This is a genomic window from Escherichia sp. E14V7, from assembly GCF_004212225.1.
In the GTDB taxonomy this organism is placed as follows: domain Bacteria; phylum Pseudomonadota; class Gammaproteobacteria; order Enterobacterales; family Enterobacteriaceae; genus Escherichia.
This window is the reverse complement of sequence record NZ_RHJJ01000006.1, coordinates 230,687-346,029: the sequence shown is the minus strand read 5'-3', so window position 1 is coordinate 346,029 and position 115,343 is coordinate 230,687. Positions and strand designations below refer to the sequence as shown.

The 115,343-nt window shown below is 49.3% G+C and carries 81 protein-coding genes, 1 tRNA gene and 7 pseudogenes (2 of these 89 running past the window's edge); 41 read left to right on the top strand and 48 right to left on the bottom strand.

Annotation, left to right across the window (positions count from 1 at the left end):
- The 5 genes and pseudogenes from D9741_RS08520 to D9741_RS08500 all read left to right on the top strand — a co-directional run.
- Positions 1 to 387, top strand: partial view of a nucleoside recognition domain-containing protein gene (locus D9741_RS08520; protein ID WP_001298014.1) — the 3' portion only. The gene continues 297 nt to the left of window position 1, outside the view; the window shows 387 of its 684 coding nt (coding positions 298-684); its start codon lies off the left edge, out of view; it ends in the stop codon at positions 385 to 387.
- A complete protein-coding gene (locus D9741_RS08515; RefSeq protein WP_000211971.1) occupies positions 384 to 845 on the top strand; it encodes a YjiG family protein in 462 nt (153 codons plus the stop codon). Before D9741_RS08520 ends, D9741_RS08515 begins: the two co-directional genes overlap by 4 nt.
- A gap of 12 nt (positions 846 to 857) precedes the next feature.
- Positions 858 to 2,030, top strand: a complete 1,173-nt coding sequence (iadA, locus tag D9741_RS08510; RefSeq protein WP_130216609.1) for a beta-aspartyl-peptidase — start codon at positions 858 to 860, stop codon at positions 2,028 to 2,030.
- Between the two features lie 64 nt (positions 2,031 to 2,094).
- Positions 2,095 to 3,006 (top strand): hypochlorite stress DNA-binding transcriptional regulator HypT, encoded by a 912-nt coding sequence (gene hypT, locus D9741_RS08505; RefSeq protein ID WP_130216611.1) that lies wholly within the window; start codon positions 2,095 to 2,097, stop codon positions 3,004 to 3,006.
- Between the two features lie 12 nt (positions 3,007 to 3,018).
- Positions 3,019 to 3,384, top strand: a pseudogene (locus D9741_RS08500) (putative PEP-binding protein); the annotation flags it as partial.
- Positions 3,385 to 3,431: 47 nt separating this feature from the next.
- Here D9741_RS08500 and iraD read toward each other — a convergent pair.
- From iraD to uxuA, 4 genes are all read right to left on the bottom strand, one after another.
- Positions 3,432 to 3,815: an anti-adapter protein IraD gene (gene iraD, locus D9741_RS08495; protein WP_033555723.1), complete on the bottom strand. Its 384-nt coding sequence runs from the start codon at positions 3,813 to 3,815 to the stop codon at positions 3,432 to 3,434.
- A gap of 413 nt (positions 3,816 to 4,228) precedes the next feature.
- Positions 4,229 to 5,002, bottom strand: coding sequence for a Uxu operon transcriptional regulator (gene uxuR / locus D9741_RS08490; RefSeq protein WP_130216613.1), 774 nt, complete (start codon positions 5,000 to 5,002; stop codon positions 4,229 to 4,231).
- A 268-nt stretch (positions 5,003 to 5,270) separates the two neighbouring features.
- Positions 5,271 to 6,731, bottom strand: coding sequence for a fructuronate reductase (locus D9741_RS08485; protein ID WP_130204660.1), 1,461 nt, complete (start codon positions 6,729 to 6,731; stop codon positions 5,271 to 5,273).
- Positions 6,732 to 6,811: 80 nt separating this feature from the next.
- Positions 6,812 to 7,996 (bottom strand): mannonate dehydratase, encoded by a 1,185-nt coding sequence (uxuA, locus tag D9741_RS08480; protein ID WP_130216615.1) that lies wholly within the window; start codon positions 7,994 to 7,996, stop codon positions 6,812 to 6,814.
- A gap of 858 nt (positions 7,997 to 8,854) precedes the next feature.
- On the opposite strand from uxuA, the gene D9741_RS08475 reads away from it, so the two are divergent.
- Entirely contained in the window at positions 8,855 to 10,120 is a 1,266-nt protein-coding gene (locus D9741_RS08475) for a hypothetical protein (protein WP_130216617.1), read from the top strand.
- 109 nt (positions 10,121 to 10,229) lie between these two features.
- Here the strand turns inward: D9741_RS08475 and D9741_RS08470 are convergent, their stop codons facing one another.
- The 6 genes from D9741_RS08470 to D9741_RS08445 form a co-directional block, all read right to left on the bottom strand.
- The gene (locus tag D9741_RS08470) at positions 10,230 to 12,344 is read right to left on the bottom strand and encodes an ATP-dependent helicase (RefSeq protein ID WP_000218177.1); all 2,115 of its coding nucleotides are present in this window, start codon (positions 12,342 to 12,344) and stop codon (positions 10,230 to 10,232) included.
- Entirely contained in the window at positions 12,341 to 18,682 is a 6,342-nt protein-coding gene (locus D9741_RS08465; RefSeq protein ID WP_130216619.1) for a DEAD/DEAH box helicase, read from the bottom strand. The genes D9741_RS08470 and D9741_RS08465 overlap by 4 nt, the downstream gene beginning before the upstream one ends.
- A complete protein-coding gene (locus D9741_RS08460) occupies positions 18,682 to 23,589 on the bottom strand; it encodes a class I SAM-dependent DNA methyltransferase (protein ID WP_130216621.1) in 4,908 nt (1,635 codons plus the stop codon). The genes D9741_RS08465 and D9741_RS08460 overlap by 1 nt, the downstream gene beginning before the upstream one ends.
- A 2-nt stretch (positions 23,590 to 23,591) precedes the next feature.
- On the bottom strand, positions 23,592 to 26,450 hold the full coding sequence (locus D9741_RS08455) for a DEAD/DEAH box helicase (RefSeq protein WP_001041505.1): 2,859 nt from the start codon (positions 26,448 to 26,450) through the stop codon (positions 23,592 to 23,594).
- A gap of 223 nt (positions 26,451 to 26,673) precedes the next feature.
- Positions 26,674 to 32,988 carry a DEAD/DEAH box helicase gene (locus D9741_RS08450; protein WP_130216623.1) on the bottom strand — a complete coding sequence of 2,105 codons (6,315 nt, stop codon included), beginning with the start codon at positions 32,986 to 32,988 and terminating at the stop codon, positions 26,674 to 26,676.
- Entirely contained in the window at positions 32,988 to 36,347 is a 3,360-nt protein-coding gene (locus D9741_RS08445) for an STY4851/ECs_5259 family protein (protein WP_130216625.1), read from the bottom strand. The genes D9741_RS08450 and D9741_RS08445 overlap by 1 nt, the downstream gene beginning before the upstream one ends.
- Before the next feature lie 210 nt (positions 36,348 to 36,557).
- Here D9741_RS08445 and zorA2 point away from each other — a divergent pair, with 210 nt between their 5' ends.
- The 5 genes and pseudogenes from zorA2 to D9741_RS08420 form a co-directional block, all read left to right on the top strand.
- A complete protein-coding gene (zorA2, locus tag D9741_RS08440; RefSeq protein WP_130216627.1) occupies positions 36,558 to 38,210 on the top strand; it encodes a type II Zorya anti-phage system protein ZorA2 in 1,653 nt (550 codons plus the stop codon).
- Between the two features lie 6 nt (positions 38,211 to 38,216).
- Entirely contained in the window at positions 38,217 to 38,924 is a 708-nt protein-coding gene (zorB2, locus tag D9741_RS08435; RefSeq protein ID WP_130216629.1) for a type II Zorya anti-phage system protein ZorB2, read from the top strand.
- Between the two features lie 3 nt (positions 38,925 to 38,927).
- Positions 38,928 to 40,031, top strand: coding sequence for a type II Zorya anti-phage system protein ZorE (gene zorE / locus D9741_RS08430; RefSeq protein WP_130216631.1), 1,104 nt, complete (start codon positions 38,928 to 38,930; stop codon positions 40,029 to 40,031).
- Positions 40,032 to 40,241: 210 nt separating this feature from the next.
- Complete coding sequence (locus D9741_RS08425; RefSeq protein ID WP_130216633.1) at positions 40,242 to 41,348, top strand: N-acetylneuraminate epimerase; 1,107 nt, start codon at positions 40,242 to 40,244, stop codon at positions 41,346 to 41,348.
- A gap of 104 nt (positions 41,349 to 41,452) precedes the next feature.
- A pseudogene (locus D9741_RS08420) lies at positions 41,453 to 41,632 on the top strand (sialate O-acetylesterase); the annotation flags it as partial.
- Between the two features lie 7 nt (positions 41,633 to 41,639).
- Here the strand turns inward: D9741_RS08420 and D9741_RS08415 are convergent.
- A pseudogene (locus D9741_RS08415) lies at positions 41,640 to 41,744 on the bottom strand (HNH endonuclease); the annotation flags it as partial.
- 99 nt (positions 41,745 to 41,843) lie between these two features.
- Here D9741_RS08415 and D9741_RS08410 point away from each other — a divergent pair.
- On the top strand, positions 41,844 to 42,716 hold the full coding sequence (locus D9741_RS08410) for a phosphorothioated DNA-binding restriction endonuclease (RefSeq protein ID WP_130216637.1): 873 nt from the start codon (positions 41,844 to 41,846) through the stop codon (positions 42,714 to 42,716).
- Positions 42,717 to 43,026: 310 nt separating this feature from the next.
- Here the strand turns inward: D9741_RS08410 and yjhR are convergent, their stop codons facing one another.
- From yjhR to D9741_RS08380, 6 genes are all read right to left on the bottom strand, one after another.
- Positions 43,027 to 46,542: a helicase YjhR gene (yjhR, locus tag D9741_RS08405; RefSeq protein WP_130216639.1), complete on the bottom strand. Its 3,516-nt coding sequence runs from the start codon at positions 46,540 to 46,542 to the stop codon at positions 43,027 to 43,029.
- Positions 46,543 to 47,216: 674 nt separating this feature from the next.
- A complete protein-coding gene (locus D9741_RS08400) occupies positions 47,217 to 49,550 on the bottom strand; it encodes a primase-helicase zinc-binding domain-containing protein (RefSeq protein ID WP_006810290.1) in 2,334 nt (777 codons plus the stop codon).
- Between the two features lie 14 nt (positions 49,551 to 49,564).
- Positions 49,565 to 49,888 carry a DUF5375 family protein gene (locus D9741_RS08395; protein WP_000842358.1) on the bottom strand — a complete coding sequence of 108 codons (324 nt, stop codon included), beginning with the start codon at positions 49,886 to 49,888 and terminating at the stop codon, positions 49,565 to 49,567.
- Positions 49,885 to 50,109, bottom strand: coding sequence for a hypothetical protein (locus tag D9741_RS08390; RefSeq protein WP_001014979.1), 225 nt, complete (start codon positions 50,107 to 50,109; stop codon positions 49,885 to 49,887). Before D9741_RS08390 ends, D9741_RS08395 begins: the two co-directional genes overlap by 4 nt.
- Positions 50,109 to 50,657, bottom strand: a complete 549-nt coding sequence (locus tag D9741_RS08385; RefSeq protein WP_000761643.1) for a host cell division inhibitor Icd-like protein — start codon at positions 50,655 to 50,657, stop codon at positions 50,109 to 50,111. Before D9741_RS08385 ends, D9741_RS08390 begins: the two co-directional genes overlap by 1 nt.
- Positions 50,654 to 50,914, bottom strand: a complete 261-nt coding sequence (locus D9741_RS08380) for an AlpA family transcriptional regulator (protein ID WP_001084853.1) — start codon at positions 50,912 to 50,914, stop codon at positions 50,654 to 50,656. Before D9741_RS08380 ends, D9741_RS08385 begins: the two co-directional genes overlap by 4 nt.
- Before the next feature lie 905 nt (positions 50,915 to 51,819).
- On the opposite strand from D9741_RS08380, the gene D9741_RS08375 reads away from it, so the two are divergent.
- From D9741_RS08375 to D9741_RS08355, 5 genes are all read left to right on the top strand, one after another.
- Entirely contained in the window at positions 51,820 to 52,572 is a 753-nt protein-coding gene (locus D9741_RS08375; RefSeq protein WP_000214380.1) for a phage capsid assembly protein, read from the top strand.
- Positions 52,569 to 53,123 carry a phage polarity suppression protein gene (locus tag D9741_RS08370; RefSeq protein WP_001091693.1) on the top strand — a complete coding sequence of 185 codons (555 nt, stop codon included), beginning with the start codon at positions 52,569 to 52,571 and terminating at the stop codon, positions 53,121 to 53,123. The genes D9741_RS08375 and D9741_RS08370 overlap by 4 nt, the downstream gene beginning before the upstream one ends.
- Before the next feature lies 1 nt (position 53,124).
- The gene (locus tag D9741_RS08365) at positions 53,125 to 53,397 is read left to right on the top strand and encodes an ogr/Delta-like zinc finger family protein (protein ID WP_001185332.1); all 273 of its coding nucleotides are present in this window, start codon (positions 53,125 to 53,127) and stop codon (positions 53,395 to 53,397) included.
- A gap of 612 nt (positions 53,398 to 54,009) precedes the next feature.
- A complete protein-coding gene (locus D9741_RS08360; protein ID WP_001402808.1) occupies positions 54,010 to 55,302 on the top strand; it encodes an SIR2 family protein in 1,293 nt (430 codons plus the stop codon).
- Positions 55,299 to 57,020: an ATP-binding protein gene (locus D9741_RS08355; RefSeq protein WP_001402807.1), complete on the top strand. Its 1,722-nt coding sequence runs from the start codon at positions 55,299 to 55,301 to the stop codon at positions 57,018 to 57,020. The genes D9741_RS08360 and D9741_RS08355 overlap by 4 nt, the downstream gene beginning before the upstream one ends.
- A gap of 38 nt (positions 57,021 to 57,058) precedes the next feature.
- Here D9741_RS08355 and D9741_RS08350 read toward each other — a convergent pair whose 3' ends face one another.
- A complete protein-coding gene (locus D9741_RS08350) occupies positions 57,059 to 58,318 on the bottom strand; it encodes an integrase arm-type DNA-binding domain-containing protein (protein ID WP_006822920.1) in 1,260 nt (419 codons plus the stop codon).
- Positions 58,319 to 58,481: 163 nt separating this feature from the next.
- A tRNA-Leu gene (locus D9741_RS08345) sits at positions 58,482 to 58,566 on the bottom strand.
- 193 nt (positions 58,567 to 58,759) lie between these two features.
- Here D9741_RS08345 and D9741_RS08340 point away from each other — a divergent pair.
- Positions 58,760 to 58,946 (top strand): annotated as a pseudogene (locus D9741_RS08340) (alcohol dehydrogenase); the annotation flags it as partial.
- A 109-nt stretch (positions 58,947 to 59,055) separates the two neighbouring features.
- The gene (locus tag D9741_RS08335) at positions 59,056 to 60,558 is read left to right on the top strand and encodes a helicase HerA-like C-terminal domain-containing protein (protein WP_130216641.1); all 1,503 of its coding nucleotides are present in this window, start codon (positions 59,056 to 59,058) and stop codon (positions 60,556 to 60,558) included.
- Positions 60,559 to 60,683: 125 nt separating this feature from the next.
- Here the strand turns inward: D9741_RS08335 and lptG are convergent, their stop codons facing one another.
- The 3 genes from lptG to ytgA all read right to left on the bottom strand — a co-directional run bounded on the left by lptG (position 60,684) and on the right by ytgA (position 62,979).
- On the bottom strand, positions 60,684 to 61,766 hold the full coding sequence (lptG, locus tag D9741_RS08330; protein ID WP_130216643.1) for an LPS export ABC transporter permease LptG: 1,083 nt from the start codon (positions 61,764 to 61,766) through the stop codon (positions 60,684 to 60,686).
- Positions 61,766 to 62,866, bottom strand: coding sequence for an LPS export ABC transporter permease LptF (gene lptF, locus D9741_RS08325; RefSeq protein ID WP_105290081.1), 1,101 nt, complete (start codon positions 62,864 to 62,866; stop codon positions 61,766 to 61,768). The genes lptG and lptF overlap by 1 nt, the downstream gene beginning before the upstream one ends.
- Positions 62,867 to 62,928: 62 nt before the next feature.
- A complete protein-coding gene (gene ytgA, locus D9741_RS23545; protein ID WP_211180521.1) occupies positions 62,929 to 62,979 on the bottom strand; it encodes a protein YtgA in 51 nt (16 codons plus the stop codon).
- A gap of 153 nt (positions 62,980 to 63,132) precedes the next feature.
- On the opposite strand from ytgA, the gene pepA reads away from it, so the two are divergent.
- From pepA to valS, 3 genes are all read left to right on the top strand, one after another.
- On the top strand, positions 63,133 to 64,644 hold the full coding sequence (gene pepA, locus D9741_RS08320; RefSeq protein ID WP_000397144.1) for a leucyl aminopeptidase: 1,512 nt from the start codon (positions 63,133 to 63,135) through the stop codon (positions 64,642 to 64,644).
- Between the two features lie 257 nt (positions 64,645 to 64,901).
- Entirely contained in the window at positions 64,902 to 65,345 is a 444-nt protein-coding gene (gene holC / locus D9741_RS08315) for a DNA polymerase III subunit chi (protein ID WP_000786399.1), read from the top strand.
- Entirely contained in the window at positions 65,345 to 68,200 is a 2,856-nt protein-coding gene (gene valS / locus D9741_RS08310; protein WP_000416385.1) for a valine--tRNA ligase, read from the top strand. Before holC ends, valS begins: the two co-directional genes overlap by 1 nt.
- A 49-nt stretch (positions 68,201 to 68,249) precedes the next feature.
- Here the strand turns inward: valS and D9741_RS08305 are convergent, their stop codons facing one another.
- On the bottom strand, positions 68,250 to 69,437 hold the full coding sequence (locus tag D9741_RS08305) for a DUF898 family protein (RefSeq protein ID WP_130216645.1): 1,188 nt from the start codon (positions 69,435 to 69,437) through the stop codon (positions 68,250 to 68,252).
- 192 nt (positions 69,438 to 69,629) lie between these two features.
- Between D9741_RS08305 and D9741_RS08300 the strand changes: the two genes are divergently transcribed.
- Entirely contained in the window at positions 69,630 to 70,133 is a 504-nt protein-coding gene (locus tag D9741_RS08300) for a GNAT family N-acetyltransferase (protein WP_130206082.1), read from the top strand.
- Positions 70,134 to 70,178: 45 nt separating this feature from the next.
- Here the strand turns inward: D9741_RS08300 and rraB are convergent, their stop codons facing one another.
- A complete protein-coding gene (gene rraB, locus D9741_RS08295; RefSeq protein WP_130206080.1) occupies positions 70,179 to 70,595 on the bottom strand; it encodes a ribonuclease E inhibitor RraB in 417 nt (138 codons plus the stop codon).
- Between the two features lie 161 nt (positions 70,596 to 70,756).
- Between rraB and argF the strand changes: the two genes are divergently transcribed.
- A complete protein-coding gene (gene argF, locus D9741_RS08290; RefSeq protein ID WP_130216647.1) occupies positions 70,757 to 71,761 on the top strand; it encodes an ornithine carbamoyltransferase in 1,005 nt (334 codons plus the stop codon).
- Positions 71,762 to 71,807: 46 nt separating this feature from the next.
- Here the strand turns inward: argF and tabA are convergent, their stop codons facing one another.
- A complete protein-coding gene (gene tabA / locus D9741_RS08285; protein ID WP_130216649.1) occupies positions 71,808 to 72,260 on the bottom strand; it encodes a toxin-antitoxin biofilm protein TabA in 453 nt (150 codons plus the stop codon).
- 196 nt (positions 72,261 to 72,456) lie between these two features.
- Positions 72,457 to 72,540, bottom strand: a pseudogene (locus tag D9741_RS23540) (hypothetical protein); the annotation flags it as partial.
- On the opposite strand from D9741_RS23540, the gene pyrL reads away from it, so the two are divergent.
- From pyrL to D9741_RS08260, 4 genes are all read left to right on the top strand, one after another.
- Positions 72,520 to 72,654, top strand: a complete 135-nt coding sequence (gene pyrL, locus D9741_RS08275; protein ID WP_032341226.1) for a pyr operon leader peptide — start codon at positions 72,520 to 72,522, stop codon at positions 72,652 to 72,654. The pseudogene D9741_RS23540 and the gene pyrL overlap by 21 nt on opposite strands.
- A gap of 3 nt (positions 72,655 to 72,657) precedes the next feature.
- Positions 72,658 to 73,593, top strand: coding sequence for an aspartate carbamoyltransferase (gene pyrB / locus D9741_RS08270; protein WP_000013052.1), 936 nt, complete (start codon positions 72,658 to 72,660; stop codon positions 73,591 to 73,593).
- Between the two features lie 12 nt (positions 73,594 to 73,605).
- Complete coding sequence (gene pyrI, locus D9741_RS08265) at positions 73,606 to 74,067, top strand: aspartate carbamoyltransferase regulatory subunit (RefSeq protein WP_097748119.1); 462 nt, start codon at positions 73,606 to 73,608, stop codon at positions 74,065 to 74,067.
- A gap of 72 nt (positions 74,068 to 74,139) precedes the next feature.
- Positions 74,140 to 74,526 carry an enamine/imine deaminase gene (locus tag D9741_RS08260; RefSeq protein ID WP_000047542.1) on the top strand — a complete coding sequence of 129 codons (387 nt, stop codon included), beginning with the start codon at positions 74,140 to 74,142 and terminating at the stop codon, positions 74,524 to 74,526.
- Between the two features lie 205 nt (positions 74,527 to 74,731).
- Here the strand turns inward: D9741_RS08260 and mgtA are convergent, their stop codons facing one another.
- Together mgtA and mgtL are read right to left on the bottom strand one after the other, a co-directional pair.
- Positions 74,732 to 77,428: a magnesium-translocating P-type ATPase gene (gene mgtA, locus D9741_RS08255; protein WP_130216653.1), complete on the bottom strand. Its 2,697-nt coding sequence runs from the start codon at positions 77,426 to 77,428 to the stop codon at positions 74,732 to 74,734.
- 142 nt (positions 77,429 to 77,570) lie between these two features.
- Positions 77,571 to 77,624, bottom strand: coding sequence for a mgtA regulatory leader peptide MgtL (gene mgtL, locus D9741_RS08250; RefSeq protein ID WP_001387276.1), 54 nt, complete (start codon positions 77,622 to 77,624; stop codon positions 77,571 to 77,573).
- A gap of 156 nt (positions 77,625 to 77,780) precedes the next feature.
- Here mgtL and treR point away from each other — a divergent pair, with 156 nt between their 5' ends.
- The 3 genes from treR (at position 77,781) to nrdG (ending at position 82,016) form a co-directional block, all read left to right on the top strand.
- Positions 77,781 to 78,755, top strand: a complete 975-nt coding sequence (treR, locus tag D9741_RS08245; protein WP_276319958.1) for a trehalose operon repressor TreR — start codon at positions 77,781 to 77,783, stop codon at positions 78,753 to 78,755.
- 535 nt (positions 78,756 to 79,290) lie between these two features.
- On the top strand, positions 79,291 to 81,429 hold the full coding sequence (nrdD, locus tag D9741_RS08240; RefSeq protein ID WP_130216657.1) for an anaerobic ribonucleoside-triphosphate reductase: 2,139 nt from the start codon (positions 79,291 to 79,293) through the stop codon (positions 81,427 to 81,429).
- Between the two features lie 122 nt (positions 81,430 to 81,551).
- On the top strand, positions 81,552 to 82,016 hold the full coding sequence (gene nrdG, locus D9741_RS08235) for an anaerobic ribonucleoside-triphosphate reductase-activating protein (RefSeq protein WP_130216659.1): 465 nt from the start codon (positions 81,552 to 81,554) through the stop codon (positions 82,014 to 82,016).
- Here nrdG and D9741_RS08230 read toward each other — a convergent pair.
- From D9741_RS08230 to pmbA, 4 genes and pseudogenes are all read right to left on the bottom strand, one after another.
- Positions 82,017 to 82,306 (bottom strand): annotated as a pseudogene (locus tag D9741_RS08230) (type II toxin-antitoxin system RelE/ParE family toxin).
- Positions 82,296 to 82,538: a type II toxin-antitoxin system RelB/DinJ family antitoxin gene (locus tag D9741_RS08225; RefSeq protein WP_000212715.1), complete on the bottom strand. Its 243-nt coding sequence runs from the start codon at positions 82,536 to 82,538 to the stop codon at positions 82,296 to 82,298. The pseudogene D9741_RS08230 and the gene D9741_RS08225 overlap by 11 nt, the downstream one beginning before the upstream one ends.
- Positions 82,539 to 82,729: 191 nt before the next feature.
- Positions 82,730 to 83,116: a cytochrome b562 gene (cybC, locus tag D9741_RS08215; protein ID WP_130206066.1), complete on the bottom strand. Its 387-nt coding sequence runs from the start codon at positions 83,114 to 83,116 to the stop codon at positions 82,730 to 82,732.
- A 183-nt stretch (positions 83,117 to 83,299) separates the two neighbouring features.
- Complete coding sequence (gene pmbA, locus D9741_RS08210; RefSeq protein WP_032230414.1) at positions 83,300 to 84,652, bottom strand: metalloprotease PmbA; 1,353 nt, start codon at positions 84,650 to 84,652, stop codon at positions 83,300 to 83,302.
- A 94-nt stretch (positions 84,653 to 84,746) separates the two neighbouring features.
- Here pmbA and yjgA point away from each other — a divergent pair, with 94 nt between their 5' ends.
- Positions 84,747 to 85,298, top strand: a complete 552-nt coding sequence (yjgA, locus tag D9741_RS08205; RefSeq protein WP_000166270.1) for a ribosome biogenesis factor YjgA — start codon at positions 84,747 to 84,749, stop codon at positions 85,296 to 85,298.
- A 168-nt stretch (positions 85,299 to 85,466) separates the two neighbouring features.
- On the opposite strand, the gene mpl is transcribed toward yjgA, so the two are convergent.
- Positions 85,467 to 86,840, bottom strand: coding sequence for a UDP-N-acetylmuramate:L-alanyl-gamma-D-glutamyl-meso-diaminopimelate ligase (gene mpl / locus D9741_RS08200; RefSeq protein ID WP_130216663.1), 1,374 nt, complete (start codon positions 86,838 to 86,840; stop codon positions 85,467 to 85,469).
- A gap of 175 nt (positions 86,841 to 87,015) precedes the next feature.
- On the opposite strand from mpl, the gene fbp reads away from it, so the two are divergent.
- Entirely contained in the window at positions 87,016 to 88,014 is a 999-nt protein-coding gene (fbp, locus tag D9741_RS08195; RefSeq protein ID WP_130216665.1) for a class 1 fructose-bisphosphatase, read from the top strand.
- Positions 88,015 to 88,053: 39 nt separating this feature from the next.
- On the opposite strand, the gene D9741_RS08190 is transcribed toward fbp, so the two are convergent.
- The 5 genes from D9741_RS08190 to ytfQ form a co-directional block, all read right to left on the bottom strand.
- Positions 88,054 to 88,569: a DUF2569 domain-containing protein gene (locus tag D9741_RS08190; protein WP_130216667.1), complete on the bottom strand. Its 516-nt coding sequence runs from the start codon at positions 88,567 to 88,569 to the stop codon at positions 88,054 to 88,056.
- A 27-nt stretch (positions 88,570 to 88,596) separates the two neighbouring features.
- Complete coding sequence (gene yjfF, locus D9741_RS08185) at positions 88,597 to 89,601, bottom strand: galactofuranose ABC transporter, permease protein YjfF (RefSeq protein ID WP_130216669.1); 1,005 nt, start codon at positions 89,599 to 89,601, stop codon at positions 88,597 to 88,599.
- Positions 89,588 to 90,610 carry a galactofuranose ABC transporter, ATP-binding protein YtfT gene (gene ytfT, locus D9741_RS08180; protein WP_130216671.1) on the bottom strand — a complete coding sequence of 341 codons (1,023 nt, stop codon included), beginning with the start codon at positions 90,608 to 90,610 and terminating at the stop codon, positions 89,588 to 89,590. The genes yjfF and ytfT overlap by 14 nt, the downstream gene beginning before the upstream one ends.
- Positions 90,611 to 90,623: 13 nt before the next feature.
- Entirely contained in the window at positions 90,624 to 92,126 is a 1,503-nt protein-coding gene (gene ytfR, locus D9741_RS08175; protein ID WP_130216673.1) for a galactofuranose ABC transporter, ATP-binding protein YtfR, read from the bottom strand.
- Between the two features lie 445 nt (positions 92,127 to 92,571).
- A complete protein-coding gene (gene ytfQ, locus D9741_RS08170) occupies positions 92,572 to 93,528 on the bottom strand; it encodes a galactofuranose ABC transporter substrate-binding protein YtfQ (RefSeq protein WP_130216675.1) in 957 nt (318 codons plus the stop codon).
- Between the two features lie 308 nt (positions 93,529 to 93,836).
- Here ytfQ and ppa point away from each other — a divergent pair, with 308 nt between their 5' ends.
- Entirely contained in the window at positions 93,837 to 94,367 is a 531-nt protein-coding gene (ppa, locus tag D9741_RS08165) for an inorganic diphosphatase (RefSeq protein ID WP_064525871.1), read from the top strand.
- Between the two features lie 428 nt (positions 94,368 to 94,795).
- On the opposite strand, the gene D9741_RS08155 is transcribed toward ppa, so the two are convergent.
- From D9741_RS08155 to tamA, 3 genes are read right to left on the bottom strand one after another with little or no spacing between them, the layout of a single operon-like run.
- Positions 94,796 to 95,140: a gamma-glutamylcyclotransferase gene (locus D9741_RS08155; protein WP_130206055.1), complete on the bottom strand. Its 345-nt coding sequence runs from the start codon at positions 95,138 to 95,140 to the stop codon at positions 94,796 to 94,798.
- 2 nt (positions 95,141 to 95,142) lie between these two features.
- A complete protein-coding gene (tamB, locus tag D9741_RS08150; protein WP_130216679.1) occupies positions 95,143 to 98,922 on the bottom strand; it encodes an autotransporter assembly complex protein TamB in 3,780 nt (1,259 codons plus the stop codon).
- Complete coding sequence (tamA, locus tag D9741_RS08145; RefSeq protein WP_130206051.1) at positions 98,919 to 100,652, bottom strand: autotransporter assembly complex protein TamA; 1,734 nt, start codon at positions 100,650 to 100,652, stop codon at positions 98,919 to 98,921. The genes tamB and tamA overlap by 4 nt, the downstream gene beginning before the upstream one ends.
- Before the next feature lie 205 nt (positions 100,653 to 100,857).
- Between tamA and msrA the strand changes: the two genes are divergently transcribed.
- Positions 100,858 to 101,496, top strand: coding sequence for a peptide-methionine (S)-S-oxide reductase MsrA (msrA, locus tag D9741_RS08140; RefSeq protein WP_130206049.1), 639 nt, complete (start codon positions 100,858 to 100,860; stop codon positions 101,494 to 101,496).
- Positions 101,497 to 101,683: 187 nt separating this feature from the next.
- Complete coding sequence (locus D9741_RS08135) at positions 101,684 to 103,039, top strand: hemolysin family protein (protein ID WP_130206047.1); 1,356 nt, start codon at positions 101,684 to 101,686, stop codon at positions 103,037 to 103,039.
- 60 nt (positions 103,040 to 103,099) lie between these two features.
- Here the strand turns inward: D9741_RS08135 and D9741_RS08130 are convergent, their stop codons facing one another.
- Positions 103,100 to 103,306: a DUF1107 domain-containing protein gene (locus D9741_RS08130; protein WP_000689228.1), complete on the bottom strand. Its 207-nt coding sequence runs from the start codon at positions 103,304 to 103,306 to the stop codon at positions 103,100 to 103,102.
- 324 nt (positions 103,307 to 103,630) lie between these two features.
- Between D9741_RS08130 and D9741_RS08125 the strand changes: the two genes are divergently transcribed.
- A complete protein-coding gene (locus D9741_RS08125; protein ID WP_130216681.1) occupies positions 103,631 to 104,188 on the top strand; it encodes a YtfJ family protein in 558 nt (185 codons plus the stop codon).
- Here D9741_RS08125 and cysQ read toward each other — a convergent pair.
- A complete protein-coding gene (gene cysQ, locus D9741_RS08120) occupies positions 104,178 to 104,918 on the bottom strand; it encodes a 3'(2'),5'-bisphosphate nucleotidase CysQ (protein WP_130206045.1) in 741 nt (246 codons plus the stop codon). The genes D9741_RS08125 and cysQ overlap by 11 nt on opposite strands.
- Before the next feature lie 171 nt (positions 104,919 to 105,089).
- On the opposite strand from cysQ, the gene cpdB reads away from it, so the two are divergent.
- Positions 105,090 to 107,033, top strand: a complete 1,944-nt coding sequence (gene cpdB, locus D9741_RS08115) for a 2',3'-cyclic-nucleotide 2'-phosphodiesterase (RefSeq protein WP_130216683.1) — start codon at positions 105,090 to 105,092, stop codon at positions 107,031 to 107,033.
- A gap of 380 nt (positions 107,034 to 107,413) precedes the next feature.
- On the opposite strand, the pseudogene D9741_RS08110 reads toward cpdB, so the two are convergent.
- Positions 107,414 to 107,521: pseudogene (locus D9741_RS08110) on the bottom strand (transcriptional regulator); the annotation flags it as partial.
- Positions 107,522 to 107,659: 138 nt separating this feature from the next.
- Between D9741_RS08110 and D9741_RS08105 the strand changes: the two are divergent.
- Together D9741_RS08105 and ytfE are read left to right on the top strand one after the other, a co-directional pair.
- Positions 107,660 to 108,625 carry a DMT family transporter gene (locus D9741_RS08105; RefSeq protein WP_130216791.1) on the top strand — a complete coding sequence of 322 codons (966 nt, stop codon included), beginning with the start codon at positions 107,660 to 107,662 and terminating at the stop codon, positions 108,623 to 108,625.
- 107 nt (positions 108,626 to 108,732) lie between these two features.
- Positions 108,733 to 109,395, top strand: coding sequence for an iron-sulfur cluster repair protein YtfE (ytfE, locus tag D9741_RS08100; protein WP_000331451.1), 663 nt, complete (start codon positions 108,733 to 108,735; stop codon positions 109,393 to 109,395).
- 52 nt (positions 109,396 to 109,447) lie between these two features.
- Here the strand turns inward: ytfE and D9741_RS08095 are convergent, their stop codons facing one another.
- From D9741_RS08095 to fklB, 4 genes are all read right to left on the bottom strand, one after another.
- Positions 109,448 to 110,941 (bottom strand): hypothetical protein, encoded by a 1,494-nt coding sequence (locus tag D9741_RS08095; protein ID WP_130216685.1) that lies wholly within the window; start codon positions 110,939 to 110,941, stop codon positions 109,448 to 109,450.
- A 33-nt stretch (positions 110,942 to 110,974) separates the two neighbouring features.
- Positions 110,975 to 112,138, bottom strand: coding sequence for a hypothetical protein (locus D9741_RS08090; RefSeq protein ID WP_130216687.1), 1,164 nt, complete (start codon positions 112,136 to 112,138; stop codon positions 110,975 to 110,977).
- A 266-nt stretch (positions 112,139 to 112,404) separates the two neighbouring features.
- Positions 112,405 to 113,808, bottom strand: a complete 1,404-nt coding sequence (gene cycA / locus D9741_RS08085; RefSeq protein ID WP_130216689.1) for a D-serine/D-alanine/glycine transporter — start codon at positions 113,806 to 113,808, stop codon at positions 112,405 to 112,407.
- Positions 113,809 to 114,109: 301 nt separating this feature from the next.
- Positions 114,110 to 114,730, bottom strand: coding sequence for an FKBP-type peptidyl-prolyl cis-trans isomerase (gene fklB, locus D9741_RS08080; protein ID WP_064525832.1), 621 nt, complete (start codon positions 114,728 to 114,730; stop codon positions 114,110 to 114,112).
- A gap of 217 nt (positions 114,731 to 114,947) precedes the next feature.
- Here fklB and ytfB point away from each other — a divergent pair, with 217 nt between their 5' ends.
- A protein-coding gene (gene ytfB, locus D9741_RS08075) for a cell division protein YtfB (RefSeq protein ID WP_130216691.1) crosses the window boundary here: on the top strand, positions 114,948 to 115,343 show its 5' portion. It continues 243 nt past the right edge of the window; 396 of the gene's 639 nt are visible here — the first part of the coding sequence; it begins with the start codon at positions 114,948 to 114,950; the stop codon falls past the right edge of the window.

The window sequence follows — 115,343 nt, the reverse complement described above, 5'->3', positions numbered from 1 at the left end:
ACTGATGGTCTTGGCGGATTGCGCGCCGCGCAGCAGTTAATGACACCCGTGCTAAAACCGTTGTTGGGCATTCCAGGCATCTGTTCACTGGCGCTCATCGCCAACCTGCAAAACACCGATGCCGCCGCAGGTATGACCAAAGAACTGGCGCAGGAAGGGGAAATTACCGAGCGCGATAAAGTGATTTTCGCCGCTTATCAAACCAGCGGTAGCGCCATCATCACCAACTATTTCTCTTCTGGCGTCGCCGTATTTGCCTTTCTGGGGACGTCCGTAATCGTACCTTTAGCTGTCATCCTGGTGTTTAAATTTGTCGGTGCCAACATTTTGCGCGTCTGGCTTAACTTCGAAGAACGTCGCAACCCAACGCAAGGAGCGCAAGCATGACAACTCAGGTCCGCAAAAATGTCATGGATATGTTTATCGATGGCGCACGCCGTGGCTTTACTATCGCCACCACCAACCTGCTGCCGAACGTGGTGATGGCATTTGTCATTATTCAGGCACTGAAAATTACTGGTCTGCTCGACTGGGTGGGACATATCTGTGAACCGGTGATGGCGTTGTGGGGATTGCCCGGCGAAGCGGCAACTGTCCTTTTAGCCGCATTGATGAGTATGGGCGGCGCGGTCGGCGTTGCCGCCAGCCTGGCGACCGCTGGCGCATTAACCGGCCACGATGTCACGGTATTACTTCCCGCGATGTATTTAATGGGCAACCCGGTGCAAAATGTTGGTCGCTGCCTGGGAACAGCCGAAGTGAATGCCAAATATTACCCGCATATCATTACGGTCTGCGTGATTAACGCATTGCTGTCGATCTGGGTTATGCAGCTTATTGTTTAACAAGGAGTTACCATGATTGATTATTCCGCAGCCGGTTTTACCCTGTTGCAGGGAGCGCATTTGTATGCGCCGGAAGATCGGGGAATTTGCGATGTCCTCGTCGCTAACGGCAAGATTATTGCCGTTGCCAGTAACATCCCTTCTGACATCGTACCGAACTGCACGGTTGTCGATCTCAGCGGGCAGATCCTCTGCCCAGGTTTTATTGATCAACACGTCCATTTAATTGGCGGCGGCGGCGAAGCTGGCCCTACCACACGTACGCCGGAAGTGGCATTAAGTCGTCTGACAGAAGCGGGCGTCACGTCAGTGGTTGGTCTGCTCGGCACCGACTCTATCTCTCGCCACCCGGAATCCTTACTCGCCAAGACTCGTGCGCTCAATGAAGAAGGCATCAGCGCCTGGATGCTGACCGGTGCTTATCATGTGCCTTCCCGTACCATTACAGGCTCGGTGGAAAAAGATGTGGCGATTATCGATCGCGTGATTGGCGTGAAATGCGCCATCTCTGATCACCGTTCTGCCGCACCGGACGTTTATCACCTGGCCAATATGGCGGCGGAATCCCGCGTTGGAGGTTTGCTCGGCGGTAAACCTGGCGTCACCGTGTTCCACATAGGCGACAGCAAAAAGGCGTTACAGCCTATCTATGACCTGCTGGAAAACTGCGATGTGCCGATCAGCAAGTTGCTGCCGACCCACGTTAACCGCAACGTTCCGTTGTTTGAGCAGGCGCTGGAGTTCGCGCGCAAAGGCGGCACCATCGATATCACCAGCAGCATTGACGAACCGGTCGCCCCTGCCGAAGGTATTGCCCGCGCCGTTCAGGCGGGTATTCCGCTGGCCCGCGTTACCCTTAGCTCCGACGGCAACGGCAGTCAGCCGTTCTTTGACGATGAAGGGAATTTAACGCATATCGGTGTTGCGGGTTTTGAGACGTTGCTGGAAACCGTGCAAGTGTTGGTCAAAGACTATAGCTTCAGCCTTAGCGATGCCCTGCGTCCACTCACCAGCAGCGTCGCTGGTTTCCTCAACCTGACCGGTAAAGGCGAAATTCTGCCGGGCAATGACGCAGATCTGTTAGTGATGACACCGCAGTTGCGTATTGAGCAGGTATACGCTCGCGGCAAACTGATGGTCAAAGACGGCAAAGCGTGTGTGAAAGGAACGTTTGAAACTGCATAAGCAGTTGTCAGCCGCCCGAATGGACGTAGAATGCCCGCAAGGGCGGCTGACAGAGTAAAACGCAATGGATGACAATGGTTCGGTCTTGCATAATATTGAAACCAAATGGCTTTACGATTTTTTAACGCTGGAAAAATGCCGTAACTTTTCCCAGGCGGCAGTCAGTCGCAACGTATCACAACCGGCATTCAGCCGCCGGATACGCGCGCTGGAACAGGCGATTGGCGTTGAATTGTTTAACCGCCAGGTAACACCGCTACAACTCTCGGAACAAGGGAAAATATTCCATTCGCAGATCCGCCATCTGTTGCAACAGTTAGAGAGCAACCTTGCAGAACTCCGTGGTGGCAGCGATTACGCGCAACGCAAAATTAAAATAGCCGCTGCACACTCTCTTTCCCTCGGGCTGTTACCGTCCATTATCAGCCAGATGCCGCCGCTCTTTACCTGGGCGATTGAAGCTATTGATGTCGATGAAGCAGTCGATAAACTGCGCGAAGGGCAAAGTGACTGTATTTTTTCGTTTCACGACGAAGACTTACTGGAAGCGCCGTTCGACCACATTCGGTTGTTTGAATCACGTCTGTTCCCCGTCTGCGCCGTTAACGAACAGGGGGAAGCGCTTTTTAGCCTCACACAGCCGCACTTTCCTCTACTCAACTACAGCCGCAACTCCTACATGGGGCGATTGATTAATCGCACCCTGACGCGCCACAGTGAGTTAAGTTTCAGCACCTTTTTCGTGTCTTCGATGAGCGAGTTATTAAAGCAGGTTGCCCTCGACGGCTGTGGGATTGCCTGGCTACCGGAGTACGCCATACAACAAGAAATTCGCAGCGGGCAGCTCATTGTCCTGAATCGAGACGAATTAGTTATCCCGATTCAGGCCTACGCATACCGGATGAACACACGGATGAATCCCGTTGCAGAGCGTTTCTGGCGTGAACTGCGCGAGCTGGAGATTGAACCTGGCTGAAAGTTTTCTGTAGAAAATCTTCCAGCGCTGGGAATTATGATTGAGGTTCCTGCCGCAGTCATGATTGCAGACAAATTAGCCAGTGAAGTCGATTTCTTTTCCATCGGCACCAACGATCTGACGCAATATATTATGGCGGCAGACAGAGGAAATAGTACCGTCGCGGAACTGGTCGATTATCGTAATGACGCGGTGATTAACGCTATTGCTATGGTGTGTCAGGCCGGACGTAATAATGAAATTCCGGTCAGTATGTGCGGCGAAATGGCTGGAGATACCCAGCAAACAGCACGACTGCTCACCATGGGGATTGATAAGCTCAGTGCCAGTCCATCCCGGCTTCCGGCCTTGAAAGCAGCAATCAGAACCGCCCACTAATTGTGACCTAACGCGATACGTCTTGCGCGTATCGCGTTTTCCATCATTTACTGCGGCATCGTGCGATGCCAGCTCCCCTTCTGCCAGACCAGGTCAAACGTTAGCGGCTCATCATCGTGGTACAGCATCATCTCCAGACTAATGACCAACTCGTGGCAATAGACTGCTTTCAGATTGACCTGCAATGCCGCAATACGTGGCTCATGAAATAAAAGCGCGGAACGTAACTGGCGGCAATACCAACTCTGGAGAAGCTTGTCGCTCTGATTATGCCCTTGCCACTCAGGCATGCCTGAAACAAGTAATATTGGTAGCGGTGAATGGGGAGAACTAAAAAGTTGAAAGAGATCCCGACATACGGAATCACGCAGCGATAACGTATTGTTCCCTGTACTTTCAGGTAATACCGTCTGAACTGATTGGCGCATCATTTTGCGCACTCCTGACGTTTAGTGGCATCTGTATCCTGCCCTGGCTGCTGGACACCACTGGGTTGATGCTCATATTCCATAATCATTCCTTTATGTTCATTGCGTCCCTGGCACTTTCATAAGGGATTTATAAGATCCGCCAAAGATAAAACACTGTACAGAAAAGAATATCCACTGACTTTTTATTTAAAAAGGAATCATTTGACAAAAGTCATTAAACATAACGGAAATACGTTAACATATTCTGATTATTCCGAATAATTTCTCAGCGTTAAACTGATATATAATTATTCCAAAACAATATATCGTACGTAATGATTAAATTACGCATAATATATTCTGCAGAATATAATTAATTATTCAGGGAACATACATAGTGCAAAGCGGTTCAACTTTGCACCAGAAATGAGGGATCAGGCGTCCACTTTATCCAACGGCCACGAATCAAACAGATAACCATCGAAATAGATGTCATCGACGTTAGAGAACTCCAGCAAGCGCTGCTTCACATTCTCCAGATGCTGCCACATCGCCAGTTTTGCCGCGCGGGCATCTTTCTTGATTAACGCAGCCAGGATTTGTTTGTGATCGTCCAACCACTCTTTGCGGTATAAGCTGTCATCGAGATGGCTATGTAACTGGATCCACATTGGATTATTTTCCCGCCACTCCCAGGACTGACGGAACAGTTCCACCAGCATGCTGTTATGCGTCGCTTCAGCAATGGCGAGATGGAACTGCATGTCGCCGCTTTCGCTACTGCCCGGCGCACTGGAGGCCAGTTCACGCTCTTCCAGCTGCAATGCCTGACGCATTTTAACGATGTCTTCGCGGGTAGCCTGCAAAGCGGCAAACTCGGCAATGTTACTTTCCAGCAACTGGCGCGCCTGTAACAGCTCAAAAGGACCGGCGTCATTGCAGACGTTGGCCTCTGCGCTCTCTGCATTATGGCTGGGTAAACTGTCGAGCACATAAATACCGGCACCACGTCGTACTTCTACCAGCCCTTTGATCTCCAGCATGATCAGCGCCTCACGCACCACCGTGCGGGTGACATCCAGCATTTCTGCGATTTCACGCTCCGGCGGTAGCCGTTCGCCAGGATTATACGGCGTCTTAAGGATCAGATCGCGGATCATCGCCCCAACTTCCTGGTAAGGTCTTTGCGCAGAGGTGGCAGATTTCATGATGTTGTGTCCGTTAGATGCGATTAATCAAATTATTGCCGGATGCGGCGTGAACGCCTTATTCGGCCTACAAAGAGTGCGTATTCAATAAATTGCGATTGATCCGTAGGCCCGACAGGCTTGCTTACCGGGCAATTTTACGTTGACCGTTAATTTCAAACTATACCATTAGCACTGGAAGTTGGCACGTACAGGTGGGCAAAAAACGAAAACTGGTCAACCAAATATGATTTTGATTGACCAGTAAGTCTGTAGGGTAATCAGTCAGTTACAGTGCAGCCACACACTCACGCGCGCCGCGCTCGCACAGCTGCTGATATGCCGCAGTCACCGCGCCAACAAAGTCTGCATTTTGCGGCAGATCATCGGCAAAGATACCGCTCAGGCCCAGCAACGCTTTCACGCGGTCTGCGCCCTGATACTGCGCATTGATCTTCTGGAACTCGGCCAGCATCGGATCTACCACGTCGATAGCATTGCCTTGCTCATCCACGCCCTGGGTGTAACGCATCCAGCCCGCTACGCCAAGCGCCAGGTGACGCCAGCTACCGCCGTTTTGCAGGTGCAAACGCACCGGGTCCAGCAAACGCTGCGGTAACTTCTGGCTGCCGTCCATCGCAATCTGCCAGGTACGGTGACGCAGAGACGGGTTGCTGAAACGCTCGATCAGCAGCGTCGCATAGGCGTTCAGATCAGTCCCTTCCGGCATCGACAGCGTTGGTGCTTGTTCCTGCATCATCAGGGCAAAGGCCGCTTTGCGATAATCCGGGTTAGTCATGGTGTCGGCAATGGTTTCATAGCCGCCGAGGTAACCGAGGTATGCCAGGAAAGAGTGGCTGCCGTTCAGCATACGCAGCTTCATCATTTCGAACGGTACAACATCCGCAACAAACTGCGCGCCGACTTTATCCCAGTCCGGACGACCATTAACGAAGTTATCTTCAATTACCCACTGACGGAATGGTTCGCAGGCAATGGCGCACGGGTCATAAACGCCCAGCTGGTCAGCAATTTCCTGCAACGTTTCAGGCGTCGCCGCCGGAACGATACGGTCAACCATGGTGCACGGGAAGGTGACGTTCTCTTCAATCCATTCCGCCAGTTGCGGGTCACGCGCCTGAGCCAGCCCCAGAACGGCAACTTTCGCCACATGACCATTTTCACGCACGTTATCACAGGACATCACCGTAAACGCTTTCAGCCCTTTTTCACGACGCAGACGCAGGGCTTCTACGATGTAACCAATTGCGGACTTCGGCGCAGTCGGGTTTTCCAGATCGTGCTTGATCAGCGGGTTATTGAGATCCAGCTGACCGCTTGCCGCATCGGCACAGTAGCCTTTTTCCGTGACCGTCAGGGAGACAATCGCCGTCTGCGGACGCGCCATCGCGTTGAGAATACCTTCGCAACCGTCGATTTCCGGATGCAGGGCTTCTTTCATCGAACCAATAATTTTCAGTTCGGTGCTTTCCGCGCCTTTTTCCGCCACGGTGTACAGCAGTTGCTGTTTTTTCAGGTTTTCGATCAGCACACGGTCGTTACCTGGCATCAGGTTAACTTCGCAGATACCCCAGTCGCTGTCGGTGCTTTCCAGCAGGTGATGGGTATACAGCGCCTGGTGCGCGCGGTGAAACGCCCCGCAACCGAGATGCACAATGCGTGATTCCAGACGAGAATGATCCCATGACGGGCGGGCAACCGGCAGATTGCTGTCAACAATAGTAGTCATCGTAAACTCCAGAATCCGTCTTCAGAGAGTGACGGCAAGGAAGAAGGAACCGGCACGGCGCGCAGCCATGCCGGTGGATATTAACGGCTAAAGAAAGCGCGCTGGATCGCCAGTTCGACACCGCGAACTTCGGCCAGGCCTTTCAGACGACCAATTGCGGAGTAACCTGGGTTGGTTTTCTTCTTCAGGTCGTCCAGCATCTGATGACCGTGGTCCGGACGCATCGGGATCAGGTCTTCTTTGCCTTCCGCTTTACGACGGTGCTCTTCTTCAACAATCGCTTTCACCACTTCGTACATATCAACGTCGCCGTGCAGGTGCGCCGCTTCGTGGAAGGTTTTCGGGTTATCTTCACGCATGGTGGAGCGCAGATGGGTGAAGTAAATACGCGGACCGAACTGCTTGATCATATCAACCAGATCGTTGTCAGCACGCACGCCGTAGGAACCGGTGCACATGGTGAAACCGTTCGCCATGCTGTTTACGGTATCAACCATCCACTGCATATCTTCAATGGTGGAAACGATACGCGGCAGGCCGAGGATCGGGCGCGGCGGATCGTCCGGGTGAACAGCCATACGCACGCCAACTTCTTCGGCAACTGGAATGATCGCTTTCAGGAAGACGGCAAAGTTTTCGCGCAGCTTCGCTTTGTCGATATCTTTGTACAGCTCCAGGTGCTTACGGAACTGGTCGAGGGTATACCCTTCTTCCGCGCCCGGCAGACCAGCAATGATGTTACGGGTAAGACGCGCTTTGTCTTCGTCGCTCATAGTGGCGAAGCGTTCAGCTGCCTGAGCAATTTCTTCTTCGGTGTAATCCGCTTCCGCGCCTGGACGTTTCAGGATATGCATTTCGAATGCAGCGAATTCGATCTGGTCGAAGCGCAGAGCTTTGGAGCCGTCTGGCAGCACGTATTCGAGATCGGTACGGGTCCAGTCGAGCACCGGCATGAAGTTATAGCACACGGTGCGGATACCGCACTGCGCCAGGTTGCGCAGAGTCTGCTGATAGTTAGCGATCCACTGCTCGTAGTTGCCAGTGTGGGTTTTGATATCTTCGTGAATTGGCACGCTTTCCACGACAGACCACACCAGACCTGCGTCTTCAATGATAGCCTTGCGTTTGAGGATCTCTTCAACGGACCATACTTCGCCGTTCGGGATATGGTGCAGCGCGGTAACCACGCCAGTTGCGCCCGCCTGACGGACATCAGCTAAAGAAACCGAATCGTTAGGGCCGTACCAGCGCCAGGTCTGTTCCATGTTTATTCCTCTTTCACGTAGTGGGTTCAACAGCGAAGAGACGCGGAACCCCGGAGTTGTTTAGGTATCCGAAAGAACGACCAGACCGCAGCCGTGGCGTTGCATCGGATGAGATGGCGTATAAGTTCTACCTTTTGGTAATACATGTCAACCTGAAATCTAAAATTGGTTAACCACATCACAAGAAATCTACTCTCCTGCCGGTTACTGCAAATGACAACACAGGGGGATCAGCGGTTAGTGATCGGGGGATGTGACATTCATCGCAATAATGGTTGACCAATTTACATAACGTGTCGTCCAACATAACAATGGATTAACCTGGAGAGGTAAAACGTTATTGGTTTCTCGGCAATTGTAGTGGTGATTGCGCTCGTGCTGTTCTGCACCGCGCGGTCTCGATTGGTTAGCTCGTGACCGAAACACCGCAAGAAGATTTTTACACACCAGTGTCTGATTATTTAACGACAGCCGCCCGGCGGGGTTATACGCAAGTAGTGGTGAAGCCCTACTCCACCACGGCGTCTACCTGACCAGCGTCCTGAAGCTGCCCAAAACACAATCCCCCTGCAGAGACTATCCTCTGATCGCCTATTTAAAAATAAATGTTGAACAATTACGAAAAAGAAATGTGATTTATTACCATAACAACGGTGACTACTCTAATAATATGGCTTGTGAATGGAACTGAATAATTAATGGCAATTTACTACAGATAAAATGTCTGACGAGATTCAATCATTACATGTTTAACTTGCCAGACATTTATTTTATCATAAAGAATATTGCAGATTCGTCGATTAATATTCAACGTGTAGACGTCATATCAGATATGTTATTTCAAAGGGATTAACTCCAATGGCACACAGTATAAAGCAATGTTTCCATGCAGTAGGTAAAGGTACTCTTTATACCGGACAGATAAAAAACATGTCTGGTAACAGCACATTCAATATAGTGTATGATTGTGGTTCCACCAGCAGAACGACAATCATAAATAAGATCCATAGCTTACCCAAATGGTTTAAAAATACTCCCGGCTCAAGGGTGATTGATATGTTAGTCATTTCTCATTTTGATGATGACCACGTAAATGGGTTAGAAGAGCTTTTAAGGCTTTATCGGGTTAAAAAACTCGTTCTCCCTTATACAGAATGGACACAAAGTGTACGTGAAATCGCAGTATTAGGAAAAAAAGGCGTCTCTCCCAGTGTTGCACTTTTTCAGTTGAACCCACTCAGGTGGCTACAGATGAATAATCTAAATGGCAGTGTGGAGCAATTAACTCTGGTGCAGGGAAATTACCCTCCAGATGATAATCATGAGGAGCCAAACAGCCCTCCGCGTTATCCACCCAATGCAGACTTTAACAATCTTAACTTGCAAAATAATGAAAGAGAGGTAATACAGCAGGTTGATCTCTTTGGGGAGGAAGGGGCTTTTTTTAAATTTAAAAGTTCAGGAAATCAAACGGGTCCGGTTATCAGAACAATAGACCACGCAGTTCCATTATACAGTACAGACAGCGTTTACGAATTTATGTTCTATAACGTTGTGAAACCTTTTAAAGGATTAGGGCTGGTCCGTGTTCAATCAGGTGAAATTTTCGCAGTAAAATCAGGAGTCCCGTTAAAAGATGTAAAAGCGGAGATAGAGCTTCTTATTGATTCCTTAGGGCTTACAAATGACATTAGTTCTCTTCCACCTGATTGGAGAAAAAAACTCAAAGCCTGTTATCAAAAACATTTTGGTCACACAGCTAAAGCAAAAAATAATATTTCGTTATGTATGTATGTTGGACGAAGTATTAACTCTATCATTGATTTGATGGCTCAACACGCTACTCTTCTTACCGGTGATATTAACCTGACCAAGGATGTCGCTTGCGATATGCTTGGCCATTTTGGCACCAGACGCAAGAAATCAATAAGCGTCGTACAAGTTCCTCATCATGGTTCCAGAGACTATTGGTCAGTAGGAAATGCCAGCCTTTTTGTGCCAGCAATATTTGTCCAGTGTGTCACCCCATCCAAAAATCATCCACATCCTGATGTTACGTTAGATATAGAGAAAACAGGTTGTACTGTTCAATATGCAAACCGCATAAGCGGATATAATTTCTAAGCTGATATTGTCTGGCTGTTGGGAGCTAAACAATATAAATATCACCAGTTGCCAGAACGGTTATATAGACCAGGAGCGTTTCGGCTCCTGGTCTGTTTCAGACATGTTATCAATCAGCCACTAATAGCGGACTAGGGACACCAGATGATGAAACAAACAGCCCTTTTACGGCACGGGTTGCAGCCACATGCAGTAACGCGCGCTCATTAAATAATGCATCACGCTGTTCAACGGGATCATCGGATGCTAATGCTTTTATTTCCGGCACAACGCCTTCGTTAATCCCCACCAGGAACACATACTGGAACTCAAGCCCTTTAATACGGTGCATCGTTGCAACCCGCACGCCAGGGCGTGCATCGCTGTCACCGCTATCATTGCCTAAATTAAATGTCTCAATTCCGGCGTCATTCAGTGCTGATGCGTAGCGGTCACAAGCATGTTTAGTACGCGCAGTAATGCAGATATCCTGAGAACGAACCTGATTCGCCAGCAATGCCTGAATTTGCTTGACGAGCGTTGCAGCCTCTTCTTTGAAATCTGCCGCATGCGTAATCATGGGCTTTTCCCCGTGCAGTAATGACAAATAATCATTACTGGTATCCGCTTCGCCATCGAGGTTATCAACCTTGACACCAGTTAACAGCCCAACAGCAAATTGACGCGTCTCTTCTGTGGTCCGATAGTTAATCTTCAATTTTTTACTGCGACGACCACGGACGTTAATACCACACTGACCAAGAACGACCTTATTGCGATAAATACGCTGATGCCCATCCCCGACAATAAACAGATCGTTGGGCGACTCGGGAACCAGGCTGCGAATAAGAGTAAATGCCGGGGCACCGATATCTTGAGCTTCATCGACCACAATACTGCTATAAGGTAGTTGAACCTGTTTTTCTTTAAACAGAACAATAGCCTCATGCATGGCATCGCCCATTTCGCGCAGTTTGGCACGCGCCATTTGTGCTCTGAATTCTTCAAAGACTGGCCAGATTTTCGCCCGTTGAATACGGGATAACGCTGTACCACGTCCAACCCGGCTGACTTTGAGGTATTCCTCCCGGGTGTAAACCGCATTTGGCTGGACAACGCGTTGCCACTCTTCAGCATAGAAATTGTCAGGTAGCCCCAGTTCGGCAGGTGCCTGCTGCAAGGCATAGTTCCAGCATTTGCGTCGCCCTTCATCGCTGTCGTATACCACGCGGAAATCATAACCGTGGCGTTTTAGTTGGTCGCTCATCCAGGCATCAATGTTAACGACGTCAATACGCGCCATCTCTTCTCGCGTACACAACCGCTGGAGATTAGCGCGAATATCTGCCGCCAGGTTACGCGTAAAGGTCGTGAAAAGTACCTTCTTACCGGGTTTATCTGCCAGACGCTGAGATAACCACCGCGCACGGTGCATCGCAACAACCGTTTTCCCTGTACCTGCACCGCCCAGTACTCGTACCGGACCATTAGCGGGCGACTCCACCAGTTTTCGCTGGCTCGGGTGCAGAAATACACGCCATTTTTCTAAAGGCGCATTAAGCATCTGCAATAGTTCCTGTTCATTTTCAACGACATGGAAGCGACGTTTACTTCGTTCAATCGCCTCCATAAAGTCGTTGGTATCAACAGGCTCATCACGATGATCGTTAAACTCTTCCAGCACTTCCTGGTAATCCAGCCCTTCTGCCAGCCAGTGCAGAGGTTCCCAGGCTTCTGCTGGCATTATGCTTTCAAGTTGATTAAGCCCGGCTTCATCGGTAAGCGCCATCACCTGATCAATAAAGACAGGCGGCACACCCAGGGCCAGAATCTGTTCCGCGCTGTAAGCTGCGAAGAGTTTCGGTTTATCAACCACCGTTTCCGCTGCCGGTTTGATATAGCTAATATCAATGACCTGAATCGCGCCGGTAACCGGGTGAATTGAACAATCATGCCGCCGCGCCCAGTCGTATGCTTCGTCGTGTTTATCCACCCACATCAGCATATACAGGGCACCCTGTTCAGGTTTCAGAACAATGCCGCGATAAGTTTGATCGATTCGCACCGAATGGACATTTTTACTGCGCGCATCGTGGATCTTTTCATAGTTAAGTCCATTACTGGTCGGGTCCTGACGGAATTTGGAGATGAATTCCTGCACCTTTTTTTGCTGTGCTTTTGGGATCCGCGCGAATGCGCCCAGAAAACCATCAGAAAGTGCCACCTTGGGCGTTTGCACCGTCATTTGTCACCTCCGGACAGATGTTGCAATGTATTTTCGTCAATTGGCCCGAATGCAACGTGCCAACCCCTGGTTGTGAATAATGGAATAAATTCTTGATTATCAATAATCAATGCCCATTTTTGTGATGGCCAGGCGAGATCGGCTTCCGCAATAATTTCACCCTCATCATTTTGCAATTCGTAGCCGAGAGTCGGCGCAGAGAGAGAATGAGACTGAAGCAACGCGATCTCTTCAGCGCTTAATAAGCCAAACTCAATAATCTCAGCCCAACTTTCATCCGTCTCTGGTACTGCCTCTGGCGTTGCCGTAACTTTAGGGTCAACGCTTTCCTGCGGTAAATGCACGGCTTTACGGCTGGTAAAGGTCATATCCGGCAGGAACTGTAACAGGTTTACCAGTCGCCAGAAGCCATTGAGTCCCGCTTCATAACCGTCATCCTGCGTATAGCGATCGTCAAAACAGATATGCAAACGCAGCCAGCTGCGCATTTGTGCGACGCTGGTCGTCGGTTTAATGGCTTGTTGTGGTAACACCGAAGCCAGCTCAATAAATTGCTGCGATGAGTTACAGCTATCGAGTAAACCACCAAAGACAAACGGTTCGTCTGGCAAAAGCTCTGCTAGCCGCCAGGCTGGCGCGTTTTCCTGCATTTCATAGGCATACTTTTGTTTCGTTCCCGCGTCCTGTGACTTCTTCACATCCAACCACACCCAGGCATGTGCAGCAGCCATTCTCTGCCATAACTGCGTTCTTCCGCCCGGATCGGCGAGATAATCCAGCAGCAGTGCAAAACTGTTGCGTTCCCGGAACGACGCTTCAAGGGCCGCAAAGTTGGTATCGTGAAACAGGTTATAAAACTTAGGCTGTTTCATATCCGGGTTATGCCCAAGCCCCAGGACATCCTGAACATGTTTAAGCCCAGGCTCTTTGAGATCGGCCCACGTGACTGTCCACACCCAGAAATTACCGCTATCCCGAATCGCCTGGCGTTTTTGCACATCCTCTGCGACGCTATTTTTGTGGAACGCAAAGCCATCAAGGAAAATAGCCACCGGTTTAATGGCATCAGACTGCATAAGCGGAGATAGCACGTAATCCGGGCGACAAGGGATCCCCACCGCCTCTTTAGCGCCTAAATCCACCTGAGCTTTAAGATGCCAGCTCATCATCGGTTCGCTGCGGGTGTTAATAATCCACCCAGCGCCCTGATGCGCGTAACTGCGACTGACAATCAGGTTTTTATTTTCTTGCAGGCAGCTAATAAACCGTTTTTCCAGCTCACTGCCCATCATGGCTTCGAGGGAAATGTTTTTGATGGAATCAATTACCCGTATCGAATCTCTTGCCTGCAAAATTTTCGCCAGCAAGAGACGCGCCTGATCGCGGGAGACATACTTCATGCGCCCACGGTCACGGTAAGCGTAAACGCAACGATAACAACCATCTTTATGCGTATCATGGTTGCAACTGCATTCCACTATCGCCTGATAGGCCAGTTCAAGTAATTTCAGCAAATTGTCGGGAGTGCGCATCAGCTCTTTAAGAGAACCAGTCCCCCCCGGGACGGTATCGTAAATCACCAGATACTGCCGCCAGGATTCGCCTTCATTTTCCGGCTCGCGGTACACAACGCCTTTCAGGTGATCGACATTCCCCTTGAAGTAATGTTTAAGGCCGAGCTGGATCGCCGCCCCAAGAGAAGCCTCCACGACACGGTCATTACTGTAACTGCTTACCGGGAGCAGAATACGCAACGCTTCTGACTCCAGCTGGCGATAGAGATAGAGATAATCTTCGAACTTCGCCTTTTCCGGTTCCGTGCGATATTTGCAGCTCAAATCATGACGTGGTTCATGATCGCGAGGACGCTGCACCATGCCGCACCCGAGGCAAACTTTAAACCCGGTTCGCTTCTTCGCTTCTCCGGCAATCATCAACTCATTGGCATCATCCGCCATTTTGCCGAAGTTGATATCCCGCAGGGTGACTTTGCTTAAAAATTCAAAACCAAACGGAACTTCGCCTTCCTCAATCGCGTATGCCGCCGATACATCTTCTTTTTCGAAACTAACCAATAGCTGACGCTGGAAGAAAGCAGGTTCACGGCTGTCGCTCTCGTCGCTGATCTGGCTATCACGTGCGCTGGCGCGGGCATAAACCTGGCGAAGTTTCAGCAGCGTGGTTTTTTGTCCGGCGTCGGCCCATCCCGGTGTGCCACATTTCGGGCAATATTTATGCTGGTCGCCCGTCTGGTCGATATTTTCGCTGTAGTTACAGTGGCTACAGATACGCCAGTTCTCCGGCTCAGAGACCTTCAGGTCTATCTGCTCAATTTCAACTTTATGCCCACCGGCATAGAAATTATTCAGAGGAGCCAGCTCAGCCAGCGCCGTTGATGCCGGGCGTTCATATTCGAAAGTGGTGTTTTGATATTCACGCGCTTCCCCGCCTTCTTTACGCCGCCAGAGCACAGAACGTAACGTAATACCGGCTTCCGGGAAGGCGTAGTTAGGCAGCAGACCTTCATCCGTGAGGAAATTCAGCGTCTGCTTATTGTTGATTTGATTGACCAGCGCCATCAGCGCCTGCCGTTCTGAAGTTAACTCGCGCATATCGCTGTCAAAGTTTTGATCGCGCGGCGCGTTCTCCAGCTTATCGATACTGCGCTTGAGTTTATCGATGCGTGAACGCAGAGATTTGCGATCTTCCACCAGCAGTTTTAACGCCTCTTCGATACGCTGCACCAGAGAGCGTTGTCCTGGCGCGCCCTGAAGATAAGACAACAGCTGTTGGCGAGTTTCTGCGGCAAGATCGGGGAAGATCGACGTAAATTGTGCAGCAATCTCCGCATGATGCTGTTCGATATATCGCAGTAAGTTATACGGAAAACCCGATTTACGCCCGAACTCCAGCTCATCCAGCATCTGTTTGACGTTTTTACAGATAGCGGATTCTGGTACACCGGTTTTCACCCAGTTATCCATACAAAAAGCCGCCAGCTGGCGTTCGAGAATAGCCGTTGCATTGAGGAAGACGCCAGGAGCCTGCACCTGGCCCTGCATCATCTCCAGTGGTTCTTCAAAGAAAAACTGATCGTGCGGGTTCCCTTCTGCCACGGTAATGTTTAACGCGTTACCATCTTTACGACCGGCGCGACCAATACGCTGCAAGTAGTTGGCCTGAGCAGGAGGGACAGAACAGAGTAAAACGGTGGAAAGATCCCCAACGTCAATACCCATCTCCAGCGTCGGTGTTGCCGACAACAGGTTGATATTCCACGGTTGGTTGCCCCGGTAGAACGATTTTTCGGTGGCTTCGCGATCTTCACGGCTAAGCAGCCCCGTGTGTTCTGCGCCCTGCACGCGCGCGATGTCCATGTTCTCCCAACGCCAGGTCGCCGTATTGTCCACTTCCTGGTAACGACCTTCACAACGTAAAGAGAGACAAGGCGCATTACGCCACTGCCAGCCTTGATCGGCCGGAGCCCGGACAACCTCACGGCAACATGAACAATTAAGCTGAACGACGTCACGGCTCACCACCAGCGCCGAAGGCACCAGTCCCCAGGCTTCACGCCCTTTGGTATCAAAATCTTTTACTACTCCGGCTATTTTCAACGCCGTAAACAGGCGTCGTAACACTGTTTCCGCTACGCTACTGATAAACAGATTATTGCCGTTACTCAGCGTGCGATTGATCCAATGCTGATACCAACTGGGGTTAGACTTCGCGCCAATCAGGCGATGGAAACCATTAATTTTTTCAAACGACGCATAAGCCGGTTTACGTGTTTTCGGACCGATAGAAGGCATATAGCGCGAGGTACGCTCTTTTTGCGTCATCATAAAGGTCGTGCCATCACGGCGATAACTTTCGAACGCCGGATGCATAACGGCCCCAGCCTGGCGTTGATACCAAATAACCCCCAGCGCCAGGTGCGCTACCTGCTCGACGCTCACACCGGACATCTCATCCCCCAGCTCTTCACAAAGCTGTTGATGCAGGGCGGTAATTGCCGGATTGAAGCGATCTTTATCCACTCCGGCAACGGCATAACCGGTGGCTTCCAGCGTACGTCCGATACGCGCGCGCAGGGTGAATTCGCTGTACACCTCCCAGTCGAGGCGCAGGGAAACCAGCTCCGGCAGATCGGAGTTCTCCGCCAGTTTGCCTTCATTTTTCAGCGTCTGATAATCATTCAGCCACTGCATATTTGGCGCGATAAAGTTCGCTGCAAAATGAGCATCGTCCGGTGAACGTTCACGCGTTTGTTGGCAAACACGCGCCGCGAACGCATCCAGCGGTAATGTCTCTTTTTCGCCAAGAACACTGGCGATTTGCCCACGAATCATCAGCGGCCATGTGCGGGCAGTAAAGAAGCTGGCACGATGCGCGGCGTCTTGTACCGAGTCAGAAAACGTAATCAGCTTTTTATGTTCGTTGAACTGGCTGCCATAAAGCTGGTGAATCATCACCGCCGACAAACTAGCAGCCCGTGACCCCAGGATCGAAATCCCCTGTTTGCTGTTGCAGTACGGGCATTCATTAGCAAACTCCAGCTCGTCCTTACGCTCTTTGAGCATATCCGGGATCAGTACCTGCAACAGTTCCGTATGACCGCAATGTCCACACTGGACGCTGGACTGTCGGTTCAGTTTCAGGCAGGTAGGGCACAGTTTCTGGTGTGCGCCACTGACCGCTTTTTCGTTGTTATCCGGGAAAGCAAGGACGATGGAGCGTCCTTTTTCAAAGAACTGGCGATAAATGCCGTCGAGGTCTGTTTCCAGCTGAACGCTTTGCCCATGACGCAGGCTGGCCCAGCCAGTTGCGTGGCAGTCACGGCAGTGGATAACCGGCAAATAGTGTTCGCGGTCTTCCACCGCCACATCATCGGCAAACACCAGTCGGGGCGTTTTCGCCACGCTGGCGACCAGACGACGCATCTCACGAAGCCACAACTGGGAGCGCAGTTGCACAAACGGCAGCACCGGACGCGCTTTCTTCGCCTGGAGACGTTTTTGCCGATCGTGTTCCGTTTCCGGTACTTCGAGACGTGCCTGTGCGATCAGCGCCAGAATGCTTTGCAGCACGCGTCGGGCATGGTCGGCGCTTTCTGCCAGCATGACCTGGAGATTTTCCAGACACTCTCGTTCAGAGAGGATCCCGCCTTGCAGATCATGGAGTAAGACATGCATCACGCTGTGGTGGCGTAACAGTGACCCCAGCGCAATACGCTTTTCACGCCCGTCGTCGCTCTCCAGATCGTCCGGGAGTTGCAAGTCGCTGTCGGGGAACCACAAAGGGATTTGCCCGTTAAGATACGCTACCGGGGTAGCGTAACTCTGCGGGTCCAGCGCCGAAGCGACCTCCGGCCCCGGATACTGACTGTACGCAATGGCGTAATCCTGCAAGTACTCCGCTGCCGTGTAGCGATCTTCGCGAATAACGGCATCATCGGTAAACGGCTGGTCAAAGATTGTTTTTGCGTAATCGAGCAGTTGCCCCAGTTCGTCGCCGACGGTAGCTGATGTCCCGACGCAGGCGAATCGTTGGTTATCCACACCTATGTGATGCTTCAGACGTCGCACCAGACAGGCCAGATCCGACCCTTGCGCGCCATCAAACGTATGCAATTCATCCACGACCAGGTAACGCAATGAACCGGGCTGGTTGTAACGCCAGAGCGGCTGATCGCCAGGGCGCATCAGCAGGTAGTCGAGCATTTTGTAGTTGGTCAACAGGATGTCCGGCGGGCTTTCTCGCAGCGTGTGCTTGCAGGTAATGACCTTTTCTGCCGACATTTTTTTGCTGGGTTCGATTTCGCTGTCGCCGACAAACAGGCCGACGGTCACCTTGCCATGCAGTTGTGGATCGCTGGCGATGGTTTTGGCGAAACGGCTGGCCTGATCGGTTGCCAGGGCGTTCATCGGGTAGATGATAATCGCTTTAACCCCGGCTTGTGACGCGCCCGCGCAGTGGTTGAGCAGCGGGAACATAAAACATTCTGTTTTACCGGAGCCGGTACCGGTAGCGACCAGCGTCGGCTGTGGCGCGTCGCTTCCCAGACGCTGAAATGCCCGGGCCTGATGTGCGTGCGGTGGGAACGGCAGCGTCAGATTAGGGAAAAAATTCAGCGGTAAGTCACTTTTACGAAACGGCAACTGGGCGGAAAGGTATGGTCCTTTCAGCAGCGTTTCGGGCTGGGCCAGAAATTGCTCCAGCATTGAGACATTATCGTTATTCTCACCGTTAAACAGCGGGCTGTTTAGCGGGAACGCCGCCCGTAAAAAGGCGGCAACGCTGTCGGCGACCTGCCGACTGACAACGGACGGCAACATCAGGCGCTCTCCTTATCTTGTGCAAAGAACGCCCAGGCCACTTTGTAGTCATCTTCGCGATCTGGCTTGATAAACGGAGCCTGCCAGGTGACGGTACGGCGCTCGCCTTCGTCGCTGCGGGTATAGTCATCAAAGGTGACGCTGACGGTACCTGTTTTAAGATGTTTGACATCATCCCAGCCGATAGCTTGGTCGGTGCAGTCACCGCCGGTCCAGTCCGGGCTGTCGACGTTAAAGACAAAGCCGTTTTTCAGGTCAGCTTTACGCGCGGTACGAGGCAAGCCAACGCCCACCAGCCCTTTGCTTGGGGTAAAGATAATGCGACCGTTTTGATCGTACCAGGTGTCCGCTTCGTACTGGCGCATAACCGGGAACTGAACGCGATAAATGGTAAGCAGTTCTTCGAGGGTTAACCCCAGCGCCTGTGCCACCAGTACGTCGATTTCTACCAGCGCCTGACGGCGGCTGTAGTCGGAGCGTAAGGCGCAGTTACGCTGCCACTCTGGGGTCAGATTGGCGAAGAAATCCTGGGGGAGCTGCGGGAGATCACGGCTCCAACGCTGGGTGTTGAAATCTGGGGTATAGCAGGATTGCCAGAGACCATGATAGGGAGTTGTTAAACTATTTAATCCGAGCAAACGAGAAATTCCGACAATTAAATTCTTTTCATTCTGCAAAACCGGAATAAGTTTAATACTTCCAGAAGTAAAATCTGCTTGCCCAGTAGATTTTACATAATAATCAAAGCAAATGGAGGTAGTAATTAAGGATGCTCGTAGAAGCAGCTCAATTTTTTTAAAAGCAGTGGAAATCACAGTAAGTATATTACTAGCCATTGGGGGGACAATAACTGGTATTAAAGTACGCTCCCCAGACTGACTCAGCCGCTTGCGTAGACATAGGCGATAATAATCCGTCACCTTCCTCGGCTCGTCTTCATCCTGTTCTTTCCACGAAACCCGTGGGGTACGCTTTGCATATTCCTGTGCATCACATGCCGGAATGTAGTTAGTGCGCGGCAGATAGTCGTCAGGCAGAGTTAGCAGATCGAGGTTATCGTATGCTTTATGCGTATCGCAAATCACTTTCGGCGTGTTATAGAAAGGATTTCCAACATAAAAATGCGGGCCAGACAATACCCATTGTGACGCATCTTTTGGAAACTGCGTATTACGTTCAATAGTGCCATCACGCTGCGCATAAGTTTCATCGAACATCACGGTAGAAAAATACTCTTTTTGCAAATCCCCCAGGCGTATAGGTTGGGCCGCAAATTTCTCTAAAACAGCGATCAGTTGTCTTGCATGTATAGCAGGTAGACGGGCCTCGAGACTTGGCGTTCCTTCCTCATCATAAAGCTGCGAAAAAAGCTTTAATAATTGTTCATCAATGTGCAATAACCGATCCGGATGCCCCTCCAGGTTCCATTCATCCTGATCATTCTTAATACCCCCTACGATCTTATCTGAAGGCATAAAACAGCCATCGATCGTTTGTGGCATAAAGAGGTTCGCTATATTACTAAACCCTATCGTCGCGGATGTCGTTGCATACAGATTAATACTAAACTTGTTACGGTTACCGATCGGGAACAGTGCTCTTTCATTCTGAAACTGAAAATGCGCCCTCAGCCTCGGATATACCGCCGCACGTAATTGCCCGCCTTTCGGGTCATCATAAATCCCTTCCGGGTGCAGGAAACCTGACACGCCTTTCTGCGCCCCTAAGCGCCAGGCCTGCGGCAGGAAGCATTTATACAAGTTGGTCTGCACCCCGCGCAGTACCGGATAGTTCTGCTGCGCATTGAGGAAGTTTTGCATCCCTTCACAGCCTTCATACTCGCTGCGCCAGGCCGCTTCCAGCGCTGGGATCTGGTTGAAGGTATCAATACGCAACGTTGCCAGCTTCGATGCACTCAGCTTACGCAGCACAAATTCTGGCTCGTAATCACCCAGCACGCCCGCTTCCTGCCATTCCACTTTCAGCCACGGTGGGTTTCCGAGCATCAGGTCAAAACCGCCGCGCTCGGCAAACAGGTCGCAGAACTCCAGATCCCAGTGGAAGAAACGGTGCTGCTTTCTCAGGGCATCGACAATCGCCAGACGCGGCAAATGACGGAACAACACCTCAGTTTTCAGACGACCTGCAACGGAAAACAGCGAAGACTCTTCTCGCAGCAGGCCTTCTTCGGCAAACAGATCGCCAGTGGTGTGCTCCGCAACTTCAGTGACTTTTTCCGTGATTACAATCCCGTCGAGCAGGGTTTCAATCTCAAACAACCAGGTGCCTCGATCCGGTAGCTCATCGGCTTTGTCGATCGGCCAGAACCACAGCGCGCACCAGTAGTCCATTACCCAACGCAGCTTCTGGTAGGCGCTGTTATCTTCAAGACGACCGCTAAAGGTTTTATCTTTACTGCTCAGCGAAGAACGTGTCTGCTCGCTGTTTTCTGCCGGCCACACCGGGTAGCTGTCGGCGGTTTTCAGACGTTCTGCTTTAAGTTGCTGGCGATAAGTGTTCCACAGAGCTTCCACCTTTTCGCTGATACGCTGCACATCAGCAATCTCATGCCCGGCAAAGCTTTTAATAAACTCTTTGCGCCAGCTGTCCAGCGCTTTGAAGTCATCCGGATAACGCTGCTTAACAGTTTTATCGCTGTAGTTAGCCATACCGCCGTCGGGCAGCAGGAAGTGGAAAATCTGCGTCTCTTCACGCGGCGTGTTCATCGCCAGCTCGACCGGCTCGCTGTTAAGCCAGCTCGGATCTTTGGCTTTTTTGTAGGTCAGTTCGCTCTTGTTGAACACCTGACGGCGCGCGCCCACCAGCGAGTTACCGCAGTGCAGCTGGTAACCAAACCACGGTACAAATGCATCGCCACTGATGGCGTTCAGCCACAGCGACACTTCCGCCAGCTCCACCGCCACCGGGTTTAAGTCCACGCCGAAAACGTTGTTGTCAGCAATGTACATTTTTACCCGCTGTAACTCCTGGGTGTAACGATCCTGCGGAATACGGCGACCTTCCGCCTGCTGCTTGTGGAACAGATACGCTTCCGCCAGCTGGTTGATGGCTTCGTTAAGGAACGCCGCGCTGCCCATCGCCGGTTCGCACACGGTGAGGTTTAAGATGGCGTCGGCTTTGGCGTGCGGATCGCTAATGGGATCAATCTGCTCCTTAAACAGTTCTTTCAGGGCATATTTAACCAAGGAGCGGGTCAGCACTTCCGGGGTGTAATAGGAGGCAGATTTCTCACGGTCGCGCCCGGCCATACGGTAGATAAAACTGCCTTTGCGGTGAATGCGCAGACTGCCGTCTTTCTCGTAGACCTTCTCGTCTTCGTGGTATTTGCCAATCTCATCCTTACTGACGAAGTAACCCGTCTCCAGCTCGTTAAACTCTTCCCCGGCTTTCTTCACCTCGTAGAGATCTTCGCTGGCGAAGAATCCGCGATAGGAGAGCAGCGCCTCATACACCGCACCCAACTGGTTGATACCCAACTGGCGATAAGAAATACGTCCGCGGCGGTTAAAGCGCCCTTTGCCCGGGCGGCTTAACGACATCGCCTGGATAATCTGTTGCAGGGTTTCGTTACGGAATACCACGCGGTTAAGAATGCGGGTGTTGTTGGCATCGAACAGATGACTTTCCAGACGCGGGACGCTGAACTGATGACTATGGATGGTGATCCGGTCGCCGCTCTCCAGGTCACTCTGCATTTTCACGCCGCCGTTGTAGCCTTCGCGCACCAGTTTAAACAGCATATTCAGGCTGTCGTGGAAGTAGCGCCCGTTGCGATCTTCTTCGCTGGTCAGCGGGATCATCTCCAGATCGCGCAACGTTTCCAGGCTGTAACCTTGCAGATAGGTTTTGGCAGTCATTGGCGCATAACCCAGCTCCGGGCGCGCTTCAATGTAGAACAGGAACAGCAGGCGGTACATGTAACGCAGACATTCGCGGCTCAGTTCATCCGGGTCCACCGCACGGTTACCGGTATAGTTTGCCAGGCCACGGTCGATCAGATAATGCATCGCTTCGTTGCCCAGCAACTCAATGCTTTCGCGCAGGGCATATTTCAGATCTTCCGAAACACCAAACGCATGTTTGTGCGACTTATCATCCAGCGAGTCAAGATAAGGTGCCCCGCTACCCGGCAGCAGCGAATCTTTATGTAGCAACACCGCCGTCGCTTTCAGCGTATCCGTTTCACGACGACTTAAAATCTCTTCAAAATCAAAACGCAGCAGACGGTTTTGCGCCCACTTAGTACGGTCCAACAACAATAGCTGACGGTTACCGAGCAGCAGCACAAAACGCGGCGGTTCATTTTGGGTGAAGACCGCCGTAGAGAGCAGATCCTGCCAGCTGCGATATTCACCGTTGGCTTTTTTGCGCAGGCTGTCGCGCTTATGTTTGTCGGTATCCTCCGGGAATTGCGCGGTCAGTAAAGAGAGCGCCAGCGGATCCAGCGTTCCTTCTTCCTGATCGTGTGCTTCAACAATCCACAGCCACGGGCTACCGTCAGTGCTGTTGTAACGCGCCAGTACCGGCAGTGGTGTATCGTCATCCAGCATTTGGATCTGCGGCGTAATTTCGTAGCCCAGCGCCTTTAACAATGGCTGCCAGCGATTACGTTGATCGGCCAGACGCTGCGGGATCTGACGCTGTTTTTCGTGCTCGGCAAGTTTGCGGAAAAACTCAGTCGCCAGACTGTTAAACTGGTTCCACGGAGCGCGGTATCCCGGCTCCACGTCTTTACCCTGTTCACGAGCGGCACGCTCCGCATCGCGCGCTGCATTTTCCTGGGCTATCCAGGGTTCCAGCACATCGCGGATATCACTGGTGAAAACCTCACCCAAATAATGGTTAGAGTAAAATTCGTTTTCGTTATTAATACCGACCAGCGCCATGATTACCCCTCCGCTCCGGTGATAACAGCAATTACCTGAATGTAGGGTTCTTTTTCAGTCGTCATGGTGTCCTCAATCCATTCGATATAGCTGTCAAAATTGTGTTCGATTTCGCGTTGTCTCTGCTCTTTACGGCTCTGCTTGACTGACAATTGCTGTTTGTTATCGGCAAAATCCAGCTCAAGTTGGCTCAACTGCCGCCCACGCAAAACGTCCAGCTTTTGCAGATGCTCATTCAGCTGCTGGTTAATGTGCGTTTCAAACGCATTCCGATCATGGATGAATACCTCCCGGGCATGAGCAATAGCCGCTTCCAGTAAATCCTGCTGGCGCTGGTGATTACGATCTTTACCGCCGCTGTTAGTCAGCTTGTTACTCAACTGCGGATGACGTTGTAAAAACTCAGCAAATGGCTGACTGCCGATTAGCGATTCACGGTTAAAGCTCACCACTATCCACGGGTTCACCATCGGATGTGATTTACGGTTCGGGAATAACCCGGAAAGAATGAAGTGATCTTCATCGGGTTCAAGCAGGTATGGCAGACGGATAACCGGTGCCTGATGACGACCAAAAGCCGAAGAGATTTTATCGTCCAGCCACTGCACTACCGGGTTGATTTGCCAGAGATACTGCACATCGGGCCAGGCATGTTGCTCACCGCGAGCGCGCGCAATCGCGTCGGTGATGACGGTTTTATCCTGACTTAAATAGAGCTGCCAGTTCTCCGGGGCGATTTCAGGCGGTAGCTGATTGAAGCGGCGGCGTAACTCCTCCGGTGCCACCAGCGACAAGGTATTATCAGGCAAGGTTTCATACTGGATAGTTTGACCACTGGCTTTCAGGTAACCCAATGCTCTTTCGCAGTACGCCTGTTCGCTGGCAAACAAGCTGGTGTCTGTTTCGGTGACCATTGAGGCATCGCTGGAAACCGCACTGCATATTTCGCCAAACAGATCGTGTTCGGCGCTTTCCGAGACGTTGCTGTTCAGCAGTTGATCAAACAGGCTGGCACCATCATCCTGCATCATGAACTCTGCAACCTGCTCTTCTTCCTCTTCCTGGGTAAATTTGCCGGTAAACTCCGAACTGTCCCCAATGTTCTTCTGCGCCTGTTCGTCTTTGTTGATCAACACTTCCAGTACGCGCATATCGCCATTGATCTGTGGTTCGCTGGCCTCGGTAAGCAGATAACGGATTTGGGGCTGATGTTTTTGCCCATAGCGGTCAATACGCCCGTTACGTTGCTGGAATACCATCAACGACCACGGAATATCAAAGTGAATCATTTTGTGGCTAAGGTGATGCAAGTTGATCCCTTCAGATGCCACATCCGAACAAACCAAAAGACGCAACGGCGACTGCGTTTTACCAAAGGCTTCTACGGTTTCCATCAACACCGTATCGCCCTGATCGCCGCGCAGCGTGGCGATCTGGTCATCTTTCAATTTCAGATCCGCTCGCAGTTGCTGTTCGAGGAACTCCAGCGTTTTAATGCTTTCGGTGAAGATCACCAGGCGATCTTCCGTGTTATTGGCTTTCCAGGCGAGGTCTTTTCGGATGGTGTCGAGCAGCAACTGGTATTTGCTAAACTGGCTGGCATCAATGTTATTCAGCGCCAACAGCAATGACTCCAGTTCGTTGATCTGGCTCTGGCTATTATGATCTTTACGGCTCTCAAGACGCTTCAGACGATTAGCCACTACGCTGGCACACGCCATCGGGCTGGAAAATAGCGCTTTTTCGAGAGTTATCTTGAACAGACGACCTTTGTTAGACTGGGCCTGCTCATCGTCATCATCCCGGAACTGGCTCTCAACCAGGCGACGGTATGCTTCTTCTTCGGCACCGGATGCCAGGCGAGTCAGTTTAACGATATTGCGCTCGGGGAACTCGCCGGACATCTGATCTTTCACGTCTTTTTTGAAGCGACGGACAACCAGATTTTTATCGGCAAAGTCGGCGTATTCATACTCTTTCGGGTTGGCGATCGCCGTCGGGTCAAGCATGTTCATCAGGCTGGCAAAACTTTCAGCCTTACCATCATGCGGCGTTGCTGAAAGCATAATCAGCGTATCGCTGCGCCCGGCGAGCAGTTTTGCCAGTTTGCTGCGTAACGAACTGGTTCCACGTTCTGCGACGTTATGGGCCTCATCAATGACAATAATATCCCACCAGGCATTTTCCAGATGGTGACGATATTCAATGTCTTGTTTCAGCGTATCGATGGAGATAATGGTTTTGTCAAAATAGTGAAACGGGTTGTGGTTGGTAGGGATGCGGTTACGCACCTTTTGTAAACCAGCAGAATCCAGGCGGGTCAATGGAATCGCAAAACGGCTCCAGAACTCCTTCTGGAATTGTGTCAGCATCGATTTAACCGCCAGAACCAGAATACGCTTTCCGCGCCCACGACGGATCAGTTCTGAAACCAGAATACCGGCTTCCAGCGTTTTCCCCAGACCGACAGCGTCGGCAATGAGTATCCGCTGGCGCGGCTGTGCCAGCGCCATCCGCGTAGGATCGAGCTGAAACGGCATGGAATCCATCGCCGCCAGATGACCAAAATGGACTTTACTGTCTGTCGGTACGCGTTGGCGTAACTGACTTTCGATATACAACTGCGCCGCCTGATAATTGGCGGATTCATCTTCCACCAAATGCGTTTTTGCGGGATCCAGGATCTCTACTTTTTGTTCCAGTTTGGTCAGAAATAACCCTTCTTTACCGCGCACAAGCTCTGAAATACCATCGCAGGTCAGCAAATACCCACCATCACCACTGTCATCCGCCCGGCGAATACGCCATTCGGCATCACGAATAACCACCCGCATACCAGGTGCATAATTTTGCTTATTCATCGGTTTTTCTGTCTATTTGGGGCAGTGGCGGTAACGTCATCCTGAAAAATGTGGCGCGGCACACTGCGATAAAAAAGAGGGCCTTAAAGATATCATGAAGGCCCCCGGCAAAGTGACAAAATGGGAGGGAATGCGCATAAATTGCGCATGATTTTCAAACAAAAATTATTAAAAAGTGAGCTGGGTCAACTCCCCTGGAAGATATCCCCAGGGGAGCAATTATTTATCCAGCGATAATATAACTCCTAAGGTCATTACCCGGGGCAACAGCTCGCGCTCGCGTGTTTGCCAGCCGTTCAACTTGCTGCGGTACTCGCAGAGCAAAATCAAAGAAGGTGTCTTCAATACAGCGCCAGTAGCTAAGCCCCATGTCGAGCAGGACATAATGCTGACTGCCATCGCTGAAGGTGACTGTCAGTTCTCGTCCATGCTCCGTACTCTGGTTATCCCCCGTTAACCAGCTAATTGCTCCCGGCCACGCAGGCCCCAGATATCCTTCTTCAAGTAAAGTGGTCACAACCTGCTGACGCTCTTCCTCATTAAGCCACGCGTTATAGAGAGCGTCGTGTTGGCGAGAGTTGTAATCCAATTTTTTGACGCAAACAGTGAGGCTGGCGCGTTCCGCCATTCCCCGTTCAACCAGCTCGGTTAAGATTTCACCTAACAAACGCGCCGTGAATGGGCTATTAAGATAACGATCGCTGTACTCAACATGCGTTATCTCTTTCTGGCGGGTAAATGCCTGCTTCCAGCCAGCGTGCTGTTGCGTGACTAACGACCAGAAACGCGAACCAAAACCTTCCAGCGGCCCGTCCAGTTGCTCGCAGAGATTGATACGCACCGCCCCGGTGGGTAAGGCGGGCAGTAAATCTTCTGCACTTAAGGTCTGACCCGTGAAGGTTTTTCCGGACGCTCCTTTAAGTGTCACTACTGGTGAGGACGCACTTTGTCCCCATAATTCACCAGGTGCAACGGTAGCGCTGTCGTCTGCGGCCCACTGTTGGCTTTGCCCTTCGCGAGTCACCTGTGCAAGCCAGCGCCCCTTTCCTTGCATGAGTTGCGCAGTGGCAATGGATTTCACTTGTAAGTGCCCTCCCGGCATCGCCGCCAACGCGGAAAGCTGATGTCTGGAGCTATCAGTTAAGTTTACCAACGGCGTGGCCACCAGCAACTCAACATGCCCACCGGAGGAGGCAAACTGGAGCAACTCTTTCAATAATGGCCATTGGGCAAAGTCCCACTGTTCCTGCGGCCCCGCAAGAACCAGCGAGCAGGAGTCATAAATCTCGCTGTTCAGGCATTGCGCAATACGTAAACTCAGAGGGTTAGTTTCAACCCGGCTACCATCGCCGAAGTACTGATATTCTGGCGCGAGGTTAAGTCGCTGCAACCGTACATTGGTAAGCAGGGTTAATGCATGGTGACGATCTAATCTGTTGACATAATGCTGACTGTCGTAGCTGAGCAAGCAGTGGTGACAGAATTTATCGCAACTGCAATCGAGCAATTTTCTGGCGTAATTAAAGACATCAGCCCAATGGTCGATCAATTGCACTGCATAACCTGCACCCCCCGCATTATTGTCGTAAATGAAGATGGAATATCCGGTATAGCCATTGATATCGCGCGCTTGCTGCGTCGTCACGCCCAGCTCAGTATTTTCGATACCCAATTTATGCGCTAACCCTTCACGCAAAGCGACCGCAAGGGAACGCGCGGCAACCTCATCACGGATCAACAGGCCATTATCATCATTGAGTTGCAGCTCAACCATATCTGTACGACTGCTATACCCCAACCACAGATCTTTATGCACATGACCGTGGCACAATTTATTGCTCCCCTGGCGATCGTTACTGCCCCCTCGCAACAGGTAATGCGTATTTTCCCTCTCTGGGTTCTTTAGATTTTCAGGGGTACGCTGGGGTTGAGTTTGAGATTCTGCCCGACCACATGAGAGGCAAATTGCGTAGCCGTGCCCAAATTCCCCTTCACTGAAGTGGAACAATTCCCCACTATGGCTAAAACGGTAACGTCCGAGCACAGCATCGGGTAAAGAAACCCACACCGAAGACGGTACAAGAACACGTGGATCTTTCCAGGGAAGTTGTGCAGGCATGGATACATCATTATGTGCCTGATAACGAATATCTGTCGCAAAACCAACAGGCTGTAAATAACGCTTCACATCAAGTTGCTGTATATCCGCTTTGCAGTGACTACATTCGACAGGACGGGTAGTACTGGTTGCCCCCGCACCACATTTACGACAATGCCAGAACCACGGAATATGATGATCGCCTGACAGCTCCTGCCCGCTGGCAAGCACCTTGCCAAGCATAATGCCCGAGGAACGATATACTTTTCCGCCCAATACCACATCTGCACCAGGCGCATACTCGCGTAATGCTGTAGGCAAATCACGGCTGGGCAATTTTTCAATACGACGAGAAAAGCTTTCTCCCCCTTCATTAGGGTCAGCCTGAGTGGCTTTTATTGCGCGACGTTTTTCCAGCTCATCTGCCGTCAGATAATTGAAATTGACGACGCCAACCGGGAAACCATGCCCCGGCAGGAACGCTTCACTAATGAGTTTAGAAAACAGATATGCACCGCGATAATCACGAAGCTGATAAGCGATGGCTTTACCTGCTGGTGTTTCTTCCCACGCGCTGTTATCCGCCTTCAACGCTTCGATATTTTCCAACAGTATCGCAAGTTGGCTTCTCCAGCGGATATCAACCTGCTGCATCATTGCTTGTGTGCGGGTCAAGAGCTGGGTTGCCGTCAATGACATCAATACGGTTCCCTGAGTAAGGCGTTTAAGTTTATCCGCCAGCTCATCGGCCTGGTGATTTAACCAATGGAGAAAACGAAGACACTGGCTCTCATCACCTTCAAAGAACCATTTGCAACTCAGTTTTGTCGCATCAGGAACTTCAGCTCGTAAAAACAGACCTAAAACCAGGGCATTAACATGTCGTTGAACAATGCTACTGCTCCCAAAACGAACCCGTGGCGCACTGGCAGTAGTGTTGAACGCCCAGAGGGGGTCTTTGAATACCTCCATTCCATGCGCCGTGTTTTTACATAACGTAATGGCAGCAGATGCACTTTCTCCACGACGCCCCGCGCGACCTGCACGCTGCAAATAATTTGCCGGAGCTGGAGGAACGTTGTTCATTGCCACCAAACTCATACCACCAATATCCACCCCCATCTCCATGGTCGTGGAACAGTTCAGCACATTAACTTTGCCTGACTTAAATTGTTTTTCATTAAACTGGTTCTGCTCAGGCGTTCTCTGCGCAGAGTGTTCCTCCAGACGATACCAGCTATCTTTCAGGGCCAGTCGGTCGCTGCGAGTAGACCATAATCCTTCCTCGCGGGCATGTTGAATCAGCGCATTACTTTCCAGCCACTCCAGACGTTCTTCTCGGGCGATTTCTCCACCACCAGACAAACGCCAGTGACGTACAGGAAGCTCAGGCATTTCAATCAACACTGCTTTTTCAGGTGCAATTTCTTTGCTACCCGGCAAATACGGAGAGTATCCCAGCAACGTGACGTCTAACGCACGTCGAGTATAGGGGCAACGCCACACTTGCTTTGGACTGTAAAATTCAGCCTGTTGTTTAATATCCAGCTGATAACCCGACTCAAACTGACGTAAGCAGGGTCGAATTGCATCCCAGACCTCAATCATTAAGTGGTTAACTAACGATTTCCAGTGAGCCTGCTCAGGTTGTATTGCCGGAAAGACTGCGATTAATAGCTTAATGACCCGGTTATAATGGCGATCGCGTATTTGTGGCCAAAGTTGATCACGTTTCTGCCCTTTGTTTTTTTTATCTGGCCCCTGGAGCATTTTTACCGGGAAACGTGCCCCCATCCAGCGAGGGTATTGCTCGTTTTCGTAAAAAACGGCACTGTTTTCACGGATAAAGAAATCAAGAGTAATCTTCAATAAATTACGCCATTCCGCTAATTGCTTATCGGGATCGGGTAATAATGTCTTCCAGTCCTGCGGGCAGGTTGTAACTTTATCAATGAATGGATAGTGAATGGCTACCAGACCCAGACTTTCGAGGGTCCAGGCATTTTTAGGGCGGCGACCAAACTCGCTGTATAAACAAAAATCTGCAAACTGTTGTTTAGTAAGATCAAGCCCAGACAATTCTTTAAAACTGCCTCTCATTCTATCGGCAAGGTCCACACTGCCAACCAGCTGTTCAGACAGCGTTTGCCATGACATGGTTTTCTTCTGCTGATTGCCAGAGTTAGCCTGAAGTATTTGCATCGCTTCAGCATGCTCCGGGCTTAAGGAACTCACCATCGGCTCAATAATTTTAAGTGCCTGAATGTCCGCCGGGCTAAGCTCCTCATTCGCAGCCATCGCTTTTTTCAGCGCGTCGATGGAATTTTTTAAAGGGAGGACAGAAAACTGGCTAATAACTTTCTCTAACAGTGCACAGTGTGCCGGGCTGAGTTTTGCTGAAGGCTCTGTAATATTTGCCAGCTCCTGGTAACAAAGAGCTCGCAACGTCGCTTTATCGGCATCCTGCTGTAAGCGGGCTGAAATGCGAGCGGTACCCTGACGCGAATCCGTAAAGGTGAGCAAGCGTCGACCATTAAACGGTCCTAACTGCTCTTCTCTTGTTTGCGGTAATGGAGAAAACTCCAGCAGAGTAGGAATAATTTCATTTAAAAAAAAGGGCGCGCCGAGCCGAAGCGGACGGAATAAAGGATTATTTTTCCGTTGAGTGTCACCACAGCAAACACAAGCAAAGGAGTTATTGCGTCCCTCACCTCGAGATTCCGGTCTTAACAGGTTTATTTCATAGTGCTTTTGCGCTTCACTATCAATTTTCCCCGCCGTCGTTTCTTCCAGTGAAATGATATATTTTTCACCATCGCTCGCAATCAGACGATCAAATTGAGAGTTATTGTCTAATTCGTCGTTGTCTTCATCTTCAGAATAAACATCTACATCAAGAGCAAACTCATCCACTTCGGCAGCGGCGGGTTGCGCTACTAACCAGTTCGTTCCATCACCGCGCACCTCCTCTTTGGCAGATAAATAAGCTGAACCACACCCGGAGCAACGTAAAACTTCAAATACTGGCGCACCACAGTCACAATATTGGCGCTGCTCAAACCATACCTGACCAAATGGCCAGTCACTCTGATTTAATTCATGTGCTTTATGTGAGCATTGTTTGTTTGAACATGCCCATAGACCCGCCAGTGTTCTGATAAACCCATGCATACGTAATGGCGTAAAAGCCAGTTCACCTTCTCGCGATCTTGCCATTAGATCGAGGAGTTGCAGTAGCTCACGGTGATTAATATCTGGCCAGGTTCTTCTGGCAACATTGAGCAACTCACTCAAACGTACTGCCTGCCGTCCGGGATGAGTTAACGCCTGACGCAATTGCTGGGCCACACGGTAATGACAAAGCTGTTGGTAAAGATGCTGAGGGCTCAGAGATTTAAGAGAAGTTAAAGATGTGGGGTATTCATGACGAATCAGCGACTCCGATACCCGCGGTATTTGTCGATAACCGCGAACCACTTTGACATCACGTTCTGTAACGCCCGCGAGATCAGCGACAAATTTAGCAAGCTCCTTATTACCTTCAGGAGAGTCTTCACCAATAGTGGCAGAGGTCGCGATAATCTGCACAGGTTTATCTGTGCCAGGTCCAACATTGAAAGCCTGCATAACACGACGTAAAAGCAGCGCTAACTCAGCAGCCTGAGAACCAATATAACTATGGGCTTCATCCAGGACGATATACTTTAACATCCCCTGAGACTTTTCGATGATTGGGGCATCTTTACGACGAATCAGCATATATTCCAGCATGGTGGTATTCGTCACCATGATGGAAGGTGGTGCTTCATAAATGGCTTCCCGACTCAAAGCTTGTTCAGGTACTTTCAACTGATCTTCCTGAACTTCGTATTTGGTATGCCGGGTTTCGCCATTATATAGCGCGAAGCGTATTTTCCCCTTAAATCCGCGCGTCCATTCGCGAAGTCGCTCCTGTTGGCTGTTAATTAATGCATTTAACGGATACAAGAAAATAGCTTGTGTCCCTGTTAGTGACTGGCGGGTCGATTTTTGCTGACGAATAAGATCTTCCAGAACCGGTACCATAAAGCATTCTGTTTTCCCGGATCCCGTACCGCTGCTCACTAACAAGGATTTTTTGTCTTCCAGAATCGTTCGCCACGCAGTAAGTTGATGACGAAATGGCACTGGCGCTTTGCTCAATGCATCAACCAGCGGGCTGGAGATCAGCTTGTCCCGCAAATCCTCCATTGTTTCATCCGCAGGCATCCAGCCGAATGTACTTTCGAATACCGGGTCTGCAAGCAGTGACCCCTCCTGACCGGGAGGCTGGAAATATTGTGATTCCAGATAATGAGTCAACGACTTGCTCCGCAATGCCAACTGACTTACCACCGACCTCACCGCACGCTGATGAAGCTGATTTAGAAGTGGCGCATAATGCAGTTGCTGAACGTCCATCAATGACATACTCCTGCTTGTTCAAAATAATATTGATAGATTACCCCTAATTGCTGCGGGGCTTGCTGATAGTGGAATTCAAAAAGCGCAGACAGTTGATGTATCAGGTTATTATCTTTTTGGGTTAACAGCGCTGCGACTAACATCAAATTAAAACGTTTTTCAAGCCGTGAGTGATATTTATCTTCAATCCAAAGCTTATTAAAAACAGATTTTAACTCTGGAGTTATAGCACTAGCCCAAAGTTCTTTAGGGAAGATATTGATACGCCCAAAGCTGTCGGGGTTCCTTAATAGCATCTGTTTAGCTTCATTAAACTGCTCACGACTAACAGTTGGCAAGACATTACAACCGGCTGATAGGCTCTCGCTATATGTTAGTAACATATTCGCAATGGGAGCCAGCCGACGATCGATATGTGCACGATGGTTCATAAAAGCAATAAAGGGTTGCAATATATGTAATGCTAATGTTTTATCGTTAATCTGTTTTTCCAGATAAGTCCAACACTTTTGAAAAACACCTTTCCAGATTGAAACAGGAATCCATCCCCATGAAAAGGGTAATTCTTCCTGTATATCATAAATCGTATCGCTATCACCAGAAAGACATGATGATATTAACAACTGAACAACCACGCGGTAATTACTCGAAATACCTCTGAACAAATCCAGATCCAGCAAGGATAAGCCATTATTCATTTTGTATTTCTTAATATACTCTATTAATAAACAGCAATAATTTTGCAAAGGGTTGTTGTCTATTTCAAAAATTAGCTCATTAAAATTTTTTTTGCGCTGTTCTGTGTCTGCTTCGCATAGAGCATTTAGTAATAAATCATTTGTCTGCAATACAGGTAACATCCATTCAATTACTGGTGCAATACGAACTGTACCATCAAGTTTTCCCACAATTAACCATGGGCTATCATGAACATTCAGACCTGAAAGATCATAAGCAAATTCATCTTTTTTTAGCAGAGAGATGTGTAAACCTGGATCCTTAATAGAAATAGCCTCAACAACCAGCTCATCTATTCTATTGGGAGGAAAAACAATAGAGTTTTTTATATCTACCAGTAATTCTTTATCGTGTTCAATAAAACTACCATCATAGCGTTTAATATTGAGTGTTGCTTTATCCTTTCCAAATCTGTCAGAGTAAAAATCAACACATAATGTACTATTACTGTTCCATGCACATGCCAGCATAGCATTTAGCAAATTATAGTTCTCATAAAGTGAAATTTGTTGTAATTGGTCATTGCGGCCTGATAAAAGAGGAAGGTCGGCATGTAAATAATGGAATTTTTCAGCTACTGGATTGTCATCCAACAACTCGATATTCAGGTATCCTTTTCCGGCACAAGATATGGTTAACAACTCAGCATCTATTCCATGCAAATGTGTTATAGATGCCACACCATCAAAATAAACAGAACCATCATTAGTTACAAATCGGCCACCACTAACCGGCTTAGGTAATAATAATTTAAGATTAGAACCATCTTTCCAGGAAACCCGTAAATTAATGGTACTTTCCAGCATCTGCGATGAATTACAATAAATAGCACACTCGTTTTGTGAATAATCGGACTTAAGTGTTACCTTTTCATTGTTTGAATATTTATCAATTCTAGTATCCGTTATACCAGAAAGCATTATAATGCCTTGCTGAGCACTCTCAGGTATAATTTTAATATCGAAGTCTGCTGGTAAAACTACAACTTTACCGCTAAATAAAACCTCACCGTTAACTATTCGCCGGACTTCTATCTGCCCTTTTGGCATTTCTGATGCAACAGAATACCAGGCATTGTTACCTGAACGAATGGATCGCCAAAAAAGTTCTTTCTCCGGTACAATGCCATATTGCAGCTCCTTTTTCCAACCGATCTTCGGCCAGGCTCGATGGACAGGATAATCCGATTTAACCAGTTCAACTTCTGTCGATTTAATATAATATTCAATCGCAGAATCATAAAGTTGCTGGGTGCGAATTGTACAAACTGCACCATCATGTAAAACAACGCTAAATACTCCACTTATTTTAGTTAAGCTGCGTTCACTGTTTTTCAGCAACCTTGGGATATCAAACTCACCTTCTCCACTAATATCTAAATGGCTATTTTTCGGTAGCGAAATAAACAGAGCATTTAGCCTGGAACTCACAGACCCCATACCAACAAGTTTTAGCTGCGATTCACTCTCATTCATCGCTTCAAAAACCCAGGGAAGTTCTTCAGTAAGTTCATAACCGCCTTTTGGAATTGTGTGGCCTAACAGAATTGGACCTTCATGAAGCGACAATGAGATTTCGGCCATTGCATCTGCACCAGAGAGTTTTTGCATTGCAATAGGTAATAACTCGACCCGCCAATCTTGCTGCTCATAACGGCTTAGCATTGCCAACCTTGCCCCGCCATTTTTCCATTTTCCTGAAATGATGAGTCGGGTCTGCTCCGGCTGAATATTGCATTCAAACAAAGAGGTTAACTGTTCTGTACGCATTGTGGCCGGGAATCGGAACCGGGCATCGCAATACCAACTGTCATCAACATCGACCCAGATTCTTTCAACCTGAAGACTACTTGCACTGCGTATTTCAGAAGATTGAGAAAGTAATCGCCTTACAATCTCAGCAGCATTCGCTTCGGGGAGAACGAGTGGAAGTTGAAGATGCCAGTCTGGAGAGAGCTTACGTAATGCAGAAACGGGATCACAGCTTTGAGGAGGATGCTCACTAAGTAATCGGCAGAGAGTCTCGCAGAATTCACCGGCTATTTCATAGACCAGTTCGTTTTGCATTGTGACAGGAATCGTATCGCCTAATTCTTGTGCAATTTTAGCGGCAGGATATTGAGATGATTGCCCACGAAGCGCCTGATATATCCTTCTGAAATAGGTAATCAAATAACCGCTCTCATTTTCAATCATGCGGATAGGTAAACCACCTTCACAAGCCAGTGTATGAAGATAACCCGAAGCTTGCCCCAGGTTTCTTATCTTTCTTTTCCAGTAGCGAATGCCATCATTAACCAGCTTCTGTCGATGAACATACGGAACTTTCCAGTCAATAGAATCTAAAATTGTGTCCCATTTAGGGTGTCCGACCGTATGAGTCCGGCGGATAAACTCTGCGGCATATATGCTAAATAGAACATCGCTATAGGAAATGAATATCGTTCTGGGATAACTACGGGGGGCATAAGTACGCAGTAGTTCTGCCAAACTTTCGTACTCTGTATCAGTACAACGGTAAGCATATAACGCCCTTCCATCAGCTCCGGATAATGAACGGCGACTAAAAAACATGTTAAGCCATTGCAAAAGTGGGTTAACTGGAGTTTTCACAAGCAACCTGCCTTCCTTTGATACAATTCGTAACAGGTTACTATCATCATAAAAAAGCTCAACCCGATGAACTCGCTAAAAATGAGACAAATCATTTATATCTCGAAAAAACTTGTTACAATCATGAGCACTACACCGGACTTAACCATATAAATTATGCGTGTTTTGTTTGTTTTTTAAACAATTACACTATCCATTATTTACACAGGTATCAAAATGTTAGCGCAGCTTTTTGAGCAGTTGTTTCAATCGATAGACTCTACACTGATCACCAATATTTTTATCTGGGCTGTTATATGCGTATTTTTATCAGCGTGGTGGTGTGACAAAAAAAATATACATAGTAAGTTTAGAGAATATGCTCCAACCTTAATGGGGGCATTAGGTATTCTGGGTACTTTCATTGGTATTATTATTGGGTTACTCAATTTTAATACCGAAAGTATTGATACCAGCATCCCCGTATTATTAGGTGGCCTAAAAACAGCATTCATTACAAGCATTGTAGGTATGTTTTTTGCCATTTTATTTAATGGAATGGATGCTTTCTTTTTTGCCAATAAACGAAGCGCGTTAGCAGAAAATAACCCTGAATCTGTTACACCTGAACATATCTATCATGAATTAAAAGAGCAGAACCAGACTCTGACTAAATTAGTCTCGGGTATTAACGGTGATAGTGAAGGTTCTCTTATTGCTCAAATAAAATTACTACGTACTGAGATTAGCGATTCCTCGCAAGCACAATTAGCTAATCACACTCATTTCAGTAATAAGCTTTGGGAACAACTTGAACAATTTGCAGAGCTGATGGCAAAAGGTGCTACAGAACAAATTATTGATGCTTTGCGGCAAGTCATTATTGATTTTAATGAAAATTTAACTGAACAGTTTGGTGAAAACTTTAAAGCACTTGATGCCTCTGTAAAAAAACTTGTTGAGTGGCAGGAAAATTATAAAACGCAAGTTGAGCAGATGTCAGAACAATATCAACAAAGTGTCGAGTCCCTGGTTGAAACAAAAACTGCGGTTGCCGGGATTTGGGAAGAATGTAAAGAAATTCCACTGGCTATGTCTGAACTGCGTGAAGTGCTTCAGGTGAACCAACATCAAATCAGCGAACTCTCCCGCCATTTAGAAACCTTTGCCGCCATCCGCGATAAAGCTACAACCGTATTACCTGAAATACAAAACAAAATGGCTGAAGTGGGTGAACTGCTGAAATCCGGAGCTGCAAATGTTAGTGCATCTCTTGAGCAAACCAGCCAGCAAATACTTCTTAATGCAGATTCAATGCGCGTGGCCCTGGATGAAGGTACCGAAGGATTCAGACAATCGGTTACCCAAACACAACAAGCATTTGCTTCGATGGCACATGATGTCAGCAATTCCTCCGAAACCCTAACCAGCACGTTAGGTGAAACAATTACTGAAATGAAACAAAGTGGTGAAGAATTCCTGAAATCACTAGAGTCGCACTCGAAAGAATTGCATAGAAATATGGAACAAAATACGACTAATGTGATTGATATGTTCAGTAAGACTGGTGAAAAGATTAACCATCAACTATCCAGTAATGCCGATAATATGTTTGATTCAATCCAGACATCATTTGATAAGGCAAGTGCAGGGCTGACTTCTCAAGTCAGAGAATCAATTGAAAAATTTGCTCTATCCATCAACGAGCAGTTACATGCTTTTGAGCAAGCAACTGAACGTGAAATGAACCGTGAAATGCAATCATTAGGTAATGCTCTGCTTTCAATCAGCAAAGGTTTTGTCGGTAACTATGAAAAACTTATTAAAGATTACCAAATAGTTATGGGGCAGTTACAAGCATTAATTTCTGCTAATAAACATCGCGGGTAATCGATCATGGATAAGATTATAGGGAAACAATTACCTAAAAAAGATCAAGATAATGAACACTGGGTATCCATGTCAGACTTAATGGCAGGGCTGATGATGGTTTTCATGTTCATATCTATTGCGTATATGCACTACGTACGTATTGAAAAAGAAAAAATTAAAGAAGTTGCCGTAGCCTACGAGAATGCTCAGTTACAGCTTTATAATGCTCTGGATATTGAGTTTGCAAAGGATTTACAAGACTGGGATGCAGAGATCGATAAACAGACTCTGGAGGTTCGATTTAAATCACCGGATGTTTTATTTGGCTTAGGAAGCACAGAGCTTAAACCAAAGTTTAAACTCATTCTTGACGACTTCTTTCCTCGCTACCTAAAAGTTCTTGATAATTATCAGGAACATATTACTGAAGTCCGCATTGAAGGTCACACAAGTACTGACTGGACAGGAACAACGAATCCTGATATTGCTTATTTTAATAATATGGCACTATCACAAGGTCGTACACGAGCAGTATTACAATACGTTTATGATATAAAAAATATCGCGACACACCAACAATGGGTTAAAAATAAATTTGCCGCAGTAGGTTATTCATCTGCACATCCCATTCTTGATAAAACCGGCAAGGAGGATCCTAATCGCTCTCGTCGTGTCACCTTCAAAGTTGTAACAAATGCTGAGTTGCAGATTAGAAAGATTATTCAGGAGTAAGAGATGAAATTATCTATCGACATTTCAGAACTTATTCAATTAGGGAAGAAAATGTTACCAGAAGGAGTCGATTTTTTTCTGGATGAATCCCCTATTGACTTTGATCCTATAGATATTGAGTTATCCACGGGTAAAGAAGTTAGTATCGAAGATCTTGACCCTGGTAGCGGGCTTATCTCTTATCATGGCCGCCAGGTTCTTTTATATATTCGGGACCATTCAGGGCGTTATGATGCGGCTATCGTCGATGGCGAAAAAGGAAAACGTTTTCATATTGCCTGGTGCAGAACTCTTGATGAAATGCGGCATAAAAATCGATTTGAAAGGTATCATGCAACTAACCGCATAGATGGTTTATTCGAAATTGATGATGGCTCAGGTCGGAGCCAGGATGTTGATTTACGGGTATGTATGAATTGCCTCGAACGACTTAATTATAAAGGAAGTATTGATAAACAACGAAAAAGAGAGATTTTTAAATCATTCTCATTAAATGAGTTTTTTTCAGATTATAGTACCTGTTTTCGTCATATGCCTAAGGGTATCTATGACAAAACAAATAGTGGGTATGTCGAAAACTGGAAAGATATATCTAAATCAATACGAGAAAAGGCCAAGTATACCTGTAATGATTGTGGTGTCAATTTATCAACCGCCAAAAACTTGTGCCATGTCCATCATAAAAATGGCATCAAATATGATAATCACCATGAAAATCTGCTTGTCCTGTGTAAGGATTGCCATCGTAAACAGCCCCTCCACGAAGGTATATTCGTTACCCAAGCTGAGATGGCTACCATTCAACGTTTACGTTCCCAACAAGGTTTATTAAAAGCAGAATCCTGGAATGAAATATATGACCTGACTGATCCGTCAGTGCATGGTGATATTAATATGATGCAACATAAAGGCTTTCAACCTCCTGTTCCTGGGTTAGATCTTCAAAACTCAGAACATGAAATTATTGCAACCGTAGAAGCAGCATGGCCAGGTCTTAAAATTGCAGTTAACCTTACTCCCGCCGAAGTCGAAGGATGGAGAATATATACCGTGGGTGAGCTGGTTAAAGAAATACAAACCGGAGCCTTTACGCCAGCAACTTTGTAAATTCTAACACTCCGTGAAAGTTAAGACTTTCGCGGAGGATAAATAAAATTTTCCTGATTTGTGACTCAAATTACAAAAGTAGTTTATGGCATAGCTTGTCTGGTTTTTATGGTGTAATAGGTATAAAGGTTTATGCTATGGTTAGCCTCATACTTAAAACTTCCCTCATATTGGTGAAGATTAAATCTTGGTAGGCAGGAGACAGTCACAATGAATAAAACAATAACGGCGCTTGCTATCATGATGGCCTCATTTGCCGCGAACGCGTCTGTATTGCCGGAAATTCCAGTACCATTTAAAAGTGGTACCGGAGCAATCGATAACGACACTGTCTACATTGGTTTAGGTAGTGCAGGAACGGCATGGTACAAGCTGGACACACAGGCCAGAGATAAAAAATGGAAAGCTCTGGCTGAATTCCCCGGTGGCGCAAGAGATCAAGCAACGTCCGCATTTATTGATGGTGATTTGTATGTATTTGGCGGTATTGGCAAAAACCAACAAGGTTTAACCAGGGTGTTCAACGATGTGTACAAATATAGCCCAGCAACTAATACCTGGATTAAATTGATGTCACACGCACCGATGGGCATGGCGGGTCATGTGACTTTTGTTCACAACGGCAAAGCTTATGTTACTGGCGGTGTTAACCAAAATATCTTCAATGGCTATTTTGAAGATCTCAACGAGGCTGGAAAAGATTCAGCAACTATAGATAAAATCAACGCCCACTATTTTGACAAAAAAGCAGAAGATTATTTCTTCAATAAGTTTTTGTTGTCTTTTGATCCCTCAACACAGCAATGGAGTTACGCTGGCGAATCGCCCTGGTACGGGACGGCTGGTGCGGCGGTTGTGAATAAAGGTGATAAAACCTGGCTTATTAATGGCGAAGCTAAACCAGGATTGCGAACGGATGCCGTATTTGAACTTGATCTTACCGGCAATAACGTAAAATGGAATAAGCTTCCTCCCGTCTCATCACCAGATGGCGTCGCTGGCGGTTTTGCGGGGATAAGCAATGATTTTCTTATATTTGCCGGAGGTACCGGATTTAAAGGCTCGCGGGCAAATTACCAGAACGGTAAGAACTATGCGCATGAAGGCCTGAAAAAATCATATAGCGCTGATATTTATCTGTGGCATAACGGGAAATGGGAGAAATCTGGCGAACTGACGCAAGGTCGGGCCTACGGAGTATCATTGCCCTGGAATAATAGTCTATTGATTATTGGCGGTGAAACTGCGGGTGGTAAAGCGGTGGCGGATTCAGTGTTGCTCTCAGTGAAAGATAATAAAGTTACTGTGCAAAACTAACTTTTCAGGGTTTCCATTGCCTGAAAATAAAGATGTTGTTCATCCCGGAATAAAATAACTGGCGCGGTTTGCGCAGATACATCCTGCGCCCGCCATATCACTTTAAAAGAGAACTGACAAACGCGCCTGATGAAAATCCAAATAATTTGAGCAAGGGATATAACGGTTCAGCGTACCGAATTCCTGAGAACAAGACGACGGCGCTACGAAGCCGTCATTTCAGTCGGGGGATGATTGTAGACAAATTTGTTGACGCTATTTTGCAGTTTTGGCGCGAAAGATGAGCGTTCATTAATTTGATTTATTTGCATCCATCAACGCTTTTAACTCCTCCGGCGTAAACGGTGGTTTGCGTCGGTGCAGCATCGCATGACAATTAGGGCACACAGGAAATAAAAAAACAAATGAGATCAAGGTAATATATCTTCGCTTGCAGGCTTGAACAACAGAAAATTTGCGAGCATGATCGCAATTATTTCACTGCCAGGGATATCAATGGCTTCCAGTAAATCGCTACAGCAGGCAATTGCCAACATAAAAATCTGGCACAAGGGTGAACAGCGCGCACCGCATAAGCCGTTGTTATTGCTATACGTATTAGCGGGATACCTGAATGGACATCCGCGCCTTTTCGATTATGGCTCGGAAATCTACGAACCTCTGCACAGTTTACTGGAACGTTTTGGGCCACAGCGTTCACAGTACCGACCTGATATGCCGTTCTGGCGATTACAAGGCGACGGATTCTGGCAATTACACAATGCCGGGCTTTGCTCAACAGCAGGGAGCAGCCGACAACCGCCAGTGAAGGAACTGACCGAATACCACGTTGCAGGCGGTTTCGATGAACAGCATTACGCCCTGGTAACCGGCAATAAAAAACTCATCAACACTCTGGCACAACAGATACTCGAAGCGCACTTCACCGAGAGTATTCAGGAAGAAATCGCTGACGAGCTGGGTTTTGATCTCCAGCAAATCCGTAAACAGCGCGACCCGTTATTTCGCAAAAATGTATTACGTGCTTATAACTACCAGTGCGCGATATGTGGCTTTAATATGCGCCACGATGACGCCACCGTCGCGCTGGAAGCTGCGCATATAAAATGGAAACAGCACGGCGGTCCTTGTGAAATCCCTAATGGCCTGGCGCTTTGCGCAATTCACCATAAAGCCTTTGATAAAGGATCGATTGGCCTGGATGAAAATATGCGGGTGCTTGTCTCGGATGCGGTAAATGGCGGAGGTATTGTTGAGAAACTATTCTGGGATTTTGACGGGAAAACTATTGCGTTGCCACAGGTGCGTAAAAATTACCCTTATGAGGGGTTTGTGGAGTGGCATCGGAAAGAGGTTTTTAGGGGGTGAGGTAATACTTATTTTGCTGATTTAACGTCTCTATCTGATTCAATTCGGCATCATGAACAGCCATGATATGCTTAATACCGGGCGAAAAAATTAGACCGTTATGATCGGTTTAGATTTCCGTTATTACTTGCATTCGCTTTCATTCCTAAAAGCCCCTGCCGTTAATGCCAGGCGCATTACGCAAAGGAGAATGATTAGTAAACAATAAGATTGAAAATCAGGAAGGCGACTCGCAATAAATCTGAAAGTCGCTTTCACATTGTTAAAATATATCCCTTACCACTCCTGTGTTGTGAACTGTTCATCACACTTATAGCTGACGTTGATCCAGACTGCTATATATCGCCTTTATTTCATTTTTTACGCCTTCGCCACGGTACACCAAAGACGTATCATATCGTTGATATTTATCTTCTCGCGCAGCACTGAACCAGTTAAAAGATCCAACGCACAGCAACTCCTCATCTCTAATCACAATTTTGCTGTGAACGCGATTCACCAATTTTGTAGCAATGCCCATATTATTGAGCTTTTCGACTGCATCATTTAGAAGATGCAGTTTCTCCTGGCGCTTATCATCATCGATATGCGCAATATTGCAGTTTTTATCCGTTACCACGGTAATATCAATACCTCGGGAGCGGGCCAGAGCCATTGACGTCAGAAACCCCGTTTGCTCCACTTTTTGCCAGGATAACCAGGGGGAAATAATCGTGATCTTCTGTTGAGCTGCGGCCAGAGCATTATTCAAGAATTCATCATGCTGCTCCACACCATGCAACGTTGAAATTTTTGTCTGTGCGGAAATTAAATCCTGTCGTTTCTGAAACTCAAATTGCAACGCATTATTATCTGAAGCAAACAGAAATTTTGCCAATAACCCTCGCGGCGAAGATGCGGGCTGCATCTCAATAAGGTCCATATCGCCAAAGACCAGAAAACTATCCTTAGCGCGTGAGACAGCAACATTGAGGATACTGCTGTTGCTATCAAGAAACCTGCCATCTTCATGTTTTGAGTAGACTGGGGAAAAGAGAACAATCGCCCTTTCCGCACCCTGCAAGGAGTGCACAGTCCCCACTGTCAGTGAGCCCTCTTCGTCTTTGTCATTAATCTCCAGCTTACGCAATGACGTTTTGATGGCATTAACCTGCGCCGAAAATGGCGTCACAACACCAACAACTTTGTACAGAGGTTCCCCGTAATGGCGCTCTATATCATCCTTATGTGTCGCCAGCCATGCTGCTATTGTTTCAGCTTCAAGAGGGTTATAACGGCTCCCCCCATTTGGCTTCATGCCTCGGCCATCAATATGCAGATATCCCATTGCGGGAAAAATCGTCCCTTTTTCCATCCCTCTTTTAGGCTGCAACTTACCGTGATAGCAAAGTGAGTTACAGTAGCCGATGATGTTATTGAAACAGCGACGATGCTCATACAGATACATTCCGCGCTCGAACTTGAGATCATACTGGTAGCGGGAGTTGAACTGGGCAACCTGCATTACGCTACCAGATGCTGCACTTTTTCCAGACCCACACACATGGGAATATGTATTTATTAACTCTTCCTGAGTGCCACCAGAAAGAATATTCTCCTCAAGCATATTGCCCATATCAGTAACGGGTAGACAATTCCAGATTGGAGCTATTTGCTCCGTATCGCCAATCACCAGTGCTTTCTTCGCCAATGCAAAAGAGGCCGCAGCAACCTCCGGGAGTACCTGCCCTGCTTCATCGACAATCAGTAAATCGGCAAAGTTATATAAATAATTATTATCCGATGTTCTGTCCCCACCAAAAGATTTTCTCCTGTTCATATGGTAAGGCAACATGTAGCAGGTCATTACCACACAAGGAGTAAGTTTCATTCTTCTTAGCCAACGAGCCTCGGCGATAGTTGTCCCGGTAATTCCTTTTTCTTTTTGCAGGTTATCAATTGCCGCCATATCCATCAGCCAGCGACCTTCCCAATAATGAGTCGCTAACAAGAACGCTGGAAAACGAATCTGAGTATCGGCAAGCTCGTCCGCTCCGGCGAGGTTCAGCTCATCGTCTCCCCTGTAGCCCAGAGCATAAGTCAACCCGCGCCATTGTTTTGCTGCTTCCATTTCGCTTCGGGCTATGTCCTGCGCAAAGTTGATATTCTGTTGGCACACCGCCTGCTCTTGTTGCGCTTTAGCGATCAAACTATCGATAAATTTATCAATATCTTCGGGACAATTTCCCTGGAACGCTGTCATTCTTGCGCCGAACGTAGAGTCCAGGAAGAGGTTAATCTGGTAATGGCGTTTAGCACGAACAGCAGGGAGCCATGACAAAAATGCATACATAAGCGACTCATCGGCACGGTATTGCTGCCACTGCTTTTTACCTCTGGCTAAAAGTGAAATTTCATTGCCAATATTGAGAAGAAGTGTGTTTTTGTCCTGAAGATACTGGTCGAGATTCTCACTGATGACTCGCTGTTCATGGCGGATATCATTGAGTCTGCGCCATGCGGGTTCGATTTGCTGAAGTTGCATAAACTGTGAAGTTAAACGTTCATGCAAAAGCGTCACTACATGCTCTGGCGAATTGCACTCTCCAGCTCCAAACGCCGCCTCCGCTTTTTCAAGGTAAAAGGCCCGGGCTTTTTCCAGATATTCCAGGGATTCAACGCGGTTAAAAAAATCTTCAGTCTGGTATTTCTTCGCTGCCTCAACCTGACGGCTTTTAGACGGAAAATAAGCGCCATAGCTTATTACTTCCGGCAACCAACGCCCAGACATTACGCCAAAACCAGTAGAGAAATCTTTTCCAAAGGCTTCAATAATATTGGTGACGGCCTGATTGTTAGTCGATGTGGCAATAATTACAGGAGGTTCAGTTTGATTAAGTGCGGCTCTTGTCCATTCGGTGGCAATAATAGAAAGCACCAGCGTAGTTTTACCCGTTCCCGGAGGACCGTTGACAGCGAGCATATCACCCTGCTGTTGAGTCAGATAATGGCTCAGGGCATCGCGCTGCGCCACTGCCAGCGGAAACTTATCGCCGGAATGCCCCAGACGTTCGCAGAACATCGCATTCTTAGCGAGAAGTGACTCCACTGGGGGCATTTCATTTGAGGCAAAACGCGTTAATAGCGGAACCTTAACCTGGCTCATCAGCAGATGGTCATACATAGGCAGGATATGAACACTGGCCCCTACATGCTGGCTAGCTTTAACAATATAACCGTATCCAGCCCGTTCGTATGGCTCAGATGTAGCGACCCAATTTCCAGCGACGTTTCTTAAAAGGTTATCTGACTGTTGAAGATAATTTTGCCAATGCTGACGATACCTGGCATGGCGTTCCGCTTTCTCTTCGTCAGTTTCTTCGTAATGTTCTGGTTCATCTTCATTAATGGTGGCTGTGTTATGCGTGGTTTTGTATTTGTCATATTGCGCCAACTCACCAATAGAAAAATGACCGGAAGGGAGAGGTTCAAGCAGATCGCGGGGAATAGTGGCTGAAGCGGCAGGAAACAAAAAACCTTCCCTATTCAGAAGAGCGGAGGTAACCAGTGGCGTGATAATTGCGGGTGCACCTGCCATTTGCTCTTTGCCATGCTTTACTATGCGGTTCCACACTTGGGGCCGTAACACGACTTCAACGGTTTTTACCGACTCCCCTTCACCGTCAAAAAATGCCCGAATAGTCTCGTCATCCAACTGCCCTGCGGTGATATTTATCCATCGAATGAATGAATCTGTATCTTTACGTGAAAACGTTCCTTTACCAGATTCGGCGTCAGCTAAGGAGTTGCGCCAGTATGAAGTGAATCCCAATGTATTGCTGTCCATTTTCCATTCCGTGACATAATAGAAATCATTGATTTCATTGATGTAAATATTACTTATGATTAAACATTGTCCACGATGCGAGCACGATCGCAATAAATATTGTGCCTGGAGGATGGATTAGATTTTCTGAAAGAGCCGAATCCTTAATAGATAAGCGCAAACATACTTGGTTCGGTATTCTTAAAGGAATTAATATGGATTGAACCAAGTTGACGTTAGTTGAAAAAAACAGCGGAAAAGATTTGCGTGGCGCGGATTTCAGGCATAAAAAAAGACCTCAGTTGAGGTCTATTTACATACTTTTGGTGCGAAGGCCGGACTCGCATATTCATTTAAATTGTTGTAAAAAATGGATTTTATTAATAATTAATTCAATTATGCCCCCTTTTGTGCCCCCTCCATTCGCTGTTCACATTTTGATTTTTGTTGATTATTTATCCAAAAATTATCGAAGAAATAGTCAATCCAGTTAGGTTCCGTTAAACGGATCCAAACCGGGACTTGACTCAACAAAAAATACTTTTTTTTCGCAAAACCATGCACACTATTCACTCTGCAACTTTTAATTTATATATCAATTGGTTATGTATTAACAGTTAGGTGAAGAGTGAACTGCTATCTCTACATTCGTACGTTTCCAATAAGAAACCCGGCATCAGCCGGGTTAGTTGTAATTATTTGATTGTTGGCTCATCACACTTGGGAAGCCAGTCTGCATTACTTTCCTCTTTTAAAGTGAGGTTAGTCTGCATTCCCTGATTAGTTCGCCGCTTCTCATAATTTAGCCCGTATTCCTTCAGCATAACTGGTAGCCCTTTGCCAAACATTGTCAGGCTAAGGGTATTTTTAAAGCCATTAGCCTCCATGTATACGAGATAGGCATGGTAAAGGTACGTACGTGGCTGGCGCGGGACAATATTGGCGTTCCCCATAAACATGCCGTTGGTGTCAGGTAATGCCTCAAGGTAGCCACAAAAATCAAATGCTGGATCAGCATCACGCTTGATGGTGAGAGCCTCATCAGAATTCTGCTGCGACTGAAGCAATGTTCTGGCGCTCATCGGATCGCTGAAACGCTGCATGAGCTGACGAACAATCACAGCCAGTTCTCGTGCAATTTTATCTTTCAACTGCGGATCGCGTTCTTCCGGTGCTATCTGCTCAGGAAAATGCAGAATAACTCTCCTGCGGGACACACCACCACTGCGATCAGTGAAGCGCATAGGATTATTATTTACGGCCAAGATAACCGCCGGAATATGTGTTGAATAAGCATTCTGATATTTGGGGTCCACAGATACTGCATCGCCACCAGTTATAGCCTTAAGCCCGGCGCCGTCGCCGCTCCACTTCTCCTGATCAGGCAGGCGAATAAGAGAAAAACCTATCAGAGCCGCACGTTCTCGCGGGGACTCCAGCGTTTCAATGGTCGCAGAGGTGGCGTTATCCTCTCCAGCAAGCATGGTCGCAATTTCAGCCAGAATACTTTTGCCACTTCCACCAGGGCCAGTCACTTCCAGAAAGAGCTGCCAGTCATAACGGTTCGCCAGCACCATAAATAACGCTGCAAGAATAATGTCGCGTTTTGCTGGCTTGTGTCCGGCGGCCCGGTCCAACCAACGCCAGAATGCCGGGGCATGAGTTTCAAGCGTTTCCCCCTTTACCGGTGGCGTGAAATCGACTTCACACAGGGTACGCAGCCAGTTCTCTTTACAGTGCGGACTAAAAAGCCCTGTTCGCGTATCGAGAACGCCATTACGAAAACCAATCAGATGACGTGACGGATTTTGCTGCTGCGGAACAATTAACTTTAATGTTTCCACCAGTGAGGCAATTTTTCCTGAGGAAAACGGTGCCCCGAGGCGCTGGAAAAGGGCTGCGACATCTCGGGCAAAATCTGACTGAGAAATAACTTTCCACGCTCCAGACTCGTAGCGGGATAAAAGCTGCCCGTTCGGATCAACCGCCAGTGCATCCCTGTAATGCTCCCGAACCCTCTGAGCTTTTTCGCTGACACTCATCGCTGTGAATTCTGCTTCACTCATTGTGTCGAAAGGACTGGCGTTATGTGGCTTCAAAGCCTCAAGAATTGCCTTCCGGGTGGATTCCTCTCCGTATTGGGTAAGCGCATCATTCCAGTCACCAAAAACCGGTGGCAGCACAATGTCACACTGACTCGCTTTTGCAGCAGTTTCAGCCCTGTTCTGGCCTGAACCATTCAGATCGCGGTCCGCTGCAATAATTAACTGATATCCAGGATACTTATTATGGGCAACGCTGCTCAGAGAAAGAAAGTTGACCGACGAAAATGCCACCATGACGGCTTCTCCTGTCAAATAATGAATGGTAAGCGCCGTGGCGTAACCTTCCGCAATCCAAATCCTTCTTACAGAACTCCCGCCCCCTTCTATCAGATGATAGGCCTCCTTAACCTGACCTCCTTTAAGAAAACACTTGCTACCATTGCCACTGATAAGCTGAATATTCACCAGCTCCCCGTCAGCGTTATAGAGTGGGACGATCAAATCACCGGGGCGGAACATCACACCACCGGCCTTATGAGCTGAAGTCAGCTCATGGCAAATATGCTCCGGGAAACCTTTATGTGTAAGATAAGTGTTTCCGGCAGATTCACGCGAGGCTTGCAGCAGTCGCGCGGCAAGTGCTGCCGCTGCATCTTTCCCGCTATCGGTATCGGCGGTTAACGTCCTGACCTCGGAATTAACTATAGACAGATCATGTGTCAGTCCATGTATCCTGTCAGCTGCTTCACTGATATCCACATTCAGTGCCCTGGTGACAAGCGCTAAACCATCCCCGGCTCCGCACTGATTGCAGAACCATGTTCCGCGTCCTTCCTGATCGTCGAAGCGAAAACGATCTTTACCGCCACAGACCGGGCAAGGCTGATGGCGATTTTTCAATATATTCACGCCCAGCGCTGGCAGAATCTGAGCCCAGTGACCGCGGGCAGCCTTCACGGCCTGACTGACTTTCATTCCTGACATGACGCAGTTCTCCCTCAGTGTAAAACCGGCTTTTTGATGTGACGGACGCATAACTCATCCATTACGGCTATTCCGAGCTGGGAGAGTGCGGGACAGGACATTAGAGGGCCGTATTCCATCAGGTCTGAAAGCAGGGCGCAGGCGATTTCCATGCCTTTTGTTTGCCCGTGCTGTCGCAGATAAAATCCTTCAAGCTCACGGGCAATAGCGGTTTCAATTTCATCCAGAGTGAGCTGCAGATGGCGGTTTTGCTGATAGCAGGCACTCAACCAGGCGCAGGCTACCGCGCGGCGATACAACGCTACCCGAAGTGAAAGGGAAAGAGTGCGTGATTTCATTGCACCACCTCCATGTTCATGAGGTCATCCTGGCAACGCTGTACCACGCCATCAAGCTGCTCTGTCATCAGATAAATCAGGGAAACCAGTTGTTCACATTGAGCACTGGCAGGTTTTTCGTAGCAATCCTGAAGAACAGCCATTCCAGTGACAAACTCTCCCACGTTACGAAGATGCTTCAGGCGGAGAATATCGTCATAAGAGATTGCGGCGTGATTCATTAGATCACCTCCCGGACAGGCAGGCGAGCAGCAAGACAAAGCACATACTCATGGACCAGTGAAAGACGTGCATGATGCTCATTGCTGGCGATGATACGCAGCATACTGATACGTGGTTTACGTTCTGCACGACGAACGGCGGCAAAAACAAATATAAATTGAGGATGTGACGGGGCGAGGATCGTAGCCATAAGGGCAACCTCCAATAAGTAGCGGTAAATGCCACCACCGGAGTTCCTACGCTCATGGGTGGTGACCCGAACGGGGGTAGGAATACCGGCCTTATTGGAAACCGGCCAGCCCGAAGGCTGCCCCGCCCGGACCACCATTATCTGAAAGGGGCTAAGGTATAAGCACCGCAGCCCGAAAAATGGGTGTGCCTGAGCAACGACGTAAAAAAAGACGCACGGCGCGTCTGGTGTCGCCAATAAGTAACTCGGGTTCCTACGCCCGGCAGCCGATTTTGCGGCAGCGGGAAAACTATACCTGGAAAAGATATCAGGACGCAAGCCAGAAAAAAGGAGATGAGACTGCAAAGCAAGTTTCACGCATGGCCTCCTTGCTCGCGGGCAGCAATTCGCGCCGCCATCCATGCACTGACCTCCGACTGTACCCAGGCCACATTTTTTCCACCCAGGGATATCTGCTGCGGGAAGGCATCGCGGCTGATAAGGTCGTAGATGGTTGAACGGGATAGCCCGCAAAGGTGCATCACTTCAGGTAATCGTATGAAGCGCTCCTGCTGAGCCGGAACCGGGAGCACCGGAGCAGCTGGTGCCGGGGTGGAAACGGAAATACTATTCATCTGGCTACCTCTCTAATATGTTTACAACAGTCCGGGCAATTCCATGCGGATTCAGGTAGCTCCTTATTATGTTTATATAAGCGGCTCGCGCATGCTTTATTTATTTTGTGTGAAATGTTGATTTCTCAAAAAATAAAACAGCTAAAAACCGTATGAAACGAACAAAAACAAACAATTCCTTTATGGAATATAATAAGGAGCATCAATAATAAAAAAGTCTATTACACTAGGCAGGATCACAGCTCAAATCTGAACCAGCCCATATCATTCAGGGCTTTACATCATAAGCACTAAGACAACACCTGATTAATAAAAGAGCCAAAAACGGCCAAAAATAAACAGCTCACCATATGTATCAATAAATCCGATGATTAAAGAAATTAAATTACCATCTTACTTCCGCATGTATCCGAATGTGTTTAATGAACATCAGACAAATTCATTTTTATGAATATTTTCCTGAAATGCAACTGAGTGCAGGGAGGTTGAATGTTCAATTATTAAACAGATATAAGACATCTTTTATTCTTTACATAGAATATGTATTGAATACTGGTGAATATTGGTGAGGAGAAAAGATCCAGTAATAAACTGAAATAAATATCGCGACTTATATGAAAAAGAAATATATGTTTAATTTTATCTCTGTGAACAGTCATGAACAGTAGATGATCACTTTAATTAAAACACTACACCACTTAACCACATGTATTTACTATATTTTTATTGAAGTGAACAGTAGTGAATAGTATGTATTAAAGGAAGCGTGTAGATCAGACATGACACCTTTCTCTGGCTAGCCAGAACAAGGTCATTGTTCAGTCACTGACACAATCCTCCTCGGTAGTGCGCTTGTATGGACCCCGGCACAATTGACACAACAACAAAACACTACCGGAGCAGCCATGACAACTGTTAACCAGATCTCTGATGCAAACATTACCCCCACCCTCCCGCCGAAAATTCGCGAAGCGGTGGAAAAAGTTAAGGCAGCAAAAGCTGTCTGGCAGGAAGAACGGCGAAAACAAACCGAAGCTGCTGCAATGACTGAAACTATCCGTAAACGTCAGGAAGATACAAAAACGGAGACGCAGGCGCTTAATGATGAATGGCGAAACCTGTTTCGTGAGAATCAGGGGAATATGACGCCACGAATGAAAAAACTGCGGGCAGAAATCGCCCTCGGACGCGAAACACTAGATGAGTTCGAAGATTTGCTGGCTGCTCAGGCTGCAGAAAATGAATTCCTGCCATGGAAAACTGCGGATGCTGCAAACCGCTACATCAGCGAACATAATCACCTGATTGAAACTCATGCAGTGTGGCTCTGGAATGAGTTTATGAAGGAACACGGCCAGAAACTTATTCAGATCCTTGGACTGCTGAAAATGACTCTGGGCCGAAGCGCATCTTCTGTTATCGGTGTAGTTCATACCGTAAACGACCCCGAAAGTGTGCTGAAGCAATTTATCAGCGAGCAACTCACCACTCCGGCACTGTTCTGTAACGTATCTTCAACGGATGATATTGCCCTGCCGGGGATCAGCATTTATGCGGACGATAAAGCCATACAGGATGCCAGACAATCACCCAGCCCTGCAGCACGTTCCCGGATGCTTAAACAGCGTGACATGGCTAAAGGGGGCGAGAAGGAATGAATACCGGAACCATTACTCAGGAAGCTCTCAACGATTACCGCGCGGCAATAAAAAGCTGGCTGACACTACGTAATGTGCAAAGTACCAGCCAGCTTCGTCTGGCTGCTTTGCTGGATACTGAAGAAAAACCCGCAGCATATGCCAGCCAACTTGAGGATCTTCGTGAGCGTCTTGCACTCCTCGAATGGCAGATTAACTGTGCCGCCCGGGATGGTCTTTATGCTCACCAGATTGTGCTGGAAAGCTGTGTTACAAGCGCAACTGAAAACTTCATGAGCGAGCATGGTGATGCACTCACTGACGCTCTGGCTCCTTTTCTTTGTGCACCATACGGGCTTGAGGCGGCAATGAAAATATTACGAACCGCTGTAGCCCGACAAACGGAAGTCCGTACTCCGGTAATTTCAGCAGCATATAAGAGCATTATCGACGAAACCGGATTAACGGTGGATGCATCAATGCGCGCTGATGCTTCAGCCAGTTTCACCCCGGCACAACATAAAGTTTTCCTGGCCCGCCTTAACCGACTTAATGAAAAAGGAGTGTGCTGATATGGCCCTGAAGTGTCCTGAATGTGGCGCGGTCGCTCACGCCAGAACCAGCGCCTATGAAGCTCCGTCGGTTAAACGCTCATGGTATCAGTGCCAGAATCTGGAATGTTCCTGCACATTTACCGCACTGGAAAGCGTGGATACGATAATTATGAAGCCTCGGTGCAATGAACAGGAATCAGACAAAGCAAAAATACCGGAAAAACAACAGCAAACTCTCAATCGCTATGGCTCCGCGTCAAAGCTGTCAAACCGTCAGCAAATTCCTGTCTGATTAGCAAAATACGACCACGAAGTCCCGGTCCAGTACCGGGATTTTTTACGCCTTTTCCCTGGCTGGCCTGAGAGCGTATGAGTGCATATCTATGGCGCATGAAAACGCATGAGTCTCATGCGCCATTTTTGACGCGAAAGCCCTTGTGTGGTGGCTTCTGAGACGATTTACGGGGTGCATGAAAACCAGTCTGTTAAGCGAAGCGGGCAGGCGGGCGGGGCTGCTCGCGCTAAGGGAGAAAATAGCAAACTCAGCCGCGCAGGCGGTGACAATGATTGACGAGATACTGGCTGGCAGTTGCTGAAATCTCCGCAATGATTCAAGAACTGCAGTGTATCGATGCAGCACACGTAAACTGAGCGGCGCTACGGGTAATATTTATAGATTTGTCATCCTTAGTGAGCATGGTTCTCACTCTTGTAACCTCTACCTGTACAAGATATCGTAAGACCTCAGATCAAACATGCACGTGTATTAAAGGTGGGCAAGCGTGGCGGGAAGATAATTGTGCGCACTGTAGTCAAAGATAGTGATTGTGATTACTTTTTCTTCCAGCCGTGGTGTAGTAAATTATTGGGAACAAACTCTTAATGACATCAATGGATAATGATTATGACTACAAATCCGGACGGATACATCTCATTTTTAAAACCCGGTAGTAACGACTGGAAAGCATTAGATAGTAAATCGTTTATTTATTGGCGAGACTACATAACGAATGAAAGTTTAGAAGAGTCAGGAGATTCTATTTCTCCAGCACAATCTCTTACTGATGGTGAAAAGAAGGAGTTGAAAGACAATCAGGCATATATAAACGAACTATTACTAAAATCATTACAATTCCCAAATCTTGCATTCTTCGCTGGGAGTGGTACTTCGCTTGGGGACGTTGGAGGACCAAGCATGTGGGATCTCTGGAAGTGTGCAATGTGGAGTGAATCTTCTATAAACGAGGATGGTCAATTAAAACCTGATGCTCAAATTGTTTGTGATAAAGTAAAATATAAAGAGCGAGAGTATCCTAACATAGAACACTTTCTTTCTAATTGTGAAGCATATTTAGCATTTCATGATGATGAAGAAGTGTTGAATTTTTTAAATAAAGTTAAAACAATTATTTTAGACAAATGTCGCTCATTTATTGATGATGGCAACTGTGATCTTTCAGCTTACATCAATTTATTACAAAAAATGGGGAGGAGGAGAGTCAGAGATCCTAGACTAAAAGTTTTCACAACTAACTATGATTTAGCCTTTGAAACAGCTGCTTCTGAATTAGGAATGATGGTAGTTGATGGTCTTTCATATACAGGAGTTCGCAGATTCGATGGTAAATATTTTAACTACGATGTTGTTAAAAGAGATGAAAACGAGCATGAGTTTGTAGAGGGCGTATTCCAGTTATTTAAACTCCACGGTTCTGTAAGTTGGATAAGAAAGGATGGGCAAATATATGAATCCAGCCAACCAACAGCAACAAACGCATGTCTAATATATCCAGCGAAAGGTAAATATCAGCAAGCCTTTATTCAACCTCACTTAGAATTACTTTCAAGATTGTTAGATTTCTTGAGAAAAAGAAATAACTGTTTAGTTATATCTGGATTTGGTTTCAATGATGACCATCTTTCTGAACCAATTTACTCAGCAATAAAATCCAATCCAAGCATGAGGTTGATTATAGTAGATTTCAAATGTGCAACTCATATTCGGAATAAAGGGGGGGACGGTTCTAGTAAATATTGGGATTTACTAAAACAACTCTCACTATCAGGTTATGACATTCACTTCATAAATGCATCTTTCAGTGATTTTGTTAAATTAGTTCCCAATCTTAAAGCATTAACCCCAGCAGAACAGTTGGCTAAGGTAATAAAACAAGTAGGAGTTAACAATCAATTATGATTAATACAACACTACAGCTTGGTATTTTGAGGGGCGACCTTAAGGTTGGAGTAGTCTCATCAATTTTTGCTCAAACAGTTAGAGCAAATTTAATCTATGCAGGGGAACTCAGCGGAACATATATAGAAGGTTGTAGATATGGAAAAGGAGAAGTTGGTGAAATATTATTAATAGAAGGACAACAATCTATTGTTCTTGGCCGTTTAATAGAGGTTAAATTACCAGAGCGAGATAGAGGTGAAATATCTGTCGGGTCTCAAGGAAACTTCAAAGTTGATGCTATCGGCATTATACAACTTCTTGGAACTATTGATCCTTCAAATTTTAGAATTGATTCAGGAATCAAATCATATCCTCGATTAGGAGATCGAGTTTATTCTGCTCCCTTAGATTTTATTTCTTTAATACCAGAATTAATTAATAAAGGAATTAAAGATAACGAGGAAGAAAGAATAGGTATTGTATTAGGCATTATATCTGGAGGGGCAACAAGTATAGTAACTGTTGAACCTGATAAACTCTTCGGTCGTCATTGTGCTATCTTAGGAGCTACAGGCGGTGGAAAAAGTTGGACAACTTCCAAGTTAATTGAAGAGTGTTCGAATTACGAAAACTCTAAAACTATAATAATTGATGCAACCAGTGAGTATAGATCGTTTAAATCTGATTATTGTTTACATTACCATTTAGGTGCCCCAATAAATAAAAACATAAATTCTTTAGAATTTAGAATTCCACCTACCGACTTTGTTGAGTCAGACTTTATTGCCATGTTCGATCCTTCTGGAAAAGTACAGGGTCCTAAGCTAAAAGAAGCGATAAAAAGCCTTAGATTAGTAGCTTTAGAACCTAGAATAGCAACCGATGGTATTTTAAAAAAAATCAATCAACCTAAAACAGATTATCGACGCGCAATGAATACTGGAGACAACTCTAAACTTGTTGATAATCCATCACAACCATTTGATATAACAAAACTTATAAAACAGATTGTACAAGAATGTTGTTACGATAATGGAGATAATACTTGGGGAAACGCTGCAACTCAAGACTTAAGCTATTGCTCATCTTTGTTAACCAGAATTCAAGCAGTAACGTATGCCAACTCGTTAAGGTCTGTTTTTAATAGTAACGAGGATATATCCACACTAGGTGAAATATTAGAAACTTTTTTACAATCTGATAAACGAGTCCTAAGGTTATGCCTAAGTGATGTTAGCTATGAGTTTTATGCTAGAGAAATTTTAGCCAATGTAATCGGCAGAAAACTTTTAACTTTAGCTAGGCTTGAAAAATTCAGAACAAGACCGCTGTTAGTTATTGTTGATGAAGCCCATAACTTCCTTGGCAAACGGGTTGGTTCTGAAGATCATGCAATTAAACTTGACGCTTTTGAGATGATTGCAAAAGAAGGCAGGAAATATGGCCTTAATATATGCTTAACAACTCAAAGACCCAGAGATATCACTGAAGGTGTGCTTAGTCAAATTGGAACCTTATTGGTTCATCGCTTAACAAACGACCGAGATCGAGAAGTCGTTGAGCGTGCATGCGGTGAAATTGATAAATCTGCAGCATCTTTTCTACCAAGTCTCAAACAAGGTGAAGTTGCTCTTGTAGGGGTTGACTTCCCTATTCCTATGACCATCCAGATAGATAAGCCAATATATCCACCAGAATCTGATTCTCCAGGCTATTGCAATATATGGAAAAAATAATTAGTAGGGTCTTTGACCCTACTTTAAAATTTTTAAAGCTAGATAGTTTTTTTTGCAAAGTCGTAGGGGGTTATATATTCCTGAGTGTTAGCATCAAGATAATCGGCCCACCACTGAACCATTAAACGACGCTCATCCAAATGCTCTGAAGTATGAATATAAGCAGCCCTAACGCTATTACGCTCAGAGTGGCTTAGCTGACGTTCTATCGCGTCATCACTCCACAACCCTGATTCGCCCAAAGCACCGCGCGCCATAGTTCTGAATCCATGCCCGCAAACTTCGGTTTTTGTGTCATACCCCATTGTGCGCAAAGCACTGTTAACCGTGTTTTCACTCATAACTTTAGTTGCGTCATGATCTCCCGGAAACAGTAGCTCTTTATCACCACTAATCTGCTTAAGCTGCTCTAACAAAATCATCGCCTGCCGACTAAGCGGAACGATATGCTCCTCTTTCATCTTCATCCCACGGTACGAGTAACGGACACCTTTAATTTCTTCTCGTTTTGCCGGTATACGCCAAAGAGATTTATCGAAGTCGAATTCATCCCAGCGAGCGAAACGCAACTCACTGGAACGCACAAAAGTTAGTAAGGAAAGCTCGACTGCAATCCGTGTCATTAAACGGCCACGATATGCAGCAAGACGTGCAAGAAACTCAGGGAAACGGTTAGAGGGTAAAGCTGGATAGTGTCGTGCTTTGGTTGTCGATAACGCACCGGCCATGTCACTTGCTGGATTTGAGTCGATGTAATCGTTCTGTACCGCATACCGCATAATGGCCGTGACGCGCTGTTGTAGGCGCTGAGCGACGTCGTGTTTACCACTGGCATCAACTTTTTTAATCGGGGCTAATAGGTGGCTGGTTTTGAGCTGGCGAATGTCGGACGAACCGATATGAGGGAAGATATAAAGCTCAAGATAGCGAAGAACGCGCGATCGATGGTCTTCACTCCATCGCTTGTTACTGGCATGCCATTCACGAGCAATGGTTTCGAAAGTATATGCCCCTGAATTCTCGGCCTGAGCTTCTTTCTGTTCGGCTTTTGGATCAATGCCCTGCACTAAAAGCTTTTTAGCTTCGTCGCGCTTTGCTCTTGCCTGAGCAAGCGTCACAGTAGGCCAAACACCAAAAGCGAGGCGATCCTCTTTTTTGTCTGAGGGGCGTCTGTATTTCATGCGCCAGTATTTAGAACCCTTGGCCGAAACCTCAAGATACAGACCTCCGCCATCGGCCATTTTATAGGTTTTGTCTTTTGGCTTTGCGGTCTCGACCTGTCTGGCGTTGAGCTTCATTTGGGGGCACATTCCTAATCGAAGTTAAGATGCCCCCAATTATGCCCCCAATGACATCCGGATTTCAACGGACTATCTCGGACGACTCAGGACGTAAAAATCGCTGCAAGCATTGATTTTAAAAGGATAATTGGACTTTTTCGGATGGTCTTGGAAGTACTAATGGTGCCGAAGGCCGGACTCGAACCGGCACGTATTTCTACGGTTGATTTTGAATCAACTGCGTCTACCGATTTCGCCACTTCGGCACTGAAGAGGTATGCGGAAAACGTTGTGAATTATACCTGTCATGCGCCACCATGCAAGCGCCAGCTTGTGCCATCCTCGCTAAGTGCTGAAAATTTCAGCGTTGTCTTCAGCGATATGTAACCTTTGTCACACTCCAGGCCCCGCCCTACCATGCTCTACACTTCCCGGGCAACACCAGTGAACGACAAAAGCATGTCGATAATCAATAACGAATAGGGATTCTCGCAATATCCGCTACTTACCGAACATAAGGTGATTCGCCGCGTGGTTGCCCAGGGTAGCGCCGCGCAGCCGTGGTCACTGCGGCGCCTGTATTCGCGATAATCAGACCAACTTCTGGCAAGGTGCAGTGCCTACAATTATGAATTGCGGAGGCTTTGTTGGTTCACTTCTGCCAGGCCTTTAAGATATCTCGCAATCGGCTGAATTTAGTGGTGAAAACTTTTTAACCGTGCCTATACTCCAGACAGGGAACTGGAGGAAATCTCATGAGCGAATCACGTTTAATTGCCCGCACGCCGGACACAGAACTGTTTTTACTACCCGCTATGGCTAACCGTCACGGACTGATTACTGGCGCAACGGGGACAGGTAAAACTGTCACGCTGCAAAAACTGGCGGAATCTCTGTCAGAAATCGGCGTTCCGGTGTTTATGGCCGATGTAAAAGGTGATTTGACCGGGGTTGCGGCAGAAGGTACTACCTCGGAAAAACTGCTCGCTCGATTGAAAAATATCGGCGTCAACGACTGGCAACCACATGCGAATCCAGTGGTGGTATGGGATATTTTTGGTGAGAAAGGTCATCCAGTGCGGGCAACGGTATCGGATCTCGGGCCGTTGTTGCTGGCGCGTTTGTTGAATCTCAACGATGTGCAATCTGGCGTCCTGAATATCATTTTCCGTATTGCTGACGATCAGGGATTGTTGCTTCTCGACTTTAAAGATTTGCGGGCGATTACCCAATACATCGGTGATAACGCCAAATCATTCCAGAATCAGTACGGTAATATCAGTAGCGCATCGGTTGGTGCCATCCAGCGCGGATTACTGACGCTGGAACAGCAAGGGGCAACGCATTTCTTTGGTGAGCCGATGCTGGATATCAAAGACTGGATGCGTACCGATGCCAACGGTAAGGGTGTTATCAATATCCTTAGCGCCGAAAAACTCTACCAGATGCCTAAACTGTACGCCGCCAGCCTGTTGTGGATGCTTTCAGAGTTGTATGAGCAACTGCCGGAAGCAGGCGATCTGGATAAACCGAAACTGGTGTTTTTCTTCGACGAAGCGCATCTGTTGTTTAACGATGCGCCACAGGTGCTGCTGGATAAGATTGAACAGGTAATAAGGCTTATCCGTTCAAAAGGCGTGGGCGTCTGGTTTGTTTCGCAAAACCCTTCTGATATTCCGGACAACGTGCTTGGGCAGTTGGGTAATCGCGTTCAGCACGCTCTGCGCGCATTTACACCGAAAGACCAGAAAGCGGTGAAGACGGCAGCGCAAACCATGCGACCTAATCCTGCATTTGATACGGAAAAGGCGATTCAGGAACTAGGAACCGGCGAAGCGTTGATCTCTTTTCTGGATGCGAAAGGAAGTCCTTCTGTGGTAGAGCGTGCGATGGTGATCGCGCCTTGTTCACGGATGGGGCCAGTGACAGAAGATGAGCGTAATGGCTTGATTAATCACTCCCCGGTGTATGGCAAGTATGAAGATGACGTGGACCGGGAATCCGCCTATGAGATGTTGCAAAAAGGCGTACAGGCAAGCACCGAGCAGCAAAATACCCCTCCGGCCAAAGGGAAAGAGATAAGTGAAGATGACGGTATTCTGGGTGGGTTGAAGGATATTTTGTTTGGCACTACTGGACCACGCGGCGGGAAGAAAGATGGCGTGGTGCAAACAATGGCGAAAAGCGCCGCCCGCCAGGTGACGAATCAGATTGTACGCGGTGTGCTGGGGAGTTTGCTGGGGGGAAGAAAAAGGTAAGTCAGGTGCTGTTTGTGTTCTCTCACACCAACTTGCCTTTGCCTGATGCACTACGCTTATCAGGCCTACGCCACTTTACTAACAATAATAAAGGGAGCTTTAGCTCCCTTTATTCGTTCATCAGGTTACGATTTTCTCATTAACAGCCACAGACTGATTAAGAAGAAGCTGGCGCTTGGCAACAGTGCGCCGATAATCGGCGGGATGCCGTAAACCAGCGTCAGCGGGCCGAAGATCTGGTCCAGTACGTAGAACACAAAACCGAAGCTAATACCAGTGACCACGCGCACGCCCATCGGCACGCTGCGCAGCGGGCCGAAGATAAATGACAGCGCCATCAGCATCATTACCGCCACGGATAGCGGCTGGAAGATTTTGCTCCACATATTAAGCTGGTAGCGCCCGGCGTCCTGACCGCTCGACTTCAGATACTTCACGTAGTTGTGCAAACCACTGATGGAGAGCGCATCCGGATCCAGCGCCACCACGCCCAGTTTGTCCGGCGTGAGGTTGGTTTTCCAGATGCCGCTCACCGTCTGCGAACCGGTTATCTGTTTGGGATTGGTCAGGTCAGACTCATCAACCTGCGACAGACGCCAGACTTTATGTTCAGGGTCAAACTTCGCGGAAGCGGCATAGCGAACGGATTGCAGACGACGATTCTCGTTAAAGGCATAAATACTGATACCACCTAACTCTTCGTCACCTTTTACTCGCTCAATATAGACAAAGTTGTCACCATCTTTGGCCCATAAACCTTGCTGAGTAGAGAGCAACGAACCACCGTACATCGCCTGCGCGCGGTAGTTACGCGCCATCTGTTCGCCCTGCGGCGCGACCCATTCGCCAATCGCCATCGTCAGCAAAACCAGTGGAATAGCGGTTTTCATTACTGACAACGCGACTTGCATGCGGGTAAAACCAGAAGCCTGCATCACCACCAGTTCGCTGCGCTGTGCCAGCATCCCCAGTCCGAGCAACGCGCCCAGCAGGGCCGCCATCGGGAAGAAGATTTGCACATCTTTCGGCACGCTCAACAGGGTATACATTCCCGCGCCTAACGCGTCGTAACTCCCCTGCCCGGCTTTTTTCAGCTGATCGACAAACTTGATAATGCCGGAGAGCGACACCAGCATGAACAGCGTCATCATGATGGTGGTGAAAATAGTTTTACCGATATAGCGGTCAAGTACGCCAAAAGGTTGCATCACACCGCTCCTTTACGCGAAAAACTGGCGCGCAGGCGGCGAACCGGCACCGTATCCCAAAGGTTGAGAACAATCGCCAAAGCCAGATAAATCAGGTTAACGGTCCACATCCATAGCGTCGGGTCCAGCTTACCTTTGCCGCCGTTCGATTTCAGGGAGGTCTGGATCAGGAAGAAAAGCAGATACAGCAGCATGGCTGGCAGCATCGACAGGACACGCCCCTGACGCGGGTTAACCACACTCAGAGGCACAACCATGAGCGCCATCATAAACACGGTGAATACCAGCGTGATACGCCAGTTTAGTTCCGCACGGGCGCGATCGGTATCGGTGTTCCATAACGTGCGCATGTCCATCTGGTCGGTATCATTCGGATCCAGCGCCACCGCCTGGTGACCAATGATCGCCTGATAATCCTGGAAGTCAGTAATGCGGAAATCACGTAACAGTGCGGTGCCTTCGAAGCGCGTTCCCTGGTTGAGGCTAACGACCTGGGAGCCGTCACGCAGTTGCGTTAAATGTCCGGAATCGGCCACCACCACAGAAGGACGTGCGTTACCTTTTGGTCGAATTTGCGCGAGAAACACATCTTTGAAATCGCTGCCATCAACACTTTCGATGAACAGCACTGAGCTGCCATTGGTCGCTTGCTGGAATTGCCCTTGCGCCAGCGCAGCCATGCCTGGGTTAGCTTTCGCTTCTGCCAGCACTTCATCCTGATGGCGCGATGACCACGGCCCCGCCCACATCACGTTAACCGCCGCGACAATCGCCGTGAACACCGCGAGAACCATCGCCGCTTTCACCAGAACCGCTTTGCTCAGGCCGCAGGCATGCATTACCGTAATTTCACTTTCGGTATACAATTTGCCCAACGTCATCAGCAGCCCGAGGAACAGGCTTAATGGCAGGATAAGCTGCGCCATTTCCGGCACGCCCAGCCCCAACAGGGAGAGCACCAGATTCGCCGGAATATCGCCGTCAACCGCTGCGCCGAGGATCCTCACTAACTTTTGACAGAAGAAGATCAAAAGCAAGATGAAGAGTATCGCCAGCTGGCTTTTGAGCGTCTCCCGCACCAGATATCTTATGATTATCACTTTAAATACGCCCGTAAAAACTCGTCTTTTGCAGGATTTTAGCTTGTTTCATGGCTTAAACGTCATTTATTCTCTTGAGTCGTCGAAATCGTCGCTAAGATAATTATACTCAACGGATTCACCTCTCAGATTTTGTTCTGACGTGCCAATGCCGTAATAACGTTAAGATTAACACGAAGTCATCGCAACAGCGGACATGAGTTACGAAAGCTTGCAATTCTATCTGTAGCCACCGCCGTTGTCTTTAAGATTCAGGAGCGTAGTGCATGGAGTTTAGTGTAAAAAGCGGTAGCCCGGAGAAACAGCGGAGTGCCTGCATCGTCGTGGGCGTCTTCGAACCACGTCGCCTTTCTCCGATTGCAGAACAGCTCGATAAAATCAGCGATGGGTACATCAGCGCCCTGCTGCGCCGGGGCGAACTGGAAGGAAAACCGGGGCAGACATTGTTGCTCCACCATGTGCCGAACGTGCTTTCTGAGCGCATCCTTCTTATTGGTTGCGGTAAAGAACGTGAGCTGGATGAGCGCCAGTATAAGCAGGTGATTCAGAAAACCATTAATACGCTGAATGATACTGGCTCGATGGAAGCGGTCTGCTTCCTGACCGAGCTGCACGTTAAAGGCCGTAACAACTACTGGAAAGTGCGCCAGGCTGTCGAGACGGCAAAAGAGACGCTCTACAGTTTCGATCAGCTGAAAACGAACAAGAGCGAACCGCGTCGTCCGCTGCGTAAAATGGTGTTCAACGTGCCGACCCGCCGTGAACTGACCAGCGGTGAGCGCGCGATCCAGCACGGTCTGGCGATTGCCGCCGGGATTAAAGCCGCGAAAGATCTCGGCAATATGCCGCCGAATATCTGTAACGCCGCTTACCTCGCCTCTCAGGCGCGCCAGCTGGCAGACAGCTACAGCAAGAATGTTATCACCCGCGTTATCGGCGAACAGCAGATGAAAGAGCTGGGGATGCACTCTTATCTGGCGGTCGGTCAGGGTTCGCAAAACGAATCGCTGATGTCGGTGATTGAGTACAAAGGCAACGCGTCGGAAGATGCACGCCCAATCGTGCTGGTGGGTAAAGGTTTAACCTTCGACTCCGGCGGTATCTCCATCAAGCCTTCCGAAGGCATGGATGAGATGAAGTACGATATGTGCGGCGCGGCAGCGGTTTACGGCGTGATGCGGATGGTCGCAGAGCTACAACTGCCGATTAACGTTATCGGCGTGCTGGCAGGCTGCGAAAACATGCCTGGCGGACGTGCCTATCGTCCGGGCGATGTGTTAACCACCATGTCCGGTCAAACCGTAGAAGTGCTGAATACCGACGCCGAAGGCCGCCTGGTATTGTGCGATGTGTTAACTTACGTTGAGCGTTTTGAGCCGGAAGCGGTGATTGACGTGGCGACGCTGACCGGTGCCTGCGTGATCGCGCTGGGTCATCATATTACTGGTCTGATGGCGAACCACAATCCGCTGGCCCATGAACTGATTGCCGCGTCTGAACAATCCGGTGACCGCGCATGGCGTTTACCGCTGGGTGACGAGTATCAGGAACAGCTGGAGTCCAATTTTGCCGATATGGCGAACATTGGCGGTCGTCCTGGTGGGGCAATTACCGCAGGTTGCTTCCTGTCGCGCTTTACCCGCAAGTACAACTGGGCGCACCTGGATATTGCAGGAACAGCCTGGCGTTCTGGTAAAGCAAAAGGCGCAACCGGTCGTCCGGTGGCGTTGCTGGCACAGTTCCTGTTGAATCGCGCCGGGTTTAACGGCGAAGAGTAATTGCATCAGGCAAAGTTGTTATTGTCGGATGCGGCGTGAACGCCTTATCCGACCTACACAGCACTGAACTCGTAGGCCTGATAAGACGCGGCAGCGTCGCATCAGGCAACGCTATTATTGTCGGATGCGGCGTGACGCCTTATCCGACCTACACACAGCACTGAACTTGTAGGCCTGATAAGACGCGGCAGCGTCGCATCAGGCAATGCTGTGTATTACCAGATGCATATTTAAATCCACCACAAGAAGCCCCATATATGAAAAACGCAACGTTCTACCTTCTGGACAATGACACCACCGTCGATGGCTTAAGCGCCGTTGAGCAGTTGGTGTGTGAAATTGCCGCAGAACGTTGGCGCAGCGGTAAGCGCGTGCTCATCGCCTGTGAAGATGAAAAGCAGGCTTACCGGCTGGATGAAGCCCTGTGGGCGCGTCCGGCAGAAAGCTTTGTTCCGCATAATTTAGCGGGAGAAGGACCGCGCGGCGGTGCGCCGGTGGAGATCGCCTGGCCGCAAAAACGTAGCAGCAGCCCGCGCGATATATTGATTAGTCTGCGAACAAGCTTTGCAGATTTTGCCACCGCTTTCACAGAAGTGGTAGACTTCGTCCCTTATGAAGATTCTCTGAAACAACTGGCGCGCGAACGCTATAAAGCCTACCGCGTGGCTGGTTTCAACCTGAATACGGCAACCTGGAAATAATGGAAAAGACATATAACCCACAAGATATCGAACAGCCGCTTTACGAGCACTGGGAAAAGCAGGGCTACTTTAAGCCTAATGGCGATGAAAGCCAGGAAAGTTTCTGCATCATGATCCCGCCGCCGAATGTCACCGGCAGTTTGCATATGGGTCACGCCTTCCAGCAAACCATCATGGATACCATGATCCGCTATCAGCGCATGCAGGGCAAAAACACCCTGTGGCAGGTCGGTACTGACCACGCCGGGATCGCTACCCAGATGGTCGTTGAGCGCAAGATTGCCGCAGAAGAAGGTAAAACCCGTCACGATTACGGCCGCGAAGCTTTCATCGACAAAATCTGGGAATGGAAAGCGGAATCCGGTGGCACCATTACCCGTCAGATGCGCCGTCTCGGCAACTCCGTCGACTGGGAGCGTGAACGCTTCACCATGGACGAAGGCCTGTCCAATGCGGTGAAAGAAGTTTTCGTTCGTCTGTATAAAGAAGACCTGATTTACCGTGGCAAGCGCCTGGTAAACTGGGACCCGAAACTGCGTACCGCTATCTCTGACCTGGAAGTGGAAAACCGCGAATCGAAAGGTTCGATGTGGCACATCCGCTATCCGCTGGCTGACGGCGCGAAAACCGCAGACGGTAAAGATTATCTGGTGGTTGCGACTACCCGTCCGGAAACCCTGCTGGGCGATACCGGCGTAGCCGTTAACCCGGAAGATCCGCGTTACAAAGATCTGATTGGCAAATATGTCATTCTGCCGCTGGTTAACCGTCGTATTCCGATCGTTGGCGACGAACACGCCGACATGGAAAAAGGCACCGGCTGCGTGAAGATCACTCCGGCGCACGACTTTAACGACTATGAAGTCGGTAAACGTCACGCCCTGCCGATGATCAACATCCTGACCTTTGACGGTGATATCCGTGAAAGCGCCCAGGTATTCGATACCAAAGGTAACGAATCTGACGTTTATTCCAGCGAGATCCCGGCAGAGTTCCAGAAACTGGAGCGTTTTGCTGCACGTAAAGCCGTCGTTGCTGCGGTTGACGCGCTCGGCCTGCTGGAAGAAATTAAACCGCACGATCTGACCGTTCCTTACGGCGACCGTGGCGGCGTAGTTATCGAACCGATGCTGACCGACCAGTGGTACGTGCGTGCCGATGTACTGGCGAAACCGGCGGTTGAAGCGGTTGAGAACGGCGACATTCAGTTCGTACCGAAGCAGTACGAAAACATGTATTTCTCCTGGATGCGCGATATTCAGGACTGGTGTATCTCTCGTCAGCTGTGGTGGGGTCACCGCATTCCGGCATGGTACGACGAAGCGGGTAATGTTTATGTTGGCCGCAACGAAGATGAAGTGCGTAAAGAAAATAACCTCGGTGCTGATGTTGCTCTGCGTCAGGACGAAGACGTTCTCGACACCTGGTTCTCTTCTGCGCTGTGGACATTCTCTACCCTTGGCTGGCCGGAAAACACCGACGCCCTGCGTCAGTTCCACCCAACCAGCGTGATGGTATCTGGTTTCGACATCATCTTCTTCTGGATTGCCCGCATGATCATGATGACCATGCACTTCATCAAAGATGAAAATGGCAAACCGCAGGTGCCGTTCCACACCGTTTACATGACTGGTCTGATTCGTGATGACGAAGGTCAGAAGATGTCCAAATCCAAGGGTAACGTTATTGACCCGCTGGATATGGTTGACGGTATTTCGCTGCCAGAACTGCTGGAAAAACGTACCGGCAATATGATGCAGCCGCAGCTGGCAGACAAAATCCGTAAGCGCACCGAGAAGCAGTTCCCGAACGGCATTGAGCCGCACGGTACTGACGCGCTGCGCTTCACCCTGGCGGCGCTGGCTTCTACCGGTCGTGACATCAACTGGGATATGAAGCGTCTGGAAGGCTACCGTAACTTCTGTAACAAGCTGTGGAACGCCAGCCGCTTTGTGCTGATGAACACGGAAGGTCAGGATTGCGGCTTCAACGGCGGCGAAATGACGCTGTCGCTGGCGGATCGCTGGATTCTGGCTGAGTTCAACCAGACCATCAAAGCGTACCGCGAAGCGCTGGACAGCTTCCGCTTCGATATCGCCGCAGGCATTCTGTATGAATTCACCTGGAACCAGTTCTGCGACTGGTATCTGGAGCTGACCAAGCCGGTAATGAACGGTGGCACCGAAGCCGAACTGCGTGGTACTCGCCATACGCTGGTGACCGTGCTGGAAGGTCTGCTGCGCCTCGCGCATCCGATCATTCCGTTCATCACCGAAACCATCTGGCAGCGTGTGAAAGTACTTTGCGGCATCACTGCCGACACCATCATGCTGCAGCCGTTCCCGCAGTACGATGCGTCTCAGGTCGATGAAGCAGCACTGGCCGACACCGAGTGGCTGAAGCAGGCGATCGTGGCGGTACGTAACATCCGTGCAGAAATGAACATCGCCCCGGGCAAACCGCTGGAGCTGCTGCTGCGTGGTTGCAGCGCGGATGCAGAACGTCGCGTAAATGAAAACCGTGGCTTCCTGCAAACGCTGGCGCGTCTGGAAAGTATCACCGTGCTGCCTGCCGATGACAAAGGTCCGGTGTCCGTTACTAAGATCGTCGACGGTGCAGAGCTGCTGATCCCGATGGCTGGCCTCATTAACAAAGAAGATGAGCTGGCGCGTCTGGCGAAAGAAGTGGCGAAGATTGAAGGTGAAATCAGCCGCATCGAGAATAAGCTGGCGAACGAAGGCTTTGTAGCGCGCGCACCGGAAGCGGTCATCGCGAAAGAGCGTGAGAAGCTGGAAGGTTATGCGGAAGCGAAAGCGAAGCTGATTGAACAGCAGGCAGTTATCGCCGCGCTGTAATCAACACAGTGAAGAAAACGAAGGCCGGAGCATGCTCCGGCCTTTTTATTTAGATAAACGGAACATACGGCATAATACCGCGAGATATCCACATTAACGGACCGCTATCCTGCGGTTTGTCATCATTGGTTAACTCCAGCGAATCAAGGTCGCCCTGGACATGGGTATTGTTAGCAATCCAGCTAACCATCCACATTTTCAGCCAGGGATAAGCCAGACCACAGGTAATTGAGGACCCCATTAATACCGCCAACATGCGCAGAAGCATACCGATCGCGGTAACAGATGAATGAAAACGAATAGTGCCATTTGCCAGCGTCAGGTTATTCAAAAACAGATTGCGTAACGTGACATAGAGATAACTGGCAAAAACAAGAATCGCGACAAAATACAGGAAATAAGAAGCCGTAATCTGCGGGTAATATTGCAATACTAGCTCACTGCCCGCATCAGACCTACCCAACATGGTCATCATCATTAACTGCTGAAATACTGGCGCAATCATAATACCAATCACAATGATGAAAGGAACCATGGTTAATATTGCGAGCATACAACCTTTAATGCATTCTTTTACGTTGACCTTAATGGAAAATTGATGGACACCAAAAGTCGCGTTATTACCCAGTAATGGCATCCACTTGCTATAGGTAATACCGTTGATAACACCCAGTCCGATGACGGAAAGCAAACTTAAGACCACTAAGTTAAAGAATAACCCACCTATCGATGTCGTCACTTGCGCAATAAGGTACAGTACGAGCCAAAAAGCTAATGCCAACAGAACAGGCAGACCTAACATAACCCACCATGCACGGAGCATTGAGCAGTTAAAGCCAAAGCGAATACCATTCAGCGAGGTCATGTTCGCCTGATACTGCAGACTCTTCACTGCCATGCAAGGAATACCGCAGATCAAGAGAGCAAACAGGAGAAAAGCAAGAACAAAGTGTTGGCCTGCAAAACAAGAAATACTGAAAAAATAAACGATCATAATAAGCAACATGCTAACAAAAATGGCACCACCTGTTCCCTTATAACTAAATGGTTGCCCCTTGAGTGTAACATGCTGATAAATATAACGACGGCATTTCACTAATGCCCACGGCCCATATATTCCCAGAGTAATAATTGTCAGTAAAAAATTCACAAGACAAATAAGAAAATACTCACCACCCTTGCCTGTAAAAACAAATGCGTGACGAGGATTATCTTTCCCGACGTTTACACCATTCATGAACTATATCCCTAAAATAAATTCCATTCATATAGATAATAATTCCAGTCAATTGATACTGGACCATCTAGAATACGCTTTATCTAAGCGATATATGCTTAATATTTTCTGATTTATCTTCTTCTTGCACCACCAAAGCGAGGGTGGTATTAAAGGGAACTATAAATCATACATTTGAAATTGAGCTATGCTATGAATGTTGTCGTTTCCCCCGCGCTCCGTTTGCGCAAACTTACCGCCGCCGATAATCCCGCCATCGCCAGCGTCATCCGCCAGGTGTCCGCAGAGTACGGTCTTACCGCTGATAAAGGCTATACCGTCGCCGATCCCAATCTCGACGAATTGTATCAAGTGTATAGTCAGCCCGGTCATGCCTATTGGGTAGTTGAGCACAATGGCGAAGTGGTGGGCGGCGGCGGGATTGCGCCATTAGCAGGTAGTGAATCGGACATTTGCGAACTGCAGAAAATGTATTTTCTTCCTGCTATTCGCGGCAAAGGGCTGGCGAAAAAACTGGCCTTAATGGCGATGGAGCAGGCACGAGAAATGGGCTTCAAACGCTGCTATCTGGAAACGACTGCTTTTTTGAAAGAAGCGATTGGTTTGTATGAACATTTAGGTTTTCAACATATCGACTATGCACTTGGCTGCACGGGCCATGTTGATTGTGAAGTGCGGATGTTGCGCGAACTCTAAAAAAATGCCCGCTAGTGTGTGCTATCGGGCATTTTAATCAATTAATTAATGGCGAACACCGTCATCGTCTTCGTCGACATAATCTTCATCGTCGCCATCTTCGCCGTTAGGATCTTCAAAATAAGTCCCCCAACCGTCGTATTCAACGTCGAATTTCTCTGCCAGGTTCATCAATTGCTCAACCTGGGCATCGATCAGATCGGCATTCAACGCGCATTCGCTGACGATGTCACAGCAAATTACGATATCCCCATCTTCCACTTCCAGCTCTTCCGGATCGGTCACTTCGTAACCGAGTTTAAACGCTTCAACCGCTGCTTTTTCCAGGGTTTCCAGATCGTCTGCGGAAAGGTGATGTTCGATGGTGTACAGCGCGTCCGGATCGCTGCCATCTTCCAGTAATTCTTCAATAATCAAACGTGTTTCTTCACGCTGTTCTTCGAGTTGTTCCGGGTTTGCCATGACTTATTCCTCTTAATGTCCTGCTGATACTCTTATTGTCACACACCACTGACATTGCCTCCACCTTTGTGACAAAGTTTTATGCTTTAGGCTTGCAAATGAATATTCATACATATAAATTGAATTTTAATTCATTATGGCGTAAGCCACAGGAGGGATCTATGTCCGGGTTTTATCATAAGCATTTCCTGAAATTACTTGATTTCACGCCAGCTGAACTCAACACCCTGCTCCAGCTAGCCGCTAAACTAAAAGCAGATAAAAAAAGCGGTAAAGAAAAAGCCAGACTCACCGGTAAAAACATCGCGCTCATCTTCGAAAAAGACTCAACCCGTACCCGATGCTCTTTCGAAGTTGCCGCATATGACCAGGGCGCTCGCGTCACTTATCTCGGCCCAAGCGGCAGCCAGATTGGCCATAAAGAGTCAATTAAAGATACCGCCCGCGTGCTTGGCCGCATGTATGACGGTATTCAGTATCGCGGCTATGGTCAGGAGATTGTCGAAACACTGGCGGAATACGCTGGCGTCCCGGTATGGAATGGGCTGACCAATGAGTTCCACCCCACGCAACTGCTGGCAGATCTGCTGACCATGCAAGAACATTTACCGGGTAAAGCGTTTAATGAGATGACGCTGGTCTACGCCGGAGATGCCCGCAATAACATGGGCAATTCGATGCTCGAAGCTGCGGCGCTTACTGGTCTGGATTTGCGTCTGGTCGCGCCACAGGCCTGCTGGCCGGAATCTTCGCTGGTTATGGAATGCCGCGCCCTGGCACAACAAAATGGCGGGAATATTACCCTGACAGAAGATGTCGCGACTGGCGTTAAAGGTGCTGACTTTATCTATACCGATGTATGGGTGTCGATGGGTGAAGCAAAAGAGAAATGGGCTGAAAGGATTGCATTGCTGCGTGGTTATCAGGTGAATTGTAAGATGATGCAGTTAACTGGTAACCCGGAGGTCAAATTCCTCCACTGCCTGCCCGCGTTTCATGATGACCAAACAACGCTTGGCAAAAAGATGGCTGAAGAATTTGGCCTACATGGTGGGATGGAAGTAACGGACGAGGTTTTCGAATCTCCCGCCAGCATTGTTTTTGATCAGGCGGAAAACCGTATGCATACTATCAAAGCGGTAATGGTCGCTACGCTTGCCAAATAATTTCAGTACCGGAGGCGGCTTTACGTCGCCACCGGCAGGTACTCGCTTAAGCCATCAGCATCTTAACAACCGCTTTGCGAACCTGAGCAGGCTCACCCACTGCGCACAGCGGTTTATGCACTTCACCCGGATAAAACACAACAAAATCGCCTTCATTAAGGATAACTGTTTTCTCTTCAATACCTTCAGGCAAAAAGGCGATGTCTTTATCAGCTAACCAGTCAGTATCCGGCGTACCCGCAGGCTGTGTGCTAAAAGTCATTCCTTCCTGCCCTTTTAACACAATCTGGATGTCGAGATAGCGGGCATGATACTCCGCGCGACGCGCTTCATACGGCTCAGTCATATCTTCAGAGATAAGATAAAACAGACGGTTGCCTTCGATATCATGCTTACCTTTTGGCGTTTCTGCCGTAACGTGCATTTTGATATGTTCAATGGCCTGGCGTAACTCTTCTGGCAACCACGGCTGGAGATTATGAATATTTCCGATGATCATCTTTTCACTCCTCAATTAAAACAATGTTTCATTTCTCTCGTTATACGTAATTCCTTACTGCCATACCAGCATTTTTTGCTGTCCGATTGCGCCAAAGCATGTTTTCCTGCCCGCTTACCACAAAAACAAGCATTGTTAAAAACTCAATTTTAAAGCATATAAATTCACTACAATCGTTTACCTGCGTAATTTTTTGCATTAATCGCTTGATCCCACTTTCTGGCTGAGTATAATGCCGGACAATTTGCCGGGAGGATGTATGGTTCAGTGTGTTCGACATTTTGTCTTACCGCGTCTGAAAAAAGACGCTGGCCTGCCGTTTTTCTTCCCGTTGTTCACCTATTCCCAGCCCCTCAATCGAGGGGCTTTTTTTTGCCCAGGCGTCAGGAGATAAAAGATGGCTAATCCGCTATATCAGAAACATATCATTTCCATAAACGACCTTAGTCGCGATGACCTTAATCTGGTGCTGGCGACAGCGGCGAAACTGAAAGCGAACCCGCAACCAGAACTGTTGAAACATAAAGTGATTGCCAGTTGCTTCTTCGAAGCATCAACCCGCACCCGCCTCTCTTTCGAAACCTCGATGCACCGCCTGGGCGCTAGCGTGGTGGGATTCTCTGACAGCGCAAACACCTCACTGGGAAAAAAAGGGGAAACGCTGGCTGATACCATCTCGGTTATCAGCACTTACGTCGATGCGATTGTGATGCGCCATCCACAGGAAGGTGCAGCACGCCTGGCCACCGAATTTTCCGGCAATGTACCGGTACTGAATGCCGGTGATGGCTCCAACCAACATCCGACGCAAACCTTGCTGGATCTGTTCACCATTCAGGAAACTCAGGGACGTCTTGACAATCTTCGCGTCGCAATGGTCGGCGACCTGAAATATGGTCGCACCGTTCACTCCCTGACCCAGGCGCTGGCGAAGTTCGACGGCAACCGTTTTTACTTCATCGCCCCGGATGCGCTGGCAATGCCGCAGTACATTCTGGATATGCTCGATGAAAAAGGTATCGCCTGGAGTCTGCATAGTTCCATTGAAGAAGTGATGGCGGAAGTGGACATTCTGTATATGACTCGCGTGCAAAAAGAGCGTCTGGACCCGTCCGAATACGCCAACGTAAAAGCGCAGTTTGTCCTGCGCGCCAGCGATCTCCACAACGCCAAAGCCAATATGAAAGTGCTGCATCCGCTGCCGCGTATTGATGAAATTGCGACGGATGTCGATAAAACGCCGCACGCCTGGTACTTCCAGCAAGCAGGCAATGGGATTTTCGCTCGCCAGGCGTTACTGGCACTGGTTCTGAATCGCGATCTGGTACTGTAAGGGGAAATAGAGATGACACACGATAATAAATTGCAGGTTGAAGCTATTAAACGCGGCACGGTAATTGACCATATCCCCGCCCAGATCGGTTTTAAGCTGTTGAGCTTGTTCAAGTTAACCGAAACCGATCAGCGCATCACCATCGGTCTGAACCTACCTTCCGGCGAGATGGGCCGCAAGGATCTGATCAAAATCGAAAATACCTTTTTAAATGAAGATCAAGTAGACCAACTGGCACTGTATGCGCCGCAAGCCACGGTAAACCGTATCGACAACTATGAAGTGGTCGGCAAATCACGCCCCAGCCTGCCGGAACGTATTGATAATGTGCTGGTCTGCCCGAACAGCAACTGTATCAGCCATGCAGAACCGGTTTCTTCCAGCTTTGCCGTGAGAAAACGCGCCAATGATATTGCGCTCAAATGCAAATATTGTGAAAAAGAGTTTTCGCATAATGTGGTGCTGGCCAATTAATTGCGGTTGGTAATAAATGTCAGGCTCCCTATAATGAGCCAGACTTTTTACCGCTGTAATAAAGGAGAAATCATGAGCAAAACTATCGCGACGGAAAATGCACCCGCAGCTATCGGTCCGTATGTTCAGGGCGTTGATCTGGGCAGTATGATCATCACTTCCGGTCAGATCCCGGTAAACCCGAAAACTGGCGAAGTACCGGCAGACGTCGCTGCACAGGCGCGTCAGTCGCTGGATAACGTAAAAGCGATCGTGGAAGCGGCAGGTCTGAAAGTGGGCGATATCGTTAAAACCACCGTGTTTGTGAAAGATTTGAACGATTTCGCAACCGTAAACGCCACTTACGAAGCGTTCTTCACCGAGCACAATGCCACCTTCCCGGCACGTTCTTGCGTTGAAGTTGCACGTCTGCCGAAAGACGTGAAGATTGAGATCGAAGCGATCGCTGTTCGTCGCTAATCTTGAGGGAAATCCGGGCTATCATGCCCGGATTAAGTCTGATGACAAAAGCAAAATCGCCTGATGCGCTACGCTTATCAGGCCTACGTGATTCCTGCAATTTATTGAATTTGTAGGCCGGATAAGGCGTTTACGCCGCATCCGGCATGAACAAAGCTCACTTTGTCTGCAATCTGAATCCTGGCCACCATGCCCAGTTAATTCTTTACTGCCAGCCGTAACGACGACTATAAACCCCTTTAACCAACTGCGTTAACACCATATACCCTGCCAGAATCGCAATCAGCCACGGGAAGTAACTTAACGGCAGTGCCTGCAGTTGCAGATAATCAGCCAGCGGTGAAAACGGCAACGCGATCCCCACGACTATCACGATCGCGGTCATCGCCATTAATGGCCACGACGCACAACTCTGAATAAACGGCACACGGCGGGTGCGGATCATATGCACAACCAGCGTTTGCGACAGTAATCCCACCACAAACCAGCCCGACTGGAACAGCGTTTGCGTTTCCGGCGTATTCGCATGAAATACCCACCACATCAGGCAAAACGTCAGAATATCGAAGATCGAGCTGATCGGTCCGAAGAAGATCATAAAGCGGCCAAGATCCGCCGGATTCCAACGCTGCGGCTTTTGAATTTGCTCGTCATCAACGTTATCAAACGGGATCGCCACCTGTGACACATCGTACAGCAGGTTTTGAATAAGCAAGTGTAACGGCAACATCGGCAGGAAGGGCAAGAAAGCACTCGCCACCAGCACGCTGAACACATTACCGAAGTTAGAACTTGCCGTCATTTTGATGTATTTCAGCATGTTGGCAAAAGTTCGGCGTCCTTCAATAACCCCCTCTTCCAGTACCATCAGGCTTTTTTCCAGCAGAATGATATCAGCCGCTTCACGGGCAATATCTACCGCCCCGTCCACAGAAATGCCGATATCCGCCGCACGTAACGCTGGCGCGTCATTAATACCATCGCCCATAAAGCCAACCACATGCCCTTCGCGCTTCAGTAAGGTCACAATGCGTTCTTTATGCATCGGCGTCAGGCGGGCAAACAACGTGGTACGCTGCGCGAGATTTGCCAGTTCGTCGTCAGATAGCGTTTCAATATCACTACCAATTACCACCTCTCCCGCATCTAGTCCCACTTCATGGCACACTTTCGCCGCCACTAATTCACTGTCGCCAGTAAGGATTTTGACGGTAATTCCACTCGCTTTTAATGCCTTCAGTGCCGGAGCGGTTGTCTCTTTTGGCGGATCAAGGAAAGCAATATATCCTTCGAGGATCAGGTCGGATTCATCCGCCCGCTGGTAATCTCCTTCACGCGCTGACAGGTATTTCGTCGCCACCGCAACCACACGCAGCCCCTGACGATTCAGCGTATCAGTAACCCGCTTAATCTTACGCAGCATGGTGTCATCGAGCGGAACAATCGCGCCATTGTGACGCACCTGCGAACACACATTGAGGATTTCCTGCAATGCGCCTTTGCACACCAGTTGATGGTGTTCGGCATTTTCTGCCACTACCACCGACATCCGACGACGCTCAAAATCAAACGGAATCTCATCAATTTTTTGCCAACGACTGGCCAGCGAGCGCGCTGACTCTTCATCCGTACCTTCGAGCACCGCTGTATCAAGCAGGTTTTTAAGTCCGGTCTGGTAATGGCTGTTCAACCACGCGCTATGCAGCACGCGCTCACTGGTTTTACCGGAGATATCGGTATGATTCTCCAGCACAATTTTATCTTGCGTCAGGGTGCCTGTTTTATCAGTGCACAGAATATCCATTGCACCAAAGTTCTGAATCGCATCCAGATGTTTGACGATCACTTTCTGTTTCGACAGTTTTACCGCACCACGCGCCAGCGTCGAGGTGACAATCATCGGCAACATTTCCGGCGTTAAGCCCACCGCTACCGAAAGCGCGAATAGCGCAGCTTCCCACCAGTCGCCTTTGGTGTAACCGTTGATCAACAGCACTACGGGCGCCATCACCAGCATAAAGCGAATCAGCAGCATACTGACGCGGCTGATCCCTTGCTGAAAGGCATTCGGCTCGCTTTCCTGCTCGCTGACACGCCCCGCCAGTTGACCAAACCAGGTGTTGGCACCTGTGGCAATCACCATTGCTTGTGCCGTACCGCTCAACACGGTGGTGCCCATAAAACACAGGGTATCGCACTCCAGCGGATTGCTGTGCTCTGGCTGGCGAGTGGTTGCGGCTTTTTCCACGGGCAGAGACTCACCGGTTAATGACGCCTGAGCGACGAACAGATCCCGCGCCTGCAAAATACGTAAATCTGCCGGGATCATATCCCCCGCCGCCAATTTAATAATATCGCCAGGCACCAGCTGGTCGATCGGGATCTCCAGCCAGCCATTTTCGCCTTTGTCGTTAATTACGCGCAGCACCGTCGCGGTATTACTGACCATCGCTTTCAGGACATCTGCTGCTTTGGTGGAGCGCGCTTCCTGAATAAAGTTCAGCAACGTAGAAATAGCGACCATTAACGCAATAACGCCCGCGGCAAATAAATCTTCCGTGGCGTAAGAAATGCCGCCGAGGATCGTGAGCAAAATATTAAAAGGGTTGCGATAACAGACCCACAAATGTACCCACCACGGCGACGGTTGTTGCGCGGGTAGTTTATTTTCACCGTGTTGTTCGCGGGCTAATTCCACTTCCGCCTGATTTAACCCTTCTGGATGCGTGCCGAAGTTTTTCCATAATTCCTTTTCTGGCATCACCGCCATTTTCAGGCAATGCGCGCTTAAGGAAGGCGGGATCGGAATATTCGCTGTCTGTTGCGCGCCAGGCAACGGATCGCGATGGACCAGACGAGAAGGTAAATGGCGAATGAGCCGGGTAAAAATTTCTTTAAACATAGGAAGTCCCTCCGCACCCTGTAAGCATGGTGCAGAAAATATCTTCAGGCGTCGCAAAGCCTTACCTGAAGGTAATAAACATGAGCTGGGACGTTAAAACGTCACGGCCTTACACATCCGGTAATGCCGTGAAAAGACAGGCTTACCGGAAAAGTTTTAATCTCCGTCGAGGGAGAGGCGTGGGATCTGGTTCCATATAACCTCCGGTAAGTGAAAAAAGCGCCGCAAATAATAAGGAGAATCCAATAATATTCGTAGCATTTATGCCGATATAATATCCGCAAGCAACTAAACCAACGATAAACCAGACTTTACCCATTGCTGAATGCGTGGGTAAAGTTAGGCTCAAATAATTAAACGCAAATTACGGGACAACAGGATGCAAAATCGGCTGACCATCAAAGACATTGCTCGTTTAAGCGGCGTGGGAAAATCCACGGTTTCCCGAGTGCTGAATAACGAAAGTGGCGTGAGTCAGCACACGCGCGAGCGCGTGGAAGCAGTGATGAATCAGCATAGATTTTCCCCTTCCCGATCCGCGCGTGCTATGCGTGGGCAAAGCGATAAAGTGGTTGCTATTATCGTCACCCGTCTGGATTCGTTATCAGAAAATCTCGCCGTTCAGACGATGCTGCCGGCATTCTATGAACAGGGTTACGATCCGATCATGATGGAAAGCCAGTTTTCGCCACAGCTGGTTACTGAACATTTAGGCGTTCTGAAACGTCGCAATATTGACGGAGTGGTACTGTTCGGTTTTACCGGCATAACGGAAGAAATGTTAGCTCACTGGCAATCATCTCTGGTACTGCTGGCGCATGACGCAAAAGGTTTTGCTTCGGTCTGTTATGACGACGAAGGGGCGATTAAGATTCTGATGCAATGCCTCTACGATCGGGGGCATCGCAATATTAGTTATCTTGGCGTACCGCACAGCGACATTACCACTGGTAAGCGGCGTCATGAGGCTTATCTGGCATTCTGCAAAGCACATAAACTACATCCCGTCGCCGCCCTGCCCGGCCTGGCCATGAAGCAAGGTTACGAGAACGTGGCAAAAGTGATTACGCCAGAAACCACTGCGTTGCTGTGCGCAACCGACACGCTGGCGCTCGGGGCATGTAAGTACCTGCAAGAGCAACACATCGACACCCTGCAACTGGCGAGCGTTGGTAATACGCCGTTAATGAAGTTTCTCCATCCGGAGATCGTCACCGTTGATCCAGGCTACGCCGAAGCCGGACGTCAGGCTGCCAGCCAGTTGATCGAACAGGTAAACGGACGCAGCGAACCTCAACAAATCGTCATCCCAGCAGCCCTTTCCTGAGAGTTACCTTCTACCAGATTTATCCAAAGAGTGTTCAGAACACTACTGGCAGCTTCTGATGTATAGCTTTGAAGAAACCTAACCACAACTCTGTGCCACGACATTACGGTCTTTTGAGGTTGTCTGGTGGTTTCAGAGATAATCCTTCTCCAGACCATGCTAAAGCGAGTATTTCCGGGGACTTACCGGGTAGTATATTGTTTTTGTTGATTTTATAACCAGAAAATCATCAAAAAATTTACACATCGCTCTAGCGCCCGCCATCCGTACTCTCTGCTTTTTACTTTGAGCTAAATCAAAAAAAACGCAAACATCCTTAATGCAAAGCACTATATATAGACTTTAGAATGCATCTCAACCCAATATGTTGTATCCATCGTCTAAACTTGCAACAAGATACACGTCAACGAAGCCGACACAATTGTGGATAAAGCGAATTGGGATTGCAGTAAATCCCCGTAACAAGAGCTGAATAAACCGGGGCGCACTTCCCAACTTTCTGTGGATAACCTGTTCTTAAAAATATGGAGCGATCATGACACCGCATGTGATGAAACGAGACGGCTGCAAAGTGCCGTTTAAATCAGAGCGCATCAAAGAAGCTATTCTGCGTGCAGCTAAAGCAGCGGAAGTCGATGATGCAGATTATTGTGCCACTGTTGCCGCTATCGTCAGCGAGCAAATGCAGGGGCGTAACCAGGTAGATATCAACGAAATCCAGACCGCTGTTGAAAACCAACTGATGTCTGGCCCGTACAAACAACTGGCCCGTGCATATATTGAGTACCGTCACGATCGCGACATTGAACGTGAAAAACGCGGTCGTCTGAACCAGGAGATCCGTGGCCTGGTCGAGCAGACTAATTCCTCGCTGCTCAATGAAAACGCGAATAAAGACAGTAAAGTCATTCCGACCCAGCGTGACCTGCTGGCCGGGATTGTTGCTAAACACTATGCACGTCAGCACCTGCTGCCGCGTGACGTGGTGCAGGCACATGAACGTGGTGATATCCACTACCACGATCTCGATTACTCGCCGTTCTTCCCAATGTTCAACTGCATGTTGATCGACCTGAAAGGCATGCTGACGCAAGGCTTTAAGATGGGGAATGCCGAGATTGAACCACCGAAGTCGATCTCTACAGCTACCGCAGTAACTGCGCAAATTATTGCTCAGGTCGCCAGCCATATTTATGGTGGCACCACCATTAACCGTATCGACGAAGTTCTGGCGCCGTTTGTCACCGCCAGCTACAACAAACACCGTAAAACTGCGGAAGAGTGGAGCATTCCTGACGTCGACGGTTACGCTAACTCTCGTACCATCAAAGAGTGCTACGACGCATTCCAGTCGCTGGAATATGAAGTAAATACCCTGCACACCGCCAACGGTCAGACGCCGTTTGTGACCTTTGGCTTTGGTCTGGGTACCAGCTGGGAATCGCGCCTGATTCAGGAATCTATCCTGCGTAACCGTATCGCGGGCCTGGGTAAAAACCGTAAAACCGCCGTGTTCCCGAAACTGGTGTTCGCAATTCGCGATGGCCTGAACCATAAAGTGGGCGATCCGAACTACGACATCAAACAACTGGCGCTGGAGTGCGCGAGCAAGCGCATGTATCCGGATATCCTGAACTACGATCAGGTAGTGAAAGTCACCGGTTCGTTTAAAACCCCGATGGGCTGCCGCAGCTTCCTCGGCGTGTGGGAAGACGAAAACGGTGAGCAGATCCACGATGGTCGTAACAACCTCGGCGTGATCAGCCTGAACCTGCCGCGCATTGCTCTGGAAGCGAAAGGCGATGAAGCCACCTTCTGGAAGCTGCTGGATGAACGTCTGGTGCTGGCACGTAAGGCGCTGATGACCCGTATCGCCCGCCTGGAAGGCGTGAAAGCGCGCGTAGCGCCGATCCTCTATATGGAAGGTGCCTGCGGCGTACGTCTGAATGCAGACGATGACGTGTCTGAAATCTTCAAAAATGGTCGAGCGTCTATCTCGCTGGGTTACATCGGTATCCACGAAACCATTAACGCGCTGTTCGGCGGCGAGCATGTTTACGACAACGAGCAGCTGCGTGCGAAAGGTATTGCGATTGTTGAACGTCTGCGTCAGGCGGTGGATCAGTGGAAAGAAGAAACCGGCTACGGTTTCAGCCTCTACAGTACGCCGAGTGAGAACCTGTGCGACCGCTTCTGCCGTCTCGATACCGCCGAGTTTGGCGTGGTGCCGGGCGTGACCGATAAAGGTTACTACACCAACAGTTTCCACCTTGATGTGGAGAAGAAGGTGAACCCGTACGACAAGATCGACTTTGAAGCGCCTTACCCGCCGCTGGCGAACGGTGGTTTCATTTGCTACGGCGAGTATCCAAACATTCAGCACAACCTGAAGGCGCTGGAAGATGTCTGGGATTACAGCTATCAGCATGTGCCGTATTACGGCACCAACACGCCGATCGATGAATGCTACGAATGTGGCTTTACCGGCGAGTTTGAGTGCACCAGCAAAGGCTTCACTTGTCCGAAATGTGGTAACCATGACACCTCCCGTGTGTCGGTAACTCGCCGCGTGTGCGGATATTTAGGTAGTCCGGATGCGCGTCCGTTTAACGCCGGCAAGCAGGAAGAAGTTAAGCGCCGCGTTAAACATTTAGGAAATGGGCAGATCGGTTGATCTCCACGCTGCGTTAAGCAAATGCCGGATGTGATGTGAAAGCGTCGCATCCGGCGTTGATTGCCGGATGCGGCGTAAACGCCTTATCCGGCCTACACGCGGACTGATAAGCCAGGCGAAATATGAACTTCCATCAATACTATCCTGTCGACATCGTCAACGGCCCCGGCACTCGTTGCACCCTGTTTGTCTCCGGGTGTGTTCATGAATGCCCCGGTTGCTATAACAAAAGCACCTGGCGGGTAAATTCCGGTCTGCCATTTACCAAAGAAATGGAAGACCAGATCATCAACGATCTGAACGACACTCGCATCAAACGCCAGGGCATTTCCCTCTCCGGCGGCGATCCGCTGCATCCGCAAAACGTGCCGGATATTCTGAAACTGGTACAACGCATCCGTGCCGAATGTCCGGGTAAAGACATCTGGGTGTGGACAGGGTATAAACTCGACGAACTCAACGCTGCACAAATGCAGGTTGTTGATTTGATCAACGTGCTGGTTGATGGCAAATTTATGCAGGATTTAAAAGACCCTTCCCTGATCTGGCGCGGCAGCAGCAACCAGGTGGTACACCATTTGCGTTAATCACTCTTCCAGCCGTTTATCCGCATCTTCATAAACGGCTGAGTTCTCTCTCTTACCAATAGCTATCACCAACACGAGCAACTCTTTATCGTTAACTTGATAAACCAGGCGATATCCCAGAGTGCGAAGCTTAATTTTGTAGCAGTCCGGTAAATCCCGCAGTTTAGCCGATGGATTGCGCGGTCTTTTCAGCACATCCTCAAGCTTTTTTTAAATTGTTCCCGGACTGTCACGCCCAGTTTTTGCCACTCTTTCAGCGCTCGCGGATCAAAGGCCAGCTCATAGTTCATCCAGTCGGACCTTAATGGCCTCTTGTGGGTTGGCCAGTCGTTCCCTGACAGTGCGTAACAAGGCTTCTTCACTATCACTGACAGTAAGCGTTTTTACCGGCATTCGCCCATTTTCCGCAACGTACTGAAACAGCAGCCGTACGGCTTCGGTAGGCGTGATATTTAATTTTTCCAGCACCGCATAAGCCTCATTTTTCAGTTTGTCATCCAGGCGGACGTTAAGTGTGGCCATTATGCCTCCGGTAATTATGAAAAGTGTAATGCATTATAGCATTACATATGCATTACATTCATTTCTGGAAAACGCCTCGCAAAAATGGCGGCGACACGCAGAAATATGCCGTAGTGAAGAGAGATTTGGCGGTGATTTTACGAAGGGAGAAGAGAGCATTGGGCGGCGACGTTTCACCGCCCAATGAGGAATTAACGATACTTCTTGTGATATGAATTGCGGGTCGTTTTCAGTTGCTCTGCGGCGGCCTGCGCTTCTTTTACTTTACCTTCATTAGCCAGCTTCAGCGCGTCGTCAATCTGGCCAACCAGAATGTCGAAACCGTGGCGGAAGTCTTTCATTTCCGGGCTGTCTGGCGATTTTCCTTCCAGCTTCGGCGGCGTTGCTTTTTGCGCATCCAGCGCCGCGGCACGCATTTTGGTTAACGCGTCTTTGACTTGCGCCGCGTTATCCGCTTTTTCGACCACTTTTAAATTGTCGTTGAGGGTTTCCATATTGTCTTCCAGCTCAGCGGCAAACGACACCGAACTGAATACCAACGAGGAGACTGCAAGAATAGCTAACAGGCTTTTACGCATTGCTCACTTCCTTTTTTATTTACACTTCATCCTTCACACTGCCTCATCGACGGCTACGCTCATTCGCCCGAGTCACGTACTACGAGTACGCTCCCCGGCCCTCATTCACTTTCCGTCTCGATGCAGTGCGAATGATTTTGTGTAATTTTTTAGTTTATAGCGCGGCAGGTCGCGCCAGTTTTTTTACTGTCCGGCGATTTTCATCTCCGGCAACAGCACAGAACCACACTGTATATTACTGCGTGTTTCAATATCGTTACCGACGGTGACAATATTGCGCCACATATCTTTTAAATTACCTGCGATGGTGATTTCGCTAACCGGATACTGAATTTCGCCGTTTTCTACCCAGAAGCCCGCCGCACCACGGGAATAATCACCGGTAATTGCACTCACGCCCTGGCCCATCAATTCCGTCACCACCAGCCCAGTGCCCATCTCTTTGAGCATCTGCTCGAAGCTTAGACCTTGTCCGGCAATGCGCCAGTTGTGAATACCGCCCGCATGTCCGGTGCTTTTCAGCCCCAGTTTGCGCGCCGAGTAGCTGGTCAGCAGCCACTGAGTCAGGATGCCATCTTTAATAATGTCGCGACGTTCGGTACGAACACCTTCGCTGTCGAATGGCGTAGATGCCAGCCCTTTCAGCAGATGCGGATGCTCTTCAATGGTCAGCCAGTCTGGCAGAATTTGTTTACCCAGCGAGTCGAGCAGGAAGGTGGATTTACGGTAAACCGATCCACCCGCTATCGCCCCAACCAGATGCCCAAAAAGCCCGGTTGCCACTTCATTGGCAAAAATGACCGGCGCTTTCATGGTGGAGAGTTTACGCGGTGACAGGCGCGATAAAGTACGGCGAGCGCAGTCGGCCCCGACCCACTCTGGCGTTTGTAGATCGCTCATCGCGCGGCCAATGGTGTAGGCATAATCACGCTCCATATCGCCATTTTCTTCGGCAATCACGCAACTGGAGAGCGAATGACGCGTTGAGCAGTAGCCTTGCAACATACCGTGGCTATTACCGAAAACTTTGACACCGTAGTGGCTGTTAAAACTGCCGCCTTCGGTATTGGTAATGCGTTTATCCGCCTGTAATGCCGCCTGTTCAGCACGGGCCGCCAGTTCAATGGCTTCGTCTGGAGAAACTTCTGCGGGGTGGAACAAGTCAAGATCCGGCGCGTCGAAAGCCAGCAGCTCTTTGTCTGCCACGCCTGCATACGGATCTGGCGAAGTGTAACGCGCAATATCCAGCGCCGCCTGTACGGTGCGGGCAATGGCCTGCGGGCTTAAATCGGTGGATGATGCGCTACCTTTGCGGTTCTGGTGATAAACGGTTATCCCCAGCGCGCCATCGCTATTGAATTCGACATTCTCCACTTCACCATAGCGCGTGCTAACGCTAATGCCGGTGGTCTTGCTGACGGCAACTTCCGCACCGTCCGATTTGCCTGAGGCCAACTCCAGCGCAGTCGAAACTGCTTCTTCCAGAATCTTGCGCTGCGCTTCAACTTGAGAGATTACTTTCATTGCAAGTGCCATAATGTAGAGAGTTTCTCTGAAGTCTAACAGAGAACCGTTTTTCAGTGCGCATCTTAACTGGTAACATTAGCCTCTTTTTTTTAAGGAGCCTGACATGACTAAGCAGCCCGAAGACTGGCTCGACGACGTTCCCGGTGATGACATCGAAGACGAAGACGATGAAATTATCTGGGTCAGTAAAAGTGAAATTAAACGTGACGCCGAGGAGCTAAAACGCCTGGGCGCAGAAATTGTTGATCTGGGGAAAAACGCGCTGGATAAGATCCCGTTAGATGCGGATCTGCGTGCGGCTATTGAGTTAGCCCAGCGTATTAAGATGGAAGGTCGCCGCCGCCAGTTGCAGCTCATTGGTAAGATGCTGCGCCAACGCGATGTAGAGCCTATCCGTCAGGCGCTGGATAAGCTGAAAAACCGCCACAACCAGCAGGTGGTGTTGTTCCATAAACTGGAAAACCTGCGCGATCGTCTGATCGACCAGGGTGATGACGCCATCGCTGAAGTATTGAATCTGTGGCCCGATGCCGATCGTCAGCAGCTGCGTACTCTGATCCGCAACGCGAAGAAAGAGAAAGAAGGGAATAAGCCGCCGAAATCCGCACGCCAGATTTTCCAGTATCTGCGCGAGCTGGCAGAGAACGAAGGGTAATTTTCGTTGTTGATGTGAGTATGGTTTGCCGGATGCAGAGCACCGCCAGATCTGTAGGCCTGATAAGACGCGTCAAGCGTCGCATCAGGCGCTATGCTCAAATGCCGGATGCGGCGTCAACGCCTTATCCGGCCTACACCCCTGTAGGCCTGATAAAACGTCTCAGGATTACTGCGCAGCTTCCGCTTTCTTCGCCAGACCATCCAGCAGTTTCTGATGGATCCCACCAAAACCGCCGTTGCTCATCACCAGAATATGGTCGCCAGGCTGAGCGGTTTTCACCACCATTTCTGCCAGCGCATCAACATCTCCACTCCAGTGCGCAGGCTGAATACATGCTTCTGCCACTTCTGCTACCTGCCACGGAATATGTGACGGTTGCAGCAGGAAGACTTCATCGGCACGACCTAGTGACGGTGCCAAATCATCTTTGCAGACTCCCATCTTCATGGTGTTGGAACGCGGCTCAAGCACGGCAATAATACGCGCCGTACCGCCAACTTTGCCGCGCAGCGCCGCCAGCGTTGCCAGAATTGCCGTTGGGTGATGGGCAAAATCGTCATACACCGTCACGCCGTTAGCTTCGCCACGCAGTTCCAGACGGCGACGGGCATTGATAAACAATCCCAGCGCGTTAGCAGCATCAGCCGGTGCGATGCCAACATGACGGGCCGCAGCAATCGCCATCAAACCATTGTGCATATTATGTTCGCCCACCAGCGACCATTTCACTTCGCCCACTTTTTCGCCATCCAGCAAGACTTCCCATTCGGAAGCGTCAGTGGTCAGCTTTTTCGCCTGCCAGTGACCTTGCTCGCCCACCAGCTCCTGCTCACTCCAGCAGCCCATCGCCAGGGTTTGTTTCAGGTTGATGTCGTTTTCCGGCCAGATAATACGCCCCTGACCAGGAACAATACGCACCAGATGGTGGAATTGTTTCTGAATCGCTTTCAGGTCGTCGAAGATATCGGCGTGGTCGAACTCAAGGTTATTGAGGATCAGCGTTCGCGGGCAGTAATGAACAAACTTAGAGCGTTTGTCGAAGAAGGCGCAGTCATACTCGTCTGCTTCGATAACAAAGAAGTCGCTTTCGCCCAGGCGTGCAGAAACGTCAAAGTTCCCCGGTACTCCACCGATCACAAAACCTGGTTTATAGCCGCACTGTTCCAGAATCCAGGTCGCCATTCCCGCCGTGGTGGTTTTACCGTGTGTACCGGCAACGGCCAGCACCCAGCGGTCGCGCAGCACAAAATCGTGCAACCACTGCGGACCTGACATATATGGAATGTTTTTTTCCAGTACCGCTTCCACACACGGATTTCCACGGGTCATGGCGTTGCCAATAATCACCAGATCTGGCTGAGGATCGAGCTGGTTGGCATCATAACCCTGAATCAGTTCAATGCCTTGCTTCTCAAGTAAGGTGCTCATCGGCGGATACACATTGGCGTCCGACCCCGTTACTTCATGGCCCAACTGACGCGCCAGAATCGCCAGACCGCCCATAAACGTGCCACAAATTCCTAATATATGAATGCGCATACGTCACTATCCTTTTTTAATCTACCGTTCATTTTACGCATATGTCGGGCAACAGAGAAACGCATTTCAGGATAATCCGTAATTTGCTGGCGCGATTCACCTGAGCGCAACATTGAGATTATTTGTTAAGATTATTGCGGTCGCTTTACTCCATAAACATTGCAGGGAAAGTTTTATGAAAACGTTAGGTGAATTTATTGTCGAAAAGCAGCACGAGTTTTCTCATGCTACCGGTGAGCTCACTGCTTTGCTATCGGCAATAAAACTGGGCGCCAAGATTATTCATCGCGATATCAACAAAGCTGGACTGGTTGATATCCTGGGTGCCAGCGGTGCTGAGAACGTGCAGGGCGAGGTTCAACAAAAACTCGACTTGTTCGCTAATGAAAAACTGAAAGCCGCACTGAAAGCACGCGATATTGTTGCGGGCATTGCATCCGAAGAAGAAGATGAGATTGTCGTCTTTGAAGGTTGTGAACACGCAAAATACGTTGTGCTGATGGATCCGCTGGATGGCTCGTCCAACATCGATGTTAACGTCTCTGTCGGTACCATTTTCTCCATTTACCGCCGCGTTACACCGGTCGGCACGCCGGTAACGGAAGAAGATTTCCTCCAGCCTGGTAACAAACAGGTTGCTGCAGGTTACGTGGTATACGGCTCCTCTACCATGCTGGTTTACACCACCGGATGCGGTGTTCACGCCTTTACTTACGATCCTTCGCTCGGCGTTTTCTGCCTGTGCCAGGAACGGATGCGCTTCCCGGAGAAAGGAAAAACCTACTCTATCAACGAAGGGAACTACATTAAGTTTCCGAACGGGGTGAAGAAGTACATTAAATTCTGCCAGGAAGAAGATAAATCTACCAACCGTCCGTATACCTCACGTTATATCGGCTCGCTGGTCGCGGATTTCCACCGTAATCTGCTGAAAGGCGGTATTTATCTCTACCCAAGCACTGCCAGCCACCCGGACGGCAAACTGCGTTTGCTGTATGAGTGCAACCCGATGGCATTCCTGGCGGAACAAGCGGGCGGTAAAGCGAGCGATGGCAAAGAGCGTATTCTGGATATCATCCCGGAAACCCTGCACCAGCGCCGTTCGTTCTTCGTCGGCAACAACCATATGGTTGAAGATGTCGAACGCTTTATCCGTGAGTTCCCGGACGCGTAATGGTCTAAAAACGCCGGATGGTTCCGGCGTTTTTGCGTTTTAATTAACAAAAGTGAATTTGACTCGTTTAGAGACACGGAAATAGGGAATCCAGATCGCCATATGAATGATATTTTTCAGCACACCCCATGCGTCTAAAGGCTCAATTGTGGCATGAAGAAACTGTACTGCTCCCCAAATATCAGCAACATTAAATACGAAGAGAGACAGAAGAAGGGCAATATAGTAGTGCGGAAGCTGGCGTTTCTTTTTAAAAAACAAAAAAGTAGTATAACTTACCAACAGAAATACCATGGCAAATCCAACCACTTCCAGATACAGCAGAGTTCTGAGCGGTTCTTCCTGATTGCCCTGAACAAGCCCCCATGTTTGTATAAAAGAATAGATGCTCGAAATAATCACCAGCACTAAAGAAATAGCAGGTAAATACAACCAACCGCCAATTCCCATAAGTTTTTTATCCGCACAACTTTTACAATAATCGTCAGGTGGTAAAACAGCCACACCACAGTTTTTGCATGTTGTACTTAAATCCTCGCCTTCCTTTGCCCACATAAAAATATCCTTATATATCAGTTAAATTTATTCTTTTAGTCTAATTTCCGGACTCACTCTCATTACTGGCGAACTCTGACGATTCTCCCACAACACCGTTAACCCACGCTGTAAGGCAATAAAAATGAATAACAAAATGCCGATGGCGATTTTCGTCCACCATGAACTCAGCGTGCCGTCAAAGTTTATGTAAGTCTGGATCAGTCCCTGAATCGCCACACCAAAAAGCGTCCCTAATACCGTTCCAACGCCACCGCTCAAAAGTGTACCGCCAATCACCACCGACGCGATAGCGTCCAGTTCCACACCTACACCCGCCAGGGCGTATCCGGCCTGGGTATAAATCGAGAAGACAATTCCTGCCAGTGTCGCCAGTCCGGTAGAGAGCATATAAATGCGAATAGTAGTGCTGCGAGTGGAAATCCCCATCAGGTTCGCCGACGTTGCGTTGCCGCCAATGGCGTATACCTGATTACCAAAACGCGTACGATGCGCGAGGAATATGCCGATAACCACCACCGCCAGCATCAGCAGCCCCATCGCGCTTAAGCGACCACCGCCGGGGATTTTCCACGCCAGGCTTGAAAGCGTGTCATAAATTGGATGGTTTATCGGGATCGACTCTTCCGAAACGAGATAGCTGACGCCGCGCAAAAAGAACATTCCCGCAAGGGTAATGATGAACGCCGGGATCTTCAGGGCGTCGATCAGAAGCCCCATAAATGCGCCGAAGGCACAGCCCATCACCAGCACCAGTGGAAACGCCAGCAGCGGCGAGAGGCCGAAATCGCCAATCACTTTTGCCAGAAACACGCCGGTAAAGGCGATCACCGAACCGACGGAGAGATCGATTCCGCCGGAGAGGATCACAAAGGTCATGCCGACGGCGATGATCCCAAGAAAGGCATTATCGGTCAGGATATTGCAGATCACGCGCGTGGAAGCAAAGCCGGGAAACTGCGTCAGGCAGTAGAGATAGCCCAGCACAAAGACGCCGATGGTGATCATCAGTGGCAAGTTACGTTTTATCACGGCTACGCACTCCTTTAATCAGACTGATAAAGCGTTGCGACTGGACAATCAGCACGCAAAGCACCACCACCGCTTTTACCACCTGGTTCATCTCCGGCGGGAATCCCGAAAGTAAAATTCCGGTGTTCATTCCCTGAATAATCAGCGCCCCCACCACTGAGAGCAGCAGGTTAAAGCGCCCGCCCATCAGCGATCCGCCACCGATGACCACCGCAAGAATGGCATCCAGCTCCAGCCATAACCCGGCGTTATTGGCGTCGGCACCGCGAATATCCGCCGCCACGATAATGCCTGCAATCGCCGCACACAGCCCGCTCAATACGTAGGTGAACATGACGATGATTCGTGTGTTGACTCCGGCATTTTTTGCCGCACGAATGTTGATGCCAACGGCTTCAATAAACATCCCCAGCGCCGTTTTGCGGGTCAACAGCCAGAAGAAGAGAAGCGTCAGCACAGCGATAATGACCGGCGTTGGCAGGAACAATAGCGATCCGCTGCCGAACCATGAGAGATCCGGCGAGTTGAACGTGACGATCTGCCCGGAGGTAATCAATTGCGCAACACCACGTCCGGCGACCATCAGGATCAAAGTGGCAACAAACGGCTGAATTTTGAGGATCGCCACCAGTATGCCGTTCCACAATCCAGCCAGAATGCCGGTCCCCAGGGCGCTTAACAAAACAACTGGCAGGCTGAACCCCGCGACCGTCATCGCAGCCGTTGTGGCTCCGGCGATAGCCATCACCGCCCCCACAGAGAGATCAATCCCACCCGTAGCAATCACCAGCGTCATACCAATCGCCAGTAGCGCAACCGGAGCGGCGCGATTAAGAATGTCGATAGGGCTACCGAACAAACGCCCATCCTGAAGCACCACCTGCCAGAAATGCGGGGCCACCAGGCTATCGACCACCAGCACCAACAATAGCGCCACCAACTGCGGCATCCCCGTCGGCCAGCGAAAGCGCTTTTTCGACGACGCGGTGTCCGGGAGAGATTGAGGCATCACACTGTTCTCCTTACGCCGCAATGGCGTTCATGATCGCCGGAACGGAAAGCTCTGCCAGCGGGATCTCCGCCACCTGTTTGCGATCGCGCATGATAATCACCCGATCGGCATAGCCCACCAGTTCTTCCAGTTCGGAGGAGATCACCAGCAGCGCCAGACCGTCAGCGCACAGCGTTTCAATCAGGCGAATGATCTCGGCATGGGCGCCAACGTCAATGCCACGCGTTGGCTCATCGAGGATCAGAAATTGCGGACGAGTCAGCAGCCAGCGTGAGAGCAACACTTTTTGCTGATTGCCGCCGGAGAGAAATTCAATCGGTTGTTCGCTGGAAGGCGTACGAATGCCAAGCTGGCGGATAAAGCGTTCGGCAATCTCTTGCTGTTCTTTACGGGAAATCGGCCGTAGCCAGCCGCGCTGGGCCTGGAGAGCGAGGATGATATTTTCCCGCACCGAGGCGGCGGCGATAATGCCATCGGTTTTCCTGTCTTCCGGGCAAAAGCCGATGCCCAGTACCGAAGCCTGATGTGGCGATCGCAGGGTTTGCGGTTTGCCTTTGATCAACGCCGTGCCGCTATCGGCTGGTTTGATGCCGAAGATCACTTCAGCGGTTTCGGTCCGCCCTGATCCCAGCAGACCTGCCAGCCCGACGATCTCACCGGGACGTACTTCCAGATCAAACGGCGCGATCGTTCCTTTCTTGCCGTAATCTTTAAACGCTGCAACAGGATTGTCACTAAGCAATGTTCTTCCGGCACGCTGTAGCGCATGAGTATCCAGCTCACGCCCCAGCATCATTTTCACCAGTTCGATTTGTGGCAGCTCGCGGGTTTCCCGACAGCCAACAAAGCTGCCGTTGCGTAAGACGGTGATCCGATCGCTGACCTGATAGACCTGATCGAGAAAGTGAGTAACGAAGATCAGGCTGACGCCGCGATCGCGCAGCTGGCACATCAGGCCAAACAGCAACTCTACTTCCTGAGTGTCGAGACTGGCGGTGGGTTCATCGAGGATTAGCACTTTGGCGGAGAGATCGATGGCCCGACAAATGGCGACGATTTGCTGCATCGCGACTGAAAAGCGGTTGAGCGGTTCACGCACGTCGAGGGAGAAACCGTAAGATGCCATCAGTTCGGTGGCGCGCTTTTCCATCTCTTTACGTCGTAGCAGGCCGAAACGCTTAGGTTCGCGGCCTATGAATAGATTATCAGCGACCGACATATTGGGTAGCAGGTTAACTTCCTGATAGACAGTGCCGATGCCGAGCTGCTGTGCGTGGGCGGTGTTTTTCGGTGAAATAACCTGACCTTCCAGCCAGATGGTGCCGCGATCGGCGTGGTAAACGCCGGTTAATGCTTTGATTAGCGTTGATTTTCCCGCCCCGTTTTCACCGAGCAGCGCCATGATTTCACCACGGCGCAGGCTGAAATCAACGTTATCTAACGCTTTGACGCCAGGGAAAAATTTGCTTAATCCTTCGGTGCGGAGGATTTCCTGGTGTTGGTCGGTCGTCATGGTTTCCCCCGAAGTAAAGCGTGCTCCAGCCAGGCATGATAAGACGCGCCAGCGTCGCATCAGGCATCAGCGCACAACCGCCGGATGCGGCGTAAACGCCTTATCCGGCCTACACAGCGCATCGAGCTCGTAGGCATGATAAGCGCGCCAGCGTCGCATCAGGCATCAGCGCACAACTGCCGGATGCGGCGTAAACGCCTTATCCGGCCTACACTGCGCATCGAGCTCGTAGGCATGATAAGACGCGCCAGCGTCGCATCAGCCACCAGTGCACAACTGCCGGATGCGGCGTAAACGCCTTATCCGGCCTACACTGCGCATCGAGCTCGTAGGCATGATAAGACGCGCCAGCGTCGCATCAGGCATCAGCGCACAACTGCCGGATGCGGCGTAAACGCCTTATCCGGCCTACGAGTCGGTATCAGGCATTGGTGCCTGATACGTCTCAATACCCCATGTTTTTCTTCTTCTCTAACTCTTCTTTTGCGGTATCAGGCAGGTAAAGGGTGGACTTGGTCAGCGTCAGTTTTTCAGGCATGGTGCCGTCTTTTTTATATTTCTCCAGCGCGTCAAAGGCGGGTCCCGCCATGTTTGGCGTCAGTTCAACGCTGGCGTTCGCTTCGCCATCCATCATCGCTTTGTAGATGTCCGGCACGCCGTCGATAGAGCCTGTCAGGATATCTTTGCCCGGTTTCAGGCCCGCTTCTTTAATTGCCTGAATTGCGCCAATCACCATGTCGTCGTTATGGGCGTAAACCATGCAGATGTTTTTGCCGTTGTTTTCCGCTTTGATAAAGCTCTCCATCACTTCTTTGCCTTTACTACGGGTGAAGTCACCGGACTGCGAGCGGATTATTTTAATATTTGGCGCATTCTTAATGGCTTCGGCAAAGCCTTTCTTACGGTCAATGGCGACGCTGGCCCCAACGGTGCCCTGTAACTCAACCACGTTACACGGTTTGCCGTTAACCTCTTTGACCAGCCAGTCACCGATCAACTTACCTTCGAGGATGTTGTCGGCAGTAACGGTGGTCATATAGAGAGATTTGTCTTTCACATCGATGGAACGGTCAAGCAAAAAGACCGGAATTTCGGCTTCCTTTGCTTCTTTCAAAACAGGTTCCCAACCCGTTGCAACCACCGGGGCGATAAAGATGGCATCTACCCCCTGCGCGACAAAAGAACGCACTGCTTTAATCTGGTTTTCCTGCTTTTGCTGACCATCGGCAATTTTCAGTGTGATACCGCGTTTTTCGGCCTCACTTTTCGCCACATTAGTTTCTGCTGCGCGCCAGCCGGATTCGGATCCGACCTGCGAAAATCCTACGGTTAAAGGAGCGGCCAACGCCATAGACGACATGGCTGCCGAGACTGCAGAGACTACAAGTAAGCGTTTCCACATAGGGTTGTCCTCGTCGGGGTGATTATTATTGGTGAAAAGATGTTCGCGAAAAAACTATAGACAATTGGTTCTGTAACAGATTGCGTTACATCACACTTCAAAAAAGTAAATACATCGTTAATCACAAGTTTGTAATCGCTTTCATATCACTATGAAAAATGCAGCTACGGTTATGGATTTTCCAGCTCTGCGAACCGTCTTAAAACTGGCGAAAAAGGAAAATGAGGGCGAAAACAAGCGAAGACATTCGGCGCGAGTTGGCTATAATACTCGGCACTTGTTTGCCACATATTTTAAAGGAAACAGACATGAGCTTACTCAACGTCCCTGCGGGTAAAGATCTGCCGGAAGACATCTACGTTGTTATCGAAATCCCGGCTAACGCTGATCCGATCAAATACGAAATCGACAAAGAGAGCGGCGCACTGTTCGTTGACCGCTTCATGTCCACCGCGATGTTCTATCCGTGCAACTACGGCTATATCAACCACACTCTGTCTCTGGACGGTGACCCGGTTGACGTTCTGGTCCCGACTCCGTACCCGCTGCAGCCGGGTTCTGTGATCCGTTGCCGTCCGGTTGGCGTTCTGAAAATGACCGACGAAGCTGGTGAAGATGCGAAACTGGTTGCTGTTCCGCACACCAAACTGAGCAAAGAATACGATCACATCAAAGACGTTAACGATCTGCCAGAGCTGCTGAAAGCTCAGATCGCTCACTTCTTCGAGCACTACAAAGACCTCGAAAAAGGCAAGTGGGTGAAAGTTGAAGGTTGGGAAAACGCAGAAGCCGCTAAAGCTGAAATCGTTGCCTCCTTCGAGCGCGCAAAGAATAAATAAGTTCTTATATACTCTAAATAATTCAAGTCGCAGCACATGCAACTTGAAGTATGACGAGTATAGCGCAATAACCCTGAACGCCGGGCTTCGGTTAGTAAGGGTTTTTTTATGCCCGCGATAAATAAACTCTCTATTCCCCTATCATTATTCTTAGCGGTTGCAAGGCTTGAACGGTAAGAACAAGCAAACCCGACCACCATTTTGCTGTTCATAGCCACTTGCTGGAAGTTAGCCGACCTCACTCATACTCACCGTTCAAAGCGTGCCCCCGTTTTACCCCTGCGCATTTGTGAACACCAGCAGAGATTTTTATGCGTTAACAGATCTGGAAAGCGACTCGGAGAGAAAAGAAACTGGTGGGAAAGTTACAAAACTGATTGCGAGGGGCATCGCAAAAAACAACGCCACCCGAAGGTGGCGTGTTTATATTATGACTGATCCCTGTCTAACCAGTCGCCGCTTTCAATCAGCGTTAATCCATCGACGGGTCGTTGATAAACGTACATCCATGCACTCCCGTACGGCGTCTGAATCAACTGGCGCGCGTATTCACCGCCCCTGGTGCGTAAGGCATCAAGTTCGGCCAGCGTGGCGTTGTCAATACGATAAACTTCACCATGTACCGTTCCGTTTCCCGGAACTGCGCCTGGATAGTGGCCCAGGCTATACAACTGGTAGTTATCGATACTGAAATCGCCCAGCAACTGGGCATTTGTCATCCAGTGGCTGTTGCCTTGTTTGTGACGTAAACTGCCGTAGACAAATATTCGCATAGCTAAAACTCGAACTGATAGAGCAAATCCAGTGCCTGATCTACACCAGACACGGCTTCCAGATATAGCTTCGGCATCAGGCGATAACGTAACGTGAGTGTTGCTATAGAGTCAAATATCCCCACGCCGTATTTCACTTGTAAGCCTGGTAATACATAGCCGCTGACCACCACCTGGGAAGAATCACCAACCCCCTCGGTGTCGAGCGCTAAATTACTTACACCAAATGTCTCGCCGATTTTACCCACAATCTGGCCACTTTGCGCAACCCCCAGACCAATCAGCATCGAAGTCATCGCCGCGCTGTCGCTCTGATCGCTCTCCAGCCCTTGTCCACGCAACAAGTAAGACAATGCAGCCTGTTGTGACATCGCCGGGTCAGAGAAGATCTCCGCTTTCGGCTCATCCGCCAGCCCGGTGACACGAACACCAGCGATTACGTCATCTTCTGTAGCATCCGGGTTACGAATGGCTTCGATATTGAGATACGGTTGATCCGGTGGACCAGAGAACAGCAGCTCGCCTTTGCGCACAATCAGATCCTGGCCATATGCATGGAAGCGCCCTTCAGGGATGTTAATTTGCCCGTTCAGGCCCAGCCCTTGTTTGTCCTGTACGACGTTGAGATCGCCCGTCAGCCGCGCCTTCAGGCCAAAGGCATCAATGCGCACGTTATTGCCGACGTGGACAATCAGGTTACTGTTGATCGGAATTGACGCGGTTTTCGTCTCCTCCGGTTGCAGGTTATCGTTGAGCATCACCACATCGCTTGAGACACCCACCGCACTTTCCGGCAGATCGTGCACCACAATGCGCGCCCACGGTACATCCACGCGACCATCAAGGGTAAACAGGCTTGGTGTCGCTTCGAATACGATGTCAGGCGACACATCCATTCGCACCATCGGTGGTACGGTGATCCGTACCTTACTGCCTTTCGCCGTTACCCGCGCCCGCCAGTTTTCAATCTGGCTCCAGTCAGCATCACCGTTCAGGTAGATGTCACCCTGCTGAGTCCTCACGGTCCCCGCAAGCGTCGAGCGCATACCGTTAAAATTGACCGCAAGCTGACTCGGCTGCATATCAAATGGCATAAAGTTGCCGTCGATATCCACGCCCGTGACCTGTAGCTGACCAAACAGCTGCGGGCTTTGCACATCACCGCCCAGACGTAGGTTAGCGCTCACCATCCCCGCGGCTTTTTCACCACGCGTAAAGATGGGGTTCACCATTGCGAGGTTAAAATTGCGGATGTTGACGTTGCCGCCAAGATTCCGGCGGCCTTGCGGATCGGTCACCTGCACCTGACCATCAAACTGGCCGTTATTGGTCAGACGGATGGTCCAGCCCAGCTCAGCGCGATTATTCCGCAGCTCTGCCGATAGGTTCAGCGTCTGAAACGCCACCGGTAGCGCCGCATCGTTGACGGTTTGCGTCACCTGCACGTTACGCCCCGAAAGAGTGATACTGCCCTGTGGCAGCCCCTCTTTGGTGGTGTCCCAGGCAACGTCCGCTTTACCCGTGAAGATACCGCTTGCCTGAGTAGTTTCCGGCATAAATGGTTTCAGCATGGCCAGGTCGAAGCGGTTGAGATTCACCACCGCACGCCCTTCAGCCCCAGCATCAATGGTTTGCGGCACGCACAGTTCCGCATTCGGGTTAAGCCAGCAGTGTGGCCCAATGCTGATTTTTTGCTCCTGATTGCGGTAGTCCAGCGCGATATCACGCGTCAGCGACCACGGGCCGACCGGCGTCTGGAAGCGGGTATTGCTAAGCGTTCCCTTCCAGCGTTCTTCTTTGCGATCAAAGCTACCCGCCAGGTTCAGTTGACCGGAAACCGGTTCGCCCTGAATCCGCAACTGTAACTCGTGCTGCTTTTCGCTGCCTTTCGCATTCAGAGTAACGAGGTTGATATTCACATCCGGTTGCGAGATTTGCTCAACGCGCACGTCGAGTTTACCCGCAATCTGATCGGTGGATTTGATGTCACCTTCCACGCGAACCTGCGACACAGAAAGTTCCTGCCAGCGCAAGCCGCGCGCGGTGATATCCGCCAGCAACTGCGGCGCTTCCACCGTACCGCGAACTTTCACCAGCCCTTTCGCTGTACCGCCAAGTCCTGGCAGCGCGTTATCCAGACCAGGCGCGTTGATCGTGGCGTCAAGATTGAGATCTTTCACCCCAAGCTCGCCTTTCACTTCGGCACTGTTTGGCCCCAGTTCCAGATGCAGACCTGGGATCATCCACTGCATATAACTATTGCCTTTCAGCGTTCCCTCAACGTTCACTTTGTTCTGTTTGACGTTGCCGGTCAGCTTCAACTCCGGCACGTCCATCTGCCAGGTGCCGCCGTACAGGCTACCGCGCGTTTTGATCAAACCATTGAGTTTCGATGGCCAATCCGGGAACTCTTTCGCCGTATTAATGCCGTTGAACGTCAATTCACCGCGCCAACTAATGGCCTGCTGCCAGTCGAGCAGCGCCTTCAGCTCGGTTTTTCCTTCCAGCGCCGCAACGGTGAGTTTATCGAGATTGACCTGCTGTTCATTCCCTTTCGCATCAAGGGTAATGGTCGCTGGCGGGATCTCCTGCCCTTTCACCGCCGTACGCATAGACAGCGTGTAATCGGTCATTTTGCCGGTGAGTTTCAGTTTCAGGTCATCCGCCTGATATTGCTTCTCACCAGTGAACGGCCAGTAAAGTTGTTTGCTGTTCACTTCCACGTTGAGCGGCAGTCCAGCTTCCGCCAGCCGCGTCTGGGCGCGTAAATCCATATCCACCGGACCGGAAAGGTTAACGCCTATCTCCAGCTGTTCGCGCAGCGCGCCGCCCACTTTCAGCTTCACCTTTTCACCTTTCAACGGCTCCACATTCAAAGTGCTGTTGAGGGTGATATCCACCGGCCAGTTGTTAGACAGTTGTGCCGTACCGCTGGCATTGACAATCCCCTGGTTAGAGTCAATATCCAGCGCATCCAGTTTGGTATTGCCGTCGATGCTGCTCACTTTCAGCAGCATGGTGCTCACGGTGATATCCGTGTCGCCTGTCACGCGCAGTTGCTCGCCTTTAAACTCTTCAATGTTCAGGTTGAGCGGCAAATGCACGTCGGTCATTTCCGGCAATACCGGGCGAGAAAAGAGATCTTTCAGCGTTTCGCCGAGCGGTTTTTCCTCCGGCTGCGGATTTTCAATCTTCGGTTCGACCACTTCTTCCTGCGCCACGTCCGCCACTTTCGGCAAGGCAATCAGCAAGCCTTTCAGCGACGTCGGTTTCAGGGTCAGGGTTTTCTCCTGCCAGTTCAGGCCGGAGGTGAAGTCCATCACCGACACCGTGGTGTCATCAATTTTGATGTTGACGTTATCCAGCGCCACACGCGTCAGAGTGATGGGATACGGCGTGGAGAGATCCAGCGGCCCGCTATCTTCCTCTTCTTCAACCTGCTCAGAAGGAGGCATTTTTTTGCTGTCGATGTTGACCTGAATATCTTTCAGCGCCAGATCGTTAACACAAACGCTGCTGTTCCACAGACAATCCAGCCCAACGGCCAGATGCAGATTGCCCGCTTTTACCGCCACGCCTGGCTGCTCATAACGAACGTCAGACAGGGTAAGGTCACGCCAGCCGCCAGTGACCTTGCCAATGTCCAGCCCTGGCACCCAGCGATCCGCCGCTTTAAATACCAGATGCAAGCCGCTGGTGGTGCCGACCAGAAATGCCACCGAGCCCAGCAGTAATAAGATGACGATAACCGCGCCGAGGCTGATTTTTTTCCATAAACTCATAATTCTGGCCCCAGACCGATGTAAAACTGTAACCCGTGCTCGTCTTTATCCGCGACCGGTACGGCAAAATCGAGCTTGATCGGCCCGACCGGCGATTCCCAGCGCACGCCAACCCCGGTGCCGGTTTTGAAGTCGCTGCGGCGGATATCACTCACCGCTTCACCGCTATCGACAAACACCGCGCCCCACCATTTTCCGGTCACGTTGTACTGGTACTCCAGTGATCCGGTAATTAGCTTTGATGCCCCTTTCAGGTCACCATTGTCATATTTCGGCGCAATAGATTTGTATTTATAGCCGCGAATACTGCGGTCGCCCCCGGCGAAGAAACGCAGATCCGGCGGTACTTTGTCGAAGTCACCGGTTTCAATCCAGCCCAACGTGCCGCGCGTAACAAAGCGATGGCGATCGTACAGTGTGCGGATCCAGACGTTCTGTGCCTGGAAAACGGAGAAATCGACATCCGATCCCCAGGCCGTGTTGGAATAGTCGATAGAGTAGCGTTGCGAGTCGCCCCAGGTCGGCATCAGGCCGCCGCGTGATCGCGTCCGGCTAATCATCACACCTGGATAAAACAGCATTGTGGTGTTAGTAATTTCACCCTGAGTAAAGTGGTCGAGACTCCAGCGCAGGTTAATGGCGCGCTGCCAGCCGCTGGAAAGATCCCAGTAGCGGGAAGCGACCAGGGTAGTGGAATCGGATTCTGTGTCATTCAGGTCAGTACGCTTAAAACCGCCCTGCACCAAATAATATTGTTCCAACGGATTCTTCAGCAGCGGCATTTTATAGCTGAAGTCGAGGGTCTGTTCCGGCGCGGAAATACTGGTACTGGTAGTCAGACTGTGACCGTATGAGTTCATCCACGGCTTTTTCCACGTCGCTTTCACGCGCGGTCCCACGTCCGTAGAGTAACCGACCCCGGTTTCGATGGTGTTTTCTGTTCGCGGCGAAACCACGCCCGTCAACGGTAATACTTTCGTTTCGCGCGCTTTATCAAATTGCGGTGCCACTACCACCGAATTAAACCAGCCAGTCGCGGAAAGGCGACGGTTCAGTTCCGCCAGATCTTTTGACTCGTATTCATCGCCTTCTTTGAACGGTACCAGGTTTTGCAGGTATTCATCGCGAATTTGCGAACCTTCAAAGGTCACATGCCCAAAGCGGTAACGTTCGCCACTGTTGTAATCAATATCCCAGTACGCTTTATGCAGGCCAAGCGCTATGCCTAACTGAGCTTTGGTAAATTCGCTATCGAAATAGCCTTTACGCAGCGCAATACTGGTTAAGGACTTTTTGAAATTTTCATAATCGCCCTGGTTTAGCACCGTACCTATAGCCGGGCGAGTATCCAGCAACTTCAAATAGTCTTTATCGGTTCGCGCACCGCCGCGCAAGACAACATCGGTGCCGCCAATCAATACGGGTACACCCGGTGTAACTTTAGCAACCAGCACCTGCCGTCCTTTCTTTGGAGGTGGCTGGAGATCAAATTCAATTGTTGGCTGGTAATAGCCCAGTGCTTTTAGACCTTCCCGAATGGCATCATCAACACGTGCGCGAAAGCGCCGGTCTGGCGTCACTTCATCACTTTGAATCGTAGAAAGCTGTGCACGAACGTTTTTTTCCAGCTGTCCCGATAACCCTTCCACCTGTAGACGGACATTCGCGGCGATGGCAGAACCACTAAAGCAGAGTAAGCTTACACAGCATAACTGTCGGATATAGCGCACATTTTCTCCTGAATATCCTTTATTCCTGCCCCTGGAACTCCGTTAAACGGCTTAACAATAATCCAGCAATATGGATTAAAAAGCAGACTAAACCCCAAATATTACTTATGTTTTACTTTAGACCCATTCACGGGGGTTATTGTGTGCAAATACGTCCCTTGTTACAACCTAAACCCCTATGACCGACTTTCGGGAGAACGACACCATGAGTTTATTTGATAAAAAGCATCTGGTTTCCCCCACCGATGCCCTTCCTGGACGGAATACCCCGATGCCCGTAGCTACGCTGCATGCGGTCAACGGTCACTCAATGACAAATGTGCCTGACGGAATGGAGATCGCCATTTTTGCGATGGGCTGTTTCTGGGGCGTTGAACGCCTTTTCTGGCAACTTCCCGGTGTTTACAGCACTGCCGCAGGCTACACTGGCGGTTACACGCCAAACCCGACTTATCGGGAAGTGTGTTCCGGTGAGACCGGCCACGCCGAAGCGGTGCGAGTGGTTTACGATCCGTCGGTAATCAGCTATGAACAACTGTTGCAGGTTTTCTGGGAAAACCACGATCCTGCACAAGGGATGCGTCAAGGTAATGATCACGGCACGCAGTACCGTTCCGCGATTTACCCGCTGACACCAGAACAGGATGCCGCCGCCCGCGCCAGTCTGGAACGTTTTCAGGCCGCAATGCTCACCGCCGATGACGATCGCCAGATAACCACCGAGATTGCTAACGCCACACCGTTCTATTATGCCGAAGATGACCACCAACAGTATCTACATAAAAACCCTTATGGCTATTGCGGAATTGGTGGAATAGGCGTTTGTCTGCCGCCTGAAGTGTAGTATTAAAAGTTGGCCCCAAAGTGAAATGAGACAAAAATTTAACCCTCTGGCGACTTTACAGTACCTTACGCTATACTAGCCTCTGAAAATGCCGGTTCACTCTCTTCGAATCGGCTTTCAATGTGTATTTCACACAAATTAATCAACTTCCCCTTCCGAGGATCTGACCTGAACGGTTAGATAAGATATGTTAAACAGTATTTTAGTCATACTCTGCTTGATCGCTGTAAGTGCGTTCTTCTCGATGTCTGAGATCTCGCTTGCCGCCTCACGCAAAATCAAACTTAAACTGCTGGCTGATGAAGGCAATATAAATGCCCAACGCGTTATGAATATGCAGGAAAATCCCGGCATGTTCTTTACCGTGGTACAAATCGGTCTGAACGCAGTGGCGATTCTCGGCGGTATCGTCGGTGATGCGGCGTTTTCCCCGGCTTTTAACAGCCTGTTCTCCCGCTATATGTCGGCAGAGCTCTCTGAGCAACTGAGCTTTATTCTCTCTTTCTCGTTAGTGACTGGCATGTTTATCCTGTTTGCGGATTTAACCCCGAAACGCATCGGTATGATTGCGCCAGAAGCTGTGGCTTTGCGTATCATCAACCCGATGCGCTTCTGCCTGTACGTCTGCACCCCGCTGGTGTGGTTCTTCAACGGCCTGGCGAACATGATCTTCCGTATCTTTAAACTGCCGATGGTGCGCAAGGATGACATCACTTCCGATGATATTTACGCGGTAGTAGAAGCGGGGGCGCTGGCGGGGGTATTACGTAAACAAGAGCATGAACTGATTGAAAACGTGTTCGAACTTGAATCCCGTACTGTCCCGTCGTCTATGACTCCGCGTGAGAACGTCATCTGGTTCGATCTCCACGAAGACGAGCAAAGTCTGAAGAATAAAGTGGCGGAACATCCGCACTCAAAATTCCTCGTCTGTACTGAAGATATCGACCACATCATCGGCTATGTGGATTCGAAAGATCTGCTTAACCGCGTGCTGGCCAATCAAAGCCTGGCGCTGAACAGTGGCGTCCAAATTCGCAACACGCTGATCGTGCCAGACACGCTGACCCTTTCTGAGGCGCTGGAAAGTTTTAAAACTGCGGGCGAAGACTTTGCAGTAATCATGAATGAATACGCGCTGGTGGTGGGGATAATCACCCTCAACGACGTGATGACCACACTGATGGGCGATCTGGTTGGTCAGGGTCTGGAAGAGCAGATTGTGGCGCGTGATGAGAACTCATGGCTAATCGATGGCGGAACACCGATTGATGACGTGATGCGTGTACTGGATATTGACGAGTTCCCGCAGTCAGGCAATTACGAAACCATTGGCGGCTTTATGATGTTTATGCTGCGTAAGATCCCCAAACGCACTGATTCGGTGAAATTCGCCGGCTACAAATTTGAAGTGGTGGATATCGATAACTACCGCATCGACCAGCTGCTGGTAACGCGGATCGACAGCAAAGCCACCGTCCTTTCGCCAAAACTGACTGACGCTAAAGATAAAGACAAAGATAAAGAAGAAAACGTCGCATAACCTCAGAAACATCAACGGCTCCTGAATCAGGAGCCGTCTTATTACTGCATAGCACTTTGGTTAAGCCATCTCTGTTTGCAGACGCATAACCTGACGGTTTACTTCGGACATCACTGATAAATGCAGTTTATCCTTCACTTTTGGGATAAGAATTTTACCCTTATCAAATTCAAAAGCGCCAACATCCTTGATGTATAACCGTCCACGAAACAGGATCTTCACGTACTTCGCCACTTGTAGTGGGTTGTACCGTTGGAAAATTTTCATTGTTGTCTCCTGCTGAGTATTACGCCTTTGCGGTACCACAATCGGTCCAACTATTATGAGGCGCAAATTTTAATGCCTAATGACTATAGACTACTGCGGTAATGTTTCCAGCCTGTATGAGTTTTTTTACCGTAACGTTACAATTATTCAGAATTATCTTTTCGCCTAATCAGAATCTTTAGTATAAGCATTCATTTTTCATATGATTTGTGCGCTTGTCCGCAAACTGGCATCACACTTGCGGGATTTTCGATAAATAGCACATATGATTAAAAGTCAGACCCAAGTGGTCGGATCACCTGCATATCATAAGAAGGAAACACCATGACTCTACGCAAGATTCTGGCCCTCACCTGCCTGCTGCTGCCGATGATGACCTCCGCACATCAGTTCGAAACCGGCCAGCGAGTACCGCCGATTGGCATTACCGATCGTGGCGAGTTGGTGCTTGATAAAGATCAGTTTAGCTACAAAACCTGGAACAGCGCGCAGTTAGCGGGAAAAGTGCGAGTGCTACAACATATTGCTGGTCGTACGTCAGCCAAAGAGAAAAACGCGACGCTGATAGAAGCGATTAAATCGGCGAAGTTGCCGCACGATCGCTACCAGACCACCACCATTGTCAACACAGATGACGCAATTCCGGGTTCCGGCATGTTTGTGCGCAGCAGTCTGGAAAGTAATAAAAAGCTTTATCCGTGGTCGCAGTTTATTGTCGATAGCAACGGCGTCGCGCGCGGCGCCTGGCAGTTGGATGAAGAGAGTTCTGCCATTGCCGTGCTCGATAAAGACGGCCGTGTGCAATGGGCGAAGGACGGAGCGCTCACCCAGGAAGAGGTGCAGCAAGTGATGGACTTGCTGCATAAGTTGCTCAATAAATAGAAACTCTGAATCCTGGATTCAGGAACGATTCACGCGGGGTATAATCCAGCGGTTTACCCTGCCAATCGTGTACGTGCGCTCCGGCTGCTGCTGCAACAGCGTGGCCGGCGGCAGTGTCCCAAATATTGGTTGGTCCGAAACGTGGGTAGAGCTGCGCCTGCCCTTCCGCCACCAGACAGAATTTCAGCGAAGAGCCAATGGACGTCGTCTGATGTTCGCCAAGCTGTTGCAGATACTCTTTCAGCTCTGCATCCGCATGGGATCGGCTGATGACCACCAGCGGCGGCCGCGCATCGCGTACCTGAATCTGCTTGCGCACGCCGCACTCTTCTTTCCAGGCTTTGCCTTCTGCCGCACTGTACATTACGTTCATTACTGGCGCATACACCACACCTAAAATCGGTTTTCCGTGGTCGATGAGCGCAATATTAACGGTGAATTCGCCGTTACGTTTAATAAACTCTTTAGTGCCATCCAGCGGGTCCACCAGCCAGTAACGTTGCCAGTGCTGACGGACTTCCCAGCCGGGAGGATCTTCTTCAGACAGAACCGGAATATCCGGCGTCAGCGTACGTAAACCGTCCATGATTACGGTATGCGCGGCAATGTCCGCCGCTGTCACCGGTGAGTTATCCGCTTTGCTGACGACGTCCATCGGTTTCGTCCCGTCGTAGACCTGCATAATGGCATCGCCCGCAATCCGTGCGAGTTGACATACTTGTTCTAACATTCTCCACCTCTTTTGTTTCAGTGGTGTTAACTCGTTGTTTTACTTATACCCTATCGTTAAAGAATCCGCCAACTGTGATGGCGTCATCGTTTCCTGATTTATTATTTATGGCATCCTTCAACGCTCTGTATGAAAGACGTTTCATCTACTCATTCATAAAAGGATGCCCAGATGGTTAAGTTTAGTGCAACGCTCCTTGCTACGCTGATTGCCGCCAGTGTGAATGCAGCAACAGTCGATCTCCGCATAATGGAAACCTCTGATTTGCATAGCAATATGATGGATTTCGATTATTACAAAGACTCCGCCACAGAAAAATTCGGACTGGTTCGTACTGCGAGTCTGATTAATGACGCGCGTAATGAAGTGAAAAACAGCGTGCTGGTCGATAACGGCGATTTGATTCAGGGGAGTCCGCTGGCAGATTACATGTCGGCGAAAGGATTAAAAGCAGGTGATATTCATCCGGTTTATAAGGCGCTGAATACGCTGGATTATACGGTCGGCACACTCGGCAATCATGAATTTAACTACGGTCTGGATTACCTGAAAAATGCGCTGGCAGGGGCGAAATTCCCTTATATAAACGCCAACGTCATTGACGCTAAGACCAAACAGCCCATGTTTACGCCGTATTTAATTAACGACACCGAAGTGGTCGATAAAGACGGGAAAAAACAGACGCTGAAGATTGGCTACATCGGCGTCGTGCCACCGCAGATTATGAGCTGGGATAAAGCCAATTTATCCGGCAAAGTCACCGTTAACGATATTACTGAAACAGTGCGCAAGTACGTACCAGAAATGCGCGAGAAAGGGGCCGATATTGTTGTCGTTCTGGCTCATTCTGGTTTGTCTGCCGATCCGTATAAAGTGATGGCGGAAAACTCGGTTTATTATCTCAGTGAAATTCCGGGCGTTGACGCCATTATATTTGGCCATGCTCACGCCGTCTTCCCGAGTAAAGATTTTGCCGATATTAAAGGCGCGGATATTGCCAAAGGTACGCTGAACGGTGTTCCGGCGGTAATGCCTGGCATGTGGGGCGATCATCTGGGCGTGGTTGATCTGCAACTCAATAATGACAGCGGGAAATGGCAGGTGACGCAGGCCAAAGCCGAAGCACGGCCTATTTACGATATCACCAATAAAAAATCTCTCGCCGCAGAAGACAGCCAACTGGTAGAAACGCTAAAGGCCGATCACGACGCCACACGCCAGTTTGTCAGCAAACCGATCGGTAAATCTGCCGACAATATGTATAGCTATCTGGCGCTGGTGCAGGATGATCCGACCGTTCAGGTGGTGAACAACGCGCAAAAAGCGTATGTCGAACATTACATCCAGGGCGAGCCGGACCTGGCAAAACTGCCCGTGCTCTCTGCTGCCGCGCCGTTTAAAGTCGGTGGGCGTAAGAACGACCCTGCCAGCTATGTCGAAGTGGAAAAAGGCCAGTTGACCTTCCGTAATGCCGCCGATCTCTATCTCTATCCCAATACGCTTATCGTGGTGAAAGCCAGTGGTAAAGAGGTGAAAGAGTGGCTGGAGTGCTCCGCCGGGCAGTTTAACCAGATTGATCCTAACAGCACTCAACCACAGTCGTTGATCAACTGGGATGGTTTCCGCACCTATAACTTTGATGTGATTGATGGTGTGAATTATCAGATTGATGTTACCCAGCCCGCCCGCTATGACGGTGAATGTCAGGTGGTTAATGCCAATGCAGAGCGGATTAAGAACCTGACCTTTAACGGTAAACCCATTGATCCGAACGCCATGTTCCTCGTTGCCACCAATAACTATCGCGCTTACGGCGGCAAATTTGCCGGAACAGGTGATAGCCATATTGCCTTTGCTTCACCGGATGAGAACCGCTCGGTACTGGCAGCGTGGATTGCTGAAGAGTCTAAACGTGCGGGAGAAATCCACCCGGCGGCAGATAACAACTGGCGCCTAGCGCCGATTGCTGGCGATAAGAAACTGGATATCCGTTTCGAAACTTCCCCGTCAGATAAAGCCGCAGCATTTATTAAAGAGAAAGGGCAGTATCCGATGAATAAAGTCGCGACCGATGATATCGGCTTTGCGATTTATCAGGTGGATTTGAGTAAGTAAAACACTTCATTTTCGGCCTACAAATCATCAACCGCATCCGGCATTTATTGGCGGATGCGATGCTGGCGCATCTTATCCGCCCTACAAATCATGAACCGTAGGCCGGATAAGCGCAGCGCATCCGGCATTTATTGGCGGATGCGCTGCTGGCGCATCTTATCCGCCCTACAAGCTATGAACCGTAGGCCGGATAAGCGCAGCGCATCCGGCTCTTCCTGGCGGATGCGATGCTGACGCATCTTATCCGCCCTACAAGCCATGAACCGTAGGCCGGATAAGCGCAGCGCATCCGGCATTTATTGGCGGATGCGATGCTGGCGCATCTTATCCGCCCTACAAACCATGTACCGTAGGCCGGATAAGCGCAGCGCATCCGGCAGTTATGTCGCTCGTTCATCTCGCACCGCCAACACCTCGGGCAAATTCAACTCAATCCAGTCCGCCAGTACAGCAACCTTTTCGCTCACCTGCTCGCCCAGCGGCGTTACTCGCGACGTCCGGTTAATGTTAATAACTAGTTAATTAAAGTGGCATCCTCCCGCATCCTCTCTGATAATGACGGGATGCCGGGAACGACCACGTCTGTTCCCTGAATATTTCTTCTGACAGATCAATGGATGCCAGTAATGATTAGCGGCGTGCTGTACGCCCTGTTAGCAGGGTTGATGTGGGGGCTTATTTTTGTCGGGCCGTTGATCGTACCGGAATACCCGGCGATGTTGCAGTCGATGGGGCGTTATCTGGCGTTAGGATTAATTGCGCTGCCCATTGCCTGGCTGGGGCGCGTGCGTCTGCGTCAGTTGGCGCGTCGCGACTGGCTTACCGCCTTGATGCTCACCATGATGGGCAACCTTATCTATTACTTCTGTCTCGCCAGCGCCATTCAGCGTACCGGCGCACCTGTTTCCACGATGATTATCGGCACTCTGCCGGTGGTGATTCCCGTCTTCGCCAATCTGCTGTACAGCCAGCGCGACGGCAAACTCGCATGGGGGAAACTCGCCCCGGCGCTGGTTTGTATTGGCATCGGCCTGGCGTGTGTGAATATTGCTGAGTTAAACCACGGACTCCCCGATTTTGACTGGGCACGTTATACCTCAGGCATCGTGCTGGCGTCAGTCTCTGTAGTCTGTTGGGCGTGGTATGCCCTGCGCAACGCCCGCTGGCTGCGGGAAAACCCCGACAAACATCCGATGATGTGGGCGACGGCGCAGGCGCTGGTCACGCTGCCGGTTTCTCTCATCGGCTATCTCGTCGCTTGTTACTGGCTGAATACCCAAACACCGCAATTCTCCCTACCCTTTGGCCCCCGTCCGCTGGTTTTTATTAGCCTGATGATTGCGATTGCCGTGCTTTGCTCATGGGTCGGTGCACTCTGCTGGAACGTCGCCAGCCAGCGATTACCGACAGTGATTCTCGGGCCGCTGATTGTTTTCGAAACGCTGGCAGGTTTGCTGTACACCTTTTTACTCCGCCAGCAAATGCCGCCGCTGATGACGTTGAGCGGTATCGCGCTGTTAGTGATTGGCGTGGTTATTGCGGTCAGAGCAAAACCGGAAAAGCCTTTAACTGAATCTGTCTCAGAAAGTTGACACGCTAGCAGTGAGTTAAATAAGCCTCTGCTACGTAAGGGTTATAGCTTTTGCCTTAAAGATGCATTTAAAATGCATCTTATCTTATTAAGAATGAGGTATCAGCTATGGCTTATCGCGACCAACCTTTAGGTGAACTGGCGCTCTCTATTCCTCGCGCTTCGGCTCTGTTTCGTAAATATGATATGGATTACTGCTGTGGCGGTAAGCAAACGCTGGCGCGTGCGGCGGCACGTAAAGAGCTGGATGTTGACGTCATTGAGGCCGAGCTGGCAAAGCTTGCTGAACAACCAATTGAGAAAGACTGGCGTAGCGCCCCACTGGCGGAAATCATCGACCATATCATCGTGCGCTACCACGATCGTCACCGCGAGCAACTGCCGGAGCTGATCCTGCAAGCGACCAAAGTAGAGCGCGTTCACGCCGACAAACCGAGCGTGCCAAAAGGGCTGACAAAATACCTGACCATGCTGCATGAAGAGCTTTCCAGCCACATGATGAAAGAAGAGCAGATCCTCTTCCCGATGATCAAACAAGGCATGGGCAGCCAGGCAATGGGGCCAATCAGCGTGATGGAAAGCGAGCACGATGAAGCGGGTGAACTGCTGGAAGTGATTAAACACACCACCAATAACGTCACACCGCCGCCGGAAGCCTGCACCACCTGGAAAGCGATGTATAACGGCATTAATGAACTGATTGATGACCTGATGGAGCACATCAGTCTGGAAAACAATGTACTGTTCCCGCGCGCGCTGGCGGGTGAGTGATTTGTTCGATCAACGATCCTGACATGAGCAGGATCGTTGATTATTAAGTGATTCAGTCATTCAATGGAAGTAATTCATTGTTGTAACTGGTGTATCTGCCTTCAACGGTAAGCAGACTGCCATTTTTATCAAGATGCGCCGCATTGAGTTGTCGAGTCTCATTACGCCGCTTCGCATCACGAACCAGCCCATCGCCTACGTAATAAATATAATGGTCATCATGAGCAAAGGTATCTGATAATTGACCATTGGCGTCTTTAAACCACGTCCATTGACCTTTCAGTTCAAAATACTCAACCGTGTCTTCATCAATAAAATACGTATAGCGATCGTCATGTGCTAAATAATTTAATGGTGTGCCATCGGGGCTTTTAAACCACTGCCATTGTCCATTAATATCAAAAATAGTCACGTCATCGCTCGCGATGAAATAAACTTTATTCCCTACAATATTAACGCCTTCCTGTAATTCTTGTTTCGGGTCGGGTAAATGAATAACCGAAAGCGTTTTTTCGACCCCAGAAACATACTTCACCAGATAGAGCGAATCTTTATATTGCGCCACATTATCCGTCAGGTGGCGAAAATATTCCGGATCAACATCAGGAATGGTCGCAACCCGGCAGTCATTGGCACGCCTGGAAGCATCTCGGGTCATCCAGGTTACTTTATCCCGCTGTAGGTCAAACGTACTCCGGCAATCCTTTCCGAACGAATAACGTTTTTCCCCGTCTTTATCGCGATAAATCAGCAGGGAACCGGCTCTCCAGCGCACAATCTGAAAGGTATCCGGATCGGCGTTGATGGCATCTCCGTTGACAAAGACCTGCGATTTGGTCCGCCAGATGGTATCCCACGGTCCTGGATTACTTTTGCTTTCGCAGCTATTGGGGGAATAAATAATGGGACGACGTGTCCAGGATTTAACGCCAAGAATAGAATACCCTTGCGCACTGCCCAGCCAGCGCCCCTGAAAGTAAATATTGCGACGGTCTTTCAATACATCTGCGGAATCACCTGCGTAAATTATCCCTCCCACCTGTTGCAGCGAATCCATATCGACCTGCTTTTCGCCGTGATTATCATCCGTGCGTTCGCCATCAAAATAGAGGCTGTCTTTATCGGCAGCAAAACGCCCCCATGCGCGGAATGTTGCGGCATCGACTTTCGGTGTTCCCGGCGGGTTCTGGACTATTTTCCCAGCCCATAAAATATGGCGGCCATCAGTCAACCAGTCGAAACGCCAGCCGCCATTTGACCGATAGCCAGAAAAGGGAGCCACCCGCACAAAATCATTATTGATATCATCTGGAGAATCATATTCTCCATCAGTGCCGTCAGCTACGCGGCGTAACTGTTTGAACTTCACCTGCGGCAAATGAATATCCGGAAAATCGATACCGTAACCGTCACTATCTTCAACGATATATTTTGTGCCCTGGTCCCACGGCTGGTAGTAAAAAGCGGCATAAGGCACGCCGGAGCAGGCTATTGAAGCGGTTGAAAATAAAGCCAGTGCGAGACAAACGGGTTTAATTGGCAACATAGCATCATCCTGAAGCTGTTAGCGTGTAAGAGGTTATTTAAATAAGGGTTTCAGACCGCTCGGAGGTTGCTTCACCGTTGACCATTCTGCTGAAATGGGGTTGTAACGCAGCCATTTAGTTTGCTCGTAGTGTTTTCCGTCAATTGTGGTTAATCCACCAAGTTGGTGACTGTAGAGTTGCCCGTCTGTGGTGATATACATGTAGCCAGTTACCATGCTTCCCCTCTCCAATAGTTCAGAAACATCCTCTGGCCTGGGCATTATCAGTTCACCTTCACCTAATGTATTGGTTTTAACCTTATAGAATTGAGCTTTGTAATAGCCTACCGACCAGGTTAATAAGGTAAATTTTTCCGGATCTACCCCCGCCAGCGTTTCATAAACACAATCACTCCCCGCTGGCGTTGCTTCTTGTTTAAGCCAGGACACATTCTTCAAACCAATTTTAAATGACGCACAGCTGTGACCGATATCCTCAAGCTCATAGTCACGCTCGCCGCTTTTATCGCGATAAACTAAGCGTTCGCCAGGCATCCAACGTTTAATCTGAAAGGTTTTGCGATCGGCAGGCAGCGGCTTGCCATTAACAATCACCTGCGAATTTGTCAGCACAACAAATTGCAGAGCTGAATCATGCCGCATGATTTGAAATCCATCGGCATGACCCAGCCAGCGACCTTTATGCCAGAGGCTATTTTTATCACGCAGTAAATTCCAGATGTCCGTCTCTTCCAGCGTTGACATATCCACCTGCTTATCGCCGCTATTATCATCGGTACGCTGACCATCAAAATAGATACTGCGTTTATCAGCAGCGAAAGCACCGAATGCCTGAAAACTGGCGGCGTCGACTTTAGGTTCACCGGATGGATTTTTCAGGACTTTGCCAGACCAAAGAACAGAGCGTCCATCGGTGAGCCAGGTATGCTGGCAATTATTCCGATCATCGCAGTCGAACTTATCGGGATTAAAATCGGACAGTAAGCGGGTTTCTTGTTTATTGGCTAAATTGGCAATGCGCCAGAGCCGGGAATAATTAACGTCCGGCAGTTCGGAGAGGATCTCATCTTTTTCTCCCTTCTGTTCGGCAACATAAACCGTGCTTTTCTCCTGCTGGCGGTAATAAAAATCTGCGCCCCAGGAAGGTGAAATGGAGAGAGGTAATGCGGCGATTAATAACCAACTGTGCTTAGCCATAGTGAACTCTGCAATGAGTGGCAAAGATCCACGGTAAGCCCGCGCCTGAGAGCTGTCGATGACGGGAAGTATTTTTAGGAATGTATAAAGACAAAGGAGATTGCTGACAAAGTGTGCTTTGTTCATGCCGGATGCGACGTAAACGCCTTATCCGGCCTACAAAAGCACGCAAATTCAATATATTGCAGAGGTTCTGTAGGCCTGATAAGCGTAGCGCATCAGGCAATTTTGCAGCCTGAAAGGCACCCGCAGGTGCCTTAGCGGCATTACTTCGCCATGCGTTTTTTACCAATAAACAGCCAGCCCAGCCCCAGCGCGATAAACCACAGTGGGGTAACCAGCAGCGCCTGGCGGGTGTCATCTTCCAGCGTCAGCAGCACGATGACGAACACAAAGAACGCCATACATACCCAGCACATCAGCTTGCCGAGCGGCATCTTGTAGATTGACTTCTCATGCAGGTGCGGGCGCTGTTTGCGATACACCAGGTACGAACAAAGGATAATCGTCCAGACGAACATAAACAGAATTGCGGAAACCGTCGTGATCATCGTGAACGCGCCAATCACGCTTGGATTCACGTACAACATCACCACGCCGCCGAGCAGACAGATACAAGAGAAGGTCAGCCCTTTCGCGGGTACTGCGCGTTTAGAGAGTTTAGCGAACGCTTTCGGCGCAACACCTTCCTGCGCCAGACCAAACAGCATGCGACTGGTAGAGAAGACGCCACTGTTAGCGGAAGAAGCCGCAGACGTCAGCACCACAAAGTTGATCACGCTGGCAGCAGCAGGCAGACCCACCAACACGAACAGTTCAACAAACGGGCTTTTATCCGGGACTACCGAACTCCACGGCGTCACGGACATAATCACAATCAGCGCGAAGACGTAGAACATAATGATGCGGATCGGAATAGAGTTAATTGCACGCGGCAGTGATTTCTCTGGATCTTTGGTTTCCGCAGCAGTAGTACCTACCAGCTCAATCCCCACGAAAGCGAAAACCGCTATCTGGAATCCGGCAAAGAAGCCACTTAAACCTTTCGGGAACCAGCCGCCATCGTTCCACAAATGCGCGAATGACGCTTCCACACCAGTCGGTGACTGAAAGTGCATCGCCACCATGACCAGGCCGACGACAATCAGCGACACAATGGCGACGATTTTGATCATCGCAAACCAGAACTCCATCTCACCGAACATTTTCACGGTGGCGAGGTTCAGGGTCAGCAACAGCACTATCACCGCCAGCGAGGCGACCCAGTCAGATAGCCCTGGAAACCAGAACTGCGCATAAGCCGTGATGGCAACCACGTCCGCCATACCGGTAACCACCCAGCAGAACCAATAAGTCCAGCCAGTGAAATATCCTGCCCACGGCCCTAATAAATCGGAAGCGAAGTCACTAAAAGATTTGTATTCCAGATTCGAAAGCAGCAATTCCCCCATTGCCCGCATCACGAAAAAGAGCATAAAACCGATGATCATATAAACGAAAATGATCGACGGCCCGGCAAGACTGATTGTTTTACCGGATCCCATAAACAACCCCGTACCAATGGCGCCGCCAATGGCAATAAGCTGAATATGCCGGTTTGTGAGATTGCGCCGTAGCGACTGTTCAGCCGGAGCCTGATCATCGGCAACGACTTTTACCTGATCTACCATGTTTTTTCTTCCTGTCTGTGTTGTTCAGGCTCTGCGGCCTTTAGTCAGTCTATGATACGACGAATCTGTATCGGGACTCATCGATATTAGGAAACAATACGTGGGATGAATACTAAGATTTAGATCTAATGTTAATTTTATGTTTAAAGTGAGTGTCATATCACGGTGATAACGCGAAACAGCTCACAAAAATACACGCTTACGGAGCGTTTGCAACACAAAATATCGCCGATTGGCAAACTGAAGGGTTTATTGCTAAATGCCTGCTCCCCTCTGGCTCGAGGGGAACAGAATACGCTGCTTAGAGGATTTCCAGCAGCTCGACTTCAAACACCAGGGTGCTGAACGGAGGGATGGACGCGCCAGCGCCGCGCTCGCCATAGGCCAGTTCCTGCGGGATAGTCAGTTCCCACTTAGAACCTACTGGCATCAGAGTCAGTGCTTCAATCCAGCCAGGGATCACGCCGTTCACCGGGAATTCAGCCGGTTCGCCACGAGCAACAGAGCTGTCAAATACAGTGCCGTCGATCAATTTACCAGTGTAATGAACGCGAACGCGGTCGGTACGGGCAGGAATTGCGCCTTCGCCCTGGTTGATCACGCGGAATTGCAGGCCGGATTCGGTGCTGTTCACGCCTTCTTTTTTAGCGTTTTCTTCAAGATATTTCACACCTTCAGCAGCCATCGACTGGAAACGCTGACGACGAACAGCATCGGCACGTTCATGGATTTCACGCAGCGCGCGGTGCACCACATCAACCGGAACTGCCGGATGTTTGCCTTCCAGCGCGTCGGCAATACCTGCAACCAGCGCTTCTGGCAGCAGCCCTTCCAGACCAGATTCACTCAGTTGTTGCCCTACCTGCAAACCAATGCCGTAGCTTGCTTGCGCTTCGATGGTGTCAAAAGTTGGGGTGGTCATCGTATTTCCTTCCTCAGGGTATAAAGTAACGGGCAGCATATCAGCCACACTTCCTTGGGTAAAACTTTGTCGCGAGAGTGATGACAAATCCCGGGGAAAAAGAAACAATAGCAATATCCCGTATGAATATAATGAAGGCGGGTTTACCACGGACATCATAGCGTTAGCTTATTCATAGGCTATGATTGAGGAACAAGACGCGGAGCAGGAGGAAACCATGCCCGGGCGCTTTGAACTAAAACCAACCCTGGAGAAGGTCTGGCACGCGCCGGACAACTTTCGCTTCATGGATCCGCTACCTCCGATGCATCGTCGGGGGATTATTATTGCCGCCATTATTTTGGTGGTCGGTTTTCTGCTTCCGTCTGAGGATGCGCCCGACTCCCCCGTCGTGACGCGTGAAGCGCAGCTGGATATTCAGTCGCAATCTCAGCCGCCGACAGAAGAACAACTTCGGGCGCAGCTAGTTACGCCGCAAAACGATCCGGATCAAGTTGCCCCGGTCGCTCCAGAACCAATACAGGAAGGTCAACCGGAAGAGCCGCCGCAAGCTACGCAAACGCAACCTTTCCAGCCAGATAGCGGCATTGACAATCAATGGCGCTCTTATCGT

What these genes read in the sequence shown, in the direction of transcription:
- D9741_RS08515 (WP_000211971.1), top strand. Translation starts at nt 384, where the DNA reads ATGACAACTCAGGTCCGCAAAAATGTCATGGATATGTTTATCGATGGC.
- iadA (WP_130216609.1), top strand. Translation starts at nt 858, where the DNA reads ATGATTGATTATTCCGCAGCCGGTTTTACCCTGTTGCAGGGAGCGCAT.
- hypT (WP_130216611.1), top strand. Translation starts at nt 2,095, where the DNA reads ATGGATGACAATGGTTCGGTCTTGCATAATATTGAAACCAAATGGCTT.
- iraD (WP_033555723.1), bottom strand. Translation starts at nt 3,815, where the DNA reads ATGATGCGCCAATCAGTTCAGACGGTATTACCTGAAAGTACAGGGAAC.
- uxuR (WP_130216613.1), bottom strand. Translation starts at nt 5,002, where the DNA reads ATGAAATCTGCCACCTCTGCGCAAAGACCTTACCAGGAAGTTGGGGCG.
- D9741_RS08485 (WP_130204660.1), bottom strand. Translation starts at nt 6,731, where the DNA reads ATGACTACTATTGTTGACAGCAATCTGCCGGTTGCCCGCCCGTCATGG.
- uxuA (WP_130216615.1), bottom strand. Translation starts at nt 7,996, where the DNA reads ATGGAACAGACCTGGCGCTGGTACGGCCCTAACGATTCGGTTTCTTTA.
- D9741_RS08475 (WP_130216617.1), top strand. Translation starts at nt 8,855, where the DNA reads ATGGCACACAGTATAAAGCAATGTTTCCATGCAGTAGGTAAAGGTACT.
- D9741_RS08470 (WP_000218177.1), bottom strand. Translation starts at nt 12,344, where the DNA reads ATGACGGTGCAAACGCCCAAGGTGGCACTTTCTGATGGTTTTCTGGGC.
- D9741_RS08465 (WP_130216619.1), bottom strand. Translation starts at nt 18,682, where the DNA reads ATGTTGCCGTCCGTTGTCAGTCGGCAGGTCGCCGACAGCGTTGCCGCC.
- D9741_RS08460 (WP_130216621.1), bottom strand. Translation starts at nt 23,589, where the DNA reads ATGGCGCTGGTCGGTATTAATAACGAAAACGAATTTTACTCTAACCAT.
- D9741_RS08455 (WP_001041505.1), bottom strand. Translation starts at nt 26,450, where the DNA reads ATGAATAAGCAAAATTATGCACCTGGTATGCGGGTGGTTATTCGTGAT.
- D9741_RS08450 (WP_130216623.1), bottom strand. Translation starts at nt 32,988, where the DNA reads ATGGACGTTCAGCAACTGCATTATGCGCCACTTCTAAATCAGCTTCAT.
- zorA2 (WP_130216627.1), top strand. Translation starts at nt 36,558, where the DNA reads ATGTTAGCGCAGCTTTTTGAGCAGTTGTTTCAATCGATAGACTCTACA.
- zorB2 (WP_130216629.1), top strand. Translation starts at nt 38,217, where the DNA reads ATGGATAAGATTATAGGGAAACAATTACCTAAAAAAGATCAAGATAAT.
- zorE (WP_130216631.1), top strand. Translation starts at nt 38,928, where the DNA reads ATGAAATTATCTATCGACATTTCAGAACTTATTCAATTAGGGAAGAAA.
- D9741_RS08425 (WP_130216633.1), top strand. Translation starts at nt 40,242, where the DNA reads ATGAATAAAACAATAACGGCGCTTGCTATCATGATGGCCTCATTTGCC.
- D9741_RS08410 (WP_130216637.1), top strand. Translation starts at nt 41,844, where the DNA reads ATGGCTTCCAGTAAATCGCTACAGCAGGCAATTGCCAACATAAAAATC.
- yjhR (WP_130216639.1), bottom strand. Translation starts at nt 46,542, where the DNA reads ATGGACAGCAATACATTGGGATTCACTTCATACTGGCGCAACTCCTTA.
- D9741_RS08400 (WP_006810290.1), bottom strand. Translation starts at nt 49,550, where the DNA reads ATGTCAGGAATGAAAGTCAGTCAGGCCGTGAAGGCTGCCCGCGGTCAC.
- D9741_RS08395 (WP_000842358.1), bottom strand. Translation starts at nt 49,888, where the DNA reads ATGAAATCACGCACTCTTTCCCTTTCACTTCGGGTAGCGTTGTATCGC.
- D9741_RS08390 (WP_001014979.1), bottom strand. Translation starts at nt 50,109, where the DNA reads ATGAATCACGCCGCAATCTCTTATGACGATATTCTCCGCCTGAAGCAT.
- D9741_RS08380 (WP_001084853.1), bottom strand. Translation starts at nt 50,914, where the DNA reads ATGAATAGTATTTCCGTTTCCACCCCGGCACCAGCTGCTCCGGTGCTC.
- D9741_RS08375 (WP_000214380.1), top strand. Translation starts at nt 51,820, where the DNA reads ATGACAACTGTTAACCAGATCTCTGATGCAAACATTACCCCCACCCTC.
- D9741_RS08370 (WP_001091693.1), top strand. Translation starts at nt 52,569, where the DNA reads ATGAATACCGGAACCATTACTCAGGAAGCTCTCAACGATTACCGCGCG.
- D9741_RS08365 (WP_001185332.1), top strand. Translation starts at nt 53,125, where the DNA reads ATGGCCCTGAAGTGTCCTGAATGTGGCGCGGTCGCTCACGCCAGAACC.
- D9741_RS08360 (WP_001402808.1), top strand. Translation starts at nt 54,010, where the DNA reads ATGACTACAAATCCGGACGGATACATCTCATTTTTAAAACCCGGTAGT.
- D9741_RS08355 (WP_001402807.1), top strand. Translation starts at nt 55,299, where the DNA reads ATGATTAATACAACACTACAGCTTGGTATTTTGAGGGGCGACCTTAAG.
- D9741_RS08350 (WP_006822920.1), bottom strand. Translation starts at nt 58,318, where the DNA reads ATGAAGCTCAACGCCAGACAGGTCGAGACCGCAAAGCCAAAAGACAAA.
- D9741_RS08335 (WP_130216641.1), top strand. Translation starts at nt 59,056, where the DNA reads ATGAGCGAATCACGTTTAATTGCCCGCACGCCGGACACAGAACTGTTT.
- lptG (WP_130216643.1), bottom strand. Translation starts at nt 61,766, where the DNA reads ATGCAACCTTTTGGCGTACTTGACCGCTATATCGGTAAAACTATTTTC.
- pepA (WP_000397144.1), top strand. Translation starts at nt 63,133, where the DNA reads ATGGAGTTTAGTGTAAAAAGCGGTAGCCCGGAGAAACAGCGGAGTGCC.
- holC (WP_000786399.1), top strand. Translation starts at nt 64,902, where the DNA reads ATGAAAAACGCAACGTTCTACCTTCTGGACAATGACACCACCGTCGAT.
- valS (WP_000416385.1), top strand. Translation starts at nt 65,345, where the DNA reads ATGGAAAAGACATATAACCCACAAGATATCGAACAGCCGCTTTACGAG.
- D9741_RS08305 (WP_130216645.1), bottom strand. Translation starts at nt 69,437, where the DNA reads ATGAATGGTGTAAACGTCGGGAAAGATAATCCTCGTCACGCATTTGTT.
- D9741_RS08300 (WP_130206082.1), top strand. Translation starts at nt 69,630, where the DNA reads ATGAATGTTGTCGTTTCCCCCGCGCTCCGTTTGCGCAAACTTACCGCC.
- rraB (WP_130206080.1), bottom strand. Translation starts at nt 70,595, where the DNA reads ATGGCAAACCCGGAACAACTCGAAGAACAGCGTGAAGAAACACGTTTG.
- argF (WP_130216647.1), top strand. Translation starts at nt 70,757, where the DNA reads ATGTCCGGGTTTTATCATAAGCATTTCCTGAAATTACTTGATTTCACG.
- tabA (WP_130216649.1), bottom strand. Translation starts at nt 72,260, where the DNA reads ATGATCATCGGAAATATTCATAATCTCCAGCCGTGGTTGCCAGAAGAG.
- pyrL (WP_032341226.1), top strand. Translation starts at nt 72,520, where the DNA reads ATGGTTCAGTGTGTTCGACATTTTGTCTTACCGCGTCTGAAAAAAGAC.
- pyrB (WP_000013052.1), top strand. Translation starts at nt 72,658, where the DNA reads ATGGCTAATCCGCTATATCAGAAACATATCATTTCCATAAACGACCTT.
- pyrI (WP_097748119.1), top strand. Translation starts at nt 73,606, where the DNA reads ATGACACACGATAATAAATTGCAGGTTGAAGCTATTAAACGCGGCACG.
- D9741_RS08260 (WP_000047542.1), top strand. Translation starts at nt 74,140, where the DNA reads ATGAGCAAAACTATCGCGACGGAAAATGCACCCGCAGCTATCGGTCCG.
- mgtA (WP_130216653.1), bottom strand. Translation starts at nt 77,428, where the DNA reads ATGTTTAAAGAAATTTTTACCCGGCTCATTCGCCATTTACCTTCTCGT.
- nrdD (WP_130216657.1), top strand. Translation starts at nt 79,291, where the DNA reads ATGACACCGCATGTGATGAAACGAGACGGCTGCAAAGTGCCGTTTAAA.
- nrdG (WP_130216659.1), top strand. Translation starts at nt 81,552, where the DNA reads ATGAACTTCCATCAATACTATCCTGTCGACATCGTCAACGGCCCCGGC.
- D9741_RS08225 (WP_000212715.1), bottom strand. Translation starts at nt 82,538, where the DNA reads ATGGCCACACTTAACGTCCGCCTGGATGACAAACTGAAAAATGAGGCT.
- cybC (WP_130206066.1), bottom strand. Translation starts at nt 83,116, where the DNA reads ATGCGTAAAAGCCTGTTAGCTATTCTTGCAGTCTCCTCGTTGGTATTC.
- pmbA (WP_032230414.1), bottom strand. Translation starts at nt 84,652, where the DNA reads ATGGCACTTGCAATGAAAGTAATCTCTCAAGTTGAAGCGCAGCGCAAG.
- yjgA (WP_000166270.1), top strand. Translation starts at nt 84,747, where the DNA reads ATGACTAAGCAGCCCGAAGACTGGCTCGACGACGTTCCCGGTGATGAC.
- mpl (WP_130216663.1), bottom strand. Translation starts at nt 86,840, where the DNA reads ATGCGCATTCATATATTAGGAATTTGTGGCACGTTTATGGGCGGTCTG.
- fbp (WP_130216665.1), top strand. Translation starts at nt 87,016, where the DNA reads ATGAAAACGTTAGGTGAATTTATTGTCGAAAAGCAGCACGAGTTTTCT.
- D9741_RS08190 (WP_130216667.1), bottom strand. Translation starts at nt 88,569, where the DNA reads ATGTGGGCAAAGGAAGGCGAGGATTTAAGTACAACATGCAAAAACTGT.
- ytfT (WP_130216671.1), bottom strand. Translation starts at nt 90,610, where the DNA reads ATGCCTCAATCTCTCCCGGACACCGCGTCGTCGAAAAAGCGCTTTCGC.
- ytfR (WP_130216673.1), bottom strand. Translation starts at nt 92,126, where the DNA reads ATGACGACCGACCAACACCAGGAAATCCTCCGCACCGAAGGATTAAGC.
- ytfQ (WP_130216675.1), bottom strand. Translation starts at nt 93,528, where the DNA reads ATGTGGAAACGCTTACTTGTAGTCTCTGCAGTCTCGGCAGCCATGTCG.
- ppa (WP_064525871.1), top strand. Translation starts at nt 93,837, where the DNA reads ATGAGCTTACTCAACGTCCCTGCGGGTAAAGATCTGCCGGAAGACATC.
- D9741_RS08155 (WP_130206055.1), bottom strand. Translation starts at nt 95,140, where the DNA reads ATGCGAATATTTGTCTACGGCAGTTTACGTCACAAACAAGGCAACAGC.
- tamB (WP_130216679.1), bottom strand. Translation starts at nt 98,922, where the DNA reads ATGAGTTTATGGAAAAAAATCAGCCTCGGCGCGGTTATCGTCATCTTA.
- msrA (WP_130206049.1), top strand. Translation starts at nt 100,858, where the DNA reads ATGAGTTTATTTGATAAAAAGCATCTGGTTTCCCCCACCGATGCCCTT.
- D9741_RS08135 (WP_130206047.1), top strand. Translation starts at nt 101,684, where the DNA reads ATGTTAAACAGTATTTTAGTCATACTCTGCTTGATCGCTGTAAGTGCG.
- D9741_RS08130 (WP_000689228.1), bottom strand. Translation starts at nt 103,306, where the DNA reads ATGAAAATTTTCCAACGGTACAACCCACTACAAGTGGCGAAGTACGTG.
- D9741_RS08125 (WP_130216681.1), top strand. Translation starts at nt 103,631, where the DNA reads ATGACTCTACGCAAGATTCTGGCCCTCACCTGCCTGCTGCTGCCGATG.
- cysQ (WP_130206045.1), bottom strand. Translation starts at nt 104,918, where the DNA reads ATGTTAGAACAAGTATGTCAACTCGCACGGATTGCGGGCGATGCCATT.
- cpdB (WP_130216683.1), top strand. Translation starts at nt 105,090, where the DNA reads ATGGTTAAGTTTAGTGCAACGCTCCTTGCTACGCTGATTGCCGCCAGT.
- D9741_RS08105 (WP_130216791.1), top strand. Translation starts at nt 107,660, where the DNA reads ATGATTAGCGGCGTGCTGTACGCCCTGTTAGCAGGGTTGATGTGGGGG.
- ytfE (WP_000331451.1), top strand. Translation starts at nt 108,733, where the DNA reads ATGGCTTATCGCGACCAACCTTTAGGTGAACTGGCGCTCTCTATTCCT.
- D9741_RS08095 (WP_130216685.1), bottom strand. Translation starts at nt 110,941, where the DNA reads ATGTTGCCAATTAAACCCGTTTGTCTCGCACTGGCTTTATTTTCAACC.
- D9741_RS08090 (WP_130216687.1), bottom strand. Translation starts at nt 112,138, where the DNA reads ATGGCTAAGCACAGTTGGTTATTAATCGCCGCATTACCTCTCTCCATT.
- cycA (WP_130216689.1), bottom strand. Translation starts at nt 113,808, where the DNA reads ATGGTAGATCAGGTAAAAGTCGTTGCCGATGATCAGGCTCCGGCTGAA.
- fklB (WP_064525832.1), bottom strand. Translation starts at nt 114,730, where the DNA reads ATGACCACCCCAACTTTTGACACCATCGAAGCGCAAGCAAGCTACGGC.